This is a genomic window from Vibrio chagasii, from assembly GCA_041879415.1.
Lineage (GTDB): Bacteria > Pseudomonadota > Gammaproteobacteria > Enterobacterales > Vibrionaceae > Vibrio.
The window spans coordinates 807402-922744 of record CP090852.1 but is presented as its reverse complement, the minus strand read 5'-3'; the positions used below and the strand labels follow the sequence as shown (position 1 = coordinate 922744).

Annotated in this window: 89 protein-coding genes (2 of these 89 cut by a window edge); 36 read left to right on the top strand and 53 right to left on the bottom strand. The window is 44.7% G+C overall.

All coding sequences use genetic code 11. The features are described from left to right. Together pulA and L0991_17950 are read right to left on the bottom strand one after the other, a co-directional pair. Positions 1 to 1493, bottom strand: the 5' portion of a protein-coding gene (gene pulA / locus L0991_17955; protein XGB63915.1) for a pullulanase-type alpha-1,6-glucosidase. It extends 2206 nt beyond the left edge of the window; the window shows 1493 of its 3699 coding nt (coding positions 1-1493); its start codon is at positions 1491 to 1493; its stop codon lies beyond the left edge, outside the window. A gap of 349 nt (positions 1494 to 1842) precedes the next feature. After that, positions 1843 to 3615: an alpha-amylase family protein gene (locus tag L0991_17950; GenBank protein XGB63914.1), complete on the bottom strand. Its 1773-nt coding sequence runs from the start codon at positions 3613 to 3615 to the stop codon at positions 1843 to 1845. Between the two features lie 157 nt (positions 3616 to 3772). Between L0991_17950 and L0991_17945 the strand changes: the two genes are divergently transcribed. Further along, positions 3773 to 4162: a DUF1294 domain-containing protein gene (locus L0991_17945; GenBank protein XGB63913.1), complete on the top strand. Its 390-nt coding sequence runs from the start codon at positions 3773 to 3775 to the stop codon at positions 4160 to 4162. Between the two features lie 55 nt (positions 4163 to 4217). On the opposite strand, the gene L0991_17940 is transcribed toward L0991_17945, so the two are convergent. Next, on the bottom strand, positions 4218 to 4802 hold the full coding sequence (locus L0991_17940) for a LysE family translocator (protein ID XGB63912.1): 585 nt from the start codon (positions 4800 to 4802) through the stop codon (positions 4218 to 4220). 141 nt (positions 4803 to 4943) lie between these two features. Between L0991_17940 and L0991_17935 the strand changes: the two genes are divergently transcribed. Both L0991_17935 and L0991_17930 read left to right on the top strand, forming a co-directional pair. Next, positions 4944 to 5384: an Lrp/AsnC family transcriptional regulator gene (locus tag L0991_17935; GenBank protein XGB63911.1), complete on the top strand. Its 441-nt coding sequence runs from the start codon at positions 4944 to 4946 to the stop codon at positions 5382 to 5384. A 27-nt stretch (positions 5385 to 5411) separates the two neighbouring features. After that, positions 5412 to 6341 carry a LysR family transcriptional regulator gene (locus L0991_17930; GenBank protein XGB63910.1) on the top strand — a complete coding sequence of 310 codons (930 nt, stop codon included), beginning with the start codon at positions 5412 to 5414 and terminating at the stop codon, positions 6339 to 6341. Between the two features lie 157 nt (positions 6342 to 6498). On the opposite strand, the gene L0991_17925 is transcribed toward L0991_17930, so the two are convergent. The 5 genes from L0991_17925 to L0991_17905 form a co-directional block, all read right to left on the bottom strand. Continuing rightward, a complete protein-coding gene (locus L0991_17925; protein XGB63909.1) occupies positions 6499 to 7560 on the bottom strand; it encodes a c-type cytochrome in 1062 nt (353 codons plus the stop codon). Between the two features lie 9 nt (positions 7561 to 7569). Next, positions 7570 to 8211, bottom strand: a complete 642-nt coding sequence (locus L0991_17920; protein ID XGB63908.1) for a c-type cytochrome — start codon at positions 8209 to 8211, stop codon at positions 7570 to 7572. Between the two features lie 304 nt (positions 8212 to 8515). Beyond that, complete coding sequence (ttrA, locus tag L0991_17915) at positions 8516 to 11608, bottom strand: tetrathionate reductase subunit TtrA (protein ID XGB65406.1); 3093 nt, start codon at positions 11606 to 11608, stop codon at positions 8516 to 8518. Positions 11609 to 11622: 14 nt separating this feature from the next. Next, complete coding sequence (gene nrfD, locus L0991_17910) at positions 11623 to 12756, bottom strand: polysulfide reductase NrfD (GenBank protein ID XGB65405.1); 1134 nt, start codon at positions 12754 to 12756, stop codon at positions 11623 to 11625. Continuing rightward, positions 12753 to 13559 carry a 4Fe-4S dicluster domain-containing protein gene (locus tag L0991_17905; GenBank protein ID XGB65404.1) on the bottom strand — a complete coding sequence of 269 codons (807 nt, stop codon included), beginning with the start codon at positions 13557 to 13559 and terminating at the stop codon, positions 12753 to 12755. The genes nrfD and L0991_17905 overlap by 4 nt, the downstream gene beginning before the upstream one ends. 209 nt (positions 13560 to 13768) lie before the next feature. Between L0991_17905 and L0991_17900 the strand changes: the two genes are divergently transcribed. The 3 genes from L0991_17900 (at position 13769) to L0991_17890 (ending at position 17781) form a co-directional block, all read left to right on the top strand. Next, positions 13769 to 15631 (top strand): sensor histidine kinase, encoded by a 1863-nt coding sequence (locus L0991_17900; GenBank protein XGB65403.1) that lies wholly within the window; start codon positions 13769 to 13771, stop codon positions 15629 to 15631. Between the two features lie 11 nt (positions 15632 to 15642). Further along, positions 15643 to 16245, top strand: a complete 603-nt coding sequence (locus tag L0991_17895; protein ID XGB65402.1) for a response regulator — start codon at positions 15643 to 15645, stop codon at positions 16243 to 16245. Positions 16246 to 16569: 324 nt separating this feature from the next. Continuing rightward, positions 16570 to 17781, top strand: a complete 1212-nt coding sequence (locus L0991_17890; protein XGB65410.1) for a sel1 repeat family protein — start codon at positions 16570 to 16572, stop codon at positions 17779 to 17781. A 143-nt stretch (positions 17782 to 17924) separates the two neighbouring features. On the opposite strand, the gene sstT is transcribed toward L0991_17890, so the two are convergent. The 7 genes from sstT to malT all read right to left on the bottom strand — a co-directional run bounded on the left by sstT (position 17925) and on the right by malT (position 27097). Further along, the gene (gene sstT, locus L0991_17885; GenBank protein XGB65401.1) at positions 17925 to 19139 is read right to left on the bottom strand and encodes a serine/threonine transporter SstT; all 1215 of its coding nucleotides are present in this window, start codon (positions 19137 to 19139) and stop codon (positions 17925 to 17927) included. A gap of 406 nt (positions 19140 to 19545) precedes the next feature. Then, positions 19546 to 20610, bottom strand: coding sequence for a ribosome small subunit-dependent GTPase A (rsgA, locus tag L0991_17880; GenBank protein ID XGB65400.1), 1065 nt, complete (start codon positions 20608 to 20610; stop codon positions 19546 to 19548). A gap of 505 nt (positions 20611 to 21115) precedes the next feature. After that, positions 21116 to 21574, bottom strand: coding sequence for a copper chaperone PCu(A)C (locus L0991_17875; protein ID XGB65399.1), 459 nt, complete (start codon positions 21572 to 21574; stop codon positions 21116 to 21118). A 112-nt stretch (positions 21575 to 21686) separates the two neighbouring features. Beyond that, entirely contained in the window at positions 21687 to 22283 is a 597-nt protein-coding gene (locus L0991_17870) for an SCO family protein (protein ID XGB65398.1), read from the bottom strand. Beyond that, entirely contained in the window at positions 22280 to 22720 is a 441-nt protein-coding gene (locus tag L0991_17865; GenBank protein ID XGB65397.1) for a hypothetical protein, read from the bottom strand. The genes L0991_17870 and L0991_17865 overlap by 4 nt, the downstream gene beginning before the upstream one ends. A gap of 196 nt (positions 22721 to 22916) precedes the next feature. Next, positions 22917 to 23837 (bottom strand): DUF368 domain-containing protein, encoded by a 921-nt coding sequence (locus L0991_17860; protein XGB65396.1) that lies wholly within the window; start codon positions 23835 to 23837, stop codon positions 22917 to 22919. A 551-nt stretch (positions 23838 to 24388) separates the two neighbouring features. Continuing rightward, the gene (gene malT / locus L0991_17855) at positions 24389 to 27097 is read right to left on the bottom strand and encodes an HTH-type transcriptional regulator MalT (protein ID XGB65395.1); all 2709 of its coding nucleotides are present in this window, start codon (positions 27095 to 27097) and stop codon (positions 24389 to 24391) included. A 567-nt stretch (positions 27098 to 27664) separates the two neighbouring features. Here malT and L0991_17850 point away from each other — a divergent pair. The 3 genes from L0991_17850 to glgB all read left to right on the top strand — a co-directional run bounded on the left by L0991_17850 (position 27665) and on the right by glgB (position 34834). Beyond that, positions 27665 to 30118, top strand: coding sequence for a glycogen/starch/alpha-glucan phosphorylase (locus L0991_17850; GenBank protein XGB65394.1), 2454 nt, complete (start codon positions 27665 to 27667; stop codon positions 30116 to 30118). A 175-nt stretch (positions 30119 to 30293) separates the two neighbouring features. Further along, complete coding sequence (gene malQ / locus L0991_17845) at positions 30294 to 32474, top strand: 4-alpha-glucanotransferase (GenBank protein XGB65393.1); 2181 nt, start codon at positions 30294 to 30296, stop codon at positions 32472 to 32474. A gap of 176 nt (positions 32475 to 32650) precedes the next feature. Beyond that, positions 32651 to 34834, top strand: coding sequence for a 1,4-alpha-glucan branching protein GlgB (glgB, locus tag L0991_17840; GenBank protein ID XGB65392.1), 2184 nt, complete (start codon positions 32651 to 32653; stop codon positions 34832 to 34834). A 79-nt stretch (positions 34835 to 34913) separates the two neighbouring features. Here the strand turns inward: glgB and L0991_17835 are convergent, their stop codons facing one another. The 6 genes from L0991_17835 to L0991_17810 all read right to left on the bottom strand — a co-directional run bounded on the left by L0991_17835 (position 34914) and on the right by L0991_17810 (position 40513). After that, entirely contained in the window at positions 34914 to 35384 is a 471-nt protein-coding gene (locus L0991_17835; GenBank protein ID XGB65391.1) for a TetR/AcrR family transcriptional regulator, read from the bottom strand. Between the two features lie 214 nt (positions 35385 to 35598). Beyond that, on the bottom strand, positions 35599 to 36438 hold the full coding sequence (locus tag L0991_17830) for an energy-coupling factor transporter transmembrane protein EcfT (protein ID XGB65390.1): 840 nt from the start codon (positions 36436 to 36438) through the stop codon (positions 35599 to 35601). Continuing rightward, the gene (locus L0991_17825) at positions 36435 to 38129 is read right to left on the bottom strand and encodes a DUF3744 domain-containing protein (protein XGB65389.1); all 1695 of its coding nucleotides are present in this window, start codon (positions 38127 to 38129) and stop codon (positions 36435 to 36437) included. The genes L0991_17830 and L0991_17825 overlap by 4 nt, the downstream gene beginning before the upstream one ends. Positions 38130 to 38135: 6 nt before the next feature. Beyond that, on the bottom strand, positions 38136 to 38684 hold the full coding sequence (locus tag L0991_17820) for an ECF-type riboflavin transporter substrate-binding protein (GenBank protein XGB65388.1): 549 nt from the start codon (positions 38682 to 38684) through the stop codon (positions 38136 to 38138). Positions 38685 to 38987: 303 nt separating this feature from the next. Then, entirely contained in the window at positions 38988 to 40118 is a 1131-nt protein-coding gene (locus tag L0991_17815; GenBank protein ID XGB65387.1) for an HlyD family secretion protein, read from the bottom strand. Continuing rightward, complete coding sequence (locus tag L0991_17810) at positions 40118 to 40513, bottom strand: DUF3302 domain-containing protein (GenBank protein XGB65386.1); 396 nt, start codon at positions 40511 to 40513, stop codon at positions 40118 to 40120. Before L0991_17810 ends, L0991_17815 begins: the two co-directional genes overlap by 1 nt. Before the next feature lie 248 nt (positions 40514 to 40761). Between L0991_17810 and L0991_17805 the strand changes: the two genes are divergently transcribed. Further along, positions 40762 to 41664, top strand: coding sequence for a DMT family transporter (locus tag L0991_17805; protein XGB65385.1), 903 nt, complete (start codon positions 40762 to 40764; stop codon positions 41662 to 41664). Positions 41665 to 41760: 96 nt separating this feature from the next. Here L0991_17805 and L0991_17800 read toward each other — a convergent pair whose 3' ends face one another. From L0991_17800 to deoD, 4 genes are all read right to left on the bottom strand, one after another. Beyond that, positions 41761 to 43341: a GGDEF domain-containing protein gene (locus L0991_17800; GenBank protein ID XGB65384.1), complete on the bottom strand. Its 1581-nt coding sequence runs from the start codon at positions 43339 to 43341 to the stop codon at positions 41761 to 41763. After that, the gene (locus L0991_17795) at positions 43341 to 44810 is read right to left on the bottom strand and encodes a hypothetical protein (protein ID XGB65383.1); all 1470 of its coding nucleotides are present in this window, start codon (positions 44808 to 44810) and stop codon (positions 43341 to 43343) included. Before L0991_17795 ends, L0991_17800 begins: the two co-directional genes overlap by 1 nt. A gap of 185 nt (positions 44811 to 44995) precedes the next feature. After that, positions 44996 to 46465, bottom strand: a complete 1470-nt coding sequence (locus L0991_17790) for a lactate dehydrogenase (protein ID XGB65382.1) — start codon at positions 46463 to 46465, stop codon at positions 44996 to 44998. 82 nt (positions 46466 to 46547) lie between these two features. Then, the gene (deoD, locus tag L0991_17785; protein XGB65381.1) at positions 46548 to 47258 is read right to left on the bottom strand and encodes a purine-nucleoside phosphorylase; all 711 of its coding nucleotides are present in this window, start codon (positions 47256 to 47258) and stop codon (positions 46548 to 46550) included. A gap of 348 nt (positions 47259 to 47606) precedes the next feature. Between deoD and L0991_17780 the strand changes: the two genes are divergently transcribed. Next, the gene (locus L0991_17780) at positions 47607 to 48602 is read left to right on the top strand and encodes a L,D-transpeptidase family protein (protein XGB65380.1); all 996 of its coding nucleotides are present in this window, start codon (positions 47607 to 47609) and stop codon (positions 48600 to 48602) included. 151 nt (positions 48603 to 48753) lie between these two features. Here L0991_17780 and L0991_17775 read toward each other — a convergent pair whose 3' ends face one another. Further along, positions 48754 to 49020: an Lpp/OprI family alanine-zipper lipoprotein gene (locus L0991_17775; GenBank protein ID XGB65379.1), complete on the bottom strand. Its 267-nt coding sequence runs from the start codon at positions 49018 to 49020 to the stop codon at positions 48754 to 48756. Between the two features lie 361 nt (positions 49021 to 49381). Here L0991_17775 and L0991_17770 point away from each other — a divergent pair, with 361 nt between their 5' ends. After that, positions 49382 to 50713 carry a DEAD/DEAH box helicase gene (locus L0991_17770; GenBank protein ID XGB65378.1) on the top strand — a complete coding sequence of 444 codons (1332 nt, stop codon included), beginning with the start codon at positions 49382 to 49384 and terminating at the stop codon, positions 50711 to 50713. A gap of 148 nt (positions 50714 to 50861) precedes the next feature. Here the strand turns inward: L0991_17770 and L0991_17765 are convergent, their stop codons facing one another. Further along, positions 50862 to 52109, bottom strand: coding sequence for an SGNH/GDSL hydrolase family protein (locus tag L0991_17765; GenBank protein XGB65377.1), 1248 nt, complete (start codon positions 52107 to 52109; stop codon positions 50862 to 50864). Between the two features lie 410 nt (positions 52110 to 52519). On the opposite strand from L0991_17765, the gene L0991_17760 reads away from it, so the two are divergent. From L0991_17760 to L0991_17730, 7 genes are all read left to right on the top strand, one after another. Continuing rightward, positions 52520 to 53461 carry a triacylglycerol lipase gene (locus L0991_17760; GenBank protein XGB65376.1) on the top strand — a complete coding sequence of 314 codons (942 nt, stop codon included), beginning with the start codon at positions 52520 to 52522 and terminating at the stop codon, positions 53459 to 53461. A 39-nt stretch (positions 53462 to 53500) separates the two neighbouring features. Beyond that, complete coding sequence (locus tag L0991_17755) at positions 53501 to 54394, top strand: lipase secretion chaperone (protein XGB65375.1); 894 nt, start codon at positions 53501 to 53503, stop codon at positions 54392 to 54394. Positions 54395 to 54708: 314 nt separating this feature from the next. Further along, positions 54709 to 56727, top strand: coding sequence for a prolyl oligopeptidase family serine peptidase (locus tag L0991_17750; GenBank protein ID XGB65374.1), 2019 nt, complete (start codon positions 54709 to 54711; stop codon positions 56725 to 56727). Further along, entirely contained in the window at positions 56728 to 58869 is a 2142-nt protein-coding gene (locus L0991_17745; protein ID XGB65373.1) for a TonB-dependent hemoglobin/transferrin/lactoferrin family receptor, read from the top strand. Positions 58870 to 58878: 9 nt separating this feature from the next. After that, positions 58879 to 61206 (top strand): proprotein convertase P-domain-containing protein, encoded by a 2328-nt coding sequence (locus L0991_17740; GenBank protein ID XGB65372.1) that lies wholly within the window; start codon positions 58879 to 58881, stop codon positions 61204 to 61206. Positions 61207 to 61210: 4 nt separating this feature from the next. Continuing rightward, positions 61211 to 62698, top strand: coding sequence for a DUF1566 domain-containing protein (locus L0991_17735; protein ID XGB65371.1), 1488 nt, complete (start codon positions 61211 to 61213; stop codon positions 62696 to 62698). A 2-nt stretch (positions 62699 to 62700) separates the two neighbouring features. Next, complete coding sequence (locus L0991_17730; GenBank protein XGB65370.1) at positions 62701 to 63258, top strand: DUF1566 domain-containing protein; 558 nt, start codon at positions 62701 to 62703, stop codon at positions 63256 to 63258. 95 nt (positions 63259 to 63353) lie between these two features. Here L0991_17730 and L0991_17725 read toward each other — a convergent pair whose 3' ends face one another. Continuing rightward, positions 63354 to 64997, bottom strand: coding sequence for a methyl-accepting chemotaxis protein (locus tag L0991_17725; GenBank protein ID XGB65369.1), 1644 nt, complete (start codon positions 64995 to 64997; stop codon positions 63354 to 63356). A gap of 472 nt (positions 64998 to 65469) precedes the next feature. Here L0991_17725 and L0991_17720 point away from each other — a divergent pair, with 472 nt between their 5' ends. The 5 genes from L0991_17720 to L0991_17700 all read left to right on the top strand — a co-directional run bounded on the left by L0991_17720 (position 65470) and on the right by L0991_17700 (position 71536). Beyond that, on the top strand, positions 65470 to 66291 hold the full coding sequence (locus tag L0991_17720) for a phosphate ABC transporter substrate-binding protein (GenBank protein XGB65368.1): 822 nt from the start codon (positions 65470 to 65472) through the stop codon (positions 66289 to 66291). Between the two features lie 112 nt (positions 66292 to 66403). Next, a complete protein-coding gene (pstC, locus tag L0991_17715) occupies positions 66404 to 67333 on the top strand; it encodes a phosphate ABC transporter permease subunit PstC (protein XGB65367.1) in 930 nt (309 codons plus the stop codon). Between the two features lie 15 nt (positions 67334 to 67348). Further along, on the top strand, positions 67349 to 68212 hold the full coding sequence (pstA, locus tag L0991_17710) for a phosphate ABC transporter permease PstA (GenBank protein XGB65366.1): 864 nt from the start codon (positions 67349 to 67351) through the stop codon (positions 68210 to 68212). Between the two features lie 93 nt (positions 68213 to 68305). Further along, positions 68306 to 69055, top strand: a complete 750-nt coding sequence (gene pstB / locus L0991_17705) for a phosphate ABC transporter ATP-binding protein PstB (protein XGB65365.1) — start codon at positions 68306 to 68308, stop codon at positions 69053 to 69055. A 336-nt stretch (positions 69056 to 69391) separates the two neighbouring features. After that, positions 69392 to 71536, top strand: a complete 2145-nt coding sequence (locus L0991_17700) for a GGDEF domain-containing protein (protein ID XGB65364.1) — start codon at positions 69392 to 69394, stop codon at positions 71534 to 71536. Between the two features lie 69 nt (positions 71537 to 71605). Here the strand turns inward: L0991_17700 and L0991_17695 are convergent, their stop codons facing one another. The 6 genes from L0991_17695 to L0991_17670 are packed head-to-tail and all read right to left on the bottom strand — an operon-like array spanning position 71606 to position 78590. Next, positions 71606 to 73285 carry a BatD family protein gene (locus L0991_17695; protein XGB65363.1) on the bottom strand — a complete coding sequence of 560 codons (1680 nt, stop codon included), beginning with the start codon at positions 73283 to 73285 and terminating at the stop codon, positions 71606 to 71608. Between the two features lie 2 nt (positions 73286 to 73287). Further along, positions 73288 to 75237, bottom strand: coding sequence for a VWA domain-containing protein (locus tag L0991_17690; protein XGB65362.1), 1950 nt, complete (start codon positions 75235 to 75237; stop codon positions 73288 to 73290). Further along, the gene (locus L0991_17685) at positions 75230 to 76222 is read right to left on the bottom strand and encodes a VWA domain-containing protein (GenBank protein ID XGB65361.1); all 993 of its coding nucleotides are present in this window, start codon (positions 76220 to 76222) and stop codon (positions 75230 to 75232) included. Before L0991_17685 ends, L0991_17690 begins: the two co-directional genes overlap by 8 nt. Then, a complete protein-coding gene (locus L0991_17680; protein ID XGB65360.1) occupies positions 76215 to 76700 on the bottom strand; it encodes a DUF4381 domain-containing protein in 486 nt (161 codons plus the stop codon). The genes L0991_17685 and L0991_17680 overlap by 8 nt, the downstream gene beginning before the upstream one ends. Continuing rightward, positions 76697 to 77623, bottom strand: a complete 927-nt coding sequence (locus L0991_17675; GenBank protein ID XGB65359.1) for a DUF58 domain-containing protein — start codon at positions 77621 to 77623, stop codon at positions 76697 to 76699. The genes L0991_17680 and L0991_17675 overlap by 4 nt, the downstream gene beginning before the upstream one ends. 10 nt (positions 77624 to 77633) lie before the next feature. Further along, positions 77634 to 78590, bottom strand: a complete 957-nt coding sequence (locus tag L0991_17670) for a MoxR family ATPase (protein XGB65358.1) — start codon at positions 78588 to 78590, stop codon at positions 77634 to 77636. Between the two features lie 462 nt (positions 78591 to 79052). On the opposite strand from L0991_17670, the gene L0991_17665 reads away from it, so the two are divergent. Continuing rightward, positions 79053 to 80969, top strand: coding sequence for a methyl-accepting chemotaxis protein (locus tag L0991_17665; protein ID XGB65357.1), 1917 nt, complete (start codon positions 79053 to 79055; stop codon positions 80967 to 80969). A gap of 212 nt (positions 80970 to 81181) precedes the next feature. After that, positions 81182 to 81382, top strand: a complete 201-nt coding sequence (locus L0991_17660) for a restriction endonuclease subunit S (GenBank protein XGB65356.1) — start codon at positions 81182 to 81184, stop codon at positions 81380 to 81382. Positions 81383 to 81594: 212 nt separating this feature from the next. Here L0991_17660 and malK read toward each other — a convergent pair whose 3' ends face one another. Then, the gene (malK, locus tag L0991_17655; GenBank protein XGB65355.1) at positions 81595 to 82707 is read right to left on the bottom strand and encodes a maltose/maltodextrin ABC transporter ATP-binding protein MalK; all 1113 of its coding nucleotides are present in this window, start codon (positions 82705 to 82707) and stop codon (positions 81595 to 81597) included. A gap of 663 nt (positions 82708 to 83370) precedes the next feature. Between malK and malE the strand changes: the two genes are divergently transcribed. The 3 genes from malE to malG all read left to right on the top strand — a co-directional run bounded on the left by malE (position 83371) and on the right by malG (position 87110). After that, on the top strand, positions 83371 to 84555 hold the full coding sequence (malE, locus tag L0991_17650) for a maltose/maltodextrin ABC transporter substrate-binding protein MalE (protein ID XGB65354.1): 1185 nt from the start codon (positions 83371 to 83373) through the stop codon (positions 84553 to 84555). Positions 84556 to 84636: 81 nt separating this feature from the next. Then, positions 84637 to 86208, top strand: coding sequence for a maltose ABC transporter permease MalF (gene malF, locus L0991_17645; protein ID XGB65353.1), 1572 nt, complete (start codon positions 84637 to 84639; stop codon positions 86206 to 86208). A gap of 11 nt (positions 86209 to 86219) precedes the next feature. Then, positions 86220 to 87110 (top strand): maltose ABC transporter permease MalG, encoded by an 891-nt coding sequence (malG, locus tag L0991_17640; protein XGB65352.1) that lies wholly within the window; start codon positions 86220 to 86222, stop codon positions 87108 to 87110. A gap of 586 nt (positions 87111 to 87696) precedes the next feature. Here malG and L0991_17635 read toward each other — a convergent pair. From L0991_17635 to L0991_17620, 4 genes are all read right to left on the bottom strand, one after another. Beyond that, entirely contained in the window at positions 87697 to 87942 is a 246-nt protein-coding gene (locus tag L0991_17635; GenBank protein ID XGB65351.1) for a hypothetical protein, read from the bottom strand. 279 nt (positions 87943 to 88221) lie between these two features. Then, complete coding sequence (locus tag L0991_17630; protein ID XGB65350.1) at positions 88222 to 88725, bottom strand: acyl-CoA thioesterase; 504 nt, start codon at positions 88723 to 88725, stop codon at positions 88222 to 88224. Between the two features lie 361 nt (positions 88726 to 89086). After that, positions 89087 to 90709, bottom strand: coding sequence for a peptide ABC transporter substrate-binding protein (locus tag L0991_17625; GenBank protein XGB65349.1), 1623 nt, complete (start codon positions 90707 to 90709; stop codon positions 89087 to 89089). A gap of 192 nt (positions 90710 to 90901) precedes the next feature. Next, positions 90902 to 91795, bottom strand: a complete 894-nt coding sequence (locus L0991_17620; GenBank protein ID XGB65348.1) for a DMT family transporter — start codon at positions 91793 to 91795, stop codon at positions 90902 to 90904. Between the two features lie 99 nt (positions 91796 to 91894). Between L0991_17620 and L0991_17615 the strand changes: the two genes are divergently transcribed. From L0991_17615 to L0991_17595, 5 genes are all read left to right on the top strand, one after another. Then, the gene (locus tag L0991_17615; protein ID XGB65347.1) at positions 91895 to 92683 is read left to right on the top strand and encodes a helix-turn-helix transcriptional regulator; all 789 of its coding nucleotides are present in this window, start codon (positions 91895 to 91897) and stop codon (positions 92681 to 92683) included. A 209-nt stretch (positions 92684 to 92892) separates the two neighbouring features. Next, entirely contained in the window at positions 92893 to 94140 is a 1248-nt protein-coding gene (locus L0991_17610; GenBank protein XGB65346.1) for a hypothetical protein, read from the top strand. 406 nt (positions 94141 to 94546) lie between these two features. Beyond that, positions 94547 to 95125 carry a DUF2913 family protein gene (locus L0991_17605; GenBank protein ID XGB65345.1) on the top strand — a complete coding sequence of 193 codons (579 nt, stop codon included), beginning with the start codon at positions 94547 to 94549 and terminating at the stop codon, positions 95123 to 95125. Between the two features lie 131 nt (positions 95126 to 95256). Beyond that, positions 95257 to 96489, top strand: a complete 1233-nt coding sequence (locus L0991_17600; protein ID XGB65344.1) for a PAS domain-containing methyl-accepting chemotaxis protein — start codon at positions 95257 to 95259, stop codon at positions 96487 to 96489. A 278-nt stretch (positions 96490 to 96767) separates the two neighbouring features. Beyond that, the gene (locus L0991_17595) at positions 96768 to 97562 is read left to right on the top strand and encodes an endonuclease (protein ID XGB65343.1); all 795 of its coding nucleotides are present in this window, start codon (positions 96768 to 96770) and stop codon (positions 97560 to 97562) included. 118 nt (positions 97563 to 97680) lie between these two features. Here L0991_17595 and L0991_17590 read toward each other — a convergent pair whose 3' ends face one another. The 12 genes from L0991_17590 to L0991_17535 all read right to left on the bottom strand — a co-directional run bounded on the left by L0991_17590 (position 97681) and on the right by L0991_17535 (position 109777). Beyond that, complete coding sequence (locus L0991_17590; protein ID XGB65342.1) at positions 97681 to 98106, bottom strand: hypothetical protein; 426 nt, start codon at positions 98104 to 98106, stop codon at positions 97681 to 97683. Between the two features lie 148 nt (positions 98107 to 98254). Beyond that, positions 98255 to 99385 (bottom strand): carotenoid 1,2-hydratase, encoded by a 1131-nt coding sequence (locus L0991_17585; GenBank protein ID XGB65341.1) that lies wholly within the window; start codon positions 99383 to 99385, stop codon positions 98255 to 98257. After that, the gene (locus tag L0991_17580; protein XGB65340.1) at positions 99385 to 101895 is read right to left on the bottom strand and encodes an ABC transporter permease; all 2511 of its coding nucleotides are present in this window, start codon (positions 101893 to 101895) and stop codon (positions 99385 to 99387) included. Before L0991_17580 ends, L0991_17585 begins: the two co-directional genes overlap by 1 nt. Beyond that, complete coding sequence (locus tag L0991_17575) at positions 101882 to 102592, bottom strand: ABC transporter ATP-binding protein (GenBank protein XGB65339.1); 711 nt, start codon at positions 102590 to 102592, stop codon at positions 101882 to 101884. Before L0991_17575 ends, L0991_17580 begins: the two co-directional genes overlap by 14 nt. A 215-nt stretch (positions 102593 to 102807) precedes the next feature. After that, complete coding sequence (locus L0991_17570) at positions 102808 to 103797, bottom strand: zinc-dependent alcohol dehydrogenase family protein (protein XGB65338.1); 990 nt, start codon at positions 103795 to 103797, stop codon at positions 102808 to 102810. Positions 103798 to 103944: 147 nt separating this feature from the next. Then, complete coding sequence (locus tag L0991_17565) at positions 103945 to 104187, bottom strand: hypothetical protein (GenBank protein ID XGB65337.1); 243 nt, start codon at positions 104185 to 104187, stop codon at positions 103945 to 103947. Positions 104188 to 104255: 68 nt separating this feature from the next. Next, on the bottom strand, positions 104256 to 105374 hold the full coding sequence (locus tag L0991_17560) for an HlyD family secretion protein (GenBank protein ID XGB65336.1): 1119 nt from the start codon (positions 105372 to 105374) through the stop codon (positions 104256 to 104258). Beyond that, positions 105374 to 105682, bottom strand: coding sequence for a DUF3302 domain-containing protein (locus L0991_17555; protein XGB65335.1), 309 nt, complete (start codon positions 105680 to 105682; stop codon positions 105374 to 105376). The genes L0991_17560 and L0991_17555 overlap by 1 nt, the downstream gene beginning before the upstream one ends. Positions 105683 to 105841: 159 nt before the next feature. Further along, the gene (locus L0991_17550) at positions 105842 to 106741 is read right to left on the bottom strand and encodes a LysR family transcriptional regulator (protein ID XGB65334.1); all 900 of its coding nucleotides are present in this window, start codon (positions 106739 to 106741) and stop codon (positions 105842 to 105844) included. A 222-nt stretch (positions 106742 to 106963) separates the two neighbouring features. Further along, complete coding sequence (locus L0991_17545) at positions 106964 to 107209, bottom strand: hypothetical protein (protein ID XGB65333.1); 246 nt, start codon at positions 107207 to 107209, stop codon at positions 106964 to 106966. 231 nt (positions 107210 to 107440) lie between these two features. Further along, entirely contained in the window at positions 107441 to 108322 is an 882-nt protein-coding gene (locus L0991_17540) for a DMT family transporter (GenBank protein XGB65332.1), read from the bottom strand. A 123-nt stretch (positions 108323 to 108445) separates the two neighbouring features. Further along, positions 108446 to 109777 (bottom strand): MFS transporter, encoded by a 1332-nt coding sequence (locus tag L0991_17535; GenBank protein XGB65331.1) that lies wholly within the window; start codon positions 109775 to 109777, stop codon positions 108446 to 108448. A gap of 319 nt (positions 109778 to 110096) precedes the next feature. On the opposite strand from L0991_17535, the gene L0991_17530 reads away from it, so the two are divergent. Both L0991_17530 and L0991_17525 read left to right on the top strand, forming a co-directional pair. Next, positions 110097 to 110846 carry an AraC family transcriptional regulator gene (locus tag L0991_17530; protein XGB65330.1) on the top strand — a complete coding sequence of 250 codons (750 nt, stop codon included), beginning with the start codon at positions 110097 to 110099 and terminating at the stop codon, positions 110844 to 110846. Positions 110847 to 110946: 100 nt separating this feature from the next. Then, positions 110947 to 112140 carry an MFS transporter gene (locus tag L0991_17525; GenBank protein XGB65329.1) on the top strand — a complete coding sequence of 398 codons (1194 nt, stop codon included), beginning with the start codon at positions 110947 to 110949 and terminating at the stop codon, positions 112138 to 112140. A gap of 143 nt (positions 112141 to 112283) precedes the next feature. Here L0991_17525 and L0991_17520 read toward each other — a convergent pair whose 3' ends face one another. Together L0991_17520 and L0991_17515 are read right to left on the bottom strand one after the other, a co-directional pair. Continuing rightward, on the bottom strand, positions 112284 to 114905 hold the full coding sequence (locus L0991_17520; GenBank protein ID XGB65328.1) for a hybrid sensor histidine kinase/response regulator: 2622 nt from the start codon (positions 114903 to 114905) through the stop codon (positions 112284 to 112286). Beyond that, positions 114898 to 115343, bottom strand: partial view of an acyl-homoserine-lactone synthase gene (locus tag L0991_17515; protein ID XGB65327.1) — the final stretch only. 772 nt of this gene lie beyond the right edge of the window; the window shows 446 of its 1218 coding nt (coding positions 773-1218); the start codon falls outside the window, past its right edge; the stop codon is at positions 114898 to 114900. The genes L0991_17520 and L0991_17515 overlap by 8 nt, the downstream gene beginning before the upstream one ends.

Genomic DNA, 115343 nt, shown 5'->3' with positions numbered 1-115343 from the left:
TCTTTCAGAGCTTGAAGGTGTTTGACTGACTCACGATCCGCTTCCGTAAGTGCAAGGTATTTTCCGTTCAGGCTTGCAGTGCCTAACTTGTCGCTGAAACTAAAATCACGTAGATGTGATTCGTAGAGAACGTGGTCTTCGTCTTTCTCGACGGTAGGACGAACGTAGCCGGTCCAGCCATCAGGCATCAAGGATGCATCATCAAGGTCAATGACTTGAGAGTATGCCGAGTTCTTCGACAAGCTGAGAGAGTAAGGGTCTGTCACAAGGCGATTTTCTATTTTGCCAGTGGTTGGGTGGTAAACCTTCACTTGGTAACGGTAGTATTGGTTCACTGCGTTTGACACTGCTTCTGTCGCCCAAATCCCCGTATCAGTGTTCTCTGTCATCGGTATGACTTGTGAGCTTTGTAGGTCTTCGCTGTATAGAACGAGTTCAACATCTTGCGCAGTAGGAGCCCAAAGTTTAAAGGTTGCAGAGTCACCATCTACTAGCGCCCCCAATGGTTCACTGATGGCATTACCTGCATCTTCGCTAGCAAACACCGCATCAAGCACACCAGGCTTTTGAACCTCGGTTGAAGAGATAACATCGCCATCGGCATTGTAAGCTACGACAACGATCTGAGATTTTAAAATGGTGCGTAGCGTGCTGTTATCCACGTCAATTGCGACCGCAGGTAAACTGGCTAAGTGACGGAAACGTTCTTTGAGTTCTGAGGATAGTTCGCCATCTTTTACTAGCTCAATCTCAGTACCACCAATGATCTCTTTGTCATCATTCATTGAGATGCTGTTATCCAATGCATAGAAGAGTTTTAAAGAATCTGCATTGCTGGCCGCTTCCCAACCTATGGTCGTTGCATCAAGCCAATGTGCTTTTTGACCATCAATATTCACTGGTCGTTCTGAGATAGGCTCGTAGTACAATTCGCTGCTGCCATGGAAACCAAACACACCTTGAGATTCACCGAGTTTATCTAGCTCAACTTTTGAGTTCGCGCTGCCAAAGGCTTTTTCATCACCATTGTGTAAGATGAAGTTCATACATTTGTGCGGGTCAGCGGCATCGGGATCCACTTTCAATACATAGTAGGCGCCGTAGGTATCGCTAATGCCGTCGTATTCGTAAGGGCTGTTCCAATCGGTTCCTGTCTCACTCAACCCCATGCCGACTAAATCGGTACTGGTACAGCCTTCGCCATTCCACAGGTGCAGTCCCCAGCCGTCATAAGTCGACCCAGAAGTGCTCGCTGCGGCAACATCACGTTTGTAGTAGATAACCACTTCGTTTTCTGCTGCAGGGTATAGACCACTGCTGCCAGTGTCAGTACCGTTGTCGCTGTTATTATCACTGCCACAACCTGCGATTAAAGTAGCGGTTAAAAGAGGTAAAATCGCTTTTGTTAAGGTTGATTTCTTGAAGCTTCTTTTATTTGTATTGTTAAAGGTATTTCGTAGAGTTAAACATTGATTAATATTTATATTGTTCACGTTTCGATATCCATATTTCACTTTTTATGAAGATGAATATCCTAGTCTTAACGGTGGTCAACTATTTGTGATGTCTATATGTAAAGTTATTTTTAATAAGTAAAAATAAGAAACCTAGTGTCGATATCACGATTTGTACTTGGTTTATGTAAATTTACTTGGACCAAGAACTCATATGTTAATATCAATAGGATAGGGCGTAGCGGCCAGGCGTAGAGAATAAGGATGAGAGCTCATCCTTATAAATGTGAGGAAGGTATCGAAATGTTCGGCTGTTAATTTAACTTGGGAATTAAGTTAATTGTCAATTAGCCGTTATTTTTCTTTCTATATAATGTCGACAAGGGTGTTAATTATTTAATGGTAATACCCAAACCAACGATGCCAGCGTTTTTAATTCAATATTGCAGCAGCCAACCCCTTCCTCCACACGTAATTCTTGTGACTGAATAGATTCGATATGTTCATTAAGCAAGTAACTGCCATCCGTAATTTTGATTGCTTGGATTACATCACGTGGAATAACCAAGCAAACACGCTCTGTAGTGTGCTGGCTGAAATTCACAGCAACTATTATTAGCTCTTGGTCGTCATAGCGTAGAAATGCGTAAACCGAATCACTCAAATTATTGCTTTGGTGTAAATCTCGGTAATACCCAGTCATTGAAGAGTGCTCAAGAGAAAAGTTCATCACCTTTTGATAAAAGTGACGCAGCTGCTTTTCGCTGTCGTTTAATAGCCCGCCATCGAATGCGCCGTGGTTCATCCACTTTTGATGCTGTGGGACACCGATGTAATCGAAGATGGATGTACGTGAGGGTTGTCCAAAGCCTGCGTTCTCCGCGCCTGGTTCACCGACTTCTTGTCCGAAGTAAATCATCGTTGGTGAACTGCTCAATAAGGCGCTGACGAGCATTGCAGGTTTTGCGATATTGGGGTCACCTACAAATTCAGGAGACGCGATGCGCTGTTCATCATGGTTATCCAAGAAGTGCAGCATGTGGTGTTCTATGTCCATCATTTGATGCTGAATCTCGGGAATGATGGCTGCTGAAGCTTTGCCCTGCATAACGGCTTTGAGCCCATCGTATAGGTCCACTTTGTCGTATAGATAGTCCATTTTGCCTAAGTGAATGTAGTCGCGGTATAAGTCTGGTTGATAAACTTCTGCCATTAGAAAGGTATTGGGATTTTGCATCTTTATTGACGAGTTGAGATAGCTCCAAAACTCGACTGGTACCATTTCCGCCATATCGTAACGAAACCCATCGACGCCTTTATCTAACCAGAACAAGGCGATGTCTCGGAACTTAACCCAAGAGTTAGGCACATCGATAGATTTCCAGAAATCGAAGTGATCTCGGTAATCACGTTGAGCATAGTCACTCGGCAATTCAGGAAAGTACTTTGAACCATCAGGGCGTACACCATAATTGATCTTCACGGTTTCATACCAATCATCGAAGTTGGGTTTAGCTAGGCGTGAGCCATTACCAGTCCATTTAGCGGGTATTTCGATAAACGGAGAGCTTAGGGCTAGGTGTTGTTCACCACCAAGCGGAGTGAAATCGATCTCGATATTTGGCAGTTCAAAGGCGCTGTTAGGGATGTAGTAGAAGTTATTGTTTCTGTGGTATTCGAGTGTAGTGTCATCGTGAGCGCCAAAGTCACTGACGCCTTGTGGGTTGTTTAGCCCTTTGTAATGACGTGCTACATGATTAGGGACGATATCGATGATCACCTTTAAGCCGTGGTCGTGGCTTCTTTTAATTAGCGCCTCAAATTCCTCTAGTCTGTGCTCGGGATTATCAGCGAGATCAGGGTTAACTGAGTAGTAATCTTTTACGGCATACGGAGAGCCCGCACGGCCTTTTACCACGCTCGGGTGATCGTCTGAAATACCGATGTATTTGTAGTCATTGATTAAAGCGTGGTGAGGAACTCCGGTATACCAAATGTGAGTCATTCCAAGCTTGCGAATTTCAGACAGTGCTTTGTCGGTAAAATCACTGAATTTACCAACGCCATTTTGTTCAATGGTGCCCCACGGGACATGTTGGGTGTTTTTATTGCCAAATAAACGCGTAAAAACTTGGTAGATGGCGTACTTTTGGTTGTACATATTTATAATTCCTTTAACTTCCATCATGTTATGTAGGGATGAAAGGGCTTGTTTATTTTTTGCAGGCTAACCGAATTACAATACGCCTTACTCATCCTAATCAAAATCTACAGGGCGTAATTGCCACAGTATGTGAGCTGTTACCCAAAAGGAGTTGATGTTGTCTTCATCTATTCAAATCGCTATCACTTATTTGGTTCTGGTGGCGGTGTCTGCGTTGTTTGCGGAAAGTTCTAAAGTAATGCTGGCGTGGTATTTAGTTATCGGTGTCGTGACGTTTTTTGTGTACGCAAAAGACAAGCGAGCCGCGATTAATGGTAATTGGCGCGTGCCAGAGAAAGCCCTGCACATCTTTTCGGTAGTTGGTGGTTGGTTAGGAGCTTTGATCGCACAAGATAAGCTGCGTCATAAAACACAAAAGCAGCCGTTCAGAGCGATTTATTGGTTCACAGTGGTCATCAATGTAGCGGCGTTTGCCTGGACGTTAACGCCGAGCGGGCAGGCAATGTTTGGTCGTTGGCTTGGTGAGCTTGTGGGTTACTTTTAACGAGAATAACGGTTAGCAGCAGAGTACTAACCGTTAAAATATAGAAGTTATTCGATTAGAGCATCGGAATGGTCGACGCTAACAGCAAGCCCGCCATACCATAGTTAAAGCTTTTGATACGGACTGGCGTTGTTAGCCAGTGTTGTAGCTGCTTGCCTGCTGCTGTCCAGAAGGTTACCGATGGCAGGTTAGCTAGCGTAAAAATGGCTGCGATTATTGCAAGCTCCCACCATGAACTGCCGCTGCTATATACAGAAATGGCTGTCAGTGCCATTGACCAACCTTTCGGGTTTACCCATTGAAAACTTGCTGCGCCAATGAAGGTCATCGGTTTATAAGCTTCGGTGCTTTTCGCTTTTCCACTCTTGGCTATTTTAATTGCGAGGTACACCAAGTACGCAAGACTCAGGTATTTCAATACTTGGTGGGTTACTGGATAGGCGTTGAAAACCCCCATTAAACCAAAGCCAACCAACAGCAACATAGCCGCAAAACCTAGAGCAATACCAAGCATGTGTGGAATGGTGCGGGCAAAGCCAACATTGGCACCAGAAGTCATGAGCATGATGTTATTTGGACCCGGCGTGAAGGTCGAGACAAACGCAAACAAGGCAAGTGCGCTAAGTTGTTCTAAAGGCATAATGGTTCTCCAGCAATAAAATGAACGAAGTGACTGACCGGTCATGACTTTCACGTGTTGAGAAACATAGTAGGTGGAAAGTGAGGCAATTATGTGCTTTTATTTCCTCTATTATCACTAAATGCACAATAATAAGTACTTATGGATAGATTTGACGAAAGGATATTGCAAGAGCTTAAGTTGGACGGCAGAATCTCCAACATTGAGCTCTCAGAGCGAATTGGCTTGTCGGCCTCAGCGACGTTAAGGCGTGTACAAGATCTTGAGCGCAAAGGCATCATTCAAGGTTATCGTGCGGTTCTAGATAACGGCTTAATGGGCGTGGGTTTTATCGCCTATGTTTCGATTGGTTTATCAAGCCACAAAAAATCTGCTCAATTGGAGTTTGAGGAGCACGTCGCCATGGAGAAAGAGGTGGTCGAGTGTCACAACATCACCGGTGCCAATGAGTACTTATTGCGAGTCGAGACTAAAGACTTACCGAGCTATAAAAAGTTTCATGCCGATGTGCTAGGGGAGTGCGCTCAGGTTCAATCAATCACAACCATGGTGGTGATGGACACTCCTAAAGATGAACGTTAATCGAGCTTAAATATCAGGAGCGGCACAGTGCCCAATACCAATCAGTTGTTATTGTTCTTAGATGTGGTGCAACAAGGGTCGTTTACCAAAGCGGCAACTTTGCACGACATGGACAATTCATCACTCTCTAAACAGATCAAAAAGCTTGAGCAAGACTTGGGTGTTCAGCTACTCAACCGTTCTACTCGTTCGTTTTCTTTGACGTCAGCAGGGGAAGATATTCTCGCACAAACCTATGTGTTGAAAGACACCATCAATCAGATTCAAGGCATCGCTGATTCGTATCAGTCTGAGCCTAAAGGCGTGCTGCGAATTACGTCGCCGATCTATTTTGGTCAGCAATATCTGCAACCTATCATCACTCAGTTTATGAGAAAGTACCCGGATGTTCAGATCGTACTTTCACTAGATGACAAGATCGCCAATATTATTGCAGGGCAGTTCGATATTGCCTTTCGTTTCAGTAAGTTGGTGGAATCGAATTTAATTGCGAAGAAGATAGCTGACAGTAACTTCATGCTGGTCGCCTCGAATGACTTTGTGAAGCAGCACGGTGAGCCGAAAACGCCACAAGATCTGTTGAGTCTGCCTGCCGTGATTTATACCAATGGTGATATGACCGTTGATCATCTGCGAATCAGTGAAGAGCCGCATGGCAACACTTTCCAGAGCCTGACGATTCGAGGTAACTACAAGGTGAGTGATGTTCGTACTATGGTGTCTTGTGTCAAAGATGGCTTAGGTTATGGCTTTCTTGATCAATCAAATCTGTACGCCTCGATGAAAGAGTTGGGCTTAGTGACACTGCTTCCTGATTACGCTATCTCAACAGCGGATACTGCCATTTACGCTGTCTACCCGCACCGTAAGCAGACCAAGTTAGTGAAAGAGTTCATCACCTCAGTGCAAGATTATATTGGGTCGCCAACGATTTGGGAGAAAATGCAGCAAGATTAACGGTTTCTCTGCCATATCAAATAAAAAAAGAAGCCAGAACGTCACTCGTTCTGGCTTCTTTTCACTTTTCTACTGCTCACTAATTTACAATGTAAAGTTCAGCTATAGTTGGCGTGAGCGGCTCTTTTTCTCACAAAGAGTGCTTCTTTAATCGAAGTTAGTGATTGTGAATCACCTCTTTACCACTTGGGTGAGCTCTTGTACCTAGCACGTGGCCATCCACTTCTTTGCCATAGTAGCCTTGATGGTTGTGGTAGCGTTCTGCATTTGCAGCCACATCGCCCTTGTACCTCGGATCTTGTGGGCGCTCATGGCTATTCACAAACGCGGCTACATCCCATGCATCTTGAACTGAAAGCTGCTGGCTCTTACCAAGTGGCATGTTTTCGTAAATGAAATAAGCCGCTGTGTTTATACGGTGCATTCCTGCGCCCCAGTTAAACGCGTTTTCGCCCCACAGCGGTGGGAAGTAAGAGCGACCATCAGCTCCTTTAATGCCTTCACCATTTTGACCATGACAAGTTTGACAGCTGGTTTGGTAAACCTTCTCGCCACGTGCGATAGAAGGTTCTTGTTCAGGGTTAGCGATCTTAGGGTAGCCACGGCCAGCCAATTTGCTTCTGTCATCGATTGGGTATTTGCTTAACAGATCTTCAGGAAGAGGGAAGCTTTCTGCTTTACCACCGACTTGTAACTCTTCATCGCTGATCTCAGGGACGGGTGTGTCTTGCATGCCGTTCTTATCTAAGATGCCACCCATAGCCAACCAGTAGGAGTAAGCGCTGAGTGCGACCAGCTCTTTTGAGTCTATGGCTGGTGCGATTCCGTTCATTGAATAGGTGAAACAGCCTTGAATACGCTCAGCGTAGCTGTTGACCTTGTCGTTTTTCTTGCGATAAGCCGGGTAGGCCATGTACGCGCCCCAAAGTGGCGCTGCATTGGGCTTCATGCCTGCTTGCATGTGGCAGTTAACACAGTTTTGTTCGTTGCCGACGTATTCGCCACGCATCTGTTGCGAGTCAACAAACAGTGAGTAACCTAATTTTACTTTGTCGCCAAATTCTCCCGCTGGGATATCCACTAAGTCACGCGGTACTAGGTACTTGTTGTCTTTCATTTTTTCGACGGCTGGCAGTTCGGTTTGGCGATCAGGTAATTCACCGTCGGCATAAGCGAGTCCAGAGGCAAGGGTTGCGGTGATTAAAAGTAGTGTTTTCATGCTAGCCCTTTAGTACCGAAAAGATGCGAAGTAGTAAGACAGGTTTTTGATCTCATCGTCGGTCAATTTGCCTGCGATGTTGCCCATCATGTTCAAATCATCACCCTTGCGAGTGCCGTTTTTCCATGCGTTTAGCTGAGATTGAATGTAGTCGGCATGTTGGCTAGCAAGGCGTGGAAACTTGTCTACGCCCATTCCGCTTGGTCCGTGGCAGGTAGCACACGCTGGAATGTTTCGGTCCCAATCACCTTGAAATACAAGCTTGCGATACGGGTTCTCGATATCTGCTTGTGAGCCACGCTGTTCTAAGTCCGTGAATTCGTATGAAGGGAGTGAGGCAAAGTATTCGGCAACTTCACGACGAATAGCAGGATCCGACACGCCATCGGCCATGCCTTTCATGATCGCGCTTTGACGCTCTCCACTAGAGAATAGAATCAATTGATGTTCTAGGTAGTCAGCATTTAGCCCAGCAAGCATAGGGGCGATGTTAGGCATACCTTTCCCGTCAGCTTGATGGCACCCGCTACAGGTTTCTGCGGCTTCGGGCATTGGGTTAGGCGCTGCTTGTGCAAAACCGGATAAAGAAAGGCTTCCTAAAGCAGCGATGCAAAGCGTGAGAGTTTGAGTTTTTATATTCAGCTTAATCATGAGGCGTCGCTATTGGTTGTAATGCACGCATTTTCGACATAATTGATTGCTCGCGCTATTGTGGATTTCCACATTAATTCACTGGGAACTTGAGGAGAGTCTCACGTAAATAGGCTTAATCAGACTGTTTTTACCTTAGAAGTAAGCATAGTTGCTTGAGGGAGGTAAGGCTGAAAACTGAAAGGGAAGCGGTGAAAAGAATAGTTAGAGGATGGTTTTAGTTGAATGAGGTATCTGAAAAAGAGCAACTCCGAATGATGAAGTTGCTCTGTCTTACCTCTAATTGAACGAAGGTTATCGAGACTTAGACCTTGTAGATCTTCGCAGGTAGCGCCTGTCTTGCTGCTGCGCCGACTACCCAATCTAGCATTACGCCTTTGCCTTCTCTCGTCGGGTCAATTAAGCCAATATCATTAATGTTAACGCCATCGTTGGACTTCATCTTCACTGGTTGTTGTGTGTCGCCAATCCAGTGCGCACGTTCACCGAGCTCTTTATGGCCAAAGCCATGTTCAAAGCCTAGTGTTCCCGGTTTGATGCCATCAATCACCATCGCCAACGCTTTTGTCGTTGCGCTCGGCGTTTCTATCGTAAATACGTCACCGGTTTTGATGCCCGCTGAAGAGGCGTCTTGCGGGTGAATGTACACCGGATTCACACCCTTGATAGATTCTAAGCGTGGTGACAAGTTAGACACCGCGCTGTGAACATTGGACTTAAAGTTAGTTAGGGTGAATGGCCACTCTTTTGTTGGGAACTGCTCAGCTAAAGGCGTGCCGTCTGCAAGCTTTTGTGGATGCCACGTTGGGCAACCCATGTACTGCTCGCCACTGATGGTATTGCGAGAAGTACCGAGCTTTTCATTCCATATTGCCAACGGTTTGGTCCATTTGTACTTCATGGTGTCATTGGTGTAGGCGTTGGTGGCGTCCTCAAAACGACCGCCGCGTGCAAAGATGTACGCCACCTTGAGCATTTCCTCCGGCTTAAGCGTTTTGTTCATCACAGGCATTAGACGCTCTAGGCCAGACCAAACAATGTCATCAGCTTCCACATTCGGCACGCCACCTTTTGCAAATGCTAAGTTCGCCGCAGAGCGCAGGTAGAAGTCTTCTGCACTGTGGATACCGTGCAAATTGCCTTGGCTGTCTTTGATTGCATTATCACCAAAGCCGCCTAGATCGAGCGCTTTCGCGACATCAATAAAGAAGTTCTCTAGATTAATGGCGCGTCCGTCTTGCGTGCGTGAGGTTTTAGGCTCAACAATCGGCCAACGAGCAGTGATCGCCTTAGTTGCAACACCATGCCACGGTGTTGCCATCCCCCAACTCTCGTAGGTTACTGTGTCAGGCACAAGATAATCTGATAGTGCTGTGGTTTCATTAATGAAGGCATCGATAGAGACGATCAAACCAAGCTGTTTTGGATCTTTAAGCTTCTCGCCCAATAGGTTATCTAGCCCCGGAACGCCATAGAGTGGATTGGCCATGTGGTTGATCCACGCTTTGGCGCGATATGGGTAGCCATCAATGGCTGCTGATAAATGCTCGGTTAAAAGCGGCGCAGAGATTGGGTACCAAGGCGCGCGAGTTGGGTAGGGTGACTCACCGGCTGCAACGCGACGTTTGTATTCGCTGGTTTTTTGGTACGGGAACTTGCTGCGAGACAAGAATACACCTTGCGGCTTTGTTTTACCCTTGAACTTGGTAAAGTCGTAACGTGGGCCTGCAACAGAAGTTGGGTAGCCACCTGCTTTTGCCATCGCCCCACCTTTCGCGTTGATGTTACCGATCAGCGCGTTTAGCATCAGAATTGAGAACGAGTTGTAGAAGCCATTGGTGTGCATGTTGCCACCGTGAGTATCGACGACGGCTTTTGTCCCGTAGCTTGTGAAGCGTTTCGCCAGTGCAATGATCTGATCTTGTGGGATTTCACACTGCTCGCTGTAATAAGCAAGGTCATATTTGAAGGCTTCTTCTCTCAATCGTTGTAGAGAAGACTTCACACGAACAGGCTGGCCACCAATTTCTACGTCTTGATCGACAAATAACGCCGCCTCTTCGACCTGAACATTTGGTGCCAATAGTGACGTTGTCACATCTAGTGCGATAAATGCATCATCGTCAGACATCGGTTCACCTGTTTCTAGCAAGCCAATATCCGATGCGCGAAGCATGCGTCCATTTTGTGGGTGCGTTTCGTCGCTGATCACTAGGTGAGATGCATTACACCAGTGTGTAGTGCCTGCTTTTTTCATCGCTTGTGCGCTCGGGCGAGACAAGAAATCATGATTGTAGCGCTGATTTTCGATGATCCATTGGATCATGCCCAGAACTAGTGCTGAATCGGTGCCTGGTTTGATCGGAAGCCAGTTGTTGCGATCACCCGCTGCAAGGCTTGACGATCCTGCAGGAAGGCTTGGTGTTACTATGGTGTAGCTCAGTTTTCCGTTTGTACGAGCCTCAGCCAGTTGTCGTGCTTGGCGCTTAAACGGGTTACCCGCTTGAGCCGGAGACATACCGATGAACAGAATGAATTCTGCGTTGTTAAAGTCGGGTTTTAAGTGGGCGAACTTGTCCAAGTCATTCATGATCGCACCAGAACCTGCCCGGAATGCATAGCCACAGTAAGAGCCGTGGTGACCAAAATTACGTGTACCGTAACTGTTGAATGCAAAGCGCTTCAAGATATCATCACGGCCTTCATTACCGGCATTCGTCACCAGTAATTGGTTGGCTTTTGGTCCGTATTCAGGGTTGTTTGGATCTAGCGGTGTTTCGATGTCGCGAATCGAGCGTAAGCCTTCCACTTCGCCTTCACCGAACAAGTCACCCCCTTCAGTGATCTCAGAGATTAGCTGCTCGTAGCTGATTGGTTCCCACTTGCCTTCACCACGCTTACCAACACGTTTTAGCGGTTGAGTGATTCGGTATGGGCTGTTTTGAATCTCTAACATGCCGTTACCACGGGCGCAGGCTGTCGAACGGTTATTGATACCGGATTCTCCAGACAAGCCAATGTAGGCGTCTTTTACCGGTGTTTTGAACGGGATTTGCTGATCACTTGATAGCGGGTGGTACGGGTTACCTGAGATACGTAAGATCTCGTCATTGCGATTATCGATACGTACACGCAAGCTACACAGTGTCCAGCAACCGAAACACATTGATGGTGCTACCCGTTGATTTGGATTCGGCGAGATCTTACCTTGTTCATCGACACTGTATTCCGTCTCTAACGAATTGCCGTGATGGATGTGTTTAGTTTTCTTGCCCGCAGTGCCATCGATAGCACCGTGAACCATGTGTTTTGTCGTTGTCGCATAACCTGCAGCAAAAGCTCCAACACCACCGGCAGCAAGGCCTGTTTTCAAAAATTGACGACGTTTGTTATCCATGATGATTCCTCAGACTACAAGCTATGTGAGCGGTTAAGTGGTGATGATGTTTTTGGAGCTGATTTAGCTGATGTTGTTTTTGTTCCAGAACCAGTAGACACGATTTCAGAAGCGAACAACGCAAGCGCTAACCAGAGACCACACATACCGACAATGCCAAGTAAACCTGAGCTACCCATTGGCAGTTCATAAGGGAATGCGCCTACATCAAAACGTGGAATGGTTTGAACTTCCATCATGGTTACCCAGCGTACTGCCCATGCCGAAACTATGGTCGCAAGTGCTACACAGATAATTCCTAACTTGCTTTGAGATAAGCGTTGTAGAGGTAGAACCAAGATCATGCATAACAAAATGCTGGTGGTCATGATGCCTAAATTAATGCCCCAAGCGTCGTCCTCATAAAGGTTGAAGTGACCATGGTTAGAAGCCCAAATCGACGTAAGAATGATGGCGAGGCCGCCTGTTAAGGTAATGGCTCTTTGTACCAGAGCAAGGTCTGTTGGTTTTAAGCTTGGCTTGCTTGAAGGCAGCAAAGCCCAAATCACCAGCGTTAAGCCCGTTGCAGCAAAAAAGGCAGTCGTAAACCAAAGCAGCGGAGAAGCCGGTTGATGCCAAAGCGGTCGGCTCGCCAAGATTGCAATCTCGGCACCTGTATAGAGCGCGATGCTTAGACCCGAAATGGCCGTCACAGCAGCGAGTACAATCATTAGTTTTGCTGAAACCTGCCACTGGCCTAGGGTTAACCAAGACAAGCGCTTTAGAAGCGGGTTTTCATTCTCTTTAAGTTGTGCGATGTCATCACGCAAGTAAACCCAAGCCGTCGCGACAGCCAGACCAGAGAACAAAGGAAGAAACAGAGAACCCAGTGACATCCATGACCAAGGCGTGATGTGTGCGTAGAAGTGCCACGCACGTCCAGGTTGGTGTAAGTCACCAGTAAGGGCCAATGGTCCAACAATTGCGCCAATGGCCATCACAAGCACAAGGGCTGAGCGGAATTGATGACTGGTCGAGTTTTTGAAAATCAGGGCAATCAAAAACAGAATAGCCGCCGCGTAGGCTGAACCAATGTAGAAGAAATATTGAACCGCCCACGGTAGCCAAGCAATCTCTTGAGCGGGAACTAACACCTCGGTGATATTCATGCTGTTTCTCCTTGTTTGCTAGAAGATGAGTTCTCAATGGCGGCAGGATCATAGATCGCTGGTTGCCCTTCGATATGGCTAACGAAACGTTCGTTCATGCCGATATAGAAAACATGTGGGTTGGTGTTTTGTTCTGGCTTAAGCACCTTGATGTCGTCTTGATTTTCATTGAGCAGGCGGTTGATTTCGCTGTTTGGATCTTTAAGGTCACCGATTACACGTGCGCCGCCGACACAGGTTTCCACACAAGCGGGCAGCAAGCCATCTTCAAGGCGGTGTGCACAGAAAGTACATTTGTCGGCGGTCAGTGTGTCGTGGTTAATGAAGCGAGCATCGTAAGGGCAGGCTTGAACACAATAAGCACAAGCTACGCAACGTTCGTTATCGACCATGACAATGCCATCTACACGTTGGAAGGTGGCTTGAACAGGACAGACTTTAATGCACGGTGCGTTGTCACAGTGGTTACACAGGCGAGGCAGCATGAATGACTTCACCTCTTGTTGATCTGTTGAACCATCATTAAGGGAGACTTCATACTGTTTTACGGTGGTTCTGAACTGGCCAATCGGTGCTTGGTTTTCAACGCTACAGCCAACAGTACATGCCTGACAGCCTACGCATTTACGCAAATCAATCGCCATGGCGTAGCGTTTACCCACTTCGCCTTTACGGTCTGGTTGGTTGTTGTTGCGAATGGCTGTACTGGCAACTGCGGTGTTGATTCCGGTAATGGGAATGAGCGCAGCACCAGCGGAAACTTTGCCGAACTGGCTGAGAAACCGTCTTTTCAATGAGTCCATATTGGTACCTATAAATGGGTATTGGTTCTGTTGAGCTCATTGTCAGATTTTGACCCTACACGGGGTATTGTGGATTTCCACATTCCCAGATCAAAGTTGATCTAGAACAAATGTGGTTTTCGCTATCTAGCTGTTATGCTTTATTTAAAAGTGCTTCAACGCATTGAGAAATCATTGAATAGGTAACCCGATTGAATAAAGAGATGTCCGTGACTGTTCGCAACTTCACTACATTCATCAGTACGTGCTGGCTGAGTTTGAGTGCAGGTATTTGTTTCGCTGCTCAAACGGAACCAGTTTCGGTAGCGACAAATACGATTGAATCAGAGCAGACGATCGAAGTTGGTGTTTTAGCTATCAGGGGTAAACTTGCAGCGCAACAACGCTGGCAACCAACAATGGATTGGTTATCTGAGCGTATTCCGGGAAAACACTTTGTTCTCAAGCCTTTTAATTTGGAAGAGATGGCGGAAGCGGTAAAGAAGGTCGAGGTCGATTTTGTTATCACTAATCCTGGCCAGGCGGTTCGTTTAGGGCGTCAGTATGACCTCTCTTGGATGGCGACTATGACTAGCCACAACTACGACGACCAAAGTGTGAGCAGCACACGCAGTATCGGATCGGCCTTGGTGGTCAGAAGAATGTCACCGTATATCTCGTTTGAACAACTGAGCGGAAAGCCAATTGCAGCGGTTTCTGAAAATGCGTTTGGTGGCTACCTGACTATGCGTTACCAAGTAATGCAGGAAGGGCTTAACCCTAACCATTTTTTCTCTAATACCCATTTCTTGGGTTTTCCGATTGATGCGAGTCTGTATCAACTGCGAGAAGGCCATATTGAAGCGGCAGTGGTTCCTGCATGTTTGGTTGAAAACATGATCAGTGAAGGATTGTTGGTGGCTGATCAATATCGCATCATCGGCAACCAAGCGCCTGAAGGGTTCCGATGCCAAGTGTCTACACCTCTGTATTCCAATTGGTCATTTGCCAAAACGGAGCGAGCCTCTTCTTCACTGGCTAAGCAAATGAGTCAGGTGCTATTTTCGATGCCGAAAAGCAGCGCGCCTGCCATTGCAGCGAATGCTTCAGGCTGGACTTCACCAACCAGTTTACTGCCTATCGATAAGCTCTATCAGCAACTTGACATGCACCCGTTGCAACAACCTTGGTGGAAAGAAGCGTTAATCTGGCTTAAGTACAATCAGCAATGGGCATGGGCGTTCTTCTTGTTAGTCGTGTTCTTGAATGTTTACCACTTTTGGTTGGAATATAAGTTTAGTCGCAGCAAAAAGCAGTTAGAAGCGACACTTAACAAGCTAAAGAGTAAGAGTGAACAGCTAGAGCATTCTCAACGCATTGCCGTCGTGGGTGAGTTGGGGAGCAGCCTCGCACACGAGATTAATCAACCTTTGGCGGCTATTCGAAACTACAGTGAAGGTGGTCTGCTACGTATTTCCAAAAACAAACCAATCACCGATATTGAGCCGGTCTTTGAGAAGATCCAATCACAAGTGGATCGTGCAGACGCGATCATTCAGCGCCTAAGAAACATGATAAAGAAACGCTCAGCAGAGAAGTCAAAGACCGACATAGAGCAGTTGCTAACGGACACTATTGAGCTACTGCAATTCCGCCTTGAACAGCACCAAATTACCATTGAGCGCTACGTCGTTGGTCAACCTATTGAGCTCTATATTGACTCTGTCGGTCTCCAACAAATGATAGTCAACCTTATCAACAATGCGACCGATGCGTGTAATGCCCAGCAGCAGCGCGCGATGTCTGATATTGATAACAAAAACGCCGAGCCAGCGACAATTAAAGTGATTACCGAGTATCAAGCCGATAAAATGATGTTGTCGGTTATCGACAATGGCACCGGATTAGATTTTACCGAGCATCAAGTGACTCAAGCCTTTGTGAGCAGCAAAGAAAACGGTCTGGGTCTAGGGCTTGCGATATGCCAAGACGTGATCGAAGACCACAGCGGTAAAATGACCATTACGTCTCTCACTCCACATGGTTGTCACGTCGCGGTGACGTTACCTTTCTCTCTTTCAAATGATTCATGAGGAATCTTGTTATGTCTGAACTTCATCAAACGTTGCCGGTCTATGTGGTTGATGACGATGAATCAATGCGTGATTCATTGGTGTTCTTACTGGAAGAGCATGATTTTACGGTGTCTGCCTATCAAGACGGTCCGAGTTTTCTTGATGCCGCTGATTTGAGTGCAGCTGGGTGTGTGGTGCTCGATAGCAGAATGCCGGAGATGAGAGGCCAGCAAGTTCATGAACTGATGTTGAAAGCACAGAGCCCGCTTTCGGTTATCTATCTTACTGGTCATGGTGATGTACCTATGGCAGTAGAAGCGCTGCAGGCTGGCGCGGTGAATTTCTTCCAGAAACCGGTCAAAGGCAGTGAGCTAGCCGAAGCGATCAAACAAGGTTTAGCGGCTTCAGAAAAGCAATTGCACATGAACGTCTACCGTCAAGCCTATGCTTCGTTAACTGAGCGTGAAATCGATATTCTTAAACAGATTATTGACGGTAAGCGCAATCAGAAAATTGCCGACGAGCTGTGTATTGCAGTAAGAACGGTTGAAGTTCACAGAGCAAGTTTGATGAAGAAGTTTTCTGCAAAAACGGTCGCTGAGTTAGCTTATATTTATGGTCAATTGACCTAGTCACCGCAGCCTTTAGGTACTGGTTTTTAATTATCGGTTTCTGGTGAACGGTTGAGCCTAACGTGGTGAAAGGCTGCTCGAGAGAACATCCTTATTGAAGCAAGATCACACGATTTATGGGTTGCGTACGGATTAGTCTGTGCAGACTTCTTATCGTTATGTATTCCTGAGATACTGAATCAAGTTTATGGCGGAGCGTGTAGAGACTGCGTCTCTTGTCACCATCAGGGCAATAGCCCCAGAAATTAACTACTCAATATAGTCTGCTTGTGGCCGATATAGGGTAGAACGAAACCGAATTAGGTTAAACATTTTATGAGTACAATGGGAATCGCAATTGGTGCGACAGCTCTTTCGTTAATACTTGTTGCCGTGTGGCTGATTTCTTTATCACTGAGAAAACAGCGCTTGGAACAAGAGCGTAAAGCGCGTGCTGTCGCTTACCGAAAGGCGATTGAAAAAGCACGTATCCAAGAGCAAAAAGAGCGCCACTTTAAAGCAGAAACCGGGCATGTCCCGTCGATTCTATTTTTGGCGAAAGAAGCGGAGCGTAACAATATCAAGGAAGCGTTATATTGGTACGATAAAGCGGCGCATTTGGATAACGTCAACGGCATGTACGGCATTGTGCGTTTGAGCATGAAGCGCAAAGAAGACCTGATTTTAAGAGAGCAAGCTAACTTTTGGCAGCTTGCGATCGCAGCCTTAGACAACGACATGTCGGCAAAATTTGAGATGGGTAAAGCGCTGGTTCATGGGCGCGGGACCGTAAAGAACATTCCCAAGGGTTACACCTATATTGAGGAATCTGCCGCTGGTGGTAATACCGAAGCGATGCTGTTCATGGGTGACTGGTGCCTAGACAAAGAAAACCCAGATTACTCTGCAGAAAGCTCTGTTGATTGGTATCGCAAAGCGGCAGAGAAAAACAACCTAGACGGTAAGATCAAACTGGGTATGAGTTACTTAAATGGTGTCGGCGTAGAACCAAACCATGGTGAGGCCGTGTACTGGTTTGAAACTGCAGCAGAAAAGAACAGCGCAGAGGCGATGTTTAGAGCCGGTGAGGCATGGATAGACCATGGTGACAACGGTAATGCGATTGCTTATATTTGGCTATTCCTATCTGCTCATTTTGGCTACTCAGAAGCCAAGCAGCAGCGAGATAAAGTAGGTGGTGAGCTGGGTGTCGATGCGGTTGTGGGCTTACAAGCGCTGACTAAACCGATCATGACGAAGCTTACCCAACAAGCAATCACTAAGCACTCAATAATCAAAGCGCTCAATAAGCTCTACAAACGCAATATACCGATTCCAAAGAAAGTGAAAGAAGCGTCTGATGAAGAGGGTGAGTCATTAAATGTAGAGACCAGCCATCTAGAAACACCGCTATCGAATGCTCAAGAAGCGAATACCGATTACAGCCAGCAACCGAACACAGAGCAACCGAATTTAGAGCAAGCACCAATAGAGAAGCAAGCTAACCAGACTAGTGACCCTCTAGACTTTAGTCAGTCTAATTGGAGCAGAAGCTAGTTAGTGGTGTTCACTGGATTATCCATCGTGATAAGTTGAATACAGCTTGAGTGGATATAATGAAATTTAGACAACAAAAAAGGGAAGCAGATGCTTCCCTTTTTCTCTATATAGCTTTTGGCTTATGAGCGAATAAAGGCTAATTAAGCTTTGTTCTGCTCAGCTTTGCATACCGCAGCTGTGAATACTACGTCTGTCGAGCTGTTAAGCGCTGTTTCAGCAGAGTCTTGGATCACACCGATGATGAAACCTACCGCCACTACCTGCATCGCAACATCGTTTGAGATACCGAATAGACCACATGCAAGAGGGATAAGTAGCAGTGAGCCACCCGCAACACCAGATGCACCACATGCAGATACCGCAGCAACAAGGCTTAGTAGGATTGCAGTGAAGATATCAATCTCAATACCCATTGTGTGTACAGCAGCCAGCGTTAACACAGTGATAGTGATTGCAGCGCCAGCCATGTTGATGGTTGCACCTAGTGGGATCGATACAGAGTAAGTGTCTTCGTCTAGGTTTAGTTTCTTACAAAGGTTCATGTTTACTGGGATGTTCGCAGCACTTGAACGAGTGAAGAATGCAGTTACACCTGATTCACGAATACATTGGAATACTAGAGGGTATGGGTTCTGCTTTGTTTTAACGAAAACAAGCAGTGGGTTAACCACTAGAGCAATGATTAGCATTGAACCTAGTAGTACCGCTAGAAGTTGACCGTAGCTTGCTAGCGCCTCAAAACCAGTGGTTGCGAAAGTCGCTGAAACTAGACCGAAGATACCAAATGGCGCTAGGCGAATGATGAAGCGAACAATGTGTGAAACACTGTGGCTTAGATCTTCGAAAACCGCTTTTGTTGTTGCAGATGCGTGGTGCAGAGCAAGACCAAGACCGATAGCCCAAGCAAGAATACCGATGTAGTTTGCGTTCATTAGCGCGCTTACTGGGTTGTCTACAAGTTTAAATAGAAGTGTGTGAAGTACTTCAGCAATACCTTGAGGAGGGTTAGCACCTTCTGCGCCCGCAACCAGTGTCAAAGTGGTTGGGAACATGAAGCTAAGTACTACTGCTGTTAGTGCTGCAGAGAAAGTACCAATCAAGTAAAGCACGATGATTGGACGCATATGAGTATGCTGACCTTTCTTTTGGTTTGCGATAGAAGCTGCAACAAGAATGAATACTAAAATTGGGGCAACAGCTTTCAGAGCGCCAACAAACAGACTACCTAAAAGGCCTGCGTCTTGAGCTGCTGAAGGAGAAACCATGGCGAGAACGACACCGAAAACAATACCAGCAAGGATCTGTAGGACAAGATTCCCACGAGCGATGCGGGCGAGCATGTTGTGATTTTGCATAAAATACCTGCAATTGTTAATTTATTATAGTGATGTATCTTTTATAAAGTTGTACCGAATCCAACTATACACTAGTGGAATGGGCGGTCATATTAGCGAGATCGTAGCGGGTGTCTAGGAATAGTTTACTTTTAGTGTGATTGTTTGCACTACGTGGTGTTTTTAGAGCTAAATGTTAAATAAATGTATTTTGATTGAGCTATAAATCTGCAAATTCATATTTGATAGAGCTAATATACTGTAAGTTAGAGGATGTAAATGGCGATTGGTAAGAACATTGTGTGCGTAAATAGTCGCTTCCTAATCACGCTGAAAGAAAAAGCCCCACGTGATCAACACTATGGGGCTTGAAGTTCTCGGTTAAACGATGAGCTATGAACTTAGATCGCGTTCATGTGCCAACTGTTTAAGCAGAACCTTTCTTAATGTTGCGGCTTTCTGACTGTACGTTTCGGTACATCTTGGAAAGCTGCTTATTGTTAGCGCGTTGCTCTGCAAGAGAAGCGCCGTTTCTTGCTTGTTCTCTCAGTAGCTTTTGATAGTTAGTAAATCGTCTCTCAGACAGCTCACCACTCTCAATAGCTGCCCTTATCTTGCATCCCGGTTCTGATTCATGATGACAATCAGAGAAGCGGCAGTGCATTGCTAACTCTTCTACGTCTGAAAAAGTTTCACTCACGCCTTCAGCGCAGTCTGCAAGTTGTAGCTCTCGCATTCCTGGAGTGTCGAGTAGCAAGCCACCTGATGCGAGCAAGTGGAGTGACCGTGATGTCGTTGTATGACGGCCTTTACTGTCGTCTTCACGAATACCACCAGTTGCCTGCGATGCTTCACCTAGCAATGAGTTAACCAAAGTCGACTTACCCACACCAGAAGAGCCCATTAGCGCGACGGTCTTGCCGGTTTTACACCAAGGTGAAAGTACTTGGGTTGAGTATTGATCTAGGCTGTTGACCGCTTCGATCATGAGCATCGGATCTAAGCTTTGTACCTGTCGTACTTTGTCTTCGTAGTCGTCACACAAGTCTTTCTTAGTCAGGACGATAACCGCTTCCACTTGTGCTTCATTGGCGAGTGCCAGGTAGCGTTCGATGCGACTCAGATTAAAGTCGTTGTTCAATGAAACCACGATAAATACTGTGTCGATATTGGCTGAAATATATTGTTCAGCAACACGACTGCCCGCAGCTTTTCGGCTAAAGAGCGATTGGCGTTCTAGTAAGCGATCGAATTGCAGTTCAGAGTTCAATATTACCCAATCGCCAACGGTCATTGCCGGTTGGTTGTGATGAATGGGTAGAGTGATTTCGCCCTGTTCAGATGCCAATGTGTAGCCACTGCGATGGTGCGCGGTGATACGTGCGATCACTGAATGGTCGTAATCTTCAAGTGTCAGTTGTTGTTGAAATACAGGTTGCCATCCAAGTTGTTGAAGTGACATTGGATGAGAAAATGCAGTTTGTGAATTCATGTCTATTTACCCAGACGTGCGAGCTTTCATTTCTTATAAGAGCATTAGCTTCTTTTGAGCTCTCTTATCGTTGGTGAGATCAGAAGCGTTACAAGCTCAAAAGCGTCGAGACGTCAAAAATACGTTAGAGTTTGGGTCGAATTCAAATAGATAGGACCCCGGATTGATTCATGCGTAGTGAGCATGCGTTGATCATGTGCGATCAAGTGTAAACCGGGTAAAAGTGTGCGGTAGCCAGCTGGTGGCTTAATGTTGGTAGTTCGAGATTAAAGTTGGTTTAACCAAACAAAATTAACGCGTTACTTTTACTGCCAGTTTTAGTGTTTTCATTACAATCATCTTCTCTTCTCCTTGGTTATTAATGTGGTCACGCTTTGCACAGAAAGCGAGCGCAGTTTAACAAAAAGCCACGATGGCGAGAAGTCATCGTGGCTTATTTTGTCTAATTTTTTACCGATGTGTGTTACGGCTCTTAATAAGATTCGTTGAGCATCAGTTTCTAGAATTAGTGATGATCGTGATTCATCTTTTTCATGCCGCTCATTACTTTCTTAACGGGTGCTTCGAAAGTTTGTGTTTCGCCATTCGCGAAAGTCAGTGTCATTTCGATTTGCTCACCTTCTTTCAGGCTGCTTGCTAGATCAAACAACATGATATGTAAGCTACCTGGCTTCAGTACCACTTCACCATTTGCTGGGATTGTGATTTGTTGAACCTGACGCATTTTCATCACGTCACCTTCAACGATAACATCATGAAGCTCTACCTTACCTGCTGCTGGTGTTGTTGCAGAAACGATAGCGCGATCTTTGTCACTATGGTTCATCAGGGTCGTAAATACTGCGCTGTTTACCGCTGTTGGCGGTGTCGCACGAGCGTACGCGTCATGAACCATGATGTCGCTTTTTGCGTGAGCAAGAGGAGTGAGCAATAAGCCTGCTAGAGCAAGTGCTTTTAACTTCATGTTGTTGTCCTTATTGTTTTATGTTTTGGTCTGGGACCTGACTTTACGTTTCGAACTCTATTGGTTGAGTTCTTTATTTTTGTACACGCTGTTTCTAGAGTTTCTTAGCACTCTAACGCGTCAATGTGTTGATCGCTTCAACAATTGGCGCAGGCGTCAACGTGTGCGGTACTTTAGTAATCAAGGTACCGTTGGGCTTTAAAAAGTAGAAATATGAACTGTGGTCAAGTGTGTATCCTAGCTCTGAATCTTCGAGCTGCGTCTTTCTGAAAATAACACCGTATTTATGTGCTAGGTTGGTGGTTACATCCAATGGACCACTCATACCTTCAATCATTGGGTTGAAGTACTGCGCGTATTCATATGACGCTTCCGCGGCATCGCGCTCTGGATCAAGAGAAACAAACATCGGGCGAATCTTGGCTTTCGATTCATCAGAGATTTGGTTGAGTGCTCCAGCTAGCATCGCTAATGATGTAGGGCAAACGTCAGGACAACGCGTAAAGCCAAAGTAAACGATACGAATTCTGTCATCGGTTTCGTCAAAGAGTTTTATTGGTTGGTTGTCTTTTCCAAAAAGTGTTGTTTCGGAGAATTGTTGTTTTTCAGCGTGTTGCTCTTGAGCCTCTGTTTGACCATCGAGATAGCTTTTTATTCCAAAGCCAAGTACAAACGCTACAACCAACGCTAGCGACCAATTCTTACTCATCTTGCCATCCTTATTGCAGGTTTTACGGTTTCAACACCATCGGTTAGCTCGCCAAGCCAAGTCATGTGATCCATGGTACACACGGGTAAAATGACATCGCCTTCATAGATGTTGTTACCAATATTTTTTAATTGGAAACGTGCTGAGCCCATTTCCATCTCTAAACCCGTCAGCGATAGCATCAAGGTTTCAGATGCCGCACCTTCCCACACCACTTTGATTTTTGTTGGGACTAGAGGTTGAGCCGTTTCATGCTCAAGAGTCATAGCAACGCTGTCTTGCTCACACGATGTTGTTGAAAGCATGCAGTAGTCATCTAAGTTGACGTCAGGAGAGTGGCTGTCTACTACGGATTTAAATTGCTCGACTGCCTGTGGTCCATAAAAGCCAGCGACCAGCGCAATACCGAGCGCAGCAACCTTTAATGCTGGGTGCATGTCGTGTTCTCATTTGATTTTATAAGAACGGCGATGGTATCACACCACTCAATACGTGCTTGTATCAAAAAGCAATTTTGTGCGTATGGTAGATATAAAAAAGCGAAGCCAGTAGCTTCGCTTTGATTCAATTTACTGGCACGTTGCTATTTAAGCAAAGCACCCTACATGCGAAATGCCGCACGATTGTTAGAGGTTAGTCAGCATTGCGCTCGGCGAACTTTTCTAAGCCAAGAACTAATGCGATGGCAACCAACATCATGATCACAGCCAAAGTTAGTTGAGAAGGCTGAGAGGTGACGGCTTCGAAGTTAAACGGCGATAAGTTCTCTTGAATGAGAGGCACTTGCTCACCTTTAGAGTTGATGCGCCAGCTGATGGTCTCTTTCCAAGGCCAGATCTTAGGCAGCGTACCAATCATCAAACCGGTTAAGAACACAAGCGTGAAGTCGCGGAATGAACGTAGTAGCCAAGACAATACATGTGAGAAAGTCAGCAGACCGATCACACAGCCCGCAAGGAATAGGGCAAGCACGTCAATTTGGAATTCCTTCACGGCGCCAAGTACGGGGCCGTACATACCAATTAACAGCAAAATGAAGCTGCCTGATATGCCAGGTAAGATCATCGCACAGATCGCGATCGCACCTGCAATTAGGATGTTGATGCTAGTTGGCTCCATTTGCAGTGGTTTAAGCACTGTAATGCTATAAGCAAAGGCAACACCAAGCAGTAAAAACACGAATCGAATGATATCGCGCTTTTCTACTTGTTTAAGAATATGGAACACCGACACCAAAATCAGGCCGAAGAAGAACGACCATAGAGGTACTGGGTGAGTGACCAATAACCAAGAGATCAGTTTTGCGAATGTCGCAATGCTAGTGAATACGCCTGCGAACAAAGAGATTAAGAAAAAGCCGTTGATGTGGTTAAACGCAGCTTTGAAGCCTTCGCGTTTCCATAAACCAAGTACGCTAGGGTTAATTCTACGAATGCTTTCTAATAGCGTATCGTAGATACCTGTGATGAATGCGATGGTGCCGCCTGAAACGCCTGGGACAACGTCAGCTGCGCCCATGGCCATGCCTTTGAAAAAAGTACTTAAGTAGTTCATTGCTTCATAGAGTTGAGGGTGATTTCGTGCAGTATACAAACTTTGCTGTCAAAAAAGTATGAATATGCTACTGAGAAGGTGCTTTTCTTACTCTCTTAATTGTAAGGCAATACGTTGATGTGAATATCAGCCTAACATTTAAAATACAATCACTTAGTAATTTATCATTAATGCTAGGGATGAAACTGGTCTCTTATCAATATTGCATCTTGATTGCATTATGCAAATGCACTTTGCAATTCGCATGTGAAATTAGCCGTTTTTATGCGATGCAGGGCTTATAAAATGCCTAATTAAAGTTGGCACGCTAACTGCATAGTATTAAGTGACCCTTCTTAAGCCGAGGGTCACCTAGCCAACTGACGTTGTTAGTGAACCTATGATTTGTTCACAAATATATAGAGCCAATCGCGATTATTGCGGTTGGCTATTTTTTTGCCTGTCGTTTGGCTATCTCTAGTTCTTTATCGGTTTTGCTCCATTCTTCAAGCGAAAAAAAAGCCAGCCACCATCGGTGACTAGCTTATGTTTTTCTCGAATTTCGAATCCGTTTAGTAACCCATCAACTGCAACAAATTCTCTGCTGTGCTTATCGCTTCTTTACGGTTAGCGATGTTGAGCTTCTGATAAAGATTTCGAATGTGAGTCTTGATCGTTGTCCCTGCCACATCCAGCTCTTGAGCGATTTGTTCGTTGCTGAACCCAGAATAGATCAAGCCGAGTACCTGCCATTCACGTTGAGTGAGTGGGCTGGTGCGCACAAGCTCAGGAATGTTCGGGTGGTTAACCAAGTTTTCAACAAAGTCTTCATCAAAGTGAACAGAGCGGCTGCGCTGCGTGGTCGATATATCCTTCATGATTTGCTGTGCTCGGTGACGTTCTAAATCACCCAAGCCAGGTTTGTTGCTCAACTTATCTAGAATATGCCCGATAGTGCCACCATCGACTAGGAAGTTACCGACCATGCCTGTTTGGTTGGTCATGTGTAGGGCTTCTTCAAGCAATACACGCGCGCTGTCTTCATCATTGATTTGTGTACGCAGCACCGCCTCAACAATCAAGTTACGGTTGGTGTCAGTGACCAAGTGTGAACGCTGTGCTTCGCTTTTCAAGAACGCTAACGCCTCTTCAGCTTCTTCATATTGCTCAAGGATGATATGAGCACGCACGATGTTACGCCACTGAAGCTGACAGAAGTGGTTGCTGGCAGATTCCGGTCTTACCGCAACGCTTAACCAGTCACGGATAGCATCTTTATCGCCTTTCACTTGCCAGAACAAGATCAGAGATAATGAAGCATTTGCCGTCCAGTCAACATGGTAGGTTGATTGGCGCAGTAAGTGTTGGATCTGGTCGATAAACTTCGATGCTTTGTCGATCTCACCACGGCTTAGTGAAATACGAGCCAACATTGAATAGCTATGAAGGTGTTTACTCGGAGAGTGGTGACCAAGGATATCTAAGCCTTTGTAGCAACACTCTTCCGCTTCATCTAAACGGTTCCAGCACCAGAAGATCTGAGCTCGAACGCGTAACAAGAATTCATGCAGAGGTACATATTGCAGTTGGTGCTCTTCGATCAATTTGAAGGCGCTGTCTTGCAATTCAAATGCAGCTTGAACGTAACCCTGGGCAATCAAGATTTCACTCTGCTGAAGAATCGCCCACAGTGCCTGATGGTAAACCTGATACTGGCGAGCCAACTTCTCAGTTTGTTGCATCATGGGTAGCGCACGGCTTAAGTTACCCATTACGTGATTCACTTCGCCAACAACTGAGGTTGCCACAATGCGGCTGCGGTAAACCGTAGTATTAAGCTGGCTTAGAGAAAGCTCTGCGAGTTCGAGCGCTTTTTCAGGTTCATTACTGTTGATAGCAACTTGTGCGCGTAGTGCGTTGTATTGGCCTTGCTGCTGAGTATCTAGCTCGATGTTTCGTGCTTGATACTGAGTTTCTGCCTCTTCTAACAAGGTACCCACTTGATCATAACGATGCTGACTTTGCGCCAACCATGCGCGTAGCATCGACAGTTTTGGTTCGCTGTAGAGCTGATCGGTCGTGAGTTGCTTGATTGCCATTTCTAGTGAGGACAATTCACCTTGGTTGAACATCTGCCAACCGTGCTCGCTGAGGATCTGAACAATCAAATCAGGATCATCGGCGCGCTGTGCATGACGCAGTGCTTGATGCGGTGTCTTCTGTTTGATCCACGCTTTTGCCGCACTGCGGTGCAATTCAGCTTCTTGTTGTGGAATGCGAGCTTGACGCTCATGGGCAAGGAATTCACCAAACAGATTATGGAAGCGATACCAGTTCTTTTCTCCCTCAAGAGGGTAGATGAACAAACCAAATCGGTTGAGAGACTCGATCATACCGAGTGCATCTTCACGCTGAGTAAGTGCGCACACCAATTCATCATTAAAGTGATCAAGTACAGAGCATTGCATCAAGAACTGGCGGGTTTCTTTGTCTAGCAAGTCGAAGACTTCTTCAACCAAGTAATCCCACAAATGAGCATGGTTGAAGTGAGAGAACGACTCAGCAGACTGTGCCAGCGTGCGCTTTTGGTGCTGTGCTTGAAGGGCGATAAGTTGTAGCGCAGAAGGCCAACCTTCTACATAACTACAAATACTATCTGCGGTTGTATCATCAATGCCATCGGCAACGCGTTGATTAAAGAAGCGTGTTGTCTCTTCGGTATCGAATGCCAAAGAGTCATTGCCTAGTTCGATCATTAAGTCACGAACACGAAGGTTTGCTGTACCCAGTGGCGGTGTGCCGCGGCTGGTCACAACGAGCGTGAGGTTGTCGGGCATGTGCTTTAGGAAAAAGCGCATGGCTTCGTGGATGTCGTCATTGTTAACCAGGTGATAGTCATCCAATACAAGGAAACATTCCTGATGGAACTCAGACATCTCAGCGAAAACTTCACTTAATAGAGAGTGTAGCGATGAGAATTGTCTTTTTTCTGCCAGTTTTTGCGCATTAGGGCAGGCGTTTTGCGTCGCTTTATTGAGTGATTGAAGTAGGTAGTTGATAAAACGGAAGGCATCGTTGTCACTGTCATCGATGCTATACCAACCCACGTTGGGTTTATCTACCAACCACTGGGCAGCCATGGTGGTCTTGCCGTATCCAGCTGGAGAGCGGAACAGTACGAGTTTATAGCAATCTGCATTCTGAAGCAGATCGAGAACCCTAGGACGCAGAATTGCATTGTGTAAGCGGCCGGGACGAGTCAGTTTCGAAGGGATCCACATGTCGAAGTTTTACACCTATTCCGTGGCTATGGTCTGGAATCTATCAAGCACGCATTGAGTGCAGTCCAATGACACTAGCCTAATTACTTAAGTCTTTACTCATATTACGTGAAGCAAAACGACACCGACTATGATCCTCCGCAGAAACCTTGCACTCCTGCATGTTTTTGAGTCTCTACGCCCTTTATTTGTGACTTTTCTCACAAACAGTGGTGGTTCGATAATGTGACTTTGTTTCTATTTGCACTGTATTTAATGCAAAAGATGATACTCGGAAAATATTTTCGTGATCTGAAACTCAGATTTGACAATGACTCTAATTAGGTCAAATAAAAATCACATCAATCGAAGTTAAGTTATCGAACGGGAGCTTGTGATCTTAGTCACTCCAAGTTTTTGTTCGAAGTCAGAACATGAGAGTCAGATCACTAACCCTATGTCGGTACGCCCCCTACGCCCTCCCATCTACTCCTAGTTTGGCGCGTTAGCGGGAGGATGTTTAGTTTCTGGTGACCATGCACGATATGTCACAGATGAATTAGAACTATTAAAAGCGAGATTTCTGAAATGAAACCAACTCAGCAAAAAACTTTCGATAAAGTGTCGTTCCAAGAAAGCGTTAAGAAACATCTATCTGCAACCTACGCAACTACAATAGAAAACGCAGATAGCCGCGCATGGTACCTAGCAATGGGTCGCGCGCTAGCCGAACTTACAACATTTGACCTGTTAGAAACTGAAAATGACGAGAAAATCAAAAATGCGAAGAGCGTGAACTACCTTTCGCTGGAATTCTTGATTGGTCGTCTAACAGGTAACAACCTAATCAGCATGGGTCTGTACGAGCAGATCACGCATGCGATGGAAGAGTTAGGTCAAAACCTGACTGACCTTCTAGAAGAAGAACGTGACCCATCACTAGGTAATGGTGGTCTTGGTCGTCTAGCGGCTTGTTTCATGGATTCTTGTGCCGCTCAAGAATACCCAACGGTAGGCTACGGTCTTCACTATGAATACGGTCTATTCAAGCAATCTTTCCAAGATGGTCGCCAACAAGAAGCGCCAGACGCATGGCGTGGTGTTGAAGGTTACCCATGGGAAGTAGCTCGTCCTGAACTTGCGCAACACATTGGTTTTTACGGTCATGTTGAAGTTGAATACATTGACGGTAAAGAAGTGCGTACTTGGGTTCCAGGTATGGAAGTAAAAGCAATGCCTTGGGATCTGCCAATCGTAGGTTACGAGTCAAATACGGTTTACCCACTGCGTCTTTGGGAATGTCAGGCTATCGCACCATTCTCACTAGCAAGCTTCAACAACGGTGACTACTTCGAAGCACAACACGCGCTAATCGATGCGGGTAACATTACTAAGGTTCTATACCCGAACGACAACCACGAAAAAGGTAAAACGCTTCGTCTAATGCAGCAGTACTTCCACTCTGCAGCATCTGTTCGCGATATCCTACGCCGTCACGAAGCAGCAGGTTTTGCTCTAGCTGACCTACCTAAGCAAGAGACTATCCAGCTTAACGATACGCACCCAACAATCGCGATTCCTGAACTAATGCGCATCCTAATCGATGAGAAAGGTCTAGATTGGGATACAGCATGGGACATCAGTGCAAACACGTTCGCTTACACGAACCACACACTACTTCCAGAAGCACTTGAGACTTGGTCTGAGTCGCTAATCCAGCGTCTACTTCCACGTCACATGGAAATCATTTTTGAAATCAACCACCGCTTCCTACAAGAAGTTCGCAAGATGTGGCCTGGTGACGGTGAGAAGCAAGCTAAGCTATCTATCATCCAAGAAGGTTTCCACCGCATGGTTCGCATGGCAAACCTATGTGTGATTGGCTCTTACAAAGTAAACGGTGTAGCAGCGCTTCACTCTCAGCTAGTTAAGAAAGACCTGTTCCCTGAGTTTAACGAAATCTTCCCAGGTAAACTGACTAACGTAACAAACGGTATCACGCCTCGTCGTTGGTTGAAGTTCTGTAACCCTGGTCTATCTAAGCTTATCACTGACAAGATTGGTACAGAGTGGCCAGCAAAACTTGAGCAGCTAGAAGGTATTGCTAAGTACGCGACAGACGCGAAATTCCAAAAAGAATTCATGGCGGTTAAGAAAGAAAACAAACAGCGCCTTGCTGATTGGGTTCAAGAGAACATGGGTATCGAGTTAGACACTAACGCTATCTTCGACGTGCAAATCAAGCGTCTACACGAATACAAGCGTCAGCACCTAGACTTGCTACATATTCTATCTCTGTACCACCGTATTCTTAACGAACCTGGTTTTGAGTGTGAGCCACGCGTTTGTTTCTTCGCAGCGAAAGCAGCACCGGGTTACCACCTAGCGAAAGAAATCATCTTCGCGGTTAACAAGATTGCAGAGAAGATCAACAACGATCCTCGCATTGGTAACAAGCTTAAAGTGGTATTCATCCCTGACTACCGTGTAAGCATGGCGGAAATCATCATTCCGGCTGCTGACGTTTCTCAACAAATCTCGCTAGCGGGTAAAGAAGCATCAGGTACGGGTAACATGAAGATGGCTCTAAACGGCGCTCTGACTATCGGTACGATGGATGGTGCGAACGTTGAGATCCGTGAAGAAGTGGGTGATGAGAACATCTACATCTTCGGTTTAGAAGTGGATGGTGTACAAGCACTGAAAGCTCAGGGCTACAACCCATACGACTACTACAACGCAGACCCACTATTGAAAGCGTCACTTGATCTGCTAACGGGTGAAGAGTTCACACCAGGTCAACCAGGCCTTCTACGTGCAACGTTTGATAGCCTGCTAGATGGCGGTGACCCATACCTATGTCTTGCTGACTTTGCTTCTTACGTGAAAGCGCATGAAGACATGGGCGTGCAATACAAAGACCAAGCGGGTTGGGCTAAGAAAGCGATTCTTAACACAGCACTCGTTGGTAAGTTCACATCGGATCGCTCTATCCGCGATTACGTGAACAACATTTGGAAACTTGAAGCGGTTAACCGTTAATAGTTTCAACGTAGCCAAGGCAGTCTCTGCCTTGGCTCAATTAGCTTGTGAGCAAACAGATGGTTTTTACCGATAGCAATGCTCACAAACTGATTGTCACAAGCTAATTGATTAGTAACAGATTAAATAACAACCCTACAAAATTGAAAGCGTTAGAACGTTTTCGGAGAGAGCGATGAAAGAACAGACCGTATTAAAACAAGTCGCAGAAATGGCAAACATTGCCGACAGTTACGTTAGTGCGTGGGGCGATGAAGCACAGGTATCAGATGAGACAATTACATCTCTACTGGCTTCATTGGGCTACGATACAAGCAGCGATGATGCACTGCTTAAGTCAGCAGAAAGAAAACACAAAAAAGATGTACTAGACCCAGTTCTTGTCTTGCGTGATGGTGAGCCAGTAGAAGTGGCGCTGAATCTAGGTGTGAGCGCTCGTGAGAGTGAGTTCAGCTGGCGTTTAGAGACCGAGCAAGGAGAGGTACTTGAAGGCTATCTTCAATCTCAAGTCGTTCGTGATGAGCGTGCAGAGGGTGGCCCTTTAGTGTTTGCATTGCCAAATGATCTGGCATGGGGTTACCACAAGTTAATTGTGAGCCGTAAGCGCCGTAAAAAGCCTTACGAAATGACGCTAATTATTACACCTAAAGCGTGCTTTAAGCAGTCGCCAATCGAAGAAGGCAAAAAGCTTTGGGGACCAAGTGTTCAGCTTTACACGCTAAGAACTCAGCATAACTGGGGTATTGGTGATTTCGGTGACCTGAAACAATTGGTGGCTGATATCGCGTCTCGCGGCGGTGACTTCGTTGGTCTAAACCCGATTCACTCTCTGTTCCCTGCGAACCCTGAAGGTGCGAGCCCATACAGCCCGTCTTCACGTCGTTGGTTGAACATCCTATACATTGATGTGAGCTCAGTACCTGAGTTTGCATTAAGCGCTGAAGCGCAACAAAAAGTAGGCAGTGCAGAGTTCCAACAGCGCCTTCAGAAAGCGCGTGATGCACACTGGGTGAACTACACCGAAGTGTCTGAGCTGAAGATGAGCATCTTGCCTCTACTATTTACAGAATTTAAAACTCGTCACCTAGACAAAAACAGCGATCGCGCACAAGCATTCTTGGCGTTTGTTGAAGAGGGCGGTGATAGCCTGATGCACCAAGCGGCATTTGATGCTCTGCACAGTGAATTGCATGCTGAAGATTCTGGTATGTGGGGATGGCCGGTATTCCCTGAGAAATACCGTACATTCGACAGCCCAGTTACTCAAAAGTACATCAAAGACAACCTAGATAAAGTACATCTTTACATGTACCTACAATGGCTAGCTGACTGCCAAATCAACGATGCTCAGTCATTGGCTGAAGAAAAAGGCATGGCGGTTGGCCTGTACCGAGATCTAGCGGTAGGCGTTGCGGATTCAGGCAGTGAAACTTGGGCTGATGAAGGTAATCTTGTGATGGATGCAAGCATCGGTGCTCCACCGGATATTCTTGGTCCATTAGGTCAAAACTGGGGTCTTCCACCGCTAAACCCAGAAGTGCTTCAAGCGACGGGTTACGATGCTTACATCAAGCTACTTCGTGCAAACATGAAGCACTGTGGTGCGTTGCGTATTGACCATGTATTAGGCTTACTTCGCCTGTGGTGGATTCCAAAAGGTGAAGATGCAACGAAAGGCGCTTACATCTACTACCCAGTTCAAGACATGCTGTCGATTCTTGCTCTTGAATCTCATCGTTACCAATGTAGCGTTATTGGTGAAGATTTAGGTACTGTGCCAGATGAGATTGTCGATATCTTGGCTGATGCAGGTGTGCACTCGTACAAGGTGTTCTTCTTCGAAACATCAGAAGAAGATGGCGGTTTCATCTCACCTGCTCATTACGCTGAACAGTCGATGGCGGCACTATGTACACACGATATGCCAACACTACGTGGCTTCTGGCACTGTGATGATCTGAAAATGGGTCAAGAGATTGGCTTGTACCCAGATCAAGAACAGCTGAACGGCTTGTTTGATGATCGTCTTGAGTGTAAGCAAGGTATCCTAGACTCTGTGGCATGGCATGGTTTCTTACCTGAAGGTGTAGGCCGTGACGCGAGCCAAGTACCAATGGACTCTTACCTTGCTGAAGCACTGCAGTTGCACGTTGCTGCTGGTGGTTCAACATTGCTAAGTGTTCAATTGGAAGACTGGTTGGAAATGGATCAGCCAGTAAACATTCCTGGCACGGTAGATGAGTACCCGAACTGGCGTCGTAAACTATCGATGAACCTGGACGAAATCTTTGCTCATGACGGCGTGAATCGAATTGCTTCTAAGCTCACAGAAGTTCGAGAAAAAGCAGGTAAATGATGGGTTTGAGTGGCTTTGAAAATAGGTGGTTTTTTGCTTACGGCGTACGAAACTACAACCTTGGTCACTCAATAATGAATGCTCATCTGGTAGAATAAATCGTCGTTATATTGCCCGCACTAATAGCGGGCATTTTTGTATTATATTTTTTGGATGTTTGGTTAGGGAGAAACGTTTTGGAACTAAGTTCGATTTCAAAGCAAAAACAAATATATACCCAACTATCACAGGCTTGTTTCACTGACCCATTTGCGTTTTTAGGGCCGTACTTACCTTCAAAGCAAGGCGCATTACGTATATGGATCCCAGGGGCAGATAAAGTCGAGTTGATTGTTGGAAAGGAACCTCGTATTGAGTTAGAGCGAGAGGATGAAAGTGGATTCATTCTTAAGCAAAAAAGAGACTTGCGTTTTACTCACTACAAGCTCGCAGTTGATTGGGCAGGAGTAGAGCAGATCATTGATGATCCATACCAGTATCATGAGTTGTACGCGAGCTATGAAGACCTTCACACACCTAAAGATATGTACCATCACATGGGGGCTCAGTTTGTTACTCTAGAGCGTGATGGTCAGACAATTTCTGGTACTCGCTTCTTAGTTTATGCACCGCATGCAACAGCGGCTAGCTTAGTGGGTAACTTCAACTCGTGGGACGGTCGTCGCCACCCGATGCAACGTTTGGACTACGGTATTTGGGGCTTATTCATTCCAGGCTTGGAAGAGGGCGCTCAATATAAGTTCGAATTAAAAGGACCAAATGGTGAAGGCTTACCTCACAAGGCTGACCCATGGGGTTTCTACTCTGAGCAGTACCCTTCGTTCTCTTCTGTGACTTACGATCACGCTCGTTATGAGTGGCAAGATGCGAAATGGCAAAATCGCCCAGTGACAGAGAAGCGTAAAGAGGCACTGTCGTTCTATGAATTACATGCTGGTTCTTGGAAGCGCAATGCTGAAGGTGATTTTCTAAACTACCGTGAGTTAGCGGCAGAGCTGATCCCTTACCTAACCGAGCTTGGTTACACTCATGTCGAGTTGATGCCAGTTTCAGAACATCCGTTCTATGGTTCATGGGGTTACCAGCCTGTTGGCCTTTTCGCACCAACGAGCCGCTTTGGTTCTCCGGATGATTTCAAATACTTTGTCGATCAATGTCACCAAGCTGGTCTCGGCGTTGTACTAGACTGGGTTCCAGCTCACTTCCCAAGTGATGACCATGGCTTGGCTAACTTTGATGGCACACCGTTATTCCACGACCCAGATCCACGTCGTGGTTGGCATCAGGATTGGAACTCGTATATCTATGACTTAGGTCGCGAACATGTACGTCGTTTCTTAGTGGCAAACGCGTTGTACTGGTTTGAGCAATTCCATATTGATGGTATCCGTGTGGATGCCGTAGCTTCGATGTTGTACCTCGATTACTCGCGTAGCCACGATCAGTGGATTCCAAATGTTGATGGCGGCAATGAAAACTACGACGCTATTGCGACATTGAAATGGATGAACGAAGAGGTGTACAAACACTTCCCGAATGCGATGACCATTGCGGAAGAATCGACGGCTTTCCCTGGTGTTTCTGCACCGACCTTTATGGGTGGCTTAGGCTTCGGCTTTAAGTGGAACATGGGGTGGATGCACGATAGCTTGTCTTACATCCAAGAAGATCCTATTAACCGTAAATACCACCACGATACGATTACTTTCCCGCTGGTTTACGCACACAGTGAGAATTACGTATTGTCACTGTCGCACGATGAAGTGGTTTATGGTAAAGGCTCTATCCATAACAAGATGCCAGGTGATGAGTGGCAGCAAACGGCTAACCTACGCGCATACATGGGTTACATGTACGCACAACCGGGTAAGAAGCTTAACTTCATGGGGGCTGAGTTTGGCCAGACAGCAGAGTGGAACCATGATGACCAACTGCAGTGGTTCTTATTAGACTACGATCGCCACCAAGGTGTTCAAAAGCTAACGAAAGACCTGAACTACCTTTACCGCAATGAAGCTGCAATGCATGACTTAGATTTTGATCCACAAGGTTTTGAATGGCGTCTTCAAGACTCTGCAGAGGCGAGTATCTTAGCTCATGAGCGTATCAGTGAATCTGGTGAGCGTGTGCTAGTCGTATCGAACTTTACGCCAGTACCACATGAGCATTTCCGACTAGGTGTTCCGGCACAAGGTAAGTACAGCCTATTACTCAATACTGATGATGCTAAATATAACGGTAGTGGTTATGACGTGAAAGAGGTTGTCGAAATCGAAGCCGTTCAGAGTGAAGGGTTGGATACCTCGATTGAGCTTCGCCTACCGCCATTGTCGACTATTTTTTACAAGCTGAACCCGTAATGTAATCGGTAGAATGCACGCGTAGATAACACAAAAAAGGGAACCTTATGGTTCCCTTTTCTATTTGAGAGTATCTCGTTTAGTGCTGCTTGAAGTTCGTAAGGTAGAGCATAGAGCGTCCTACCACGGTTTCAATAATCCTAATGGAGTCAGTTCCAAAGCTCTCAAGCATTTTATCTCGGAATACACCATCTGAGCTGATATTGAACTCTTCAGGGCTTTTGACCTGAGACGCGTGAAAGAACATCAACTTGATCACGTATCGGAATTGTTCATTATCTAAAGCGTTTTGCCATGATTGAACAAACGCTTCTTCAGATGAGAAGTCTAGACTCTCTATAACAATCGAAAGCATGTGTTGATGTAACACGGAGCGGATAGCACGAGTTGATGGGTAGTAACCCTGAAGCGTCGTTAAACTAATGCCAATCTCTTGAGCAATCCTTGCATAAGTTAGTGCTTCATGTCCTTCAGCTAGAAAAAGGCTTAGTACGATCTTATCGTAGTGCTTTTGGTTTTCTAGTTTCTGTACTTGGGTAATTCGAGCCATTACAAATCTCTATTTCGCGCAACATTCTGTAAACAGAATATTAAGAGCTTCTAAATTAGAATTCAAACCAAAGATGTGAGGAAACGGTCAGTTTATCGTCAAAATCCGATGGTTACGGTTTGTTCGGTTAAGTTTTGTTCAAAAGTGAAAGGGTAAAAACAAAACACCGCCCTATTGAGCGGTGTGTCATTTTAACTAATTGTTTAAATTGATACTAAAATGGATACCAAAACAAAGCTGGTTCAAGAATGCGTTTTGCGATAGCCAATATCACGATTAAACCGATGATAAATAAACAAATAAAATCGATACGTTGTAATGGCGCGTAGCTATACCAAGTGCGAGACTTATGTCTGCCAAAGCCACGTAGCGTCATAGCATTTGATATCTCATCAGCTCTATCTAGGCTTGAGAAAATCAATGGTCCTAACACTTTAGCAACATTTTTAATGCGTACAAGAAGTGGTGCTTTCTTGGAAAGTTCAACACCACGAGCTTGTTGGGCATGCATGATGTTGACGAAATCTTTCTTAACTTCTGGCAAATAACGTAGCGTTAAGCTGACCGCGTAGGCAATCTTGTAAGGAACACCAATGCGGTTGAGACTAGCAGCAAACTCAGTCGGGTGCGTTGTGAATACAAAGATCAGCGCTATCGGAAACATACTCATGTACTTGAGTGTTACGGTCACCAAGTAAAACAATGTCTCTTGGCTCAACGAGTAGTTACCCGGTAATGTTAGCAATAAAGTTTCGCTGCCAATGAGCTCAGTACCTTGCTGTGGAGCCAACAGGTACATGAACAACGCATTTAGGCTCAGCACACTAGCCGTACCTAGCAACAGAGGCTTATAAACCCTAACTGGCACTCTGGTTAGCTTGAGTAGATAAAGCCCCGTTAGGATAAGTAACGTGATTAACCGTAGGTCGAATGTCGTTAAAACAACTGTCACCCAAGCTAAGAAAAGAGCAAATTTAGTGATGCCGTTTAACGCATGCAGCGGTGATTTGGTATCAATGTAGTTGATGCCGAATTTTACTTTTGATGCATTCATAGCGAGCTTCTCTCGTAGTCGATGAAGTACTGCATAAATGCATTGGTGTCGTCGATTTTCATCATGGTCGCGAGTTCATAAATACTGGTGGTACAGAGATTTGCACGCTCTAGAAGCGATGGTTGGCTGAACACCTCAGTCATGTCTGCGTTAGCAATCAGCTTGCTGTCAGCAATGACGATTGAGCGTGTGGTGTACTCTAGAACCAGGTGCATGTCGTGTGAAATGATCACGACGGTGATACCTAACTCGCGGTTAAGCTTTTGGATAAACGCCAGCATAGAGGTGTAGTTACGGTAATCTTGACCCGCAGTTGGTTCATCCAAGATCAGAAGCTCAGGTTCCAATACTAGGATAGAAGCAATCGTTACGCGTTTTTTCTGCCCGTAGCTCAGTGCTTCGATTGGCCAGTGACGGAACTTACTCAAGCCACATAGCTCAAGAACGTTCTCAACTTTCTCTTTGATGTCCTGCTCTGCAACCCCACGATTACGCAGACCGAATGCAACTTCATCAAAGATCATATGATGAGAGATCATATGATTTGGGTTCTGCATCACAACGCCGACTTTCTGACTTCTTTCGAAGATAGAAAGCTCTGATAGGTCTTCACCGTTAAGGTATGAAGAGCCTGAATCTGCGTCAATCACACCCATGATAATCTTGGTGATGGTCGATTTACCTGAGCCATTTTTACCTAAGATTGAAACGAACTCACCTTTGCCAATTTTAAAGCTAACGTCTTCGAGAGCGTTCTTTTCGCCATCATAGGAGTAAGTCAGACCGTGGACCTCAAGTAAAGGTTGGTACTGTTTCTCGGCAACTGGAGTCGGGCGCTCTGCAAACCAAGTCTGAACCGCAGGGCGGAATCTTTTGTAATCGAGAGCCTTGAGGTTTGATAGCTTATCTTCACTGGTCAAAGGTGCTTTCGCTGCCTTCAGAGCAGATAAATAAAGTGGTTCACGAATACCGTGTGTTTCAAGCAGTTCAGAAGCTAAGATTTCATCGGGTGTCATGTCTGCAACAATTTCACCGCGCTCCATCAAGATCACTCGGTCGATATCGCGGTGTAGAACATCCTCAAGGCGATGCTCGATGATTACGATAGTCTTGTTGGTTTCTTTATGAAGCTGGTCGATGATTTCGATAGTCGCTTTGCCCGTTTTCGGGTCAAGGCTAGCCAAAGGTTCATCAAACAATAGGATGTCAACGTCATCAACTAAGATGCCCGCTAATGACACGCGTTGTTTTTGGCCGCCGGATAGATCATGTGGCGAGCGATCAAGCATATCTGCTAAGTCGACCATTTTTGCTGTCGACTTAACCAGAGGGTACATATCAATGTTTGACACTAACTGATTTTCCAGAGCGAATGCGATGTCTTCGCCAATACTCAAACCGACAAATTGGCTATCAGTATCTTGTAATACTGTGCCAACCTGCTCGGTATAGTCGTGCATAGAAAAATCAGAAATGTTCTTGCTGTTGATCTCTAGAGACCCAGTCACCTCACCTTTGATAGCATGAGGTATCAGACCGTTAAGACATTGACCTAGGGTAGATTTACCACTACCACTTGGTCCAATAATGACGATTTTCTCTCCTTTCTCTATCCTTAGATTGATATTTTTTAGCGTCGGTTTATCCAGCGACTCATATCTAAAAGAGAAGTTCGAAAATGCTATAGTCATTATCGCTTATGCCTCAGTTAGGTTACGGCTTTGTTTGTTGCGTTTAGCGACTGATTTAAGGATCAGCAAGCCAACAACAGCGATCAGAACGGTGTTACCCGCTGCAATGATAGACAGTTGAGTGAAGACTTTAGTAAACGGTTCTGCATAAAGGATGGTATCTAGGAATGCAGAGCAGCCGTAACCGACCACATTACCGGCAAGGGCCAGTACCACAAACAGCGCGAAGTCTTTCATAGGCAAGTCACCTTGCTGAAGGCGGTTTTTGGTCAACATCGGGAATAAACCGATGATCATACCAACAATACCTGAGCCTAATACCCAAGTTAACCATACACCCCAGCCTGCGAATAGGTCGGTTACCCAGTGGCCAATGAAGCCAACTAAGAAACCTACAATCGGGCCGAACAAAACAGAAAACAGTGCTAACACCGCCATTGCTGGTTTTAATGTCGTATTAGCGAACACTGGGACACCAAACATAGGTAAACCACCAATGCCATACAGTGCTGCGCCAATGGCAATGACAACCACTGTTTTAGCTGAAAAGTTCATAGGTAACCTCAAATACTGAAAGATAAAAATAACAAAGAACGTATATTCGCCATTTTTAGTAGGTATCTCATCGAGATCGTTTTTTAGGCAAATATAAAAAATAAGGCGCGCATTATACAGTAGAACCCTTCCATAAGGGAAGGTAAGTGTCTAGATGTCTAAAATTCCATCCACATACGTTTATATGATGTAAAAAGCCGTGGTTTGTGGTTAATCAAGCAACAAAAAAGCCAGAGCAGGTCTGGCTTTTTTCAATCACATTAACAGTGTGTTAAGTCAGTTCTTGACCAACCAATACCTGGCTTAGTGGTCTAGGTATAGGTAGTTTTGCCAACTCTTCATGCGGATAAGTACTTTACGCATGATAGATACGTGAGTGAAGCTATCTGAATAAACCGCAACTTCGACTGCTGTACCCATAGGTAAGTGGAAGTCAGACAGGTCATCAGTAATGGTCAATTTAACGAACACACGGCCACTAGTACGCAATGCCTCAGTACCCAGTAGCGCACCTCTCGCTTGGAATTGGCTTTCACCGATGGCTGGAATCACTTCTTCGATGCGTCCTTTGAACACTTTGCCTGGTAATGCTCTAAACAGGAACTCTGCTTCGTAGCCTGGTTGTAAGCGCTGCAAAGAGTTTTGTCTAAAGGCTGCAGTGTAGAACTGGTCTTCTGTGTGAACAAAGGTCATCACCGGAGCCAGTGGCAGTGGTACCGCCATAACACCCGGGCGCAGAGCTAATTGAGTCACGTAGCCATCTGTAGGTGCTCGAACCACAGTCTGTTCTAAGTCAAATTGAGCTTTACGCAATTCTGCTAATAGGCTTAATACTGCTGTGTTCTCGCCACCGATCTCAGAATCCAAAGCAATTTTTGCTCTTTCTAAGGTCGCATCTGCCACTTTAACCGCAGCTTCTGATGCTTTATAAGCTTGTCTGCGAGTATCCAATTGTTGCTCAGTAAAGGCGCCACTGTCGTAACCGCGTTTGTAACGAGAAAACTCACGTTGGGCTTTGTCTCTCTCAGCAATGGCTTTGATTCTCGCTGCTTCTGCTTCAGCAACGTCAGATTCCATTCCTAGTGCGCCTTGGCTCGCTTCTTTTACTTTCGCCTCTAACCTTGCGACTTCAGCCTCGAACGGAATAGGATCGATTTTAAAGAGGATATCGCCCTTTTTAAGAGGCTTATTTGCCTCTACTGGCACTTCAATCACTTTACCTCTAACCCCTGAAACGATAGGCGTTGTTGAGTAAACTTGGTTACCAATCTGAGTGAAAGGGTGGTTGTAGTTCATCAGTAAGATCAAAGTACCGATGATGATCACACCGCCAAGAACAGCAGTAGGAACAGTCCATTTATTTAGCGGAATGTTGAACACCTTAAAAATGGTGATACACAGTGCCGCATAGGTCATTATCAGCAGTAAATCCATTACTTAACCTCCTGATCTTGAGCTTTATTTTGATCGTTATCTTGCTTACTTTGCTCTGGCTTTGCTTTCTTGAGTTGAGAGATTTCTTCCTGAAGAGTGCTCACTTGGTCAATTAAGATATCAACACGATGATGAATGTCGTGCTGCTCTTCTTCGAGTTTGGCAAAGCCCCATCCACGATCTTTGCGCCATAATGTCGCCCAGATCCAAAGAAACGGCCAGATAGTATGTAGAGTGAAAAGGCTAACCCAGCCAGAGACATGAATAGCATCTTGATGAGGATGATTGCGTTCTTTCGCAATTTCATAGGGGATATCGTGAATGACGATGATGCCGTAGAAGATGACTAATGCTACGAAAATCAGTAGACCGAGCGCAAAGTAGTCTAAAAACATAACAGATCCTTGTGATGTTAGATATTAGTTATAAATATACTACGCTATCATCCAAGTAATTGTTATCAAAATGATTTACCGAGTTATAAATAATGTGTTTTTGCTTCTAATGTGAGCGATGTCATTATTGGAACTTATAAAATCACTCTCTAATTTATTGAGTTATTTCTGTTATCTTGTTTGTCATACTGACTTAATAGTGATCGTTGAAGTATGCGTGATGCACAAAACCACAAGGATGGATACAAATGTATATAGGTGAAATAGCGGCGATCGGTGCCGCTATCGTGTGGGCGTGTGCGACTTGGATTTATGGGCAATTTGGGCATCGTTTCTCAGCAATGCAGCTCAATATCATCAAGGGTTTGGTTGCTTCAGTCATGATGCTGCTTGTGATGCCGCTTATCCCAATGCCAGAGTTTGAACTGAGTGCTAATCACTTTTGGATATTGGCGATTTCAGGGATTATTGGAATCGCAATTGGTGACAGTGCTTACTTCGCTGCTTTGAAAAGAATTGGTGCTAATAAGACATTGCTGCTTGAATCGTTAGCTCCACCTCTTTCTGGCGTGCTGGCTTTGATGTTCTTAGGTGCTGCGTTGACACTTCAAAGTTGGCTCGGTGTCGTCATCACCACTTTAGCGGTGACCTTCGTAGTATTTCAGCCATCTAATTCGGTGAGTGATGATTCAACTAACCAAGCGCAATGGAGCGGCATTGGATACGGGCTAGTAGCAAGTGTGTGCCAAGCCTCAGGTGTGGTCATTTCTCACTATGCTTTGGTTGCTGGTGATATCCCACCTTTGTTGGGGGCGTTGATTCGCCTGACAATCGGCGTGTTTGCGGTGATGATGATTATTCCTTTTGTTGAGCGTAAACCTTACTCATCAATCAAAAGGGATTTATGGGAGATGACTAAACTCGACAAGCTATGGTTACTCAGCGCCATTTTTGTTGGGACGTTTCTCGCGCTTTGGTTGCAACAAATCGCTTTAAAAAATGCTAATCCCGCGATTGCTCAAACATTGATAGCGACCAGTCCGGTCTTTATTCTGGTGATCTATGCGTTGAAAGGGGAAAAGGTCTCAAAGCAGAGTCTCATAGGCACGCTTGCCGCAGTAGGAGGAATATCTTTGTTCTTCTATCAATGACGTCTTTTCATTAATAGATAAAGCTCGAAGCAAGTGATTGTTTTGCTGTTGGATAGTGCCGAGCATGATTCGTTCGGCACTACTTTAACTATCTAACTACTCAGTGCAGACTTGGTTTCGACCGTTTGCTTTTGCACGATACAAGGCTTTGTCTGCTCGATAGAAGGTACGCTGTGTATTCTCACCCTCACGATGCATCGTGATACCAATACTGACTGTTAAGCCACGCTCACCGAGTATTTCGTGCCAACCAAATTGGAAAATGCGTTCACGGTAATTTTCTGAGTGCATTTCTGCTTTTGCCATATCGGTATTCTCAAGAATGACTAGGAACTCTTCCCCACCGAATCTGACACAGGAAGCGCCTCGGAACTTGAAGTACGACCTTAACTCTTGAGAAACACTTACAATCGCTTTATCACCCACTAAGTGGCTCAGTTCATCATTGATCGACTTAAAGTGATCAATATCGACAACCATGAGTGCGAAAGAGGTGTCATGTAACAGCATGTCTTTTAACTTCACATCTAACCATCGGCGGTTATGCAAACCGGTTAATGGGTCGGTGAACACATCCTGTTGTAGCTGTGCCACTGCGTTTTTGTGCTGCTCGGTTGTCTCTTTTAGCTCTCGGTTTTCTTGCTCAGAGAGGATGAGCTTAAGTTGTAGCTCGAATCTCGATAGGCGACGAAGCTGGCTGGCTCCTAGTTCACTGATTGGGATCTGTTTCATAAGATCCGTCTCAATTCGGTAGCCTTTTTTCTCGTAGCTTAGTGCTTCCTGAAAACGTCCTTGGTTCATGCACACGTCGCTTAACGAATCATAGAATCGTTTAGCGAGTACTGGGGATGAGTAAACCTTCATGCGCTTGTCTGTACTCGACAAGATCATGCTGGCGTATTCTTGTTTGCCGATTGCACTTAAACAATGAGCGAGCTCGAGACGCGTCATGGTTGCTAACCAACTTGCTTGCGTGTTGTTCGCAGAGTATTGAATCTTAGACAGGCAACCTAGGGCCTCGTGATACTTCTTCTTTGCACGCAACACTTTTGCTTGGTATAGCAATATTTGAGCAGTCAGTAATTTGTTGCTGACCAGAATACTGAGCTCTTCACACTCATTGAGCAGGTCACTCGCTGCAGTAATCCTATTCAGTAGCACTAGGCTCGCCACCGTATGAAGCTTGAACTTAAGACGAAGTGAGCGACTACTTATCGCATGGTCAATGCTGTTGATTTTCTGGTAATAGCGGAGAGCTCGGTTGTGGTCGCCATAAGCGTCACACAGGTTACCCATGCCTAGAATTGCCATTACGTATTCATCGATATAGCCATGTTCAACGGCGATGGATGATGAGCTAACGAACTCATTTAGTGCCGAAGTGTAATCACCAACTTCTACCAAGCGATCACTTAGGCTGGTTTTGACGGTCAGAATATCTTCTATATCTGTTGGCAAATTTAATAGATTGAGTGCCAGTCTCAGTTCTTCGATACTGGTTTGGGTTTGCTGCAGTTCAGCGCGATATTCCGAACTAATGATATAACAGTGCGCTTGCTCGGTTTTGGTTGTCGAAACATGCTGGCGAATATGATTCCAGAATATGATCGCCTCTTCACCTGAAACGGAAGAAGGGTCTAGACCAGCATCGGTGATTTTACTTAGTAGCGTTTCCATCAAACTCTTACCTCGGCATCGTCTTCTTCTAGTTGTTCCAGAGTGAATGGGAACGTCAAAATGTCATTGAGGCTGACGGTTGGTTTTGAACCTTTTAATCCTTTTCTATGCCATGGATAAATATCAAGCATGGTGCTTAGAGTTTGGAAGGTTCGCTCTGCGGCTTCGCCTTTTTCGGAGAGCATGAGAGCAACACGCTCGGAACTGAGCCTTGAAATGAAGTCATCTTGATTACACAAGGTGTGAGCGATTTCGGTACAGACATCTAAATAGTCGGGATCGACGTGTTGAAACATAATAATGCTGTGATTTGAACGCTTAAGCTCTGTTTTGAACAGAACCAGTTGTTCCCACCAAAAGGTTTCAGACACAACATAAGAGAGATGCTTTTCTGGGTCATACTCGTGTTGGCCACGAATGCGGTTGATGAGCTTTCTCGCTCTTTGTTCGAGTTGGCGTTTTGAACTGCGCGCTTTATCTAAACCCACGCGAGTGGTTTGTTCTCGAAGCATACCGATAGAATATTGACGGTACTTCTTAAAGGCGATTAAAGCGGCTTTAAAATCTTGGTTTTCTTCTGCGACCAAAGATTGCTGATAACAGATTTGGCTGAGTAGCTCACCATTATCAAATTCGTTTGCTGACTCTTCCGCAAGCCTAAGTAACTCTGCGGCTTGCTCTGGTCTCTTTCTGAGTAACTCTAAGCGCGCGCGGCTAATATAAGAGTGGGCTTTCATCCACACTAGGTTGTGCTCAACCGCAAGCTTATGCGCTTTGGCTGTGGCACGCTCAGCGTCATCTAAGCGCTCAAGTCCAAGTAGTGCAAGGCCTCTGAAGTCCCACACCTCGGCATGCCAAGTGTTGTCTTTGTGTCCTTTTAACGCTTCTTCCGCACCATCTAACACCGACAGCATTTCAACATAGTTGTTGAGCAGGTAGTAATCCCACGCGAGCAGGATTCTTGCTTTGCCTTCAAGCCAACCAATACGGCTGTTGTTTGCCACTTTTACCGCGAGTTGGTGTGTTGAACGAGCCAGCTTATATTCGTGAGTCATTCGCCAGATGTTGCCCAGACCAATCAGGCATTCGATCTGTATTTCGACTTCATCGACTAGTGCAGATTGCTCTAACGCATTGATCCAGAACTGTTGTGCAGAGTAGTACTTGGCTTGTCCCCAATATTGGAGCGCATGTAAGTGAAGGATTTCAGGAAGAAAAAGGTCGGTGTCTAATCGGTTTTGGCGCTTATAGGCTTCTTTGACGTACTTTAAACCTTTTTGGTAATCCATCAGGCTCCAGCAACATCTTGCCATTAACATAAGCGATTGGATCGCTCCTTCTTCAAACAGAACTTGCTCAGATCTGACGAGGCATTGCTGAGCAATCTCAAGGATCACCAGCGGTTCAGAGTCGACACGAGTTTTGAGTTGTTCTAGTTCTGTTTCAAGAAGGTACTGATTTTTGTCCAAGGCTTAGATCCGTAATTATCGAACATATTGATAACACAATCATTATAAGAGTGTGATTTAGGATAAGCACCAATTATCTTTCTTAGAGCGCTAAAGGAACACGTATCTTTTCCAATTATGGGTGTTACCTCATGTTGTTACTTAAAAATCAATGAGTTCCCGAATAATTATCTAGTGGTACGTTTCTATGAAAGTAGTTGCTTTAGGGTCAATGGCTGCTCCGCTACGCCTAAGCGTTGCGCTGCCGTAAGCCCTTGCTTATCTTGGTAGCACAGATTGTGCCAAGCTCTAAATATGTCGAGTAATGGAAGAATGCCACCAGGACGAAGCTTACGTCTAGGCTCATTAATAAAGCTATCAAATAGCACCTGAAAGCGCTCTTGATAAAACTTAGTTTGTTGAATTGAAGCGGTATTAAACCACTGTTTTGGCTCTGGATTGTTGCCTGTTAGGTAGCAGATACCTTTCTGCTTATCACCTTGATTAGCAATAGCCCAACGATCGCGCCACCAACTCATATGAACGATGTCGATCTTTTCAAAACTGTGATCGTCTTGCCAGCCTGCGTCTTCTTCTACGTACATAAGGTCAATATTTTGACTCTGTATACGCGGCAAACAAACGCTAAGGGCGGCAGATCTTAGTAATGGATCTTGTGGCATATAGATCGCTACGTGCTTATTTTCATCGCACATGTCTAATACATGCAGGAAGTGAGCATAAGACGTATAAGGCGGTCGAATTAGCGCCCCTTTTGACGGGTAGCTAAATGCAGTGAGGTTCCCCATTGGGTCCTCAACGTTGCCTCGCGCCAAAATAACTTGGTATTGTTGCTCAATACGCTCTTTTAGTTTGTCAGAACGCTGCGGTAGCTCAAGGTTTGCCTCTGAAGAGTGCTCTTTGGATACAAAGCGTGCCACATCATCATACGGGTTGTGGTCGACATTGCCTGAAGGCTCTTCATTTTGTGAGTAATTCACATGTTGGCAAAGGATGTATCCAGAGTGCGCTTCACCTGTCGTGATCCAAACCACGCCGTTGTTGCTTTGCGGTTGTAAACGCTGATAGTGAGAGGCGAACTGATAATCTTTGGCATGATTAACCCATCGAGCGTCAATCATCGCGAGTTTTCGACGACAACGGCTAGCGATATGGTCAACATGATCATAGAAAGTCTTTGGGTTGATCTCTAATTTTCTGCAGATTTCACGTACAGAATATCCCATGAACAATAAGCCCATGAGGTTCTCTTGGAACTGGAGTTTTTTATTGGAGCCAGACCACTTGTCAACGAAGGTTGATTGGCAGTCTTTGCATCGATAGCGCTGCCTGTCGCCACTGTAGCCGAAGGCATGGTAAAGATGTTTGTGAGTATGAACCGATAAGCCGAAGTTATCGCAATCATCATTACGACAGGCAGGGAGCCCATCGCTGTGAAGTTGTCTCAGGCGATGAAGTTCGCTTAACACTTCACGATTGTTAAGTAAGGGGGGGAAAGCTCCACATTCACGACAAACCATCGCTGGACGCTTAGGGTTAGCGTGTTGCAAAACATAACGTTTTGCATCGCTCAAGCCAAAGTTGTCACACGCCAATGTTTTACAAAAGTTGAGTTGCAAACCATCTGCATCTTTTGGCAGCTTGTCGTTAGACACGATCTCCCCCTCGGGATTATTTGAGCAGCCAAGCGAACTTGGCTGCGGGGTAACGCCTTTCAATGTATCTTTTATCAAATCGTTAGATGTTGATTGCAGTCTCTAGAGCTACTTTCATCATGTCGTTGAACGATTTTTGACGCTCTTCAGAGCTTAGTTTCTCGCCACGGATGATGTGGTCAGATACTGTAAGGATAGTTAGTGCTTTTGCGCCAAGGTCTGCAGCAACACCGTAGATACCAGCCGCTTCCATATCAACACCTAGGATGCCTAGCTTTTCCATTTTTTCGAAAAGGTCAGCTTCTGGAGTGTAGAAAAGGTCTGCAGAGAATACGTTACCAACTTTAACTGGAACTTCTTGTGCACGAGCTTGGTTTACAGCTTCTTCTAGAAGACCGAAATCAGCAATTGCAGCGAAGTCGTGGTTGTTGAAACGAATGCGGTTTACTTTAGAGTCTGTTGAAGCACCCATACCGATAACAACGTCCATTAGTTTAACGTCGTCACGTACTGCACCACAGCTACCTACGCGAATTACGTTCTTTACACCGTACTCAGCGATTAGCTCGTGTACGTAGATGCAGCATGATGGGATACCCATACCGTGGCCCATTACAGAAACTTTCTTACCTTTGTAAGTGCCTGTGTAACCAAACATGTTGCGAACGTCACAAACTTGCTTAACGTCATCAAGGAATGTTTCAGCAATGTATTTTGCGCGAAGCGGGTCACCCGGCATCAGTACTGTTTCTGCGAAATCACCAGCTTGAGCGTTAATATGAGGTGTAGCCATGGTCGTTCTCCAAAGTTTAAACGGTAATTATAGGAACAGGATTTAATCAATTACCGATTCTGTTGAATTGAATTCGTTTTGTTGAGGCAATAGTAGCGAGTTAAAACGAGCCTCCATGAGACGTTAGTCACAAAATGGGTCTACTATTATCGTTTTATTAATATTGATAACTAAATCTGTTGAAAGCGTAAAGGCAATCGATTTTGTATGGATAAATTAAAGGTTATATAAAGGAAACACTCAAACGAAAGAGCAATTGCATATGGTGATTGAGGCAACAATACATTGTAGAGACGTTTGATCAGCGATAATCTAAACTTTGATAAAGACGACAAACCAAGGAATTGTATGTTGTATTGCGCTAACTCGACGCTTTTGTACTCCATGAAAACACAAATACGTAAGATCGCTTTGCTCGTACAGCGAACAACTCGGTTTGCTGTGAAAGGGACTTTGATTGCTGCTGGAATTGCGTCGTCGTGGGCCTCTGCGGCAACTTTTGAGCTTCCTCCGAAAGAGAGCCGTATTGTTGGCCGGATACAACAGCATGAAGTTGCTGCAGGTGAAACGTTAGCCATCATTGCCAAGCAATATGATATCGGTTTTCTCTCTTTGATGGCTGCAAATAAAGGTGTTGATCCTTTTCTTCCCCCCGAAGGTTACGTGCTAAGTATCCCCAGTCGTCTCATTCTTCCTGATACCCCAAGAAAAGGGATAGTGATTAATTTGGCTGAGCTTAGGTTGTACTACTTTGAGCCAGAGAAAAATCAGGTGCACGTATTCCCTGTCGGTATTGGCCGGATTGGACGTGATACCCCTGAGATGATCACCAAGATTAGCCAAAAGAGACCAAACCCGACCTGGACGCCGCCTAAGTCAATCCGTGAAGAGTATCTAGAGAAAGGTATCGAGTTACCGAAAGTTGTTCCTGCAGGACCAGAAAATCCTCTAGGTGAGTACGCGTTGCGACTTGCGTATGGAGCTGGGGATTACCTGATACACGGAACCAATAAGGACTTTGGGATTGGCCTGCGTGTGAGTTCCGGTTGTATCCGTATGGAACCTAAAGATATCGAGTGGCTTTTTGAGCAGGTGAGCCGCGGTGAGCAAGTGACGATTATTAATGAGCCGATTAAGGTCTCGTTAGAACCAGATCGAAGCGTGTTTGTTGAAGCGCATGAGCCATTAACTCGAAGTGACGGTTCTAAGAAATCACTACAAATCCCGGTTGAACTGAAGTGGTGGCTTGAAGATGCAGATTTGCCTATTTCAAAAGCCAAAGCGGTTATCTTTGCGCAAAATGGTGTACCTGTTGAAATCGCTCCACCGGTGATTGAGTTTTAACGCACTTCTTCGTATCTGAGGCAGCTGCTCCACTAGATTCACAAATTCTCCCCAAAAAACAAAAGCACCACATCTGTGAAGAGGTGGTGCTATCAATTTACTGCTTTTGCGACTTATTTAATCTACAGCTTAATCGCGCTTAAATATCAAACTACTTAGTGTAAGACTCAGCGATGTTGTCGATACGGTCGTTAGCACGATCCGCTTCTTCTTTTGCTGCCATAGCGGCTTCAGAAGCTTCTTGAGCTTTCATTTCTGCTGCTGCTTTATCACTCTTAAGTGCTTCAACTTCACTTGTAAGCTGAGCGACTTGATTAGTTAGTTGATCCATTTCTGACACTGCAGCTTCTTCTGGCTCTGAAGAACAACCAGCTAGAATGAAAACTGAGGCTGCAGCGGCGATTAACGTCTTATTCATAAGAACTCCTTGCTTATTTAACATCAAAAGATGCGCTATACATTCTTTATCATATAGTCGCTTCATTAATGATTGTAGCGACTAATTTTTTAAGCGCAAAAACAATAACTAAAGAAATTGCTAAATTTTTGAGGTAATTAGCTGAGCATCACGTTCTGTCTCACTTATGAGATAGCTTATTTTGAAGAGCTTTGTCTCTGATTTAATGGAGGCAGCCCTTTGTTGTCAACGCATACAATGCTCTAAACAACTTTGTTAGTAAGGATAAATTTACTGTGATCTCTATCCTTATAAAGCATTTTCGCGGTATCATGTCGCGTTAAAATAATTTTATTCAATACCATCATGACTGGAGAGTCCTTTGCACTTTAAAGATTTAGGCTTAGATAACCGCTTACTGAAGAACTTAAAACATTACGACTTTAAGAAAGCGACAGAGATCCAATCGAAAGCGATCCCTGTTGCTATTGCCGGTAAGGATCTATTGGCTTCATCAAAAACGGGTTCAGGTAAAACATTGGCGTTTGTTTTGCCGATGATTCACAAAGCATTAAAAACCAAAGCGTTTTCTGCTCGTGATCCTCGTGGTGTAATCTTGGCTCCTACTCGTGAGTTGGCTAAGCAGGTATATGGCGAACTACGCAGCATGCTGGGTGGTCTGTCTTACGAAGCGACTCTTATCCTAGGTGGTGAGAACTTTAATGATCAAGTTAAAGCACTTCGTAAATACCCTCGTTTTATCGTAGCGACTCCTGGCCGTTTAGCCGATCACCTAGAGCACCGCTCGTTGTTCCTAGATGGTGTTGAAACCCTGATCCTTGATGAAGCAGACCGAATGCTTGACCTAGGCTTTGCACCTGAACTGCGCCGTATTGCGAATGCTGCGAAGCACCGTCGCCGTCAAACCTTGATGTTCTCAGCAACGCTTGATCACGCAGAAGTGAACGATATTGCTAATGAGATGCTGGATGCACCTAAGCGCATTTCAGTGGGTGTTTCGAATGAGCAGCACCTTGATATCACGCAGAAGTTTTACCTGTGCGATCACTTGGATCATAAAGAGGCGATTTTAGATCGCGTTCTGGAAGAGGCTGAGTACCGTCAGGTTATGATCTTCACGGCTACTCGTGCTGATACTGATCGTCTAACCGATAAGCTTAACGAGAAGAAGCTAAAAGCGGTTGCACTGAGTGGTAACCTAAACCAAACGCAACGTAATGCAATCATGAGCCAGTTCGAGCGTGCGGTTTACAAGATTCTAGTAACAACAGATGTTGCGTCACGTGGTATTGATATTCCAAACGTAAGTCACGTTATCAACTTCGATATGCCTAAGCACACCGAAGAGTATGTTCACCGTGTTGGTCGTACAGGCCGTGCTGGTAATAAAGGTGATGCAATCTCTTTGGTAGGGCCAAAAGACTGGGACAGCTTTAAGCGTGTTGAACTTTACCTGCAGCAAGATCTTAACTTCTCAGTTCTTGAAGGCCTAAAAGGTAAGTTTAAAGGCATCAAGCCTCGCAAACCTGCCTTCAAGAAGGGCGGTCCAGCTAAGAAAGCGGGTAAACCTCAAGCTAAGAAGACAGCGAAAAAACCAGTTAAACGCGATAAGAGTTTCCACCAAAATGTGGCTGTGGGTGATAGCGTGTTTATCCCTAAGAAGAAAGTTGCGCCAAAAGTGGACGATGAGTAATCACTAGCCAGTTTAAAGGCTTTATTGATAAAACTTAGATAAATAAAAACCGCCTAAATAGGCGGTTTTTTGTATCTGTAGTTTATGTAAGCCACTGATACTTAGTATTTCATTTGGCATCTGAATATACAGCTCAGTTGCTAAATCACTAGAAATTAAAGGTAGAGAACGAATAGGCCAAGATATGGTCGGCAATATACTTGTGAGTAGCGGTAGTAGGATGTGTTACGCCCCAAAATACATAGCTATCTGAACCATAGATCGCACAGTCATTGGTTAAGCTATGGCTTCGTAAGTAGTCGGCAGCGGAGCTTCTATTGATATCTAGGCAAGCATCGCTCGCATTTCTAAAGCCATGCTGCTGTGGGTTGTCGGTAATGCTTGCAAACAGTGCACTCGCATCGAACAGTACCACATTTTTCCCCATGCTTTGGTAATACTCAGCCTGTGCTTTGATGAACTGATTGAACTCAATGATCTTGCCACGAACCTTGATGATCTCTTGTTCGGTCGAGTACTTGAATTGAGGCGCCTTAGTTGCATCTGGCAGTGTGAATAACAAGATATTGTTAGCACCAGATTCTGTTAAGCGGATGAGAGCGCTGCTGAAATCGGCTTTAACATCAGCGACTTCTCGGTCGTAATTCATAAAGTCATTGAGCCCAAACTCCAAAGTAAACAGTGAGTTTTCTGGTCGATAGTTTTTGGCGACTTTCATATAAGTTAAGTAAGAAGTGACTTGGTCATATACACCAGTCAACGCGACGTATTGATTGGTACCTGCTGCACCACCAACGGCCCAGTTATATAAAGGGACGTCTTTGGCTTTTGCTAGATATTCTGTCCAGACTAAGCCATTGGAAAAATGCCCTAGAAACCACGAGTCCGCGTTTGGGAAAATCCATTGAGAACCATTAAATAAGTTACCAGTATCAGAAAGGCTATCACCAAAAGTAACGATACGGTTGATGGTGTTGGATTGAATGGCGTTATCGTTGGTCCAGATTGAATGGTTGTAAGAGAAGCGGTTGTCTGCCGCAAAATAAGTGATATCGGCAACGTCGTGTTGGATATCGAGTGTCTGTTCACAACGCTGTTTGATTTCAGATTGTGGGGTATCACTGTAAAACATATTTTTGAATGAGACGGACGACCACCAATATCCGTTGATCGTGTAATAATCCCCGTTCTCTTTTTTCGCCCATTTCCAATCTGTGGCGGCTGAGTCATTAGATGCATCGGTACGATACCAGCATCGGACGTAAGAGTAGGTTTCCGAACCTTGTGTACTGAGTACTTCAGCCGAGGTAATGGATTCAGGTGTTGGTGTTGAATTTTCAGCAGCATAGGCACCAAAAGGTACGGTTAACGCGAGTATCAAAGCTGTGTATTTCATCACTGTGTTCTCTTTTTATGTGTAGGTAAGCCGAATAAACGTTGTTTTTTGTTGATAACTGAGTAAACAAATTACTCGGACGACCTATATCGATAATTGATGGTTCTCGTCAATTAATTCATAACACCTGTGTTTCATAACTGGCATAAGCATCAAACTTCCAACGACTTTTTGGTTCTTGTTCTTGGGACTTAAAAGTCAATAATTAACACGTCATATTGGCTAAATGTCATTTTAATCAATATCTTATTGTCATTTTTATTGTTTATTCTTCACCTGTTTAATGTTAATCCCGATTGTTTATTTCAAGTTCAACATCACAAATCTCGAGTCACTCTTTTTGGTTTTATAAAATTATCACCTACGTTTTTGATACTCATCAGAGGTCTAACTTGTTTAAGGAAAGAGCATTGAAAAAGATATTAATTTGGACAATTGCCTGCCTATCCAGCATGGGTGTCTATGCTGGAACGAGCGCATCGGCGTTAGAAGTAAGTGGATATACTGAAACCAAATATCCCATTGTGTTGGTGCACGGCTTATTTGGGTTCGATACGTTAGCGGGTGTGGATTACTTCTACGGAGTGCCTGAATCCTTAACCAAAGATGGCGCGAGCGTATACGTTGCACAGGTATCAGCGACGAATAGCTCAGAGGTTAGGGGAGAGCAGTTATTGGCTCAAGTCGAAACACTTCTAGCCGCAACCGGAGCAAATAAGGTCAACCTTGTCGGGCACAGTCATGGCGGCCCTACGGCGCGGTATGTGGCCTCAGTGAGACCAGACCTTGTCGCATCGGTAACGAGTATTGGTGGCGTTCATAAAGGTTCAAAAGTGGCTGATTTAGTCCGTGGAACGGTACCTGAGGGTTCAGTTTCAGAAGGGATTGCAGTTAAGTTGGCTGGTGGTTTGACGACACTCATTAATCTACTGTCCGGTGGTTCTGATCTAGAACAAGATGGCTTGGCATCATTAGAAGCTCTGACCACAGAAGGCTCTCTTGCTTTTAATCAGTTTTACCCTGAAGGGGTTCCAACCTCTGCATGCGGTGATGGTGAATGGCAAGCCAGTAACGGCGTTTATTATTACTCATGGACAGGGTCTTCCACTTTTACCAATCTTTTGGACCCAACCGATGCGGCGATGACAGTGCTAGGTTTAGCGTTTAACGAACCAAATGATGGGCTTGTTGGAGTATGTAGTACTCATCTAGGTAAAGTGATCGGCGATGATTACAAAATGAATCATCTGGATGAGATCAACGGTTTGCTAGGCATCCATCACTTGTTTGAGACCGACCCGGTGACATTGTATCGCCAGCACGCTAACCGATTGAAGTTGGCGGGCTTGTAGTCTGTTTGGATGATTCATTAACACCATAAGGAAAATATAATGACTAAGGCCGCCATTTTTTCGATAACCACGATAGCCCTGATGAGTGCAGCGGCGGTCTTTTTTTTATATCCAGTGGAAGAGGGCTTAAACCCAAGCAATAGCAAACAACAAAGCATCTCCTCGTTGAAAGTGAGCTCTCAACAAGACACCGATATTGATAATGCATCGGCTAAAGACACAATGGATTACTTTGTCTCTGGACAAACAGAGCTTACCCTTGAAGATATTCGTAGCAACGTTGCTCAACATCATGTTCAATCACAAGGTGCGATTGTCGACGAGGCTTTGTTTGCCAAATACCTTGATTACAAGTCGGCATTGACGTCATTGGATGTTCAGTTTGACCCCTCCTCGATCTCTGTCGATGATCTACAACGCTTAAACCTAGCCTTACTCGATCTTCAGGCTCAGTTTTTTAGCCCGAGCGAGATAAGTATTTTATTTACTCACGATAACCAAATGAGGGAAATGGCCCTAGAAAAGCTTCGATTGAAGCAAGAAGGGTTGAATGAGCTGGAGTACCAACAACGGCTAGATTCATTAATCTCTGAACAAGCTGACTATGTTCAAACAAGTCACAAGAATCAGGTGTTACTTCAACAATTATCCAACTCTGAAGGGCTTGAGCAGCAAGAGAAATACTTGAAGCGAAATGAACTAGTGGGTGATGAAGCGGCGCAAAGGCTTGAAGTACTGGACCAACAAAGAGCGGATTTTGAAGGTGCTTTAGAAATTTACTTAGCGGAACGAAAAGATATTTTAGACGACACTGGGCTATCACAGGCCGAACGACAAGAGACAATTGCGGAGCTCAGAGTTGCCCACTTTCCTTCAAAGCAGATCCGAAGAGTCGAAGCGATAGAACGAATTTGGGATGCAGAGCTTGAGTAGCGAGGGGGATTAGCGCATGTTTTGGGCTACTTTGTGGGATCCTTCATCGAATGGACTCAAATTTTAGTCAGCAAGTAAACGTTTGCCTTATTCTGTGAAAGGTTATATATCCGATCAATGCCGATACTATTGACTGACTTTAACCCTAAAACTTAGTACAAGTGCTGCATGAGTTTGCACTCGTAAACCTACACAAATCGATTTATTTATTGTGATTAAAGTCATATAAATATGCAAATGATAATTGATCTCATTATCGTTTGGGTGCAGTATACGCGAAATTTATCAAATTAGCGTATGGATTTGTTGCATTTATGAAAGTGTTTGTGCTGTTAGCTTTTGTCTTTTTGACGGGGAAGGTCAGTGCTTCTGATCACTATTCTTGGTTACGAGATGATTCTCGTGGTGCAAGTAAGGTACTCGACTACCTTGCGGAACAGAATGATAAAACACAGCAATATCAAGACAGCATTCAATCTATAAGCGAGTCTTTAGAAAAAAAATGGCAAGAAAATCGCCCAGATCGAGCTGAAAAACCATGGCAGGAAATCAATGGTTATGAATATGCGATCTTAGAGCATAACGGGAAAAAAGCCTTACTTTCTCGAGAGGTTGGGCATATAGATACAACGGAATTACTAAACCTTGATGAACGTTCTACTGCACACGACTATTATCAGTTAGCGGCTTGGGAGCTCGATTCTACCAAAACAAAACTAGCGATCGCCGAAGACATAACAGGGTCTGAACAATACCAAGTAAGTGTGGTTGATCTTCGGACTAAGAAAGTTACGCCAATCGCTCAAAATGTGGATAGCACATTAGGCTGGTCACGTGATGGTCAATCTCTGTTTCTGATCCAACTCGAATCTAAAACATCGAGACCTTATGCGCTTGTTCAATATTCTCTAAATCAATCATCTCCTATTGTTGTTCTTAGAGAATTAGACTCTTCTTGGTTGCTCTCGTATTACCAGACAAGCGACTCGCAATTTGTTGTTGTTCAGGCCAATAGTGAGAACTCAAGTGAGCAACGTTTGTTAGACCTTGGCTCTGGTGAACTTACTGCACCTCTGTTACCTCGTGAACCAGGCCTTGAATATTACGTTGATGTTTCTGGCTCTCGTTTATTCATCAACAGCAACCATGAACGCAGTCAATTTGCATTTTACTCTGTACCGCTGAACCAAGCTTCACAAGTAGAACAATGGAATACCCTCTTTGAGCCGGCTGATGAATCCAGAATCAACAACTTCTATTTGTTTGAATCTGGCCCTGTGCTTATTAGCCAGAGTGGGGCAACTCAGTCTTTACACTTCTTTGATAGCTACAACCAATATCGTTTAAGCCAGCCATTAACTGAGGCGGGGCAGGTTGCTTGGGTGAGCCAAGTTGGCGACTACGCGAGTAATAAACTGCATATTAGAAGTATGTCTCTTACTCAACCGGCTAAGTGGGAGCGTTTGAGTACGAAGACTCTGAAACGAACGTTGTTCTCACAAGATCATTACTCCCACTATCACAAGTCTGAGTATCAAACTGAACAAATTACAGTTAACTCTGATGGAAAGATGATCCCTGTGACTCTTGCTTATCGAAAAGACAAGCTTACTAAAAAGACACCTGTGTTTTTGTACGGATATGGAGCCTATGGGATGACGATGAAGCCCTACTTTATGCCACAAATCATTAGCCTACTTGATGAAGGTGTAATTTATGCGATTGCTCATGTCCGTGGTGGAGGCTTTTATGGTGATTCTTGGTATCAAGCAGGAAAAGGCATCAATAAAGAAAATGGTATTTCGGATTTCATTGCTACAGCACAGGCATTAAGAACGTATCACCAAGGTACACGATCCATCTACGCGATGGGTGGAAGTGCAGGAGGAACACTTGTTGCTGCCGCTTTGAATCAAGCTCCTGGTTTGTTTGATGGTGCGGTGCTTAAAGTGCCGTTTGTCGATGTTGTGAATAGCATGTCTGATGCTTCACTACCCCTAACAGCCCAACAATACGGAGAGTGGGGGAACCCTAATATTGAAGATGAATTGAAGATAATGAAGCAATACGACCCATACTTGAATCTTCGTAAGCAAGCTTACCCACCCATATTGATACAGATTGGCTTAAATGACAGTCGTGTTCCTTATTGGGAAGGCGCTAAATATTACGCGAAGTTAAATGAGTTAACGACAGGGCATGGGCCTTATTTATTGTCGACAAGCTTTACCCAAGGACATTCGACAGATAGGAGAAAGTCCTTATCTCAACAGGCGTTTGAATACGCATTTCTTTTATCACTTACCTTGAAAGACATTAAAGCGGAGCAGTAAATGAAGCTTTCCCCCCTATCAGCGGCAGTACTGAGTGTACTTGCTGCCAACCTCGTGCACGCCGAATCTGAGGTTTATCACTTTGAAGAAGTGGTCGTCACTGCCAATAAGATCGAGCAACCACTATCTGAAGTTGCAGGTTCAGTTGCTGTAATCACCGATAAGGACTTGGAACAAAAAGGTGCAACTGAGCTTTACGACGCTATAAAGAGTGAACCCGGTGTTAGTGTTACAGGGGGCGCAGGCCGACCTCAAAACATTACGATTCGCGGCATGACAGGTAACCGCATCTTGATTGTGAAAGATGGAATCAAGTCTGCTGATGGCTTTGGTGCTAATGACATCAATGACAAGATAGGACGTAACTCGTTCGATATGTCTAACTTAGAAAGTATTGAGGTTATAAAAGGGGCGAGTTCATCTGTATATGGCTCAGGCGCGATTGGTGGTGTTGTCGTGGTGAAATCCAAACAGCCTGGAGACTACCTAGTTGATAAAGATTTCTATAGCGATGTCTCTGCGACTTATACGGGGATCAGTAACAAATATAAAGGTGCAACAAATTTAGCTTCTCGTGCTGGAAAATTTGAAAGTTTGCTTAATCTTTCTTACTGGGAAGGTGAAGAAACACGTAACTTCGATGAAGACCTATACCAAAGAGATATCGATGGGGTAGGCGGTGGTTACACTCTTAATTACTGGTCTACAGATGCATTAATGTTGAAAGGTAACATAGAGTACTACAAAGAAAATTTAAGTCGAAAAGAGGGATCTTCTAAGATTCAAAAAGACGGTAAGTGGGACACGGAAGACTTTGATCAGCAAGGCTATACCGAGGCATTTTCTGCTTATGTGGGCTTGGAGTATCTTCCAACTAATACTTGGTTTGAGGAATTAGATGCCAAGATTTATTGGCGTGACATGACAAACGAAGATACCACCAACCGGTTGATGTCTCGAACCAATAACAACGTTTCTGAATTACGCAGAACGATTGATTTCCGTGGTTTTACCGATCAGCTTCTTGGTGCTAGCGCCGACTTCATTAGTGCGTTTCAACATAAAAACATGAGCCATACACTGTCTTATGGCATGAGTATGGAAACAAATCTTCATGAGCGCCCAAGTCAATCTTCTGTTTTAGATTGGAATGGGGTGTCGCTCAATGCTGACCTTCCTTTTGCACCAGCACGTTCGTACAACTTTGCTGCATTTGTTCGTGATGCGATTGAAATTGATCATTGGACAGTGACGGCGGGCGCCCGTTTTGATGTGAATCAGATGAAACCCGAATCCCAAAACTCGATCAGTGGTTACGAGTTGAAAGAGCAAACCTCGAGCGAGTTATCTCCGAGTTTGTCTGTGAGCTATCAGCTAACGGAATCATTGAATACCTACCTTTCTTATAATCACGGTTTCAGAGCGCCCGGTTACGACAAAATCTATGGTTACCAGAATCATGATTTCGTTCCAATTACTCCGTTTGTGATTGTGCCAAATATGGATCTTGAGGCGGAAACAAGTGATTCGTTTGAACTAGGCAGCAAGTTTGATAATGGACAGACACAGCTATACACCGCTGTCTTTTACCAGAAGTTCGATAATTTTATCGACGTCAAACAAATTACTTTTACTCCAGATCCAAACACAGGCAACTACTACAAACAGTACCAAAATGTAAGTGGAGTCGAGACATATGGCATTGAGGCTTCAATTGCCCATCGTTTGAATGATGTGTGGAGTGTTAGTACCAAAGTCGGTTTTGTTGATGGTGAAGATGATGAAGGCGAAAAAGTTCGCACATTAACACCTTGGGAAGGTAATGCTGAAATCGCTTACGACGACAATGCCTTCTCTGCTTATGCGCAGGTTAATTGGGCACAGGCGATGGATGAGGTACCTCAATGTGAAGATGACTTGGGGATGGTGACTGACTGCGCGACTACCTCTGGCTGGGCGAGTGTTGACTTGGGGGTTAGCTATGCTTGGAACTTTGGCTTGGATGTTAGCGCCAATGTGGTGAACCTATTCGACAAAGAATACATTCGATATCAAGACGTAGCGGGCATAGCAGATAGCAACAAAATCTATTCTACAGAGCCTGGTCGTTACTTCACCGTTAATGCCAAGTATGAGTTTTAAGGGGGACATATGAAAAAGAGTTCTCTTTACCTTGCGTTGTGTTTCGTTTCAGCAATAAGCAACGCTGCTGAGTGGGATTACCCAATTAATGATGCTGTTGTGACAACGCAACAGGAAGCGAAAGCTTATTTAGAACAAGCTTACCCAGATGTTGGTGTACTTAGATTTCGCTATGAAACGCACTCTAAATTGGGGAATCACTACAACTTCGATGTGTTGATTGGAGGAGAGTATCAACAACAGAAAACCGTCGTGTTATCGACCAATCTTGATGACCAGGTTTCACGAGTATTTAGAAGTTTGGAAAATACTGTACTACTCAACGGAGCACCAACAACGGCTGCTGAATTGGAAGTTCCTCGCCTGTTAGAAGCTGAGAGAGCACCTAGCTTGAGCAGTGGACAGGTTGTTTCAACGCAGGTGAATGTCTTTAGCCCTGATCTAAGAACCATGGACCGTTCTGCGCCACCAGAGACGTTGTTAACTGATGTCAATCAGTATCCAAACGCCCCACATTACGTGCAAGCTGATGTGGATGTTTTGGACCATGGTGATGGTATCTATCTTACGAACTCCCGCGTATCGCAGGTTGATGCAACGGCTTTGTATTCTATTGACCCTGATTCAGGTGCTGCAATTAACCGTGACACATCAAATTTTCTTAGCGCAGAAGGCATAACAAAGTTTGCTGACTTGAATGAGTTACAAAGCATAGATTGGCAAGATACGCGCTTTCCACAGCTGATGGTTTTTGCTCATTTAGACCAGTCTTTACGTTACATCAGTAACTTGGGTTTTGATCTATTCGATGAGCCTTTAGAGTTTGATGGCAGAGGTTTATCTGCTGACAACTCGACCTATTACTATGGTCCTAAAGCGATGTTATTTGGTATTGGCGGTGGCTCTCCTGATGCTCTCGATGGTGATGTAATCCTACATGAACTTGGACATGGCATTCACTACCACATAGTAAAAGATTGGGCTTATGGGCATACTGGTGCAATTGGTGAAGGGTTTGGAGATTACTGGGCTGGGAGCTTTAGTTTTCGTAGTCAGTATCAAGATGCACAAACGCGAGGCCAAGAATTCGAAATTGATACTGTCTTCAATTGGGATGGTTATTTTGGTGTGAGGAACACCACTCGCAGTTTATGGAACCAAAGAGCACGCTACTTTAGGCAAGCTGAGTACCGTCCTCATGAAAGTGTCGCTGGTGAGTTAGGTGATGAACTATGGTCAACGCCACTCTTCCAGGCTTTAAAAGCGTCTGTTGAGCAGTATGGTGAAGTGGCATTTGAAGAGTTTGACTCAATTGTCTTGGAGTCGATGTATGGGGTAGGTCGAGGGCTGAAAATGCATGATTTGGCTGAGAGCACCTTGTTTGTCGCTCAGCAAATGTATCCAAACCGGGACTATGCCGAAATACTAAAGCACAAATTTGACGTACATGGGCTAGCGATTGAGCCATTTGAGGTCGAGGTAGCGAACCGCTATGTTGATCCAAATAAGCCATTATCAATTGAGCTTTATCCAACGCTCAGAACCGCTCAAGTTGATGGTCAAATCAATATATCCAAGTTGAAACAACCTTTCGTTAGCGATCCTGTTAACCAGTTATCTATTGAAGCTGCACTTCCTTCGGGAGAAGTTTGTGGTTCAGCAGTGACAATGAATACGAGCATTGACTATCGATACAGTGACACGCTGAAATCAAAAAATTGGCAGCAAGAATCGACATTGATTTATGGCTTGCCTGTTTTGGAATCTGATATCAAAGAAGTAAGTAGCTATCTTCCTGATAGTCGGCTTAGCTCTACAAACCAGCCTATTGTCGGTTTTAAAACGTTCAACTTCAGCCTTAATGGAACTGCCGAATTGGCTGATGACAGCTTTGGTCTGTATTTAGATATCGATCACCCGCGTTTGAGTGACCTAGTCGTGACTTTAATTTCCCCAAGGGGGACTCGGGTGGACCTACTGAACCATAAATCCACTCGATTTGCTGGCTTCGACGGTTATTTCACACTTAAACATGACCCTGTTCTTGATCCTTTCAAGGGAGAGCCAATTAACGGCTCTTGGCGTTTGGAAATCGCTGATTACGTGAATGGTGAAACAGGACATTTAAATAAGTGGGGCTTGGGCACTATTTCGAAATACGAATGTGGCGAGGCTGAGACCTCACCTAAAGAACCGCCGGTTACCACAGGTGCTTCGGGCGGTTCCATTTCACCAGTGCTGATTCTATTTATGTCTTTGCTCTCATTGGGCAGGTCATTTGCTACGCGTTACTTGTCTTCGACGACAAGGCTCTTTAAAAACAAAACAAGAAGATAACTTTATGAAACCTCAATTGACAATTTTGGCCATTTCTTTGGCTCTTGCTGGCTGTGGTGGCTCGGGCGGCTCTGATACCCCGACATCCTCATCCTCAGCACCAACTTATACAGTGTCAGGTACAATTACAGCACAAAATATCGATTTACAGAGTAAGGTTTGTGCGGACATAAACCAAAACTACATGTGTGATAGTAGTGAGCCAAGCTCGACAGCTAACGCGAATGGCGAGTTTAGTATCACTAGCATTAAGAAGTCGATTTTATCAGTTCCTCTATTAGCTCAAGTTGATACTGGGATTGCAGCGAATAGCGCCAGCGGTTATGCCTCATCTTATGCTTATATAGCAGCTCCTGGTCTTCAAAAAACTACGGGCAACGAAATCAATGGTATTAGCTCGCTGTTAGCTGGTTATGTTGCAGATGGGTTGACGGTTGCTGAGGCTAATAACAAGTTAAAAGCGCAGCTCGCGAAAAGCGGCATCACTATCTCTGGTGATATTCAAGACGACCTGTCTGCGTCTGAACTAGCGAGCTTGGAGCAAAATATTGTCTCGACGATTAAAGCGTTTAAGCATTCGAACCGCGCGTTCATGTTGGCACAGTTGAGTTCTAAATTTGATAAGAGTGCAGCCGATTATGTGAGTGGAGTGCTTTCCAATGATGAAGTTGCGGCGTTTGCTGACTTCCTAGAAGGTGAACTAAAAGCTGCAACGGCATTGAATGACACTGGCGTGGTTCGTTATTTCTCAGACATTGATGACACACAAGATGTGGTAGAAGTGCAGAGTTCCTTTCCTGGGCAAGACGCTGAGTATGGCTTTGATAAAACCGAGTTAAACACTAATACAGGTAATGGTTTTCAGTTCGCGAAGCTAGATTCTGATGGGCAGGTGTTAAGTGATGATGCTACGCAATGGTCTTGTGTTTTGGACCAACGTAGCGGCTTGATCTGGGAGTCAAAAACAGACGATGAAAACTCACTTCAATACAAAGAACGACAGTTCGCATTGGAACTACCAGGAGTGGTAACGCCTTATGATCAGGATGTGGATTTAGCGACATGTAAAACAAAAGGTGATGCGGTATGTACCACGCAAGATTACGTTGATCATATCAATGCACTGAACTTATGCGGTAAATCTGACTGGCGTTTACCGACGTTCCATGAGTTTTACAATTTGCTCGACTTCGGTGAGACCGAAAAGAATGCCGACGGTAAAGTTTACGGCCTAACTTACAAATACTTCCCTCATCAGAGTATTGGTGGCCAATATACAGAGATCGGTTCTGTTTGGAATCAATCTATTATTTTTAACCAATACAGCAATACGACGGTAGATGGGGGCTTTTATTACAATGAGATAGGTACATTGGGTGATGATCGAGGCTACATAAGTGCATTGGAGATCTACTCTGGTGATGTGGATTCATCAGATAACTACGATTCTTATCAATTCCCTGCTCGTTTAGTTTCACTACAAGGTAAATAGAAATGAAAAATGTACTTACCATCGCTTTAATCGGCCTATTTTCTGCGGGTGCTATGGCACAAGAGTGCAGCCTAGACATTGAGAAATCAGCACCGAGTACACGTTACATTGCGAATGATAATGGAACCTTTAGTGACGAGCTGACGGGATTAACTTGGATGCGTTGTCAGCTAGGTAAAACATGGGATCCGAAGGCACTAGCCTGTAGTGGAAGGGTAGAAACCTACCACTGGCAGAGTGCGCTTGCTATGGTTGAATCAATCAATGATGAAAGTGGTAGCCATGCTCTACATCGTTTCGGTGGCCAAAAAGAGTGGCGTATGCCAAACATCAAAGAGCTGGTGTCTTTGAAAGAAGTGGCGTGCCATTCTCCGGCAATGAGTACTAAGGTATTCGGTGATACGTTTAATTTTGAGACGGGTAATTTAGCGGCTTATGTATGGAGCTCGACTCCTGCTGGTAATGGACAGAGTGTGATGACGCTTGATTCTATTAATGGTGAGGTTTATCAGTACAATGCTGCACAATATAAATTTAGCGTTTTGTTGGTTGCCGAGTGATCGAACTCTTATTGCGTAAATAAAAAAGGCCGTGGTTTTCCACGGCCTTTTTTGTTTTGGTTGGTATGTTTGCTTCCAGTCTTAAACCTTAGATCTTACACCTTAAAGAAGCCCAACTGTTGTTTCTGTTGCTCGGCAAGGTTAGATAACTCATGGCTGGCAGCAGCAGCTTGGGTAATGCCGGTTACGTTCTGGCTTACTAAGCTGTAGATGTTTGAGATATTGCGGTTGATGTCTGACGTCACTTGGCTTTGCTCTTCGGCTGCAGAGGCTACTTGAGTGTTGATTTCTGTCATGTCCGTTACCGAGTTAGCGATACCAGAAAGGGCGATACTCACTTCACTAGCAAGCGCTTGGTTTTGCTCTAGCATAGCCAGTGAGTTGCTCATACTTTCATTGGCGTTGCCAGATTGAATTTGCAAACCTTCGATAATGGTTTGGATCTCTTTGGTTGAGTCTTGAGTACGTGCCGCTAGCATTCGAACTTCATCGGCAACCACCGCGAAACCACGACCGCTTTCTCCCGCACGCGCCGCTTCAATAGCCGCGTTAAGCGCAAGTAGGTTGGTCTGTTCCGAGATGCTTTGAATCACTTCAATCACTTTACCAATCTGTTCTGAGTGCTCTTTTAGTGTGCCGACAACATTCGCTGCTTCACTAAGCTGAATAGCCATTTGCTCATTGGCTTTGTTGCTCTCGTTAAACAAACTCATGCTGTGCGTCGCCATCTCGTCAGCTTGTTTCGATGCTGAATCTGCTTGAACGGCATTCTCGTTAACGTGAGAAGCTGTGCTCTCCAGTTGATTCACTGCAGAAGCAACTTGCTCGACTTCTTGCTTCTCTTGATCTGAGTTCGCGCTTGATTGCGTCATTACTGCTGCTAGCTCTGTGGAAGCAGAAGCGACTTCAATACTGATTCGAGAAAGTGAACTTACGGTGTCACGCAGCTGGTCTACCGATTGGTTAACGTCTTTTGCTAGGCGAGAGATTTCGTTATCGCCGTACTCTTCAGCTTTAACTAACAAGTTACCTTTAGCAACTTCACGCATGGTTGCTTGAATATTACTGATTGGTTTAACAATGATGCTTGCGAGTACCCAGCTGATGCCTAATGCGACTGAAAGGATAACCAACAGAGCTACCGTTGCCGTATCCAGCGTATTGGTGTGTTGCTGACCATTGATGTCTACTTCTTGCGTTGCAAGTAAGTTGAGCTTTTTAGATAGGGTATTGATGGCTTGTACCATCTCGTTGCCTGCATGACGGTATTGGTCAATAGCCACTTGGTAACGTGCATCGAAGTCAGAAGACAGAGCTGAATTACCATGTTTTGCCTTCAATAAAGGAAGCATTGTTGTACGAGAAAAGTCGACATAGTGATTCATCGCTTTACTCATCGCTGCCACTTCGTCTTGCATTCCCGGCACAGTATTTAAGGAGTTCAATAGACGAGTGTTCAGGTCACGCTTTTCATTAAGAGTCTGAACCAAGGTTTTCACATCATCTGCATTGAACAAGCTGTAGATCGCTTTGATACGCATACCGTAGCTGTTGTCGACGATCTCGCTGAGTTCTTCTTTATGTAGGATCAGCTGGTCTGTTGCGATAGATACCTCTTTAAAGGCATTTTCTAGTTTGTCACCACCGATAATAACTCCCGTCAAAAGCAATACGACGGAAAAGAGTACAGGTATTAGTATTTGTATTTTTATAGATAAGCCACTGAGAAGTTGGCGCATGTAATGTCCCTCTTTGAATAAATAAATAAATGAGCAGAAGCAATTGTTATTATTGTTATTAGTGGGTGATTCTAACTTCTGAGAATGACAATTCAATCAGTAATAGATTCGATTTAGATATATGCGATAGGTATTTGATAAATATTGATTATTTATCGTTCAATTAAGCCTTTTAACCTTTGTAAAGGTAAGGCTAATAAGGGCAGGGCTGGCCATGTTCTACGTAACGAACAGCAGTGATGGCTAATTACGCAGGTTGTTTTAATTTGGTTGGAATAAATACTTAGTGCTTATAGAACAAGGCAATGTATTACTTTGAAGACATCTAATAAGGAGAAAACGAGAAAATAAATTGCAGTTGTCATATAGGCTTCAATTTAGTGAAACACAACTGTCACATTCGGATTCTAAAGTGGGCACCGTTCAAGCAAACACAACATTACGGCAATAACGCCACTAAAGGAAATTTGTGATGAAAAAGACAGTTATCGGTGCAATCGCACTTCTAGGCGCTCTAACAGTGAATACAGCTTCAGCTAAAGAAACTATCTCTGTAGTTGGCTCTAACAGTGCTTCTCCACTGGTTGAAGTTTTTGCAGAAACCTACATGAATAAAGGCGAACCAGTGTTCATCGAAATTCAAGCACCGGGTTCTTCTGCAGGCATCAAAGCAGCAAAAAATGGAAGTGCTGACCTAGGTATCTCTTCTCGTGACCTTAAAGAAGAAGAGAAATCTGCTGACCTGAAAGAGCTAGTTATCGCTCGTGACGGTATCGCAGTTGTTGTAAACCCAAATAACGAAGTATCTGCTCTGACTGCTGAGCAAATCACTTCAATCTACAAAGGCGACATCACTAACTGGAAAGATGTTGGTGGTGCAGACAAGCCAATCGTAGCAATCACTCGTGATACTGCATCTGGTACACGTGGTGCATTCGAAGACATCATGAAGCTTAAGAAGAAGATCGGCGATAAGAAAGTATCGGCTATCTCTCAACGTGCACAAGTTGCAAACGGTAACGGCGCACTTAAAGTTTCTGTAGCAAGCAACCCATACGCAATCGGCTTTATCTCTCTAGGTACAGTTGACGAATCTGTTCAAGCTCTAACTATCGACGGCGCAGAAGCGACTGTAGATAACGTTAAGAACGGTTCTTACAAAGTTGCTCGTCCTTTCCTAGTACTTTACAAGTCTGGCGCTCCTACAGCTGAAACTCAACAGTTCCTAGACTGGATGGTTGCAGACGAAGCTCAAGCTATCGCTGGCAAGAAAGGCTACATCACAGTTAACTAATCTTAACTGACTCACTTTAAATTATTGCTCAGCCTAACTTTAGGCTGAGCCTTTTCTTTCAACTTTGGTTATTTCGAGCTCTTATTGAGCCACAAAGTTTGAGATTTTATATATGACCATCGCAAATAGTGAAAAGCTTATGAATACTGAAGCGACTCAAATCAATAAGCCGAGTCTGCGCACTAAAAAGCGCATTGACTGGAGAGAAAGAATCTTCCACGGCTTGTTCTTATCGAGTGCTGTAATCGGCATCGTATCACTAGCCGTTATCGCTTACTTTATCGTTGCAGAGAGTATCCCTGCATTCCAAGAGGCCGGTGTTTCTGGCATCGTTTTGGGTGTTGACTGGTTACCTCCAGCTCTATTCGGTGTTGCAACCATGATTGTTGCATCGATTGTGTCGACACTAGGCGCTGTAGTTGTTGGTGTACCAGTAGGTGTATTAACCGCTATTTTTATTGCTGAGATTGCTCCTAAGCGTCTGGCAGATATTATTCGTCCAGCAGTTGAGCTTCTAGCGGGTATCCCGTCGGTTGTATACGGCTTCTTTGGTCTAGTAATTATCGTTCCGATGATTCAGAACATCTTTTCTGTACCAGCGGGTAACACCATTCTGGCAGGTATCATCGTTCTGGGTATCATGATTCTTCCTACCGTTATTACGGTTTCTGAAACTTCGATTCGTGCAGTACCACGCACTTATAAAGAAGGTTCACTTGCACTGGGTGCTTCTAAAGTTTACACGATTTTTAAGCTGCTCGTTCCTGCCGCTCGTTCAGGCATTATGACTGGTGTGATTCTCGGTATCGGTCGTGCACTTGGTGAAACCATGGCAATCATCATGGTGATGGGTAACGCTCCAGCAATGCCAGAAGGTATTTTGGACTCGGCTCGTACACTAACAGCGAACATTGCGATTGAGATGTCTTACGCAAGTGGCGTTCACGCAAATGCACTCTACGCAACCGGTGTTGTACTTCTAGTGTTCATCATGATGTTAAATGGTGCTCTACTTTATCTTAACCGTGAAAAATCGAAGTAAGCGGGGATGAGTAATATGGATCTCGTAAAACTAAAACAAGCCCGTCAAACTAAAGATAACATCCTAAAAGGTTTTATCTGGGCGGCAGCAGCAGTCACTGTTGGTTTCTTATTCTGGATTATTTGGTACATCCTATCGAACGGTCTGCAATACGTAGATTGGAACTTCATCACTGACGATTACACTCGTACTGGTGAAGAGCGTGGTATTTTCCCAATGATCATCGCTACGATCTACATGGTTATTGCATCGATTGCAGTCGCAGCACCACTGGGCATCATGACGGCAATCTACCTAACTGAATATGCGAAAGTGGGTAGCCGACTGGTTAAAGCGATTCGATTCTGTACTGAGTCTCTAGCGGGTATTCCGTCGATTATCTTCGGTCTATTCGGTATGACCTTCTTTGTATCGATTCTTGGCCTTGGCTTCTCGATTCTGTCGGGCGCACTAACGCTAAGTATCTTGATTCTTCCTGTAATCATTCGTACTACAGAAGAAGCATTGATGGCAGTACCACAAACTTACCGTGAAGGCTCATACGGCCTTGGCGCTTCAAAAATCTACACTATCTGGCGTTTGATCTTACCAAGCGCAATGCCAGGTATCTTAACTTCGGTCATTCTTAGTATTGGTCGTGTAATTGGTGAATCAGCGCCTGTGTTCTTAACAGCAGGTATGGTGGCACGTGTTCCTGAGTCGGTATTCGATTCTGGCCGTACACTAACGGTTCACTTATATAAGCTGACAACAGAGCTATTTACTATCGATGAGTGGAACCAAGCCTACGGCACGGCGACAGTCCTAATCGTATTGGTTCTCTTGATCAACATGGTTACAAAACTGATTGCAAGACGCTTCAACACGGCAACTTACTAAGCTCACTAGCTACTGGCTCAACAATAAAGAGAGCCCCCGTGATAAAGAAAGCATCAAGTTAGACACGAATTTAAGAATTTAGAGATTACGAACATGAACAAATTTGATATTGAGAACCTAGATCTGTTTTACGGCGACAACCAAGCGCTTAAATCTATCAACCTGCCAATTCCAACTCGTCAGGTGACTGCTCTGATTGGCCCATCTGGCTGTGGTAAATCAACACTATTGCGTTGTTTGAACCGCATGAATGACCTAATTGAAGGCGTTACTATCAAAGGTAAGCTGGATATGGACGGCACTGATATCTACGGTAATATCGATGTCGCTGACCTACGTATCCGTGTAGGCATGGTATTCCAAAAGCCAAACCCGTTCCCAATGAGCATCTACGAGAACGTGGCATACGGCCTACGTGCTCAAGGTATCAAGGACAAAAAGCACATCGATGAAGTGGTTGAGCGCTCGCTACGCAGTGCAGCACTGTGGGATGAAGTGAAAGACCGTCTTAAAGCACACGCATTTGGTTTGTCTGGTGGTCAGCAACAGCGTCTATGTATCGCACGTACCATTGCAATGGAACCAGATGTAATCCTAATGGATGAACCAACATCGGCTCTAGACCCAATCGCGACACACAAGATCGAAGAATTGATGGAAGACCTGAAGAAAGACTTCACTATCGTTATCGTAACGCACTCAATGCAGCAAGCGCGTCGTATCTCAGACCGTACTGCTTTCTTCTTGATGGGAGAGCTTGTAGAGCATAACGAAACTAGTGTTATCTTCAGTGAGCCAAAAGATGATCGCACTAAAGGTTACGTAAACGGTGACTTTGGTTAATCGATGATTTACGTGTGGTATTTAAGCGATTAGATACCTTTACACACTAACTGAAACGCAGGTTAGATAATCGAATAGAACAACAGAATTATCACTATAACTATAAGCGATGGAAGTTTTGCCCCACTTTAGGTGGGGCTTTTTTATGTGTCTAAAAAAGCCCCAATGTCGATGTGATTTTGGGCAGAGAATCCCATTTTTGTCGTCCTTCTCATGCTTGTGATAATGTTAAAGGTGAAACTGCGACCCGCTTAACATCTCATTTTTACTTACATTGATTGCATATCAAGGCTTCTGTATTTTTGCTTTATTCTTAATCGCCAATGGAAGGAAGCTGTGCCTGTTAAAGCCTTTGCAAAACAAATATCTGCGACACGCGACCATCGTCTGTTGGCTGAGTCTCTTTTTGACTATCTGGTTAAGGTGCTAGCTCCCAAAGGGATTGGAATATTTGCTGAGCCAACGCCAGAGAGCGACGCATTACCACTCTTCTCTTACGGCGAACTCACTTCATTAGCGAACTATCCCGCTACATTTTGGCCTTGGGTTGCTCAGTTCGATACCGCGGACGGGGTTTTGCCAATGGCTATCAATACTTGTAAGTGGGAACACATGAAGGTACTTGGCGGTGAGTCATTCATCATGATGCTCGACAATGCGCCTGCCTCCAGAACTTATTTAATTGTTCAAAATTGCTGTACAGAGCAGATCAACCAGACTTTTGATCAAGACCTTGACGTACTTCAATTAGCCGCAGCCCGTTGGCAGTGCATTCGAGCAGAAAAGAACGCTGCGCTTGAAATCAAACACAGAGACACACGCGAAGCTCAATACTTAGACGAGATAAAGCTACGTGAGTTATTTGTTGAGAACATGAAGTTGGTCCATCAGGTCGCGCTTGAGCTTTCCAATCCCGAATCACTCGATGCTTTGTATAAAGCCTCTGTTGAGGCTGTTCGAGATAGGCTAGGGTTTGATCGAGCGATCTTCATGTTGCTTGATATGAAAAAGCGTTGTTTCAGTGGCACTTATGGCACCGACGAAGCGGGTAAAACTAACAGTGAACACCACACTCAATACGATTTGCATCAACTTGAAGCGGAATACATAGAAGCGCTGTCTGATAATCACACGAATCTAGTCATCATCGATAATGCGCCTCTTTATACAGAAGGTAAGGTGGTCGGACAGGGCTGGAATGGCATGCTCATCTTGCGTGAAGGCGACAAACCAGTCGGCTGGATTGCCATGGATAACTACATTCATCGTTCACCGATTACTAACTATCAAAAGCAGATGCTTGAGTCTTTTGGCTCTTTGCTTTCTCAGATCTACATTCGCAAGCGCCAAGAGCAGAACATACGTATGTTGCACTCGAGTATGGTTGAGCTGTCTCGATGCGATAGCGTCAGTGAAGTCTGTAAGTCAGCTGTGAGTTTTGCGATTCAACATCTAGGTATCGATCGACTTGCGGTTTTCTTGACGGACAAAAAGTGCAGTTACATGCAAGGTACGTGGGGCACCGACATCAAAGGCGATATTGTCGATGAGTCTTATTATCGCTCTGAGCTGGTGGAACGTGACATTGTCGCGGCAGCACGTGCTTGCCCGAATCAAGTCGCGTTCGAAGAGTCAGTCCCGATTTATCACGATTTCAATATTGTCGGCGTTGGCTGGACGGCCATGACTATGCTCACCACAAATACAGGTGAGCCTATTGCGTTTATCGCTGCTGACAACTTGCTAACTCGTAGCCCGCTAACCTCACAGCTTCGAGAGGTAATACGTATCTTTGCTTCAAGCCTTGCTGAGGTGTTGCAAAGAACCATGGCTCAAGAAGAACTGAAAAAGCTCAATGAAACACTGGAGCAAGAAGTCAGTAAGCGCACTCAAGAGTTAGAGTTGGCGAACGAGCAATTAGACATCATCTCTAAGCTAGATCCTCTTACACGCCTTGGAAACCGCCGTATGTTGTCGCAGGTATTAGAAGACTTGAATTGCAACGATCAAGGTGCGTTTGCCTCACAGAACGAAATTACATTTGGGTTGATTCTCGTCGATCTTGATCACTTTGGTTTGTACAACAGTGTCTATGGACATACTGAAGGGGATGCAGCGTTGAGGACGGTAGGTGAGATACTGAATGCTCATGTTCACAATGACAAAGAAACCTTCTGTCGGATTGGCGGAGAGGAATTTATGTTGTTGATGATTGGCACGAATCATTCAGAGACAAAGCAACGCGCAGAGTCGATTAGAAAATGCATTGAAGAGGCAAAAATCCTGCATTGTGAAAGTAGTACCAGCCCATATTTAACGGCATCCGTTGGTTATGCCTCGATAACTTCTGACCAGCACCAATTCGATTTTGATCTGTTATATGGCAAGGCAGATAAAGCCTTATATCAAGCCAAAGACTCAGGGCGAAATCGAATTGTTTCTGCATTAAAACGTAAAAAAGTCGCAGCCTCTCTTTCTTAAAATAAAGGCCGTTGACCTCCATATGATCAACGGCCTTTGTGTTTTACTGTTCTTGATGAGCAGTGTCGACTAAAGCTTTTCTAGCGAGCTATTATGCTTTTTACTCGCGACTCTCTTGGGCTTCTTCACCGTTTTGATTGCCAGCTCAGGACTCCATGTTTGGGCTGATGAACCGGCTTCACCGTAGAGGCTTTGGTTTAGCTTGGTGAGTTCGGCTTCAACGGTTTGCAACGCCTCATCACTTAGATCTGTATTTTCAGATTTCCATTGTTCAAACAAGGTTCTGATCATCACACCATCGTGCGCCTTTAGAGCGGTGACTAGCGCCTCTTCGGTATTGGAAGATCTTTGTTCTGGGCGCTTCGATTGTGTGATTTTTCCACAGCGTGACCAGAAGTAGAAAGCCATTGCTGAGCTGATTAACCACAAAGCAGCGAATAGGGCGGTGAGATAAGGCCAGAAACCAGGGTTATCGACATTAATCACCGTTGGCGCTGTTTGTTGGAGCGGCGTGCTAGCAACTGGAGGAGCGCTTGATACAACACGATCACTTGCTGTTACTGCTAGCTCTAAGCCCAGAGCTTTGCTGGTTTGTTCTGATTGAGCATCAGTATTGAACCAAGCTTGGGAAACGTCAGGAAGCGAGATTTTTCCTGCTTCTTTTGGGATTAGAACCTGTTTATACACTACAACTGCATCACCGGACTTTGTGGTACCAAATTGCGGCTTTTCTTCATAAACACGAACCGATTTAGGGTAGGTGATATTCAGTTTTGGTAGCTGGTGCTGCGTTAAGTTACTCGCCGTCATGGTAATAGTACGAGTTAAAGAATCCCCCGCTTCCATTTCGATGGCTTGCTTGTCGCCTTCTAATCCATTGGTACTGGTTAATTCGTTACCTTGGCTATCCGACCATTGCTGAATCAATTTGAAGTTTGATGTTGGTAACCACTCACCCTTGTAGCCTTTTGGCACATCTTTTACGGTGACATCTAAGGTTTCAACGGGGGTGTCGAGTTGGAATAGTCGAGTTGCACTGGAGTTGTTGGTTGAGTAGACGACTGCTCCTGTTAGCTTCGGTCCGTTCAGCTTAAATTGACCGGCTTTTTGTGACGAGATTCGGAATGACTGTTGAACTACTGTCACCTCCTTTCCATTGAGAACGTCTTGAAACTGTTTCGATTCCCCAATAGGTTCTACGTCTAAGCCAGAAGAGCTTGGTGGCGCGATTTTCGGATCTTGCAGCCTTCTTGGATCGGCTTTAATGATCAGCTTTACATCAAGCTCTGCGGTCTCTTGTGGGTATAGTGAGCTCTTACTTAGATTAAGTTGAAACTCAGCCATATCATGTTGAGTGGGTGCTGCTTTATTAACGGCGACATTGATGGTGATAGGCTTGGTTTTAGCTCCTTCAATATCAAAGCTTGGGATCTGTATTTGACCTAAGCGCAGTGGAGCAAGGGTGATGTTCCATTCACTAGACACTGAACGGCTACCATTAATGATTCGCATTGATGAACCAAAGTTTGGTGTACCGACATAGAAGTCCTGCTGAAGCGTGGTGAGATCCAGAGCATCAGAAGAGACCTTCTCGTCAGTGGTGACTCTAAGTAGGAATACTTCATCTTTGGTGACACTGTTCTGTGAAACACTCGCTACGGCATTAGCCGCCAATGCTGAAAATGACGAGAAAGCGCCCAACAGCAGTGTTAGGGCTATGGATAAAAATGGCTTATTTAGAAATCGCATGGTTACCACTTTTTGTTCTGGTTGTTAGGGGCACTTTTTTGTTGTGCTTGTAAAATCATTTGCGCTTTAAGCAGCTGGCTTGGATCTCGGACGCTCTCTACCTGCTCAAGCTTTCGCATATCCGGGTCATTTGATAGCGGCTTCTCTGAGGCTTGTGCTAAAGCTTGTTGACCATCTTTATCACCTTTCTCGTCTGAAGCTTGCTGTGCACTTGCACTTTGAGGTTGCGACTTATCTTGCTCTTTTTCCTCAGACTGGTTTGCTGTATTTGGCTGCTTAGATTGCTCGCCCTCTTGGTCGCCTGCGTTTGCACTCGATTGGTCTTTGGCTTGCTCTTGGTTTGCGTTTTGAGATTGGCTATCAGCTTTGCTCTGCGAATTTTCAGCGTCTGCAGAGTTTTGCTGTTGATCCTGCGAGCCTTGTGAAGAATCATTTTGCTGACCTTGCTGACCTTGCTGACCTTGCTGACCTTGCTGACCTTGCTGACCTTGCTGACCTTGCTGACCTTGCTGACCTTGCTGATTCTGCTGGTCTTGGTCTTGGTCTTGGTCTTGGTCTTTTTGGTCTTTGGAGTCAGAATCATCTTGCTGTTGCTGTTGCTGTTGCTGTTGCTGTTGCTGTTGCTGGGCTTGTTTGACGATTTCTAGGTTGTTCTTCGCATACTCATGATCTGGGTTGTTTTGGAGAATACGTTGATACTCTTCAATCGCTTGATCGTACTTGCCTTGTTGTGCTTGAGCATTCGCAAGGTTGTAGCGAGCACTTTCGTCAGTCAAACCTTGTAGTGTTTGCTCAGCAGCTTCGAAGTCACCCGCTTTGTATTGTGAGATGCCTTTCCACTCTTGCTGTTTGAATTGTTCTGCAGCCTGCTGGAAATCTTCATCTTGATAAAACTGATAACCTACCTGGTCGTCGGTTTTCCACGGGCTTGCAAACGCAGCATTCGGTTGGCTAAATGATAGAACCACAGCCAACCCACACCAAATAACGCCTTTTCGGAAAAGTCCAAGCGCAGGTAGCAATAGGAATGGCAGTAGCCAAAAGCCATTGTTGACTCTGGTGTTAAGTGAGTTATTGGTTTTGGTCACTTCCGTCGTTGTTGCAATGCGGTCGAGGTAGTTTGCGATGTGTTCGACATCTGAATTATCAAACTGAACTTCAGTAAAGGTGCCACCATAGCTGCGTGTAAGATCGCGCATGTTCTTTAAGTTGGTTCTTGCTACCACCGTCTGTCCCGAGTCGGTTTGCAGCATTGATCCACTTGGTAACGAGATTGGTGCGCCACTTTCACTTCCCACCGCCAAGATAGATAGTGTCCAATTGCCACCAGATAGTAGCGAGTCGATCTCTTTCTTTTCTTGGTCATCGATGTCATCGGCAATGAGTACCAAATCACCTTGGTAGATCTTCGCGCGAGTCATCATTTCAATGGCAAGCTTAACTGCTGCGGGAGCGTTACTGCCTTGGTAAGGCATGATATCTGGAGACAAGTTAGGCACTTGGCTCTTAATCGTATTGATGTCTGACGTTAACGGGCTAATGGTATAAGCATCGCCAGCGTAAGCAACCATTCCGGTTAAGCCCTCTTTCCACAATGAGAGCAGATCGAGCGCTTTATATCGCACTTGCGTTAAACGGTTTGGCTTTATGTCAGTAGCGTAGAGTGACATCGACATATCCATCATCACAACTCGTGCCTGCGTTTTTTCAAAGCTAGGCTGCTCATTGTTTTGAAAGCTTGGTCCGGCTAGTGCAATAACACCAACCAACCACCAAAGACCAAAGTAAGTGCTGCGTTTTTTAGACGGTTTGCTTGATTCTGGAGCCAAATATCGCGCTATATGAGACGCCAGTAACCCTTGTTTTGATTGTCTCTTGCTAAGCCACCAAATAGCGGGCAGGGCAGCAAGTGCCAACAACCAATATGGGTAGATAAAAGTAAAGTTAGACATTGTTTCTCCTAATGGCTAACAGCATAAATGCGAAGAACATGGCAGCCGCCAAAGGCCATACAAACCACTCTTGTTGTGGTCGCCATATCTTGGTGGCATTTGTCACGGGTTCTAACTGGTTAATGGTGTCGTAAATCGTTGCCAGCTCTTTGCTGTCACGCGCTCGGAAGTATTGACCGCCAGTGCGTTTGGCAATTTCCATTAGCGTGCGTTCATCGAGATCTTGAGCTGTGTTTACTTTACGAGTCATGAAGAACTCTTTAACCATCATTTCGCCTGCGCCAACACCGACGGTGTAGATGGTTGCGTTGTACTTCTTGGCAATATCTGCAGCCTCTAATGGGTCTAACACGCCGGCGGTATTACTACCGTCGCTGAGTAGTACCATCACACGTTGAGGCGCATCACTATCTACAAAGGTCTTGGTCGCCAGTCCAATGCCGTCACCAATTGCGGTTTGATTACCGATCAGTCTTAGGACCGCTTGATTGAGTTGCTGTGACAGCGTGTCTCTGTCCAAAGTCAAAGGTGTTTGTAGGTAGGCATGATCGGCAAAGAGCACCAAACCAACTCGGTCGCCTTTACGACGTTCAATGAAGTCACTCAACACATGTTTCACTGCTGATAAGCGATCGGTGTACTCGCCATTGAATTGCATGTCCTCTTGGCTCATCGAATAAGAGAGGTCAACGACCAACATCAAATCGCGGTGTTTCGGCTGAAACTCAACGGGTTCGCCATACCAGACCGGACGAGCGCTCGCCGTGATTAGCAGTAGCCAAATAAGCACTGACAATGCTTTTGGTAAGCGAGTACACGGTGTTTTGGTATTGCTGTCCTCTGGCAAAAATGGAAGCTTAAGAGCGCTGCTTGATTCTGCTTTAGGCGAGAATAAGTAAATAAGAAACGGCAGTGGTGCGAGGAAAAACATCCACCACCAAACGAACTCGATGTTTAACCAGTTAGTGCTTATAAGATTAGTCATGGCTACCTCGCTTTGGGGGCAGGGCTTTACGAAGCCACGTTTCGCAGTCATCAACCAATTGCTGTTGGCTTTGACGCTGTTCGTCATTCATCGAAGTTGTATCTTGATAGAGTGACTGTTGCCACTGAGCTTGTTTCTCCACAAACAACGGCTTTTTTAGTTGTGCGTCTAAGAACTTTAACCAATCATCACCCGTTAGGCCTGCTACTTTCTCACGTGGGAAGTAGCTCAATGCAGCCTGACGTAGAATACGTTGTGCTTCACTTGGAGATAAATGATCTGAAGACTGACTCGTAGTGAAGTAAGACAGCGCTTCTTGCTTTGATTTCTGGTTGTTTTTTCTTCGTTTTACTATGAAAAACACCAAGGCAATCAGGATTATAGATGTGACAATTACTGCCCACCAACCCCACGCCAGAGGCCACCATGTTGGTACATCTGGTGTAATCACAGGGCTTAAATCTAAGGGCTGTTTCATGACTGAGCTCCTGATATCTGGCTCATCAATGGCTGTGCACTCGACAACGAGCTATAGGGTATCGCGAGAGATAAACTCAACTCTTGTAGCTGCTGCTTTTTTAGTGAGAACGCGTGGTTGAGCTTTTGCTTCTCTTTGGTGGAGGAGAAGTTAAACCACTGCGTTTTACTGCCATCGGTGACTTGTTTCGAGCCTTTATAGGCTGTTTGACCTTGCTCTAGCGGGTCATAAAAATGTACCAGGCGTACTCTGTTGTGTCGGCGTATTTGACTGATAAGTGAGTAATCACTTTCGTGGTAACGTACAAAGTCACTGAGGAGGATAATATCGCTTCCTTTTGGGCAAAGTTGATGAAGAGACTTCAATCCATGCTCTAAGGTAGTATCGCAACGATTATCGTGGTTAGTTAGCGCTGCATTATTGATTTCTATGACTTTTTGCAAAATACGCAAAGGAGCATGGTTACTGCCACTCGGTTTGATTTCTATGATTTCTTTTCCGGTATCGATGACTGCGCCAATTCGGTCTTTTTGAGCGACGGTTATCCAGCACAACTGACTAGCAAAGTGCGCAAGTTGAACCGATTTCAGCAATAAGGTTGAGCCGAAAATCATGCTGCTTGATAAATCCAAGTACAAGATGACAGGTTGTTCTCTCTCTTCAGAGAACAACTTAGTGTGCGCTTTGCCTGTTCTTGCCGTTACTCGCCAGTCAATGCTGCGTATGTCATCACCCGCTTGGTACTGGCGAACTTCTGAGAAATTCATCCCACGACCTTTGCGGTTACTTTCGTGTTGACCATTAAGCTGTGACCAGAGGCTTTTCGCTGGAGGCAACCATCGAACAGACTGCGCTTTGTACTGCAGCAGTTCGTCCAGGTTCAGCTTCACGCCGTCACTGTGGTTGGGTAATAAATTATTCATGCGCGTGTTCCTATGCGCTACCAACCAACGAAATTAGGTGTGCAATCACTTGGTTTGCTGTGACACCTTCAGCTTGTGCGTGGTAGCTACGAAGTAGGCGGTGACGCAAGACAGGAAATGCCATCGTTTGAACATCTTGTGGTGTGACATAGTCGCGGCCTGCAAGCCAAGCATGTGCGCGAGCGCAGCGGTCGAGAGCGATAGTCGCACGTGGACTCACACCCATATCTAACCACTGATCAAGCTGGTCGCTGTACTGCTTAGGTTGGCGAGTCGCCATTACCAGTCTGATGATGTACTGCTCAATGGTGTCTGCCATGTGGATATTGAGTACTTCTTGGCGCGCTTCAAAGATAGTCTGCTGAGAGATCTCTTGTGGCTGTACCGATTCGTTACCTTGAGCTTCGCCGCGGTTGAGTCGCAGGATCTCAAGCTCACTTTCCATGTCTGGGTATTCAACTTCTAGGTGTAGCAGGAAACGGTCTAATTGAGCTTCTGGCAGTGGGTATGTGCCTTCTTGCTCAATCGGGTTCTGTGTCGCCATCACCAAAAACAGGTCAGGTAGGGCGTAGGTTTTTCTGCCAGCAGTAACTTGCTTCTCCGCCATTGCTTCTAGCATCGCTGCTTGCACTTTTGCAGGAGCACGGTTGATCTCATCCGCTAGGATAAGTGAGTTAAAGATCGGCCCAGATTGGAACGTAAATTCGCCTGTCTCTGGTCGGAAGATATCGGTGCCCGTTAAGTCGGCAGGCAGTAAGTCTGGGGTAAATTGAATGCGGTGAAAATCCCCTTCCACACAATCAGCCAGTGATTTGACTGCACGGGTCTTCGCTAACCCTGGAGGACCTTCAACCAGAATATGACCATCGGCAAGTAGTGCGATCATCAGTTGTTTGACGAGCTCTTGCTGACCAATGATTTGAGACTCTAAATAGTTTTGAAGGACTTCGAAATTTGTTTTGTGCATTTTGGACTCTCTGGGTAGCCATTTGATTTTTTATTGTGAGTATTGGTCACTTCTTGAAAGCAAAAAGTTCCGGTATATCCACGTAATTTATCTTTTCAAATTTGGAATGAATTACAAGCGCTTAGCGAGCAACCCGTTTATCAGGCGATTTTTATCACATTGGTCGATATTTATATAATAAAGCTGTGGTGATTCTCATATTTTTGTTCAACACGTCTTAATTTAACGTGTTGAATTTTATGATTAATAAAAATATTGGCTAGGTTTTTTCTGTTTCATTTGATGTGTATGTTGAATGATTTGTCTCGTTGCATTGCGTTTGCGTTTTTTTGTGAGAAAAGTCTCTAGTTTTATCAATCCCTGCCGATACATAACTCAGACTGTGCATTCCAGCCTAAGAATGCACGAAAAAGCCCTGTTTTGGGATACAAATTAAGAGCGATTCTTTTTAAAGGTCCAAATATGTTTAAAGCTAACTCTCTGAGTATTAAGCAAAAGGTAGTACTGGGTATTACTTTTGCGGTTCTTGCCTCTACGGTTATTGTTGGCGCGATGGCGCAGCAACAAGCACGAGATGTATTGAGTCATCGACTGGTCGATATTGAACTTCCTGGAATGCTAGAGCGAATCAATGGTGAGATTGACCGTGAAGTTTCCCAGCTATTGTTGGCCGCAGAGCAAATTGCTTCAAATGAATTCATTTCTGATGCAATCGAGTCGACAGATCGCGATCCAGCGTTAGAGAGTAAGTTGGTTAAACAACTGAATAATGTGCGTAACCAATACAACTTAAATGATGCTTCAGTAGCGAACCGTCAAACAGCGTATTACTGGAACCAGAATGGCTTCCTACGCCAACTTAACCAGCAACAAGATGGTTGGTTCTTTGGCTTTACTCAATCTGGGCAGCCAACCATGGTAAGCATGTTCCAAGAAGCGAACGGTGAAGTGAAGATGTTCGCTAACTACCAACAGCCTTCTGGTTTAGCGATGTCTGGTCTATCAAAATCGATGGACGACATGGTGAGCCTGCTTAATGGTTTCAAAATTGAGAACACTGGCTTTGTGTTCTTAACCGACAGCCAAGGTGACGTGCAGATTCACCGTGAGCGTTCTCGCAGTGACTCTTCTCTTCAACAACTTTACGGTCCTCAAGCGAGCCAACTTCTGAATAAATCAGGCTTTAACCTGATCACAACGGAAAGCCAAGGCCAAGAACTGTTTGTCGCAAGTTTGTATGTGTCTTCAATGGACTGGTTTGTTATTGGCGTGGTACCAACGGGTGAGGTGTTTGCTGAGCTAGATGAGACAGCACAAAAGATGCTGATCATGACTGCGGTTGTGGCATTAGCCTTTATCTTAATGGGCGTAGTGTTAGCAAACAGCATTACTCAGCCAATTAAGCTACTGGCTAAGCGTTTCAGTGACCTTGGTGAAGGTGACGGTGACCTTGCACAGCGTATAGAAGTGAAAGGCAATGATGAAATCGCTCAGCTTTCAAAAGGCTTCAACGGCTTCATTGAGAAGATTCACGAGTCTATGAAAGAAGTATGCTCTACAAGCCAAGCGCTTCAAGTGGCGGCAGAGAGTGTTTCTAACAAAGCACACATCACCCATGACAACAGCCAAGAGCAACGTGACCAGACCCTTCAAGTGGTGGCTGCAATCAACCAGATGGGTATGACCATCAGTGAGATTGCATCGAACGCGGCAACCGCTGCTGAAACGGCAACACAAGCTTCAGGCAATACAGAAGTTGGCCGTTCTGTTGTGAACAAAGCAAAAGATGCGATCAGCCGTTTGGCTCAAGACATCGAAAGCACTGGGCAGGTAGTAGAGCAACTGGCTTCTACCACTCAAGACATTGGCTCTATTCTGGGTGTTATCCGTGATATTTCAGAGCAAACCAACTTACTTGCATTGAACGCTGCGATTGAAGCTGCACGTGCCGGTGAGCAAGGTCGTGGTTTTGCGGTAGTAGCGGATGAAGTTCGCAATCTAGCAAGTCGCACTGCGGACTCAACGGAAGAGATTCAGAAGATGATCAACCAACTGCAAAGCGATGCAAAAGATGCGGTAACGGCAATGAGTGCGGGCAAAGTGATTACGCTTGAAGGTGTATCAGCATCAGATGAAGCGGTCGATGTATTGGGCGGTATTTCTGACCGTATCGTTGATATCTCTGACCGTAACACGCAAGTCGCGACAGCAACTGAAGAGCAATCAACGGTGGTTCACACCATTAACCAGAACATCGAAGAGATCAACGCGATCAACGAAGTTACAACTGGCACAGCTGAACAACTTGCTGAAGCGAGCCAAGAGCTTCGTGACTTGTCTTCTCGCCTAGATAAGATGGTTGGTTCATTTAAGCTTTAATCCTTTCAAGCGGTAACATGGCTTAGAAAGTGATATAGACGAAGAGCTGGATTCATTTCATCGTGAATCCAGCTCTTTTTATTGGTGAGCTCATTTGCTTCTAACTGCATTTAGCTTGATCTGGTTTCGGGCTTTGCTTTCAATCAACCTAGCATCATAGGGCGGAAATGAGTAAAATCTGGTTAGGTTTAATATTTAGGTAAGTATGTATCATGAGCGATTTTGAAAAAGAACTAGAGCAGATGACTCAAGAGATGGGCGATGAGCCTGAGGTAAAACTGCCATCACTTGAAGAGCAGAAAGCGATCGTTGCTGAATTTAAGCGACTAGAAGCGGAAGGCAAACTGACACCTGAAGTATTAGAAGCGCACTTTGGTCAGTTCAACAAAAAGAATGATACGCCAATCCACTAAGCTTAAAACAAACCTACTTTTGGATGGTACTGTTAAGTGATTAGTTGGGCTAAGGCTCAAACAGAACAGTTAAAGGTCTAGCACACGCTAGGCCTTTTTTATTGCTTACTGGTTTTTATTGCTTACTAATATAGGTCGAATCTAAAGAAAAATCCCCCTTACAGCGTAAGAGGGATTTGAATTGGGCAAGTTATATCTTAAAGGCTTAGCGCTTATTCAGTGCCGTACTCTTTGTACAGACGACGACATGCTTTGCCATCGCTGTGGAACAGGTGACAACGGTGCGCTGGGATACCGATAGCAAGCTTGTCGCCAGGCTCTACTGTCAGTGTGTCTGGTTGACGGTAGATAACGTCTGCATCAGCACTTTCAAGGTTTAGGTAAACCTGAGTTTCGTTACCTAGTTTCTCAACGATCATCACTTCGCCTTCGATCGTTGCGTCGCCTTGGTCAGCAGACATCAAGTGCTCAGGACGAACACCCAGTGACATACGGTCACCAACGTTAACGGTTGTGCCATCAACAGGGATCCAGAAAGTCGTGCCGTTTGAAAGTTGAACCAGTACGCGTTCTGCTTCAGCTTGTTCAATATGAACTGACATAAAGTTCATCTTAGGTGAGCCAATGAAGCCAGCAACAAAACGGTTTTGAGGGTAGTGGTAAAGATCCAGTGGCTTACCAACTTGAGATACGTAACCACCATCAAGAACAACGATTTTGTCAGCCATTGTCATCGCTTCCACTTGGTCGTGGGTAACGTAGATCATGGTGCAGCCAAGCTGGCGCTGTAGTTTCGTGATTTGTGAACGCATTTGAACACGAAGCGCAGCATCTAGGTTAGATAGCGGCTCATCCAGTAGGAATACGTTTGGTTGAGATACCAGTGTACGACCAATCGCAACACGCTGACGTTGACCACCAGAAAGCGCTTTAGGTTGACGCTCTAGTAGGTGACCAAGCTGCAGGATTTCAGCAGCATGTTCAACACGCTTATCGATTTCAGCTTTATCTGCTTTCGCTAGCTTAAGGCCAAAAGACATGTTGTCGTAAAGGTTTAGGTGAGGGTATAGCGCGTATGATTGGAATACCATACCTACGCCACGCTTTGATGGCTCAACGTCGTTCATACGTTCGTCGCCAATGTACAAATCACCGGAAGTGATGTCTTCTAGACCTGCGATACAACGTAACAGCGTCGATTTACCACAGCCTGATGGTCCAACGAATACGACGAATTCACCTTCGTTGATCTCTAAGTTTACGTCCTTAGAAATCTGTACATCGCCATATGATTTATAAACGTTTTTTAAAGTGACACTCGCCATCTAGCTTGTCCTCGATCGATCAAATTTTAAGTTTTACTGCTTATCATTATAAGAAATTTTTGGGTCAGCAGTAACTGTAGGAATTGGTAAGTACTGAGTGAGTAAGAAAAAAGTGGGTGGGACTTGGATTCTTTACCCAAGCCCACCCGTCATTGCCAAACTGGTGCCTATTTCCCCCACAACAAGCTAAACCTCCCCCGTGATTCCATCACAGATTTAGCTTGATGCTTAATAAAGACAACAGCGGGCAGTTAAGCCAACTTAATGAATCATGCGATACACATAATACTCGCTGGTAAAGGGTTCTTACTATCCACTCTTGGATGAGTGCAGTTTCGGTGAATTAGCGTAAGCGTACATCCTCCTAATGGAAAATTAACTAGGGGGAGTAGGAGGGGAGGAGTAGATAAATGGGCCCAATAATAATTAGCGATCCAGTTCAAATAAATCCACCGCGTAACGGTGATGCCGATCACGATGAGTGTGTGTTTTGTGATTTTAGTCTCTAATCTGACCGGATGGTGATCACGAATTTAAGCCATAATAGCTAGGGCGTAGTGGCTAGGATGATGAGCTGTACGTTGTTTTCTCAGATCATAACCGTCGAAAACTGGCTCGTCTTGGTTGATGTGCCCTACGTATAAATATAAAAAGGATATTCACATGAAAAACGCTCTAAGCGCTGTAGCTCTAGGTACATTAGTTGCTCTGGGTTCTTTTGGTGCAAACGCTGCTATCGAAGAAGGACAACTAACAATCTGGGTAGGTGGTGACAAAGCTTACGAAGGCATGGCTGAAGTAGGTAAACGCTTTGAAGAAGACACTGGCGTTAAAGTAACAGTAGCTTTCCCTGACAAACTAGAAGAGAAGTTCTCTCAAGTTGCAGCGGCTGGTGACGGCCCAGACATGATTTTCTACGCACACGACCGTTTTGGTGGTTTTGCGGAAGCGGGTCTTCTTGTTGATATCAAACCTTCTAAAGAAACAAAAGAAGGTATCGTAGACTTCGCATGGGACGCAGTTTCTTACGAAGGTAAAACAATCGCTTACCCAGTAGCTGTTGAGTCAGTTTCTCTAATCTACAACAAAGCACTTGTTCCTAACCCACCTAAGTCTTGGGAAGAAATCCCAGCACTTAACGCTGAACTTCAAAAAGAAGGCAAGAAAGCGATCATGTGGCCTCTACGTGGTGGCGCATACTTCACATGGCCTCTACTAGCAGCTGACGGCGGTTACGCATTCAAACAGGTTGCTGAAGGTTACGACATTAAAGATGCAGGCGTAGCCACTGAAGGTGTTCAGAAGTCTCTAGGTTTCATCGAGAAGATGGTACAAGACAAAGTTATCTCTGCAGACATGGACTACTCAGTAGCTGAGTCTGAGTTCGTTGCAGGTAACGTTGCAATGACAATCAACGGTCCTTGGGGCTGGGCAAACATCGAGAAAGCTGGCGTAGACTACGGCGTAGCAACGCTACCTAAGTTCAACGGTAAAGCATCTAAACCTTTCGTTGGCGTATGGGCTGGTGGTATCAGCACAGCTTCTCCAAACCGTGACCTGGCGGTTGAGTTCATGGAAAACTACCTACTGACTGATGAAGGTATGAAGAGCCTGAATGACGACAAACCACTTGGCGCTGTTGCTCTAAACTCTTTCCAACGTCAACTAGACAGCGACACTCGTATCGCAGCAACGATGGACAACGCGATGAACGGCGAAATCATGCCTAACATCCCTCAGTTCACAACGTTCTGGTACAGCATGGAAGAAGCGATCGGCAACGTAGTTGATGGTCGTCAAACAGTAGACCAAGCGCTGAAAGGTGCTGAAGCTCGCATGACTAAGTAATAACTAAGCACTACCTTTTAAGGAGAGGGCAACCTCTCCTTACTTTTCTATTTTTTATCTATATCGCTAGCAGGTTCCTCTATGCAGTCAGTTCAAGGTACAGATGCTATCCCAGCACCATCAAGCCTTCCAGGCAGTAAAAGCGTCTTCATCAAATGGGGGTTGCTTGGTAGCGTTGGCTTAATTAACGGCTACGCTACAATTCTAATGTATTCTCGCGGTGAGCTCGCTTTTGCGCTGCTTACAGTGATCTTAACGGCTTTAGCTCTTTACATTTTTGGTAGTAAGAAAACTTACGCCCACCGTTATATTTACCCGGGTATTGCCGGAATGATCTTGTTCATTCTTTTCCCATTGGCATACACCGTTGGGCTGGCGTTTACTAACTACAGCGCAAAAAACCAACTTTCTCTAGAACGTACTCAAACCGTTCTTTTAGACCGCTCTTTCCAAAGCGGCGAAAGCTACCCATTCACTTTGTACAAAACAGATAACGGCCACCAAATCGTGGTTAAAGATGGCGACCAACTGTTAGCGACTGATGTATTTTCGTTAGAAGGTATGACAGCGACAGATATGGACCTATCGGTTATCGAGTCGGCTCAAGGTGAAAAAGAGAAGATCAAAGCGATCATTCAAAACCGAGCAGCGATCAGTGGCGTAGATTTCCACCTGCCAAACGGCGATGACATCCGCATGAGCGGTTTGCGTAAGTTTGCCTCTGTTGCTCCGCTTTACACGCTACAAGAAGATGGCGAAACACTGGTTAACAATGAAACTGGTGATGTATTAAAGCCAAATATGGAAGTCGGTTTCTACCAACCTGTTGATGCAAACGGTGAGTTTACTGGTAACACTATTTCTCCTGGCTTTGTCGTTGGCATCGGTACGCACAACTTTGAACGTGTATGGAAAGATGACGGTATTAAAGAACCTTTCATCAGCATCTTCATCTGGACGGTTATTTTCTCTGTATGTACTGTGGCGTTCACTCTGATTATCGGTCTTGTACTTGCAAACATCGTACAGTGGGAAGAGCTGAAAGGTCGTTCTATTTACCGAGTTCTGCTTATTCTGCCTTACGCGGTACCAGCGTTCATCTCGATTCTTATCTTTAAAGGCCTATTCAACCAGAGCTTTGGTGAGATCAACATGGTACTTGAGAATATCTTCGGCCTAAGCCCGAACTGGTTCTCTGACCCGATTCTTGCGAAAACCATGGTGTTGATTGTAAACACATGGCTAGGTTTCCCTTACATGATGATTCTATGTATGGGTCTGCTTAAAGCGATTCCTGATGACCTATACGAAGCGTCAGCAATCGATGGTGCGAACTTCCTTGATAACTTCAAGCGAATCACTTTCCCATTGATGATTAAGCCGCTAACACCGCTATTGATTGCAGCGTTCGCCTTTAACTTCAACAACTTCGTAATGATTCAACTATTAACGAACGGTGGCCCGAACATGATTGGCACTTCTGAGCCAGCGGGTTACACAGACTTGCTTGTAAGCTACACCTACCGAATTGCATTCGAAGGCGGCGGCGGTCAAGACTTCGGTCTAGCAAGTGCTATCGCGACGCTTATCTTCCTATTGGTTGGTGCACTAGCGTTACTAAACCTTCGTTTCACTAAACTGTCTCAAGATTAAGGAGCACGACAATGGCTATGGTACAAGGTAAAGGCCTTAAATACCGAGTGTGGGCAACACATGCACTGCTGTGGTGCTTCCTGGCAATGATTATCTTCCCACTACTGATGATCATCGCGATCTCGTTCCGTGAAGGTAACTTCGCAACGGGTAGCTTGATTCCAGATAATCCATCGCTGGAGCACTGGAAACTTGCACTAGGTATCTCAGTAACAAACGCGGATGGTTCGGTAACAACACCACCATTCCCAGTACTGACTTGGTTGTGGAACTCAGTGAAAGTGGCGGGTATTACATCGATTCTGATTGTGGCACTGTCTACGACATCAGCTTACGCGTTTGCTCGTATGCGCTTTAAAGGTAAAAACACAATCCTGAAAGCGATGATGATTTTCCAAATGTTCCCAGCGGTATTGGCTCTTGTAGCGATTTACGCGCTGTTCGACAAACTTGGACAATACGTACCGTTCTTAGGTTTGAATACGCACGGTGGTTTGATCTTCTCTTACTTAGGCGGTATCGCACTACACGTATGGACGATCAAAGGCTACTTTGAGACGATTGATAACTCTCTAGAAGAAGCGGCAGCACTAGACGGTGCTACGCCATGGCAAGCATTCAGACTGGTTCTACTACCGCTGTCTGTGCCAATTCTAGCAGTTGTGTTTATCCTATCTTTCATTGCGACAGTTGGTGAGGTTCCAGTAGCGTCTATCCTACTTACCGATGTGAACTCTTACACGCTAGCAGTAGGTATGCAGCAATACCTATATCCTCAGAACTACTTATGGGGTGACTTTGCGGCAGCGGCTGTACTTTCAGCGCTTCCTATCACTATCGTGTTCTTACTGGCTCAACGTTGGTTAGTTGGCGGTTTGACGGCGGGTGGTGTAAAAGGATAAGCTGTATCCTATAAGAAAGAAAAAGAGCGACCACTAGGTCGCTCTATATTGGCATTTTTATTACATCATTTGGTTTGGCCGCCGATCAGTAATAAAAATAACCCTCAGGTTACGCATAGCTGGCTACTAATCAGGTTCCTTACGCTATTAATGATTAGTGGTTTTTGTAACTCTAACCCAGGTATTTACTTGGGTTTTTTTATGCCTGCTGTTTTTAATCTTACCTTTGTGTCAGCTTTACTCGTTAACTGTCTACCCAGCTCGGTTGTTACGTTTACAACGGCTTAAGTATTCAAAGTTTCGAGTCACTTCTCTCCTAAACATTGACTGCATCATCTCGGTTACTTGAGGAAATGAACTAGTCTCACAAATCAGACATTCAGTATAAGGGGCGATTAGTCTATTGATATATTGCTAATATTCCATTGCGTGATACTTCAATGATTTGTATGCAACAACTATAGATATTGCATAAAAAAAGGACATAGACACAATTGTCCCTATTAGAGCTTTTGCTCGTTATTTCATGTGCTTATATAAGGTGTTTTGGGTATTAGTTTTGTGAAGTGTTTGGTTGAGTATTTAGTTAGAACTCTTTACTTGAAGGAGCGCATCCAAGGTGTTGCAGTAATACATAGATACTTTCTTGATCCAAGGCCACGCGACGAAACAGGTCCGCAAACGTCGAGTCACCGCCGAAACAGGTTTGGATGTAGTGGTTGATCTCATTACTGTCGTAGCCTTCGACGTACAAAGTTCTAACCCATTGGTACTCAACAGCCTTCAAATTGTTCAGTGTAGCTTCGCTAAGAGTGGGGCGTGTGACGCTCAAGTGTGGCTCCGGGAAATTTAATACATCCATTATGATTGGCGGTATTTAACCAGAGCAAAATGACGACTTTATTACAGTCAAAATAAATCATTTAGCTTAGGGCAATTCATTCTAAGTGTTGGCTGAGAATCACGTTCTATGGGCGTAACAGAGTGCTTTTGGGGCTTATTAGATAGGAAGGTAGGGTTAGACAAACGAATGCCAAGCGAGTGCCTGGCATTGAAACTATTTGGGCTGAAAAATAGCGGTTAAATGATAATGTAGGGCTAATGGTTAACCTTATTTCAGGTACTTCACGTGCGCTTCCATCTCTTCACCGATCTGCTTTCGCATGTTCATGAGGCGAATAGCTGAATCTCTTAGTTCGATGTCTTCTGGTGTTTCTGGAATCCATTCTGGGACTTTAGTTGGGTTACCATTTTCATCTACTGCAACCATAATAACGATACAGTGAGTGGTTAGTCGGTTGTTCAATTCTTTAGGATCGCTGGCTTGTACATCGATAGCAATATGCATAGAAGAGGAGCCGGTATAGATGACTTTTGCACTTACTTCTACCAAATTACCTACATGGATTGGGGCAACAAATCGAATACCACCAGCGTAGGCTGTAATGCAATATTTGCCACTCCATCCTGCAGAGCAAGCATAGGCCGCTAAATCGATCCATTTCATTGCTGCGCCACCATGAACCTTACCACCAAAGTTCACATCCCCGGGTTCAGCTAAAAAACGCAGAGTAACGTCTCGTTTACCATCTTGTCGGCTATTGTTACTGCTCATGTGTCTTCCTTCATTATTATTTTATTGCATAACATGCGTGTTACTTGCTAATAACAATATACTTAAGACGAAATAATTTAAAGCGGATAATCTCAAGGTTACGAGTATTTTTTCAAACGGATGATAAGCAGGTGAAGGTTGATGTTTGTTGGGCTTATAAGGCTGAGGAATAGGCTCATGGAGTTCGATACTGAAAAAAAACACCTAGCGCAGTGCTAGGTGTTTTTAAGCCGCTAGGTACTCATCGCGGTACCTTTATAATGTTAGCCAACTAACCGTTGTTTTATCTGGTTCGTTAAAGTGATTCTATCTTCATTACCACCAAAGTGGTAGTTATAAGTCTTTATTATTGAGCTCACTTTTACTGTTGTATGAAGTATAGATCCTTCGCGTAGATATTTCCTTTCGGATTGTTGTTTGGGAAGCCTTTGAGGGTATTTCGCACTAATCGAGTGTGATTGTAGTGATATAGAGGCATAACTGCTGAAGATTCGTTTAATATCGACTCAGCATGCTGGTATAAAGCAAAGCGATTAGCCTGATCTTCCGTCTTGCTTGCTTGCTGTAAAAGCTCATCGTATTCTGGATTACAGAAACCGCTTTCGTTTGCTGTGTGATCGCAAGTGAATGCTTCTAGAAGAGCAGAAGGTTCTGGGTAATCGCCAAATGCCCATGAACGAGCAAGTTGATAGTCTCCGGTTCCTTTTGCTGCGACGTATGCTTTCCATTCCATGTTTTGTAATTCAACGTTCACCCCGAGAGGCTTCCACATCGAGGCAATTGCGATGGCAATTTTTTTGTGGTTCTCGCTGGTGTTATAGGTGAGTGTGAATTTCAGAGGGTTTGCTTCGTTGTATCCAGCGTCTTCAAGTAGCTGTTTCGCTTTGGCTTGGCGTTCGACACTATTTAATGCTTCAAATACTGATTTCGGCGCCGTGTAGTCAGGAATGTTATTCGGTGTCACGCTGTAGGCTTCAGGTTCACCTTGCCCTGTTACTTTGTCTACTAGTATTTCACGGTCCACGGCCATGCTTAGTGCTTGACGTACTCTGACATCATCAAATGGTGCCTGACGCGTGTTGAACGAGTAGACGTAAGAACCTAGCAAAGCTTGCGCTTTAATTTGCTCTGGGCTCTCTTTGACAAGTTTTTGGTAGTACTCAAGCTGTACGCGATTGGTCATATCAATCTCACCAGACTGATAACGAATAAGCTCAGCGTTTTGAGACGATAACCCTAGGTAGGTTACCTTATTAATAACCGTTGAATCGTTATCCCAATAGTTTGGATTTCTCGTCACTTCGACGTATTCATTGGGAACCCATTTACTGAGAGTGTAAGCACCATTGGTCGCAATGTTTTCTGCACGAGTCCATTGATCTCCTTTCTCTTCTACTAATTTAGTTGGCAGAGGGAAGAAGGTTTTAATACTCATTAAACTCATGAAGTAGGGAGTAGGTTTCGATAAGAATATTTCTACCGTGCGATTGTCGAGTGCTTTAATGCCTAGCTCTGAGGGATCTTTGTCTCCAGCTAGGATTTCACTAGCGTTGACGATATTTGCCGTCGAGAAAACAAAACCGGTGTTATTGCCCGTTTTAGGAGACACGGCACGTTGCCAACCAAACACAAAGTCTGCTGCGGTCACAGGATCACCATTTGACCACTTCAGACCATCTTTTAAAACGAATGTGACCGTTTTGCCACCGTTTCTGAATTTCCAACTTTCAGCTTGTCCTGGAATGATTTGTCCATCGCTGTTCTCGATAACAAAGCCTTCAAACATATCGTTGACGATAATATCTCCTGGCATGCCTGAGTTGACGAAGCTAGGGTCTAGCGTATTTGGCTCTGCGCCGTTACCGCGAACAAAATGTTGTTCTTTGGCGAGTGAAGTGCCAGAGGGCACAGAAGCGGCAATAACTGAAGCAGAAGAGAGAGCGATAAGCGATGAGATAAGCAGAGGTAGCTTTGGTTGATTCATTGTAATTCCTTTTACAACTTAAACAGTACTCAATGCATTAAACATGACTCGGACACAGGTTGCAATACAGCAAGTGTGCATTAACGGAATTTGAAAGCGGTGTGAACAAAACGAAAATGCCTGCGGAGTGACGCAGGCATTCTTAAGTGGAACTTGTTCGTGTGTAGCAAGCTTAAAGTATGGGAACTTTACCTAACTTTGTTGAGGTAGTGGCGCTTCCAGTCTCGGTTTTCTTTTTACTTGAGCAAGGATAACACCAGAAACGACCATGATACCGCCAATGATATGGAACTGGTTAATCTCTTCGCCTAACCATGTCGATGCCAATACAATCGCGACTACAGGCATTAAGTTCATGAACATCGCACTTGAATCAGCGCCAATCGTGTCAATCGCTTTGACCCACATCCAAGGTGCTAAAATAGAAGCCGCTACAGCTGCGTAAGCGATCAAAGGAATGGCTTGTTGTGAAGGCACTAGCTTATCACTCGTTAGCCAAAGTGGAGCCAACATCGCGACCGCGAATATCCCTTGCATGTAGATGACTACCCAATTGCTGATCGGCATTTTCCAGCGTTTTAGCAACACGCAGTATGAAGCATACACACAAGCTGCGATTAACATGTAGCCATCGCCTTGCGTTAACTCTTGATGGATGAAGAATAGGGGATCGCCTTTACCAAGCATTAATGCTAAGCCTGACAGAGACAACACACCGCCTACAATACTCAAACTTGAAATCGATTTGTTAAGCAGTGGAACGCTAAGGAATACGCTGATCAATGGCACTAGTGATGTAATCAAAGCCATGTTCGAAGCGGAAGTGGTTAAGCCTGCGTAGTAACCTAAAGATTGGTTCAACACCATACCTAGAAAGCCAAGGAAAGCCAGCTTTGATAAGTTAGGTTTAATGATTGGCCATTGTTTTATTACCGAGCGAATGCAAAAAGGAGTCAGAATTAACATCGCAATAAACCAACGGTAAAAACTCATCGCGCTTGGTTCGATGGTGCTTGCAGCGAGCTTGTTGACTATCGCATTGGCACCCCAGATACAGACTGTGAAAAAAGGTAAAAGATAATGCATGTGAATTCCATCGCAAAATGAGTTGATGCGGCTAGTTTGACAGGTCGTTATACTTACAGATATCTTTAAAAAGACATCAGGCGCGATAGGAAGACAAGTTTGAAAAAACACCCAAGAAACCTTCACCCATCCTTATCAATTGATAAGGCACCATCCAACGTATTTATGAATTTTGAAGCGTTCTTATCGAATACTGAAACGCGTGTCCACAGTCACCCATGGGGACAGGTTCAGTTGATCAGTGGTGGGATTCTTGAAATGGAGGCAGAGGGAACTCGTTTCTTGGCGCCGCCACATCTTGCAATTTGGGTGCCAGCAGGGGTTAGGCACTGCAGTTATAACCGTAAACCACTTGATTACTGCTCACTGAATATCGCCCCAGAGTTAACTCAGCACCTTCCAGAAAAGACTAGCCTTATTAAGATCACGCCGATAGTCTCTTCGATCATTGATGACTTTCGTCAGCGTGACATTAACGTTGCACAAACCGAACCAGATAAGAGACTGGTCCAGGTCTTATTGGATCAACTCGCAGAGCGTCAAGTTGAACACCATTTCTTACCTTCAACCGACAACAAATACCTTGCGCCTATTTTAGCGGCGATAGAAGAGAACCCAACGGATGAAGTTTCGTTGAAAGATTGGGCGGAGAAAGTCCATGCTACCGAGCGCACTTTGTCGCGTCATTGCCAGAGTGAACTGGGCATGAGTTTTACTGAATGGCGACTGCGCGTTCGTTATTTATACTCAATGGATCTGCTAAGAAATGGGCAATCGGTTAAAGAAGTTGCGCTTACGTTAGGCTACAACCAAGCCAGTCCTTTCATCAGTATGTTCAAGAAATATTCAGGTCAAACTCCCGAACAATATAAGAACCGTTTGTTGTAATAGGTTTAGTTAATTCCTCCGATTAACAGTGTGGAGGTTACTGTTTTTATATCTAAGCTATTGTTTTGTTTGGCTAAATTAATTTTATTTTAGCTTGGCTCTAGACCTGATTCTTTTAAGGTTTTAATTTGGTTATATAAGCGTTTAGTTTTCTTTCGGTAATTCGGTGATGATTTATTTACCACTTGCTTAACGTATCGAGGAAAACCTTGAAGTTCCAAATCTCAATCATATCAGCGTTAGTTGCCACACTTACTGCATGCGGAGGGGGCGGCGGCGGCTCTGCTCCACCGGCTCAAAAGAAACAAACAGTCGTGCCTCAAATGTCGGTCACTCCAGCAAAAGGTAGCGTGGCTGATCCAAAAGATGATGCAGCAAAGAAATTCGCTAGCAGCCCTACCATGTATTCGGCTAACACTATTGGTACCACCGATATTAAACAGTGCGAAAAGACTCTGAACTTGTTTAACATTTACAGTCTTGGTTGGAATGATGAGTTCAACAAGGGATTAACTGCTAAGGAACAAAAAGATCTCAAAGGTTTCTATGGTGTTTATGGTGCAAACGGAATCGTCGATTATTCTGCTCACAGTAAAGAGATGATTGAGGCAAAAGATTGGATCAGTTATTTCTACTACGATGCAAATTTCCAAGATTGCGAAGCTCGCCGTTACAAACCAGATGCTAAGGAAACTAAGGTTGGCGACGACATTACTGAGCTTCGTTATAAGTACAGTGTTAAAGCTGATGCTGTAACAAAGACACCTCAACAAAACATAAGCAACTATACAGCCTGGCAAAGTGATACTGCGAAAAACACGGTGATTGGTTTAGTGACCAACATTATCACAGGCAACGTCAAGCATAAGCAGCAACTGAAGAGCTTCAAATCTGATAGCGGGCGTTCTGTTGATAATGTCAGCTTCAGCGAGATGTTTAGAAACAGCTACTTTTTAGAGTCTTATGACAATGGGGGCGTTGAGTACCAAGTGGTTGGCGGTAAGGTGATTGATATCTATGCAAAACGAAATCTGTCAGACCCTGATTTATATTATGCCGTTAACTTAATTTCGGCGTATTTCCCAGATGTAGGTACCCGAATTAATTGGTGTGTTCGAGGTAGCCAATTCGCATCAAATAAAGAGGCACCAATCACCAAAGCCCAATACAACAACATTATTGAAAGTGGTGATTTAGGCATAGCCTACTGTGATCCATTTGATAAGAATATTGGCAAAGTTCGTTATTATGATACGAAAGGAAACAAAGTATCAGACAGCTCTACTATTGCCAACGAGCTAAACAACAAGTTAGTACAAGGTACTGTTATTAAAGATAAGTTGGATCAACGAGTTACAAACAAGAAGCTGTACTTAGGAAAAACACACAGTGAATATTTCCAAGATACTTCTCTGGCGAATCAAGTTGATCAGATTAAGGCTGATTTGACACAATAGCTTTCAATTAACCTTATACAGTGAGCCATAACTAGGCTTGTCAGCTAGCGCAAATGTGTTGTTTGCGCTAGCTGCTGCAATAGTGCTTGGCACATTTAGTACGCTATATATTCCTTTCTTTATTCTCTGCTATTTATGCGGCCGCCACCGACGAATATTTGATCATAAACTTAGATTTGTTTAATAAATGTGCTGTTACATCAAAGGCATGTACACGACAATATTCTTGTGAAAACGAAGTATTCGTTAATAAGTAAACCCATGCAGTAGGGGCTTAATTCCTTATCCATATCTTAACTATCAACCGGATAGCTATTTACTGTCTGGGCGGTTTTGATACAGATAGGCAAGGTAATTAACCTCGTTGATTTTACAGAACGTAGCAGTTCGAAAATAAAGAGTGACAATGTCGAGTTACAAATACGAGCGTTTACTCTCAACCACGATAGACAACGCTTTATTGCACCTTTGGATTTCGGTTGCCAACTCAAGAAATCATGTTTCTAGAGATGTCCGAAACCAGATATTGGTGCGCTGGTTTAAGCCAAAAATAAATAAGATCAAATATAAAACAATTAAGAAAGAGATAAAGTCGATCATACAGGCTGGCAAGTATGGTACAGCCTTACTTGAAGAGCGTTTATGTGAGCTTAGAGAGCTATCCCAAAGCTACAGAGATAGGTTGAATGACATGCATAAGCTTCACTATCTACTTGAATATTTGAGAGAAGATCACGGGATAACGGCAGACCTTAATGAAGGTGTGTCCGAATATCTTCCTAGTACTTTATATGTCTCGCAGGCGCATCTAGAGCAATGCTTCTCTGATGAGCAACAACAGATTAAGCCATTATCGGTCAGTTTATCCAATATTAACGTGGACAACTTTATTCATATTGTCCAACTGTTTGGCTTTCATAAAGTCGAACTCAACACGCATCCTACTAGCAGTTTGCCAATCGTAGACCTTTCTGTCGTTAACTAACTTGGCGCGATAGGAATTTAGTCCTTATTTACTAAGGGTATAAAACATAAAACCAATTATTATTTTTGAAGGTGGACAGTATCATTTTTTTTAAAAAGAAGGAAAAAAGCATAGATCAACCTGATCACAATATGGATATTGTTGATTCATTGAATCGTTCTTTAGCAATGGTGTCGTTTGATACTCGCGGGCATGTGTTAGACGCGAGTGAGCCATTCTTATCACTGATGGGCTATTCACTGGATGAAATAAAAGGTAAACATCACTCACTATTTTGCTCTGACGAGATAGTGAATACTTCTCACTATACGCAGTTTTGGCGAGACCTTGCTGCAGGTTCAAAGAAAAGCGGTGTTTTTCCTCGTTACGCGAAGGGAAAGCGACAAGTCCATATTGATGCGACGTATTGCCCAATCATTTCAAATGGGGCAGTGCAAAAGGTCGTTAAAGTTGCCGCTGATGTTACCGAGTCTCATGTAAAGCAGACGCTAGACAGTGAGTTATTAGACGCGCTCAACCAAACCTTTGCGACTATTTCGTTTACGCCTGATGGCAATATCTTAGATGCAAATGACAACTTCCTGAAAACCTTGGATTATTCAAAAGAACAGGTTATTTCGCAGAATCATCGGATGTTCTGTTTTGACGAATTTTACAAAGAGAACCCTAACTTTTGGAAAGAGCTGCAATCGGGTCGAGCATTTACTGGGCGCTTCTTAAGAAAAGATCGACATGGTGGAAAAGTTTGGATTCAAGCCTCTTACAGCCCAATAAAGAACGAGCGAGGTGACGTCTATAAAGTCGTTAAGTTTGCTTCTGATATTACTAATGAAGTGCTGCAAGAAGAGGCGACTTCAGATGCGACGTCTATTGCTTACAGTACCGCGGTAGAGACAGCACAAGTGGCAAGCGATGGGCAATCTTCTCTCGCTCTGACCCGTGAGCTGTCTAAAAATGTGGTTGAAGATATCGAGAAGTCTGAAAAGCTAATTCGTCGACTGACCGAATTATCGGGCAGCATCGAAAATATCGTGCAGGTCATCGGCAATATTGCTGATCAAACGAATTTATTGGCACTTAATGCGGCCATTGAGGCGGCTAGGGCTGGAGATTACGGCCGTGGTTTTGCCGTGGTTGCTGATGAGGTCAGGGTTTTAGCTTCGAGAACATCCGACTCAACAGAAGAAATCAGTCGAGTGGTTGCAGAGAACTTATCTCTAACCAACGACATTACGCAATCTATGGAAGTTATCAGTCAATCGTCTATCGAAACAAACGATAGGCTTGAAAGCGTATCTGTTGTTATCGAAGAGATACAAAAAGGCGCGGAAGACGTGGCTAGATCTGTCTCGAACTTAACTTAACCGAAGATAGCAGGGCGTAAGTGATTCACTTTCGCTCTGCATCATTAACAAAAGCAGCTTATTCGCGTTCGGGAGTAAGCACCCCAACCCTAAATACCTTCAATCAAGCATGGCTCATTGCAGGTTTGTGCACAGCTATACCTTACGGCTTAAATATTAAGGCTATAGCTCGAGTAAGATTTATAAACAAACAGATTGCATATAAATTGTGTTTTGTAGAGTATGAGGGCACTCATCAATAGTGGGTGAATAACAACAATAACAAGGATAATAAAACAATGAAAATGCGTTTAAATCTAAGCCTCTTGCTGATTTCGACGGCACTTAGTCCAGTTGCGCTTGCTAATATTAGCTACCCTGATGGTTACTACCTTGAAGCTGAGGGGCTAAGCGGCAATGCCTTAAAAGACATGCTTGGTGTGATTGCTGCTCGCGGGCAAAAGCAACTCACTTACACTCAGGTGTGGTCTGCATTGAAAGATACTAACGAAGATCCGAATAATCCGAACAATGTGATTTTGTATTATAGTGGTCGTTCACAATCCAAAGACTTTACGTCATCAGGCAACAACGACAAGAATGCTTGGAATCGTGAACACCTTTGGCCAAAATCTTTTGGATTCAAGCGCAAAGATCAGTGGGGTTATACCGACATTCACCACCTTCAACCAACCGACGCAGAGATTAACTCTATCCGGTCGAACAAAGACTTCGATTTTGGTGGAGCGCCATTGAAAAAGTCACCGCTCAACAAGACGGATTACGACAGCTTTGAACCTCGTGACGCAGTGAAAGGGGATACCGCTCGTTCGCTTTTCTACATGGCGGTACGCTATGAAGGCAATAACGCGAAAATGCCGGATTTGTACTTAGTTGATGACACGTCGAGCTCTTCAGGGCAACCTAAGGTTGGAAAGCTGTGCACATTACTACAATGGCATAACGCAGACCCTGTCGATGATTGGGAACGTAATCGCCATGAAAAAGCCGTCAAATGGCAAGGTAACCGCAACCCGTTCATTGATAACCCAAGCTGGGTAAATGACATATATGACGGTCGCTGTGAAGGCTGATAGGTCATCTGAACAAGATTAATCGGTAGCTATATCTTCGATAAAATAAAAAGCCATCTAAGTGATGGCTTTTTAATGTGACTAGTGGCTTTGAAATTTAACGCTTGCTATGTAATTTTTAGCTCAAACTCTTCTTTGCTTTAAAGTGCACGTCGAGCAAATAAAGTCCATACGCCCCAAATCCAAATAAAGCCGACTGTTCAATATCAACAAGCTCTACTGGCTTATAAAACCCGAGTAACCCTATTGATGTAAACGATGCTGACATAAGGACAAGGAACATACCAACCTGATAATTGATAAATCCTAGTAACTTCGCCAATACATAGTCAGTTACTAAAATGGATTGAAAGATAATCTCAGACATTAAAAATACACAAAACGTCGTTAATACAACCATAAGTAAGGGTGACCAAATTGCACCTTTGATTAAGTCTGGAAAGAATTCAAAACCAAATTGATTTAACACCCCCACAGTCATAAAAGGGACTGATAGCACTCTAGCTAAACTCAGTAACCCTGATACGTTTCCAATGCTTAACAAATATACACTCCACAATATTGAATTACATTTCAGCTATTCTACCCTTTAATAACAATTAGTTATCTAACAAATTTGGCAGCTAGTTGAAAAGATCAAAACTTTTTGTAATGCATGAGTATGGATTAAAGCGATGTTTGTGTTGGTATGCCTAGTACCCAGTCAACTCCATATAGCCCGAACCTGAGTGTGTTCCTTTAATTGAGATTGGACCTTCCCAATAGGGAACCGATAGTGGCATTTTTGCTTTGGGATTGAGTGCCGAGACTGTCAGTTCTATGTTTTTCGTTGGAATTGATATTTGCCACTCTGTTGGATAATCGCGCCCATCAATTACTGTTTGTTTGGTGGCGGTGAGAGTAATGTCTTGCTGCGAAATGGCAGTACCAGAGCCATCTTGCTGCATCAATCTTGCGTGAGCATAGTTGGCTTCGCCTGTCGCCGAGTTTCGCAGTTGGAACACGACTAGGCTGGTTTCATCACTGAGCCTAAGTGCAAACCAATCCCAGCCTTGTTGAGAGTCGAGTAAGAACTGCGAGCTCCATTCTCTGTCTATCCAACCTTTACCTGAAACCTGATGCGTCACACCATCAATCGTCACGTTGCCTGATACATCGATGAATGGCTGGCTGTAGTAGTAGGATGCGACTTTTCCGTCACTGCTTTTGGTGCTGTAGCCTTGCTCTCCTTGTTTTTGGTAGGGAGCGTTGCTAATCAGTCTTAACGAGTAGCCAAACTGCTCTGAGTTAGCATTCAATGTGGCAGGGAACAAGTCATCGGTAGAAGATGTCCATTGCCAATCATCAAGATAGACACGAAATGGTGATGTGCTTACTCCTGCCAGTTCAGCTTGATCGCGTGACCATTTTTCATCGGCGTAGTGTTTGTCTTCGGTGGTGATGGCACTGTGCGCCATGTAGATCTGTTGGCTTTGCCATGCGGTTAACTTGTTTTGTTCGGCGATGTTTTCTGGCGCTGCGGCAAAGCGAAACTGTGTCCATTGTACGCCTAGTGTGTTGCCGTCCTCATTGATGAGGTTGGCGGTTAAATACCACCATTCATGACGGAAACTCGGGTGTGCTTGATGGTCTTCGGGGAAGGTGAGTTCAGCGCCTCTAATGACGGGACTGAATTGATCACTTTGTTGCTCGCTGTTCCCTCCGAGTATTGATCCCATGTTTTGAGCGGAATTCGGTTCGACCTTGTCACAACCCCATAGAGATAGCAGACCCAGTGAGAGAGCAGATAGTCTGATTAACTTACTCTTCAAGCCAATGTTCATTACAACACCTCACTTTGCAAACTGGACACCACAGGCTTACTGACCAAGCGCCATAGGGGAATGAGTGTTGCAATCACAGCCACAATAATTGTGATGAAGGAAATGCTGAGCGCATCACTCCAATTCCACTGATAATTTAAGCTCCAACCGAAGGCGCGAAGGGTGACGATGTCTGTTAGTACGTAGCCAACCATAGCACCTAGCGGGATGGCGATAATCAAAGTAAAAGTCACAAGCACAATGATCTGCCCGAGAACCATCGCCATCAGCTTTTTGCGGCTTACGCCAAGCGCATACAACCTTGCGATAGCGGCCTTACGAGCATCGAGCAGCATAAAACACGCACAGAACAGGCCAATGACGGCAACCATCAAGGTAACGCCATTCAGTGCGCGTGTGATGGCGAACGTTTGTGAAAAGATATCCAAAGCGAGGGATTTGATCTGCGCTTGGTCATAGAGCTGACTTGGGTGCAAGTTCAATTGCTGGCGTAGCTGTTCGTAGACTTGTTGTTGGTCACCAGAGACTTTAACCCCTAGGCTAGTCGGCAAGTGAGTAAAACCGCTTTCAAACCATAAGTTAGGAGCAAGCAATACCTCGCCATTGGGCGAGCCGTAGTCGTGGAAAATCGCCCCGACGACTAGTGATTTGTTTGGAATAGAGTCGAGCTTAAGTTCGCTGTTTAGAGACAAACCAAGCTTCACCGCAGTGGGTTCGCTGATCGCTACTAATTCACCCTGGTAGAAGCGTTGCCAAAAGTTATCAAGCTGCGATTGGAACACCATGGTTTGCGCTAATGTATCTTTGTCTTTGGTGCCGAGTAACGTGGGCAAGCCTTGTAGGTTATCGTCGACATAATATTGCTTATAAACGGTTTCAACGTTCTCAAACTGTTCTAACGCACGCTCTACATTAGCGATTTCACCTTGAGCTGGACTAACGTAAATGTCGGCGTGCAGCCGCTGTTCTAACCATTGCTTTAGGGTGGTTTCAAAGCTGCCTACTAAGGTATTCATTCCCATGTTAGCCGTTACAGCAAGAAGCAGCGCCATCATGGCAAGGGAGAGTGGAGAGATGAGCTCTCTCAATTCAGCAAACAGGTACTGCATCAACCCCGACTGAGTGCGCTGTTCACTCCAATTTGCTAATACGCTGAGCGTTTTAGGCAAATACAAAGGAATAGATACCACTAATACGCCAAGCCACGCCATAGTGAAACGGTGGTGTTCGCTAAGCCACAAGCCAGCTAATGCGATACCCGTGAGTGTTATTCCGATGATAAACAGTTGGTTTTCGTTTGAAGCCTCTGGCGCTTGATAAAAGCCACCATGAGAGGAGAGCGGTTGGTGAATGCGTTGTTTAAAGTGCTGCCAGCAGGCAGCAAGTGTGGCGGCTAAGGTGAGTAATAAGGCTTGAACTAACCAAGACCACTGCCATGTGCCAGGCAGAAGTGTTGCTCCGTAAAGTTGTTCCAGCGTGATCGCCACGGTGGGGTGGAGCCAGTGGCTTAATTGAATACCCAAAATGAAACCGAGTGAAGCTCCTAGGGTGACAAGAACGGTAAGTTCAATGAGCAAAGCAGAAAACACAATGCTTGGTGAAACGCCTGCTTGCTGAATTTGTACTAACAGCCGATTACGTTTCAGTAAGCTGTATTTCACGCCGTTATAAGCGATGAACAAACCAACCAAGAACGCGAGTAAGCTCATGGCCGTCAAGTTGAGGTGAAAGCTGTCTGTAATGGAGCCAAGGTCGGTACTTTGATTATTGGTGATCCATTGCCCTTGCTCTGCGATGAGATTCTGCCAGTTATCTTGTGCTTGGTTCTCGACATTAAAAACGGCGATATAGCTCAGTTGACCTTGTTTGTTGAGCAGTTGTTGAGCGAATCCTATGTCCATCAGCATTCGACTCCCCAGTTGCCACTCATCAGGCAGAACAACCACTTGGGTCACAATGTCATCGAGAATCAGCGTGTCCACTTCGTCTAAGCCTTGGTGCTGCGACTGGCTCATCATCACTATGGGCTCGCCTGCTAAAAGCTGAGTTAGGGGAAGTGCATTATCAAAAAGCGATATGTTTTGTTCGTTCTCTTCGGAGTAGCGAGATCTTGAGGTGAGTGCGGCGATAAGCTCACTACCTTGGATTGACCAACGACGTCCTTGCTCGTCTCTCACACGCCCTTCAATCACAGGTAGTACCGCGCTAAGTCCGTTTTGTCTTAGCTTGAAGTAGAGCGATTCAGGTAAGTAGTTTTGTCCTGCTGGTGGGATGATTAGGTTCTGAGCCTGAGCGCTCAGTTGCTCGGTAGATTCTGCATAGCTGCGTTTGGCATTCAAATTGATGGCTTGTACTGCGACAAATAAAGTGACGGCCAACACAATACCAATCAAGATCGCCGCAGCTTGCAAAGGAGCATGTCGATAATGCGCCGCGAATAGGTTTAGCGTCAGTTTGGTGTACGTGATCGATAAGCGAGCAGGCGTATTAGTAGAATTAGCCTTTGGCATGAGTCATCTCACTGCTTTGATTTTGGCCTACATGCTTGAGTTTTCCATTGTCCAAGATCAGCTGTCTCTGCATAAAGTCGGCGCATTCAGGGCTGTGCGTCACCAATAATACAGCGGTGTTGCCTTGTGTTGTGATCTCACTTAGTAATCTCATCACCTCCAACCCTGCTTTATGATCTAGGTTTCCGGTGGGCTCATCTGCAAGCAAAAGTTTAGGTTTATGAGCCAATGCTCGAGCGATAGCGACACGCTGTTGCTGGCCACCAGAGAGGGCTGATACGTGTCTATTAAGTAGTTCGCTGATGCCTAATGCTTCCACTAAGTAATCACACCAAGCTCCCCATTTCTGTTGGTTTAAATGCAATGGAAAGGCGATGTTTTGTTTTACATTGAGTGGGGTGAGCAGGTTGAACTGCTGAAAGATAACGCCGAGCTTTTGATGGCGGAAACGGCTCCAGTGTTGGTCTTTCCAAGCTGAGGTATTTTCACCATCGAGCCATAACTCGCCTTCTGAAAGTGGTTCAAAGCCCGCAATTAAATTGAGTAGAGTACTCTTGCCACTGCCACTCGAACCAGTCAAAGCAATGCTGACACCAGTCCCTAGATTGAAGTCGATATTGTCCAGCACTTGATGGCTCTCTTTGCCATCAATAAAGCTCTTACTGGCCTGTTGCAGTGTGACAACTGGGCTTTCCATTTCCTCTCCTTGTAATCAAAACGCGACCATCAAAGGTGTTAAGCATTGGCGATTAATATCACGATAGGCTCTATCAAACTGTAGACGACAATTTGAGGATTTAGAGCGATTTATATCGAATTATTAGTAACTTGTACTTTAAAAGAGGAGGAATAGATCAGTGGCAGGTGGAAGTTGTTGATAGAAAGGAACAACTTCCGAGTGCACCTTGTGTGCTAATAGGGGAGCAGGATGATCTTGCCATCCAATCGTGTGGTTTTCGATTCGATAAGATCAATCGCTGTCTGAACTTGATCTAGCGGAAAACAACGGTCGACATCGAGTTGAATCTCGTTTTTGATGAAGTGTTCGAGCATGGACTCGCACTGGGCTCGGCGCACTTTTTTACCTTCAGCTTCTTCCCAATAACGTAAGAAAAATGTGCTGAACTCGATAGCTTGGTTTTTAGCATACTCGAAGAAACGTGGTTCGTAAAAATCCAGAGAGAGCGTCCCATAGTTGATAAAGCGCCCTTGTTTGCCCAGCGTGTGCATAAGCTCGGTTCCGGGTGAACCGCCAATCGCATCAAAGGCAACCGTTGGTTGCGGTAGGCCAAGTTGCTGGATTTGTGCAACTAAGTCATTTTGGGCATCCAACACATGTTTTGAAGTCGTAAGAGCGCGCTTGGGTTGTGACGTGACGACGATGATTTGAAATCCAAGTGACCTTGATAATTGGGAGAAAATCTTACCAATCGCTGAACTGCCGGCATTGATGATCAACACATCTTCTTTGGTCAACTTCGCCACTTCTGTCGTCAGTACCCACGCGGTGAGCGCATTAATGTATAACTGACATGCGTAGCCGTTATCTAGATGTTGGGGAAGATGGAAAAGGTTGTCAGGTGAAACATCGACGTATCTTTGCCATGTTCCACTTGTCGCCACCAGCACTCGCTGACCCACAGTAAAATCAGCATGTTGAGACTCTAAGATCGTACCAACTGCTTCAAACCCCGGTACTCTGGGCGGCTGGTGGCTGTGTTTATATTGCCCCACACCATGAATCGACAACAGGTCACTTGGGTTAATATTGGTCGCTTCAATCTGTACTCGAACCTTATCTTTATCGAGTGTTCCTAAAGTGACATATTCGATCTTGAGGGACTCTTTCGGCTGCCCGAAACGATACTGATTGATACGGGTATTTTGCTTGATTTCAGACATGGCTTGAGCACTTTAGTTTGGCGGTACGGATAGGCATTGTATGGCAGGACGATGACTTCCCATCAATGCAAGCCACATCATGCCAGACCGTCGCCATTCAACCAAGTCGCTTCAGTGTGTCTATGTACTTTATTGCCTACTCTAGGGCTACTTTAATAATCGTTGTTGGATCATAGTGATATCGCAGTTATGACGGTCTTTGCTTTGGATTACATCGTGTTCGTCAATGATTAACACGGTGTCCGCTTTTTTTATAGCGCTGTCAGCTGAAAGTTGTGCGTCGTTGTCGTAAAACACTATATATCCAGCAAACGTCATACTCGTGAAGAGTAATAAGAGCGCGACAAGCACGCTCTTGACGGTTTTATTAGTGGTATGGGTTGAGTTCATTCTGGTTTTCTCTACTGGTTTGAATTCAAAGACACTAAATTCACAAGTTATTGTTTTGAAGAGAGTTGTTAACCTTCAAAAACCCAGTTTTGCCAACTTTGCATACGAAGAATCACTTTACGTACGATAGAGAACATTTCCCATTTTGGGGAATACACCGCGACGTGGGCATCTGTGCCAGCAGGAAGCGGCTGACCGTCCAGTAACTCTGGCTGAACAAGTTCTACTTTTACTAAGACGCGTCCCCCGACTCTCTGAATCGGATCGTTGAGATTCCCCGAGGGTGTCACTGCACCTTGCTTGAAGATATCCAGTACATCGACGACTTTTGCTCGGTAGGCATGACCAGGAATGGTTTTGAAGGTCACTTCTGCCTCGTAGCCTGGCTTAATATAACGTGCAGGGTTTTGCTTGAATGCCGCGATAATAGTTTTAGATTCTTTGTGCACAAACGTTAGGTTTCCTTGAAAAGGAACGACACGACTCTTCATACCCGGACGTAACGCCACTTGTGTTACATAGCCATCTGTCGGCGCAACTACCAAGGTTTTACCGAGATCAAACTGAGCTTTATCGAGCTCTGCAAGGTGAATTTTCTTTGCAGCCAACTGCTGTGCAATCTTCGAATCAATGACGTTCAATTGAATGTGGTTTTGTGCCTGAACAGCGTTGAGCTCTGCAATTGTGTCAGTAAATTTGTCTACTTTTGTTTGAGATGCAAAATCACGTTTTGCCAACTTATTAAAACGATTCAATTCTTTTTGATTGAAGACAAGCTGGGCGTCGGTTTTCTTGATCGACTCACGGATGTTTTGCTTGGAGAGCAGTAGTTCATCAATGGAGGCTTTAGTGGCGGTTACTTGCGCTTGCGCTTTGTCTACACTTGCTTGGAATGGTGTCGGGTCGATTTGGTACAAAGGGTCGCCTTTTTTCAAAGCAACATTACCTTTTACAAAAACGTCGGTGACTTCGCCAGAGACTTCAGAGGTGATTGGAGTAGTGACGCTATACACGCCAGCTACGCGTGCTACTGGCTGATACATCGCCATGTATAAGAAGATCCAACCCACTAAGAAAGCCCCAATGACTGTCGCTGTGGTAATCGTCCACTTATTTTTAGGTAGCTTTAAGACGCGAAATACAATCACACACAATGCGATGTAGCTAAGAATTATCAAGGTTTCCATTACAGTTCCTCCTCGCTTTTCGCTTGCAATGCATTGATTCGTTTTTCGAGTTCATCGAGCTTTGATTGTTCTGTACTCGCTACTTTTAATGGCTCACTTAACATGGCCCATACCCAAAGCAGTGGCCACATTACGTGCAAGAAAAAGAGGCTGATCCAGCCTGCTACATGGATAGCATCTTGATGAGGGTGGTTGCGTTTTACCGCAATTTCATAAGGAATATCGTGAATAACAACGAGCCCGTACACCAAGATCAGCAGTACGAGGATCAGAATACCCAAAGATAAGTAATCTAAAGTAAGGTTCATAGGGTTCTCTCCATTACGGATGAAATCGACCATTAATTTCAGCAATACTAGAGAGCTTAGAAGCTTCCCCTTACTCAATCGATAGAGTAAAGGTTAAATGACATTTAAGTATTAATTAATCCATAGGGTGGTTTGGCTTAATTTGATGTTAGGTAAGGTTTAGTTAATGGCTTGTGTCGCTGTAATCAAAGCATCACGAAACCATTTATGCCCGTTGTCGTTGCGTTGAGAATGATGCCAGGTCATGTAAATGGGCACGGGCTCAGTCGAGAATGGCAACTCAATGACTTGATATTTATCGTTTTTAGACACTTTCTCTGCAATGGAACTGGCTGTCACACATAACCAATCGGTTTGGCTCGCTAAGACTAATCCAGTGAGGGCAGAACTGGTTTTGTAAGCGACTTTTCGTACGGGGAGCGGGATGTTGCTGACTGAGTTGAGCGTGTAGTCATTCATTCTTTGCGTTTGCCAAATGATATGTTCTTCGGCAAAAAATTGGTCCATTGTTATGCTGCCTTGAATGCGAGGATGATCCGCGCTTAACACCACAACAAGGCGTTGCTCAAACAGCTTAAGGTTGTCATAGCCATGCTCCTCTAAGGGAACGGTAGATAAGATCACATCGACTTTGCGCTGCCTTAAATCGGCTTGTCTTGATTGTTCATCAAGGTGCTCAATATCAGCTTCAATATTGGTATTAGGTGCATGCTCGCTTCGGTGCTTGTTTAGTGTGGGCACGACCAATATGTCGATGTCTTTGTGACTGGATATCCGAAAAGTGCGACGACTATTCTTGGCATCAAAATGCTGGCGAGACTTTGATCCATTCAACAGTAAATTCAAAGGCTCTTGTACTTCCGCGTGCAGCTCAATAGCAAAGTTCGTTGGAGCAATACCACGTCCTTCTCGTATGAACAAAGGGTCGTTATATTGCTCTCTCAATCGGTTGAGAGATTGACTGACTGCAGGGGCTGAAATGCCTAATGCTTCTGCCGCAAGGTTAACGCTACGCGCCTTCATTACCGCATCGAGAGTTTTGAGAAGATTAAGATCCATTGTATAAACCAGTTAAGCTGAGGTTAACGATAATTAGATTATGGTTGAATCTTGGCTTAATTCTAGCTATCAGTATCGTGGTTATCGATTTTCTGACAATAAACTAACGCTGTCGCGAGTGACTCGTTTGCTCCTGTTTTCATAATGATACCGTCCACACCCAATTTGATGTGAACGCTCTCGCTGAATCGTTGATTAATGGTTTGAGTTTGTTGTCGGTTTCTAAATGGCTGGCTTTGATGCTGACTCTGTATCGTGATTTTGTGTGAGCTGTTGATTGTCGGCTGTTTCGGCTTTATTTGAAGGCGTAAAATGCTTATCTGTAAGCGTTATTGTCATTGCCTCATGCTTCACTGTTGTGGTCGATGCTTGTGATGGCGCATCGTTTGTTGCCGCCGGTTCTGCCAGTGTCATCATTGACGTTGTTGCAAGGATCGTGGCTAGAGTGATTTGAACAAATGTTTTCATAGATTGTTTTCCTATTGGCTAAAGTTATGCGTTGATAGCTGATAGGCGCACTATAAAAATTATGTGAGGTCGGTATTTATCATTTTACGCCATCGTATAATTTTTAGACGGCGTAAAGGTTTGGAGAGGGTTACTGAATGGGTTGTTGGAACCTTACTGTTTATTGCTATTTAGCTCTTTATTAGCGCATAACTCGTTATTATCACGTAGCTTTCTATTGCAACATAGCCTCTACTGCCACATCACCAAGATTGCAGCGACTGAAAGCAATATCAGCGCAAGAATGTCTTTGCGGGCAATGCTCTGTCCTAGCCAGAAGTAGGAGATTAACACCATAAAGACCACTTCGACTTGGCCTAATGTTTTCACGTATGGCACGGCTTGAAGAGACATCGCGCTAAACCAGCCAAGAGAGCCAATCACACTCGCTAAACTTGTCATCACAACCAGTTTTGATTTTTTGAATATCAGACGCAACGTATCTGGCTCTTTAATCAGGAGAAAAGTACAGATAATTAATGTCTGCAGGCTAATGACCAAAAACAGCACCCAAGCAGCGCTATGAGGGAAAGGAAGTCCAATGCTTAAGCTCGCTTCACGTACCCAAAGCGAGGTTAGTGCAAAGGCGGTGCTGCATGCCATGCCCAAGCAAAACACTTTAGGAGAGAGGCTTCGCCAACCAGAAGCGCTACTCATGATGAGTACGCCCAATGTGCCGATTAATACGCCGATCCAGCCTGTAACCGTCAACGCTGTGCCAAAAAACAACACGGAAAGTACAGCAGAAACAGGAGCTTCACATTTGGCAAGCCCTGCACCTATGGCGTAGTTTTCAAGCTTGAATAGTATCACCATCAAACCAGTCGCGAGGATCTGCATGATTGCGGCTGCAACGACATAGAAAACAAACTCACCGGAAAAGTTCGGCGCGGATACTGGCTGCCATTGATACAAAGCGTAGAGGTAGAGCAGGGCGATCGGACCCGCCCATATAAATCTTGCCAGCGTCACACCAGCTACGCTCATGGTGCCACTCAGTTTGCTTTGAAAGGCATTACGCCAAGATTGGCTGAAGGCAGCAAGCAGGGTAAAGGCGATCCAACTAAAAGACATGACGCTTCCGTGTGTGAGGTAATTTAATGATTATGTTAACAAAAAATTACCTGCTGAGAAGTGGAAGCGGTCTTTTTATGAGCAGAGCTTCACCTTTGCCCCGATTTGGTATGGCACTGAAATTTAAAAGATGGGTGTCTTTTTGTTTTTGAAGTAGAACCACCCGCTGATTAATACGAACAGAAAGGCGAAGTAATAGCAGAACGAAGATAGCGACGCCAAGAACGCGAGGTTTTGCTCAATCTCTTGCTCGGTGTAATTGTTAGAAACTAATTTGTAGTAGTAAGCATACAAAATACCGATCAGCCCATATCCGAGGTTAAACATCAAACCTTTGAAGCTAAGAACCGTGGCTCGGTTATGCGACTCGGTCTTTTTGTTCAGATGGTAACTGATAAAAATGTTCATCGTCATGATGATAAAGATCAGTACCAGTGCAGGAATTACCCCATAGAACGACCAGCCCAAACTGATCCAATAATAGGTAGCGATACTTGCTAAGCCCATGACGATAATAAAGGTTTTCGGCTCGATACTTTCTGCCAGTCTGCGGCTTTGGCCTGCCAAAATGATTTTTAATAGACTGATCCCCGCACCAATAAAACCGAAGTAAATAATTGGAATATCAATGGCAAGATAGTATTGGCTGTTCATAGTGAGGAACATGCGCGATGTGTGTTCGAACAGGCTGTAGTAGAGCAGTATGAAAAGCACGTAGGGCGTAGCGAGTACCCACTTACCTGTGTCAGCAGTGAGCTTAAGGCTGGCCATGGTTGTGGCTAATTTAGTTTGACCATTTGGCATCACTTTCTTTTCTTCATGCATGTTTACCGCAGCATAAATCGCGAGTAGTGCAACCAATAAAGTGGCGAATACAGGGATACGCATTAGGTCTTTGGTACTTTCCGGCGCGGTTAACCCTAGAGTATGGAAAATGTTCGTCATGAAGTTTACATCGTACATCGCAGCACCAATTAAAGTGACAAAGATGCCGACGCTTGAGGCGATACGAAGCTGGATTTGCAACACACGAGGCCACAGCTCCTCATTGCCTTGTTCTTTCAAAGTGTCATACGCCAGTGCTTCATCAGCACCGCTTGCCAATGCCATCGCTAATCCACTGAGTATCCGGTTGACCAAAAAGACCATGAACACCAAGTTTGGGTTTTCGGTGGGCACTAAGGCAATCATGGCGATTTCAACAAACATCACAAGGGAAGAGAGTACAACTAGCTTCTTACGACCCAAGGTGTCAGCAAATGCGCCAGATGGGACTTCAGCAAGCACAATGGTCGCCGCCCACACTACGTTAAGCATGGCAAATTGCGAAAGGGTTAGGCCGTAATCTAAGTAGAGTAGAGTGAATACTGGGTAATAAAAACGCGCAAAGTAGCTGCTTCGAAACATTAGGAAGTAGCGAACATTGGGAATTTTTAGGATTTCTTTGAGCGTCATGATGAATTAGTCGATTAAATAACACATTATTATGTATAACTCTTTTCTCCTTTTAAATCATGAAATTGTTCAAAAATGATCGATGCCTAACCTAGTAACAGAGTATTCAGCTGGTGCGGGGGCTTATATTTTCCTTTTTGAAGTGAAACGACTAGGGGACAAGCATTGTTCCGACCTATTGTCGTGTCATCGATAAGAGTTGTCGTAATATATAAATTATTCCGCGTTTATCTGAGGTAGTGTCAGAGAACTAGACTCGATTCATCGATGACTTGAGAATATGAAGGGAATGCCGATTCAAAATAGGAGTGATACTTGGATGCATCTTAATGAAAGGCTGGGGGAGATAATTAATTTGGATGATCATCAGGTGATGGTTAAACATTATGAATCTCATTATTCGAGTGAGATTCACAGCCATGATTACTCGCACTTAGTTTTTATACATCAAGGTTGTCAAATTATCTCTACTGACAAGGATAGTTTGCTCTCTATGCCCGGCTCTTTAATTTATATTCCAGCTGGAGTACCACATCGTGCCGATGCCTTAAAGCAGTCACAGGTCTCCTTACTTCGCCTACCACTAGGTTCAATCCCTGAACTCACCGAAATATGTATCTTGGATATTTCTCCCATCGTTACTCAACTTTTCAGCTTATGGGAAAATGGCGGGCCAGAGCCAAAGCTTGAGCCTCATTATATTCAGGTACTCATGGATCAATGCACCCTCTGTAAGACAGTCGACAATCCGCTAATTGCAAAGGAAGGTATGGATAGAAGGCTGCTACCGGTAATTGATGCATTATCAAATAAGCCGAGTATTAAGTTATCTATCTCAGATTTGTCTAAACAAACAGGGGCTTCTGTACGTACTTTAAACCGACTTTTTCTGGCTAGCTTCAAAGCATCTTTTAGGGAGATTCGCCAAAAAGTAGTGATGGAGCGTGCTGAGAAAATGATGGCAAAAGGGATTAGTGCTACTGAAATTGCATTCGACCTTGAGTACTCAAGCCTATCTGCTTTCTCTACTGCATTTAAAGAACATCAGAAAAAAGCACCCCAGAATTAAACCTGGCGTAAATTGTAAACATCGTGGCGTTTCACCCAAAAACTTAGTTTGAGGATCTTTTTAACATGATGCTCTGTTCTTAACGTTTATGGGAAATCGAGTGTCTAAAATAACTATTATATTTATCAGCATCTTAATGGCATCGAGCTATTTTTTTGCATCGAGTATGTATACGCCAAGCTTTCCAGATATACAAAGTGAACTGCGCACATCAGAGGCGTTAGTACAGCAGACTTTGAGCCTGTTTTTTATCGCTTTAGCATGCAGTCAGCTAATTTGCGGACCGTTGTCTGAGCGGTATGGACGAAAGCCCGTCGCAGTTCTTTCATCTGTGATTTTTGTTATTGGTTCGATGACATCTCTTATGGCTGACAGCATAAATCTTCTATTGCTGGGCAGGGTAATCCAAGGCTTAGGTGTTGGTGGCCTTTATCTACTTTGCCGCACTATCCTTCAAGACGCATTCAGCAAGTCTGAACTCATGGGGATACTTGCTTGGTATGGGATTCTATTTATGAGCCTACCTGGTCTAACGCTCATTTTGGGGGGATATCTGACTCAGCACTTTGGTTGGCGAGGTAATTTTGTCTTCATGGCATGTTTATCGATTGCAACGCTATTGATTATTTCAGTCATGAAACGTGAAACGATCAGTCACAAGAATCGAGATGCCATTAAGCCAAAACAGATACTAAAAGACTATGCTTTCATCACATCGAACGTCACGTTTCTGTGTTACTTGGCAATGATGTTTAGCGGGACAAGTTGTCTATTACTTTTCCAAGTAACGGGTTCTTTTGTTGCTCAGAATCAGTTTGATTTGACGGCCGCGGATTATGGCGTTGGGTCAATGGTTTTGATAGTGAGTAGCGTAGTATCCAGATTGATTTGGAACCAGTTTCTGAAACATCGTATCAGCGAAAATATGACTCTAGTCTATGGTGGGCTGATTCAGGTTTTGGGTAGCGTTGTCATAACATTAAGCCTTTTGCTGCATAGCTACTCAATAATGTTATTTGGGTTTGCGGTGATGGCTTTTGGTTCCGCATTCTTATTAGCAATAGCAGGTGTTTCGGCATTGTATCTGTTTCCTAATCATAAGGGGCAGGTTGGTGCTATCTATGGTGCTCTTCAGATGATTGGAGCATTTGGTTTTACGTTTTGTTTATCCCTCGTTCCAGCAACTCACGAGGTGATGGTGTTGAGCTGCTGGTTATTGTCTCTAATTAGCTGCGTTGCAATTATTATTATGTACATGTGCCAGCGAAAAACGTATGAAGTGCCGCTCGCTTAACCAAGTCCGGGTTAGATAACAGGTTGAATTGACAATTTGACCACCTAATTGTAACCACAAAAAAATCCCCTCAAAATAAACTTCTGAGGGGATTTTTGATTAACTATTGATGCGCTTATCAGCCACCAATAATGGGTAACCAACTATTCACTCTCCGCTTCTTTGGAAGCCTCTGTTGCCGTGTTTTTGTACAGCCATTTGTCGAGTACAACCTGCAATGCATCTAGTGATGTTGGCTTCTCTAACCGACCATCCATCAATTGGTTGATCATGTCTAACTCACGTTGCCCCGACTCACCAGAAAGCGCAATGATTGGTGTGTTAGGTGAACGAGCCTTGATGATCTGACTTGCGTCAAAACCGTTCATGACTGGCATTTGTACATCCATGAGTATCAAATCAACTTGGTGTGTTCTGAACAGTTCGACGGCATTTTCCCCATTTTTGGCTTGCAGGCTGTTTACGCCTAGTCTGCTTAGATACATCTGAACAAGGGTACGTTGCACCTCTTTATCATCAACGATGAGCACGGTTGGCGCTATCCCGTTGGTTGTTACTTGTGTTGCCACTGAGTCCGTGCAGTGTTCTTCCGTTTGGGTGCCGTGAGCTTGCGGGGTTGCTGCGCTGATCTCTTCGCTAGTCTCTTCTGCATCGACTTGGCCTTGCTTCCAGTCGTTGAAATAGGGCGTGCGTAGGGCATCTGCTTTTGGCGCATTAGGTACCACCGGGAAGTACAGGTGGAATTCAGTAAATTCCCCAAGCTTCGATTTGCACTCAACTCTGCCACCAAATGAACGCATAACACGTTGGCAATAGCCTAATCCTAAGCCACTACCACCGCTTTTCTGATAAGAGAAGAAATCGTCGAAGATCTTATGTGTAATGGTTTCGTCGATACCTGGTCCAGTATCTCGGAAGATTAGAACGTTTTCGTAAGAACCGATCTGGGTGCTGATTTCAATTTGACTATCCGGGTACGAATCAAAGTAATAAATCGCATTGCGGATCAGATTGAAAATCACGAAATTGAATAAGGTTTCGTTTAGCTTGGCAACAAAGTCAGCATGTTGCGGCAAGCGAATTCGCTCGATGATCTTCTCGTTTTCAAACCCGTAGTGGCTGACGGCTTGATCCACTGCTTTGTGAATCGAGGTCATCAGGATAGGACCTTGCTCAGATGAGCTGTCGCTAACCTCTCTTAGGATAATATCAATCAACTGTCGTCCACGTTGAATAGCAGCTTGCCCGTTCTCAATATCCAGGTGGATCTGCTTTGCTGGTGCTTGGTTTTCGATGTGCTGCTTCAAGATCTCAAAATGCAGCTGAACTTGGGCAAGCGGGTTACGCATTTCATGAGCAATAGAGTTGGCGAGCGCTCGACTTTGACGGATGCGTCTATCGGCTTCTATGGTACTTTGAACGCGAGTAAGCAGGGTTTGCAGCGCCGAGATCTCTTCGTTAGAGAACATTTGATCGTTGCTCTTGTGCGACGATACCAATAAATGAGTGACTGACTTCCCTTGCCCAAACAGCGGCATAACCAAGGCGGTATTGTTCGAACTCATCTTGTCATACAGCGCTTTGAGCGAAAGTTTGGAAGGTGCTGTGTAATCAAGTTCTTGTGATAACTCGTCGAACACGAGAACTGACTTGTTTGTTGAAAGATAGTCTTCGTAGAAGGTTTCGTTGTAATTGCTATTAACAAGGCGAAGTTTGTCTTCAGGGATTTGCAACAGCTGACCTAAACGGCGCATCGCATCATCAATCGACAGCTTAAAGTCTTCTTCTAAGGCCAGTATTTGTTGTACTGGGGTTTTCTTGTTTCCGTAAACAAAGAAAGAGGCATAGCGGCTGACACGCTTGTAGAGTACGTGCCATGTGATGCCAATCATCGCGCAGATCGGGATTGCGATTAGCCACTGATTATCGTCGGTCAGAGGGATGAATATCGCGCCGAACGGTATCACCAATATCGCGCAGACTAACAACGCATTAAGGCTCATGTAAGCAAGATATTTCACACTGTAGAAGCGAGAGGTTAAAAGCGCGTAGCCTACAAACAGCATTTCACTGATTGATAGTGCTGGTGGTAACCAAGTCAGTGAGAAGTCTCTCAAGAAGTACGTCATGCCGAGGTGAATGGTTGCAGTAGACAGCATGAATACTAAGATACCGGCGATCATGTAGCTGGTTTTGGCGAGTACCAGTTTGCTGCTGTTGGCGCGCATCGCTACCAGATTGCAAAGGGTTAACACCACTAAGCTGATCATTCCTGTGAAGAAGTAAGGCGTATGCGGGCCGAACTCGATGACAAATAGACTTGGACCAAAAATGGTGACGTCTTCAACGGTTAAGTTCGGGCTAAGGTTGATAAAAAATGAATAGACGCTAAAGCTGACGAAGATGGCTTGTTGCCATAGGTGTACCTTGCCATTACGTTGTTCAGCCGCAAGCTGGCACGAGAAGTAGTAGGCAAAAGCAAAGGCAAAGCATGAGGCTAGGTTGGCAAATTTAGCTGCGAATACCGCTGCTGAAGACCCGAGCTCTGGCAGTAAATCGGTATGGAAGTAGGCATTGCTGCTAATCCAAGCAACAATACAGACAGAATAGGCGATGTAGGGAACGTGGTGTGTCCCTGCAATGTTTTTCCCTTTCTGCTTGAGACAGTAGCAATAGTAGAGTAACCACATCACTACGACCGCAACGGTCGCGAGAAGCGTTATCGCTTTGGCATAAACAATCGCCTCTAAACCGAAATCAAACATGTTCATCCTTTTTTACTGAACTTGGTGTTTTTGTCGATCTCAGCTTTCGGCTGCTACGCACTGCCTGTTTGTAGCGACGAAAATCGGTGTCATTGAATTCGTTGACCATCCTTTCGAAATTCCAAAAACCACGATAGATGGTAGTGCCGTCTGCATTCAACTCGCAAAAACCAGAGTGGAAATAGGCTCTTGGGTCGATAGATTGATAAAACTGAAGCATGAAAGGTTGCTCGATAATGGTGAAGCCAACTTTATAACCTATTTGATGTAGAACGCTCATCAGCTCTTTTTGAGCAAGGTAGAGGAAATAGAGTTTTTGTTGAGTATTACCACTGACGGTAAGTCGCAACACTTCACATATAGCCTGTGCATCGAACAATTGTAACTGGAATGTACTATCAAATTCTGGCAGAGAGTAACACTTTGACAGTGTCGATG

Excerpts from the sequence above, each read along its gene's own strand:
- L0991_17950 (XGB63914.1), bottom strand. The coding sequence starts at position 3,615 with ATGTACAACCAAAAGTACGCCATCTACCAAGTTTTTACGCGTTTATTT.
- L0991_17945 (XGB63913.1), top strand. The coding sequence starts at position 3,773 with ATGTTGTCTTCATCTATTCAAATCGCTATCACTTATTTGGTTCTGGTG.
- L0991_17940 (XGB63912.1), bottom strand. The coding sequence starts at position 4,802 with ATGCCTTTAGAACAACTTAGCGCACTTGCCTTGTTTGCGTTTGTCTCG.
- L0991_17935 (XGB63911.1), top strand. The coding sequence starts at position 4,944 with ATGGATAGATTTGACGAAAGGATATTGCAAGAGCTTAAGTTGGACGGC.
- L0991_17925 (XGB63909.1), bottom strand. The coding sequence starts at position 7,560 with ATGAAAACACTACTTTTAATCACCGCAACCCTTGCCTCTGGACTCGCT.
- L0991_17920 (XGB63908.1), bottom strand. The coding sequence starts at position 8,211 with ATGATTAAGCTGAATATAAAAACTCAAACTCTCACGCTTTGCATCGCT.
- ttrA (XGB65406.1), bottom strand. The coding sequence starts at position 11,608 with ATGGATAACAAACGTCGTCAATTTTTGAAAACAGGCCTTGCTGCCGGT.
- nrfD (XGB65405.1), bottom strand. The coding sequence starts at position 12,756 with ATGAATATCACCGAGGTGTTAGTTCCCGCTCAAGAGATTGCTTGGCTA.
- L0991_17905 (XGB65404.1), bottom strand. The coding sequence starts at position 13,559 with ATGGACTCATTGAAAAGACGGTTTCTCAGCCAGTTCGGCAAAGTTTCC.
- L0991_17895 (XGB65402.1), top strand. The coding sequence starts at position 15,643 with ATGTCTGAACTTCATCAAACGTTGCCGGTCTATGTGGTTGATGACGAT.
- L0991_17890 (XGB65410.1), top strand. The coding sequence starts at position 16,570 with ATGGGAATCGCAATTGGTGCGACAGCTCTTTCGTTAATACTTGTTGCC.
- sstT (XGB65401.1), bottom strand. The coding sequence starts at position 19,139 with ATGCAAAATCACAACATGCTCGCCCGCATCGCTCGTGGGAATCTTGTC.
- rsgA (XGB65400.1), bottom strand. The coding sequence starts at position 20,610 with ATGAATTCACAAACTGCATTTTCTCATCCAATGTCACTTCAACAACTT.
- L0991_17875 (XGB65399.1), bottom strand. The coding sequence starts at position 21,574 with ATGAAGTTAAAAGCACTTGCTCTAGCAGGCTTATTGCTCACTCCTCTT.
- L0991_17870 (XGB65398.1), bottom strand. The coding sequence starts at position 22,283 with ATGAGTAAGAATTGGTCGCTAGCGTTGGTTGTAGCGTTTGTACTTGGC.
- L0991_17865 (XGB65397.1), bottom strand. The coding sequence starts at position 22,720 with ATGCACCCAGCATTAAAGGTTGCTGCGCTCGGTATTGCGCTGGTCGCT.
- L0991_17860 (XGB65396.1), bottom strand. The coding sequence starts at position 23,837 with ATGAACTACTTAAGTACTTTTTTCAAAGGCATGGCCATGGGCGCAGCT.
- malT (XGB65395.1), bottom strand. The coding sequence starts at position 27,097 with ATGTGGATCCCTTCGAAACTGACTCGTCCCGGCCGCTTACACAATGCA.
- L0991_17850 (XGB65394.1), top strand. The coding sequence starts at position 27,665 with ATGAAACCAACTCAGCAAAAAACTTTCGATAAAGTGTCGTTCCAAGAA.
- malQ (XGB65393.1), top strand. The coding sequence starts at position 30,294 with ATGAAAGAACAGACCGTATTAAAACAAGTCGCAGAAATGGCAAACATT.
- L0991_17835 (XGB65391.1), bottom strand. The coding sequence starts at position 35,384 with ATGGCTCGAATTACCCAAGTACAGAAACTAGAAAACCAAAAGCACTAC.
- L0991_17830 (XGB65390.1), bottom strand. The coding sequence starts at position 36,438 with ATGAATGCATCAAAAGTAAAATTCGGCATCAACTACATTGATACCAAA.
- L0991_17825 (XGB65389.1), bottom strand. The coding sequence starts at position 38,129 with ATGACTATAGCATTTTCGAACTTCTCTTTTAGATATGAGTCGCTGGAT.
- L0991_17820 (XGB65388.1), bottom strand. The coding sequence starts at position 38,684 with ATGAACTTTTCAGCTAAAACAGTGGTTGTCATTGCCATTGGCGCAGCA.
- L0991_17815 (XGB65387.1), bottom strand. The coding sequence starts at position 40,118 with ATGGATTTACTGCTGATAATGACCTATGCGGCACTGTGTATCACCATT.
- L0991_17810 (XGB65386.1), bottom strand. The coding sequence starts at position 40,513 with ATGTTTTTAGACTACTTTGCGCTCGGTCTACTGATTTTCGTAGCATTA.
- L0991_17805 (XGB65385.1), top strand. The coding sequence starts at position 40,762 with ATGTATATAGGTGAAATAGCGGCGATCGGTGCCGCTATCGTGTGGGCG.
- L0991_17800 (XGB65384.1), bottom strand. The coding sequence starts at position 43,341 with ATGGAAACGCTACTAAGTAAAATCACCGATGCTGGTCTAGACCCTTCT.
- deoD (XGB65381.1), bottom strand. The coding sequence starts at position 47,258 with ATGGCTACACCTCATATTAACGCTCAAGCTGGTGATTTCGCAGAAACA.
- L0991_17780 (XGB65380.1), top strand. The coding sequence starts at position 47,607 with ATGTTGTATTGCGCTAACTCGACGCTTTTGTACTCCATGAAAACACAA.
- L0991_17775 (XGB65379.1), bottom strand. The coding sequence starts at position 49,020 with ATGAATAAGACGTTAATCGCCGCTGCAGCCTCAGTTTTCATTCTAGCT.
- L0991_17765 (XGB65377.1), bottom strand. The coding sequence starts at position 52,109 with ATGAAATACACAGCTTTGATACTCGCGTTAACCGTACCTTTTGGTGCC.
- L0991_17755 (XGB65375.1), top strand. The coding sequence starts at position 53,501 with ATGACTAAGGCCGCCATTTTTTCGATAACCACGATAGCCCTGATGAGT.
- L0991_17750 (XGB65374.1), top strand. The coding sequence starts at position 54,709 with ATGAAAGTGTTTGTGCTGTTAGCTTTTGTCTTTTTGACGGGGAAGGTC.
- L0991_17745 (XGB65373.1), top strand. The coding sequence starts at position 56,728 with ATGAAGCTTTCCCCCCTATCAGCGGCAGTACTGAGTGTACTTGCTGCC.
- L0991_17740 (XGB65372.1), top strand. The coding sequence starts at position 58,879 with ATGAAAAAGAGTTCTCTTTACCTTGCGTTGTGTTTCGTTTCAGCAATA.
- L0991_17735 (XGB65371.1), top strand. The coding sequence starts at position 61,211 with ATGAAACCTCAATTGACAATTTTGGCCATTTCTTTGGCTCTTGCTGGC.
- L0991_17730 (XGB65370.1), top strand. The coding sequence starts at position 62,701 with ATGAAAAATGTACTTACCATCGCTTTAATCGGCCTATTTTCTGCGGGT.
- L0991_17725 (XGB65369.1), bottom strand. The coding sequence starts at position 64,997 with ATGCGCCAACTTCTCAGTGGCTTATCTATAAAAATACAAATACTAATA.
- L0991_17720 (XGB65368.1), top strand. The coding sequence starts at position 65,470 with ATGAAAAAGACAGTTATCGGTGCAATCGCACTTCTAGGCGCTCTAACA.
- pstC (XGB65367.1), top strand. The coding sequence starts at position 66,404 with ATGACCATCGCAAATAGTGAAAAGCTTATGAATACTGAAGCGACTCAA.
- pstA (XGB65366.1), top strand. The coding sequence starts at position 67,349 with ATGGATCTCGTAAAACTAAAACAAGCCCGTCAAACTAAAGATAACATC.
- pstB (XGB65365.1), top strand. The coding sequence starts at position 68,306 with ATGAACAAATTTGATATTGAGAACCTAGATCTGTTTTACGGCGACAAC.
- L0991_17695 (XGB65363.1), bottom strand. The coding sequence starts at position 73,285 with ATGCGATTTCTAAATAAGCCATTTTTATCCATAGCCCTAACACTGCTG.
- L0991_17690 (XGB65362.1), bottom strand. The coding sequence starts at position 75,237 with ATGTCTAACTTTACTTTTATCTACCCATATTGGTTGTTGGCACTTGCT.
- L0991_17685 (XGB65361.1), bottom strand. The coding sequence starts at position 76,222 with ATGACTAATCTTATAAGCACTAACTGGTTAAACATCGAGTTCGTTTGG.
- L0991_17680 (XGB65360.1), bottom strand. The coding sequence starts at position 76,700 with ATGAAACAGCCCTTAGATTTAAGCCCTGTGATTACACCAGATGTACCA.
- L0991_17675 (XGB65359.1), bottom strand. The coding sequence starts at position 77,623 with ATGAATAATTTATTACCCAACCACAGTGACGGCGTGAAGCTGAACCTG.
- L0991_17670 (XGB65358.1), bottom strand. The coding sequence starts at position 78,590 with ATGCACAAAACAAATTTCGAAGTCCTTCAAAACTATTTAGAGTCTCAA.
- L0991_17665 (XGB65357.1), top strand. The coding sequence starts at position 79,053 with ATGTTTAAAGCTAACTCTCTGAGTATTAAGCAAAAGGTAGTACTGGGT.
- L0991_17660 (XGB65356.1), top strand. The coding sequence starts at position 81,182 with ATGAGCGATTTTGAAAAAGAACTAGAGCAGATGACTCAAGAGATGGGC.
- malK (XGB65355.1), bottom strand. The coding sequence starts at position 82,707 with ATGGCGAGTGTCACTTTAAAAAACGTTTATAAATCATATGGCGATGTA.
- malE (XGB65354.1), top strand. The coding sequence starts at position 83,371 with ATGAAAAACGCTCTAAGCGCTGTAGCTCTAGGTACATTAGTTGCTCTG.
- malF (XGB65353.1), top strand. The coding sequence starts at position 84,637 with ATGCAGTCAGTTCAAGGTACAGATGCTATCCCAGCACCATCAAGCCTT.
- malG (XGB65352.1), top strand. The coding sequence starts at position 86,220 with ATGGCTATGGTACAAGGTAAAGGCCTTAAATACCGAGTGTGGGCAACA.
- L0991_17630 (XGB65350.1), bottom strand. The coding sequence starts at position 88,725 with ATGAGCAGTAACAATAGCCGACAAGATGGTAAACGAGACGTTACTCTG.
- L0991_17625 (XGB65349.1), bottom strand. The coding sequence starts at position 90,709 with ATGAATCAACCAAAGCTACCTCTGCTTATCTCATCGCTTATCGCTCTC.
- L0991_17620 (XGB65348.1), bottom strand. The coding sequence starts at position 91,795 with ATGCATTATCTTTTACCTTTTTTCACAGTCTGTATCTGGGGTGCCAAT.
- L0991_17605 (XGB65345.1), top strand. The coding sequence starts at position 94,547 with ATGTCGAGTTACAAATACGAGCGTTTACTCTCAACCACGATAGACAAC.
- L0991_17600 (XGB65344.1), top strand. The coding sequence starts at position 95,257 with ATGGATATTGTTGATTCATTGAATCGTTCTTTAGCAATGGTGTCGTTT.
- L0991_17595 (XGB65343.1), top strand. The coding sequence starts at position 96,768 with ATGAAAATGCGTTTAAATCTAAGCCTCTTGCTGATTTCGACGGCACTT.
- L0991_17585 (XGB65341.1), bottom strand. The coding sequence starts at position 99,385 with ATGAACATTGGCTTGAAGAGTAAGTTAATCAGACTATCTGCTCTCTCA.
- L0991_17580 (XGB65340.1), bottom strand. The coding sequence starts at position 101,895 with ATGCCAAAGGCTAATTCTACTAATACGCCTGCTCGCTTATCGATCACG.
- L0991_17575 (XGB65339.1), bottom strand. The coding sequence starts at position 102,592 with ATGGAAAGCCCAGTTGTCACACTGCAACAGGCCAGTAAGAGCTTTATT.
- L0991_17570 (XGB65338.1), bottom strand. The coding sequence starts at position 103,797 with ATGTCTGAAATCAAGCAAAATACCCGTATCAATCAGTATCGTTTCGGG.
- L0991_17565 (XGB65337.1), bottom strand. The coding sequence starts at position 104,187 with ATGAACTCAACCCATACCACTAATAAAACCGTCAAGAGCGTGCTTGTC.
- L0991_17560 (XGB65336.1), bottom strand. The coding sequence starts at position 105,374 with ATGGAAACCTTGATAATTCTTAGCTACATCGCATTGTGTGTGATTGTA.
- L0991_17555 (XGB65335.1), bottom strand. The coding sequence starts at position 105,682 with ATGAACCTTACTTTAGATTACTTATCTTTGGGTATTCTGATCCTCGTA.
- L0991_17550 (XGB65334.1), bottom strand. The coding sequence starts at position 106,741 with ATGGATCTTAATCTTCTCAAAACTCTCGATGCGGTAATGAAGGCGCGT.
- L0991_17545 (XGB65333.1), bottom strand. The coding sequence starts at position 107,209 with ATGAAAACATTTGTTCAAATCACTCTAGCCACGATCCTTGCAACAACG.
- L0991_17540 (XGB65332.1), bottom strand. The coding sequence starts at position 108,322 with ATGTCTTTTAGTTGGATCGCCTTTACCCTGCTTGCTGCCTTCAGCCAA.
- L0991_17535 (XGB65331.1), bottom strand. The coding sequence starts at position 109,777 with ATGACGCTCAAAGAAATCCTAAAAATTCCCAATGTTCGCTACTTCCTA.
- L0991_17530 (XGB65330.1), top strand. The coding sequence starts at position 110,097 with ATGCATCTTAATGAAAGGCTGGGGGAGATAATTAATTTGGATGATCAT.
- L0991_17520 (XGB65328.1), bottom strand. The coding sequence starts at position 114,905 with ATGTTTGATTTCGGTTTAGAGGCGATTGTTTATGCCAAAGCGATAACG.